Consider the following 110,553-nt stretch of genomic DNA (forward strand, 5'->3'; position numbering starts at 1 on the left):
GCCGCTCGAATTGTTCGATCGCCACGCGGCCGAGGCCGGCGCCGCGATCGAGCCGCCGCCGCTGCCCCGGGCCAAGGCGCCGCCGCGTCCGGTGCAGGAGCCGGCGGTGCAGGTCGAAACCCGCGTCCGGGCGCCCGCCCCGGCACCGCAGGTCGCCCAGCGCCCCAAGCGCAGCAAGTCCAACGGTCCGGCGAAGCTCTTCGTGCTCGACACCAACGTGCTGCTGCACGACCCGATGTGCCTGTTCCGCTTCGAGGAGCACGACATCTTCCTGCCGATGATCGTGCTGGAAGAGCTCGACGGCCACAAGAAGGGCACCACCGAAGTCGCGCGCAACGGGCGCCAGACCAGCCGCACGCTCGACGCCCTGGCCGGCGCGCAAGGTGCCGACATCGGCAAGGGGCTGAAACTCGACACCACCGGCCACCGCGAGGCCGGGGGCAAACTGTTCTTCCAGACCGCGCCGCTCGACTACACGCTGCCCACCAGCCTGCCGCAGGGCAAGGCCGACAACCAGATCCTGGGCGTGGTGCAGGCGCTGCGCGACCTCTACGCCGAGGACGCGCCCGGCCGGCCGAAGCAGGAAGTGGTGCTGGTGTCGAAGGACATCAACATGCGCGTCAAGGCACGCGCGCTCGGGTTGGCCGCCGACGACTACCAGAACGACAAGACGCTCGAGGACGGCGACCTGCTCTACGCCGGGACGCTGGCCCTGCCGGCCGACTTCTGGACCCGCCAGAGCAAGACGGTCGAAAGCTGGCAGAGCGGCAGCAGCACCTTCTACCGCATCAGCGGCCCGATCGTGCCGAACCTCTACATCAACCAATTCGTGTATTTCGAGGCGCCCGGCGAGCCCAGCATGTATGCGCGCGTGACCGAGATCCGCGACAAGACCGCGGTGCTGAAGACTTTGAAGGACTACGGCTCGGTCAAGAACGCTGTGTGGGGCGTGAACACCCGCAACCGCGAGCAGAACTTCGCGATGAACCTGCTGATGGACCCGGACGTCGACTTCGTCACGCTGACCGGCACCGCCGGCACCGGCAAGACCCTGATGGCGCTGGCCTCGGGCCTGACGCAGGTACTCGACGACCGCCGCTACACCGAGATCATCATGACCCGCGCGACCGTCAGCGTCGGCGAGGACATCGGCTTCCTGCCCGGCACCGAGGAAGAAAAGATGGGCCCCTGGATGGGTGCGCTCGACGACAACCTCGAGTTCCTGGCCAAGGGCGACGGCGGCGGCGCCGGCGAATGGGGCCGCGCGGCCACCAACGAGCTGATCCGCAGCCGCATCAAGATCAAGAGCATGAACTTCATGCGCGGGCGTACCTTCCTGAACAAGTACGTGATCATCGACGAGGCGCAGAACCTGACGCCCAAGCAGATGAAGACGCTGGTGACGCGGGCCGGCCCGGGCACCAAGATCATCTGCATGGGCAACCTGGCCCAGATCGATACGCCCTACCTCACCGAGGGCTCTTCCGGCCTGACCTTCGCGGTCGACAAGTTCAAGGGCTGGCCGCACAGCGGGCACATCACGCTGGCGCGCGGCGAACGCTCGCGGCTCGCCGACTTCGCCAGCGAAGTTCTCTAGTTCGGCCATTTTTCGCCGCTGCTGAAGCCTGCTGACACTACGTTGTCAGCAGGCGGCGCGCAGCATGGAGGCTTCATTCATCCCCTGAGGAAGCCACCATGACCACCACCATCAACTGGTTCGAAATCCCCGTCGCCGACCTGGACCGGGCCCAGGCCTTCTACGAGAAAGTGCTCGGCCGCGCGCTCAAGCGCGAGGACATGGGCGGCGCGGCGATGGCGATCTTCGCCTACGAGGAGCCGGCCACCGGCGGCTGCCTGGTGGCCGGCGGGCCGCGCGCCGCCGCCGCGGGCAGCGGCGTTCGGATCTATCTCGACTGCATGCCGAGCATCGACGCCGCGCTGTCGCGCGTGGCGCCGGCTGGCGGGCAGATCGTGACGCCGAAGACGGCGCTGCCGGGCGAGATGGGCTCTTTCGCGGTGCTGCGCGACACCGAGGGCAACGAAGTCGGGCTGCACGCCCTGGCCTGACGCCATGACCGCCCCCACCCGGCACAGGAACTGGATCGCCATCGCGAGCGCGGAGCATGCGCGCCGCGGCCGCGACGATCCCGCGGGCGGCTTCATGCAGGTCGGCCACGGCAAGCTGGCGCCGCTCAAGCGCATCCGGGCCGGCGACCATGTCGCCTACTACGCGCCGACCACCACCCTCGGCCGCGCCGACCGGCTGCAGAGCTTCGTATCGATCGGCGTCGTCCACGGGGACCACCCCTATGAGGCCGACATGGGCGATGGCTTCGTTCCCTGGCGGCGCGACGTCCGCTACGCCTCGGCGACCCGGGAAGCGCCGATCCTGCCGCTGATCGAGCAGTTCGATTTCGTCGACGACCCGAAGCACTGGGGCGGCAAGTTCCGCTTCGGCCTGTTCGAGGTCAACGACCACGATTTCGGACTGATCGCGGCCGCCATGCAGGCCGAGCTGCAAGGCCTCGGCCCTTGAAACCGATGATGGAGAAAACCATGCAATCCCAATCCCAATCTCAATCTCAATCTCAACCCCAGCGTCGACACCTCGAACCCTTCCGCGTCGCGGGGCTGACCGCGCGCACCACCAACCGCGACGAGAGCGATCCGCAGGCCGCCCGCATCGGCACGCTGTGGGACCGCTTCTTCGGCGAGCGGGTTTACGAGAAGACGCCGCACCGCGTCGACGACATGCGGCTCTTCGGCGTCTACTCGGACTACGAGGCCGATGCCCATGGGGCCTTCGACATCACGACCGGCGTCGCCGTGGCGGACGGCCCCGCGAGCGTGCGGATCGAGGGCGGCGACTACCTGGTCTTCCACGGCCACGGCGAGATGCCGCAGATGGTGCTCGCGGTGTGGCAGGCGATCTGGCACTATTTCGATGCGCACCCCGAGATCAAGCGTCGCTACAAGACCGACTTCGAGGCCTACAGCGGCCCCGACCAGGTCGCCATCCACATCGGAATCCTGACGGACTGACATGAGCGGCACCAACGGCAGTCGACACGCCAAGAAGAGCTGGCGAGAGAAGCTCGCAGGCTACCCGCGGCTGCCCGAAGTGAAGCCCATTCCGCCCGCCATGCAGCGCCGTCGTGGACCGGGGACCATCGTGACGCCCTCCCCGCGCGAGGTCGAGGAGGCGATGCGGCGGGTGCCCGAGGGCCGCCTCGTGACCGTCTTCGGTATCGGCGAGCAACTGGCGCGCGAGCACGGCGCCACCATCGGCTGCACCGTGACCACCGCGATCTTCGCCAGCATGGCGGCGCAGGCCGCGGCAGAAGAGCAGCAGGCCGGCCGTCGCGACACCACGCCCTACTGGCGCACGCTGAAGGTCGACGGCGAACTGAATCTCAAATACCCCGGAGGCCTCGATGAACTCATGCGCCGGCTCGAATCCGAAGGTCATACCGTGGTCCAGCGAGGCAGGCGCTATTTCGTCGAAGATTTCGAAACCAAGATCATCGGAAGCTGACCGCCCTCCATGCGCCGTGCCGACCGCCTGTTCCAGATCGTCCAGCTCATCCGCGGACGCCGGCTCACCACGGCCGCCTTCCTGGCGCACCGGCTCGAGGTCTCGGAGCGCACCGTCTACCGCGACGTCGCAGACCTCCAAAGCCAGGGTGTGCCGATCGAAGGCGAAGCCGGCGTCGGCTACCGGCTCGGCTCCGGCTTCGACCTGCCACCGCTGATGTTCACGCAGGACGAGGCCGCGGCACTGGTCGCCTCGGCCCGCCTGGCGCAGAGCTGGGTCGACGCCGCGATGGCGCGCGACATCGAATCGGCGCTCGGCAAGATCCTGTCGGTGCTGCCGCCGGCGGCACGGGTGTCGGCCGAGAGCCTGGCACTCTACGCGCCGGCCTACGTGCTCGACGCCGGCACGCGCGATCGACTGCAGACCTTGCGCGAGGCGGTGCAGTCGCGCCACAAGCTGCGCATGGACTACCGCGATGTCGCCGGCGCCCCGAGCCAGCGCACGGTGCGCCCGCTGGGCTGCTTCTATTGGGGCAAGGTCTGGACCTTCTCGGCCTGGTGCGAGCTGCGCGACGACTTCCGCGGCTTTCGCATCGACCGCATCGACACCATCGAAGTGCTGCCCGAGCGCTTCAGGGACGAGCCGGGGAAGACCCTTGCTGACATGCTGCGCCGGCTCAAAGCGGATGCCTAGTCAGTTGAGGACAGAGCAAAAACTGCTGCGCAGTTTCTTGGTCTGTCCCGCAAGGTCTCAAAATTCTCAGAAGTCGTTGCCGCCGCCCGCCAGGTTCTCGAACTTGGTCAGCGGCTTCAGGAAGGCCAGCTTGACGGTGCCGGTCGGGCCATTGCGGTGCTTGCTGATGATCACCTCGGCGACGCCCGGCTCCTTGCTGTTCTTGTCGTAGTAGTCGTCGCGGTAGATGAACATGATGATGTCGGCGTCCTGCTCGATCGCGCCGGACTCGCGCAGGTCGCTCATCATCGGGCGCTTGTCGGTGCGGCTCTCGACGCCGCGGCTCAGCTGCGACAGCGCGATCACCGGGCACTTGAGCTCCTTGGCCAGCATCTTCAAGCCGCGCGAGATTTCGCCCACGGCGGTGGCGCGGTTCTCGTCGTTCATGCTGCTCGAGACGCTCATGAGCTGCAGGTAGTCGACCACGATCAGGCCGAGCTTGCCGTACTGGCGCGCCAGCCGGCGCGCGTTGGCGCGCAGCTCGCTCGTGGTGAGGCCGGGCGTCTCGTCGATGTGCAGCGACACATTGCGCAGCTTCTCGATGGCTTCGGTCAGGCGCGGCCATTCCTCGTCGGTCAGCTTGCCGGTGCGCAGGTGGCCCTGGTCGATGCGGCCGATCGAGCCGACGATACGCACCGCCAGCTGCGAGGCGCCCATTTCCATCGAGAACACCGCCACCGGCAGGCCTTCGTTGAGCGCCACGTGCTCGGCGATGTTGATGGCCAGCGAGGTCTTGCCCATCGAGGGCCGCGCCGCCAGCACGATCATGTCGCCCGGCTGCAGGCCCGAGGTCATCTTGTCGAATTCGTAGAAGCCGGTGCGCACGCCCGTGATGTCGTTCGGGTTCTCGGCCATCTCGGTCACGCGGTCGAGCAGTTCGACCACCAGGGAATCCATGCCCTGGAAGCCCTGCTTCATGCGCGAGCCTTCCTCGCCGATGTTGAAGATCTTCTGCTCGGCTTCGTCGAGGATCTTGTCGACCGCCTTGCCTTGCGTGTTGAAGGCGTTGGTGGCGATCTCGTCGCTCGCGCTCACCAGCTTGCGCAGGATCGAGCGCTCGCGCACGATTTCAGCGTAGCGCCGGATGTTGCTCGCGCTCGGCACGTACTGCGCCAGCGAGTTGAGGTAGGCCAGGCCGCCGATCTCGTCGGCCTTGCCGAGGTTCTGCAACTGCTCGTAGACCGTGATCACGTCGGCCGGTTTGCTGGCGTTGATCAGCGTGCCGATGGCCGCGTAGATCAGCTTGTGCTCGTGGCGATAGAAGTCGCCGTCGACCACCACGTCGCCCATGCGATCCCAGGCGCCGTTGTCGAGCAGCAGGCCGCCCAGCACGCTCGATTCGGCCTCGATCGAATGCGGCGGGATGCGCAGCTGCGCAATCTGGCGGTCTGACGACGGGTCGTTATCGGCGTAGGAAAAGAGTGCGGACATGAAGTTCCTTGCAACCATGCATGCTAAGCCGGGCGAGGCGCGGCGTCACGTGGACAAGGCTGTGAATAAGCGGTGATCTTCCGGTGCAGCGTGCGGGACAACCCAGGCCGCCGGAAAAAGAAAAGCCGCCCGAAGGCGGCTCTTTCACGCGCACGAAGCGCGTGGGGCGTCTTAGGCGCTCTCGCCGTAGACCGTGACCGTGATGTCGACCACCACGTCGGTGTGCAGCGCGACGCTGACGGTGCTGTCGCCGACGACCTTGATCGGGCCGTTGGGCATGCGCACTTGCGACTTCGCGACCTTGTAGCCTTGCTTGCTGAGCTCTTCGGCGACGTCGGCGTTGGTGACCGAGCCGAACAGGCGGCCGTCGACGCCGGCCTTCTGGGTCAGCTTGATGGCGGTGCCACCGAGCTTTTCACCCTGGGCTTGCGATTCGGCCAGCTTGGCGGCCGCAGCCTTTTCGAGCTCGACGCGCTTGGCTTCGAATTCGGCCTTGTTGGCTTCGGTGGCGCGGCGGGCGCGGCCCGAGGGGATCAGGAAGTTGCGTGCGTAACCGTCCTTGACCTTGACGATCTCGCCGAGCACGCCGAGGTTGACGACCTTGTCCAGAAGAATGACTTGCATGGTGGTTCTCTCCTTAGACGCGGTGTTGGTCGCTGTACGGCACCATCGCGAGGAAGCGGGCACGCTTGATCGCGGTGTTGAGCTGGCGCTGGTAGATCGCGCGCGTGCCGGTCAGGCGTGCGGGGATGATCTTGCCGTTTTCGCTGATGAAGTCGCGCAGGGTGTCAATGTCCTTGTAGTCGATCTCTTCGACGCCGGCGACGGTGAAGCGGCAGAAGCGCTTGCGCTTGAACAGCAGCGACTGGGTGTTGCGCTTCGGACGCTTGTCCTTGTTGAATTTCTTGAACGTGGCCATGTTTGGACCTCTAGAAAATTAATCTTGCTGAAAGTTCTGGATGTGAAGCACTGGATGCTTGCCGTTGCCCGGTGTCGCGAGGAAGCCCTGGAATCGCCAGAGACTGCCCAGCTCCTGCCTTGCGAGCCTTTCGGCCACTGCGCCGAAGGCGACGGCCTTGATGGCCGCCTTGACCTGTCGGGGCTGGGACGCTTCGGTCACTGTCGACTCGTGTTCGAGTCGCAGGTCGACGGCGGGCAGTCCGGCAGGCGTGAAACGCAGGGCTCCGAGTTCGGCGACGCAGGCAGTCAGCAACAGCTGATTGACCGCGGCAACGCTCACGCCATCAGTTGTTGTTGGCGGCGTATTCGGCCTGCTGGGCCTTGCGGGCCTCTTCGCGCTCGACCGTCTTCATCATCGACGAAGGACCGGTGTCGGCCTTCTTCTTGACCACGGTGAGGTGGCGCAGGACAGCGTCGTTGAACTTGAACGCGTGCTCGAGCTCGGCCATGACGGTCTGCTCGGCTTCGATGTTCACGCACAGGTAGTGCGCCTTGTTCAGCTTGTTGATCTGGTAGGCCAGCTGACGGCGGCCCCAGTCTTCGACGCGGTGGATCTTGCCGCCGCCGGCCGTGATCAGGCCCTTGTAGCGCTCCAGCATGGCCGGAACCTGCTCGCTCTGATCCGGGTGGATCAGCAAAATGATTTCATAGTGACGCATTGGCACTCCTTGTGGTCCGTTTGGATTCCCCGATGTTGTTCGAGGAAAGGGGTTGAGCCACCCGCGGCGTCAGACGTGGTGTGGCAAGGCAAAGCCGTAAATTATAGCACTCAGGCGCCGCGCAGTGCCCGTTCGAGTCCGGCGGCCTTGTCAGGCCCCACCGCGGCCTGGATCTTCGGGAACAGCTCCAGCAGCTGCTCGTAGTTCGCGGTGCCCTCGACCGACAGGTTGAGCCTGAAGCCGCGCAAGCCCAGGCTGCCCGTCAGCTGGGTCGCGATGGGATAGGCGTCCTTGTAGCGCTGCTGGTCGGAGCGGCCCACGGCCGGCGCAGCGGCCACGGGCGCAGGCGCAGGCGCGGGCGACGCGGCGGGCCCGGCAGCGGCGGGAGCGCTGGCCTCGCCGACCAGCGCCAGCAGGCCCTGCGCGATCATCTGGTCGATTTCCTCGCGGCTCACGCCCATCCCGGCCTCGAGCACGTCGCCGACGCTCCGCTTGCCGTCGCAAAGGATGAACGCCGTGCGCTGGCGGGGTGTCAGCGCGACCGAACGATCCTTCAGGACGCGCTGACCGGCTTCAGTCTTGACAAGAATCATGGGTTCCTCGACGCCAGGGGCGCGGCTCGGCGCTCCCGGAAATGCCCGGAGTTTGACAGCAAAGATGCATTTGGTTGCAAATACACCAAGCTGACACGGGGATTACACCGAGTCCGTGAACAAAGTCGTTGCGCGACGGTGACACCGTCGCGCCTCACGATCGGTCAGCGCTTGGCGAGCTGCTGCCAGGTCTCGATGACGCTGTCGGGATTCAGCGAAATCGACTCGATCCCCTGCTCCGCCAGCCAGAGCGCGAAGTCCGGGTGGTCGCTGGGGCCCTGGCCGCAGATGCCGACGTACTTGCCCTGGGCCTTGCAGGCCTTGATGACCTTCTCCAGCAGGGCCTTGACCGCGGGGTCGCGCTCGTCGAAGTCGGCGGCCAGCAATTCGAGGCCGGAATCGCGGTCCAGGCCCAGCGTGAGCTGGGTCAGGTCGTTGGAGCCGATCGAGAAGCCGTCGAAGAACTTCAGGAACTCCTCGGGCAGGATCGCGTTGCTCGGCACTTCGCACATCATGATCAGCTTGAGCTCGTTCTCGCCGCGCTTCAGGCCGTGCTCGCCCAGCAGTTCGGTCACGCGCTGGGCCTGGCCCAGGGTGCGCACGAAGGGCACCATGATCTGCACGTTGGTCAGGCCCATCTCGTTGCGCACGCGCTTGAGCGCCTCGCATTCCATCGCGAAGGCCTCGCCGAACTCGCCGCTCAGGTAGCGCGCGGCGCCCCGGAAGCCGAGCATCGGGTTCTCTTCCTCGGGCTCGTAGCGGCTGCCGCCGATCAGCTTGCGGTACTCGTTCGACTTGAAGTCCGACAGCCGCACGATCACCGGCTTGGGCCAGAAGGCGGCGCCGATGGTGGCGATGCCCTCGGCCACCTTGTCGACGTAGAAGGCGCGCGGCGAGGCATGTCCGCGGGCCACCGATTCGACCGCCTTCTTGAGGTCGGCATCGACGTTCGGGTAGTCGAGGATCGCCTTCGGGTGGACGCCGATGTTGTTGTTGATGATGAACTCGAGCCGCGCCAGGCCGACGCCGTGGTTCGGCAGCTGGGCGAAGTCGAAGGCCAGCTGCGGGTTGCCGACGTTCATCATGACCTTGAGGTCGATGGGGGGCATTTCGCCGCGCTGGACTTCGGTCACCTCGGTTTCGATCAGGCCGTCGTAGATGAAGCCGGTGTCGCCTTCGGCGCAGCTCACGGTCACCAGGGTGCCGTCCTTGAGCAGGTCGGTGGCGTCGCCGCAGCCGACCACCGCCGGAATGCCCAGTTCGCGGGCGATGATCGCCGCGTGGCAGGTGCGCCCGCCGCGGTTGGTGACGATGGCGGCGGCGCGCTTCATCACCGGCTCCCAGTTGGGGTCGGTCATGTCAGTGACCAGCACGTCGCCGGCCTGGACCTTGTCCATCTCGCTGATGCTGTGGACCAGCCGCACCGGCCCGGTGCCGATCTTCTGGCCGATCGCGCGGCCCTCGGCCAGCACGGCGCCGCGGCCCAGCAGCTTGTAGCGCTGCTCGGCCTTGCCCTGCTGCTGGCTCTTCACGGTTTCAGGGCGCGCCTGCAGGATGTAGAGCTGGCCGTCGGTGCCGTCCTTGCCCCATTCGATGTCCATCGGGCGGCCATAGTGCTCCTCGATCACCAGCGCGTACTTCGCCAGCAGCTCGACGTCGGCGTCGGTCAGCGAGTAGCGGTTGCGCTGCTCGGTCGGCACGTCGGTGGTCTTGACCAGCTTGCCGCTGGCGGCCTTTTCGGCGGCGCTCGCGAACTCCATCTGGATCAGCTTGGAGCCCAGGTTGCGGCGGATCACGGCCCGCTTGCCGGCGCGCAGGGTCGGCTTGTGGACGTAGAACTCGTCGGGGTTCACGGCGCCCTGCACCACCGTCTCGCCGAGGCCGTAGCTCGAGGTGATGAACACCACGTCCTCGAAGCCGGATTCGGTGTCGATCGTGAACATCACGCCGGCGGCGCCGAGGTCGCTGCGGACCATGCGCTGGACGCCGGCCGACAGTGCCACCACGTCGTGGGCGAAGCCCTTGTGCACCCGGTAGCTGATCGCGCGGTCGTTGTAGAGGGAGGCGAACACTTCCTTCATCTTGTGCAGCACGTCTTCGATGCCGACCACGTTGAGGAAGGTCTCCTGCTGGCCGGCGAAGGAGGCGTCGGGCAGGTCTTCGGCGGTGGCCGAGGAGCGGACCGCGAAGCTGGCCTGAGGATTGCCGGCCGACAGGGTGGCGAAGGCATCCGCGATCGCCTTCTGCAGATCGGCCGGGAAAGGCTGGGCCTCGACCATGGCGCGGATTTCGCCACCCACGGTGGCCAGGGCGCGCACGTCCTCGGTGTCCAGCGCGGCCAGCTTGGCGCTGATCTTGTCGGCCAGGCCGTCATGGGCCAGGAACTGGCGGAAGGCGTGGGCCGTGGTGGCGAAGCCGGTGGGCACCCGCACGCCCTGCGGCAGCTGGGAAATCATCTCGCCGAGACTGGCGTTCTTGCCGCCGACCGACTCGACGTCGGTCATTCTCAGGTTTTCGAAAGGGACGACCAGGGCGGTCGCTTCGAAGAGGTCAGACATGGGAAAGCTCCAGAAGTTGAAACTGTGGCTGCATGCAGGCGGCACGACGCGATCGTTCTTCTTGCTCTGGGCATCGGCGGGGGGTGCATGCTGGAATTCGAAGGGGAAAAGTGCTCGGCTTTCCCGATAATGGGGCGAATTGTAGGCGCGGCGGGGTTCGGCGTGCCGCAGGACAAGGTCGCCAATCCATGCACACGCGCACAGTTTTCTTCGTTTCCGACGGCACCGGCATCACCGCCGAAACCTTTGGCAATGCCGTCCTGGCCCAGTTCGAGATGAAGCCGCGCCACGTGCGGCTGCCCTTCACCGACACGGTCGACAAGGCGCACCAGGCGGTGCGAAAAATCAACCACACGGCCGAAATCGAGGGTGTCCGGCCGATCGTCTTCACGACGCTGGCCAACATGGAAGTGCTCGAGGTCATCGAAACCGGCTGCAAGGGCATGCTGCTCGACATGTTCGGCACCTTCGTGCGCCCGCTCGAGATCGAGCTGGCCATGAAATCGAACCATCGCATCGGCCGCTTCAGCGACGTCAGCAAGAGCAAGGAATACGACGCCCGCATCCAGGCCATCGATTTCAGCCTGGCGCACGACGACGGCCAGAGCAACCGCGACCTCGACGGCGCCGACGTGATCCTGGTCGGCGTCAGCCGCAGCGGCAAGACCCCGACTTCGCTCTACCTGGCCATGCAGCACGGCCTGAAAGCGGCCAACTACCCGCTGATCCCCGAGGATTTCGAGCGCCGCCAGCTGCCGCCGGCGCTGATGCCGCACCGCAAGAAGATCTTCGGGCTCACCATCCAGCCCGAGCGGCTGAGCGAGATCCGCAACGAGCGACGGCCGAATTCCCGCTACGCGAGCCTCGAGAGCTGCCGCCAGGAGGTCAGCGAGGCCGAGGCGATGATGCGTCGGGCTGGCATCCGCTGGCTGTCGACCACCACCAAGTCGATCGAGGAGATCGCGACCACGATCCTGCAGGAACTGCGCCCCGAGCGCCTGACGTACTAGCCGAACAGATATTGAATGGTGCCGTCGGCGGCCACCACCGGCTGGCAGGGCATGCCCCAGACGCGCTCGATCAGCGCCGGCTGCAGCACCTGCGCCGCCGGCCCCTGGTGCACGCCGCCTCCGCCCACCAGCACCACCACCTCGTCGGCGTAGCGGCGCGCCAGGTTGAGGTCGTGCAGCACGGCAACGATGCCCACGCCCTGCCCCGCCCAATCGCGCAGCAGGCGCATCGCGGCATGCTGGTGCGACAGGTCGAGGGCGGCGGTCGGCTCGTCCAGCAGCAGCCAGCGGGCGCGGCCGTCGGGCCGCGGATCCCACAGCTGCGCCAGGGCACGCGCCATCTGCACCCGCGACTTCTCGCCGCCCGAGAGGGTGTTGAGCACGCGCTGCGCCAGCGCCGACACATCGGTCAGCGCCATCGCGCCGTCGATGATCGCGTCTTCGTCCCGGCTCGGCGTGCGGCGATGGGGGAAGCGTCCAAGCGCGACGATGTCCTGCGCGCTGAAGTCGAAGGCGACTGCGCTTTCCTGCGGCATGAGCGCACGCCGCAGGGCCAGCGCGGCCGGCCGGTGCACGGCCAGCGGCTGGCGCTCGAGCAGCACCTGGCCCCGGTCCGGCTGGCGCTGGCCGCCCAGGACCGACAGCAGCGTGGACTTGCCCGCGCCGTTGGGCCCCAGGATGGCGGTCACCCGGCCCGGCTGCAGCGTGATGTCGGCGCCGGCGAGCAAGGTCTTGCCGCCGAGCCGCAGGTCGGTGTCGGTACAGGCCAGCGTCACAGGCGCCCCCTGAAATGCCGCAGCATCAGCAGGAACATCGGCACCCCGATGAAGGCGGTCAGCACGCCCAGCGGCAGTTCGGTCGGCGCCATCACGGTGCGGGCCACCGTGTCGGCCGCCAGCACCAGCACCGCGCCGAGCAGCGCCGAGCCCGGCAGCACCACCCGATGGTCGGGCCCGGCCACCAGCCGCACCCAGTGCGGAGCGATCAGGCCGACGAAGCCGATGATGCCGGTGGTCGCCGTCACCGCGCCGACCGCGAAGGCGGTCACCAGGATGGCGCGCCGCTTGACGCGCTCGACGTCGACGCCGAGCAGCGTGGCCTGCGCCTCGCCGAGTGCGATCGCATTCAGCGGCGCCGCCAGCGCCAGTCCGGCGCCGAGGGCGACCAGCACGATCGCGCCGACCAGCCCCACGGCGCTCCAGCGCGCGCCGCCCAGGCTGCCCAGCAGCCAGAACTGCAGGCTGCGCAACTGCTCGTCGCTGGCCATCACGCTGAGAAAGCCGAGCCCCGCGCCCGCCAGCGCATTGATCGCAATGCCGGCCAGCAGCATGAGGGCCATGCGGGTGCTGCCTTCGCTGCGTGACAGGCCGTAGATCAGCAGCGTGACCAGGAAGCCGCCGCCGAAGGCCATGCTGACCAAGGTCCAGCTGCCCAGGCTGCGCGGCAGCACCGGCATCAGCCAGGCGCCGAGCACGATCGTCACGCCGGCCGCCAGCGCGGCGCCGCTGCTGATGCCGATCAGGCCCGGGTCGGCCAGCGGATTGCGGAACAGGCCCTGCATCAGCGCGCCGGCCATGCCCAGACCGGCACCGGCGGCGACGCCGAGCACCAGCCGCGGCAGCCGGATGTTGACGAACACCAGGTACTCGGGCGACGGGTCGGCCCCGCCCTGCCAGATCGAAGCGAACACGCCCATCAGCTGCGAGCCGCTGATCGCGTAGGCGCCTGACGCGGCGCCGACGACCAGGCTCGACAGCAGCAGCGCGAACCCACCCGCCAGCGTGGTGCGCATCGAGAGCCGCCCGCTCATGCCGCGCGCAGGCTCTTGTGCAGCTCGCTGACGGCGGCCGGCAGACGCGGGCCGAAGCCCAGCAGCAGCAAGGCGTCCTGGGCCACCAGGGCCCGGCGCTTGAAGGCCGGCGTCAGCGCCAGTTCGGGCCGCTGCCAGAACTTCTCGGCACCGCCATGGGCCTCGATGCTCTGCGTGGTGGTCAGGATGACGTCGGGCGCGGCGCTGGCCATGGCCTCGGCGGTCATCGGACGGTAACCCTGGAAGCCCGAGAGGCAATTGACGCCGCCGGCGAAGCCGATCACCGCGTTGGCGGCCGTCTTCTCGCCCGACACCTGCGGACTGGCGCTGTGCGACAGCACGAACAGCACGCGCGGCTTGCGCCCGGGGCTCGCCGCCACCCGCTGCTGCAGCCCGGCCCATTCGGCATCGAGGCGCGCCATCAGCTCGCGCGCCTGCCGTTCGCGCGCCGCCGCGCGGCCCACGGCCGCGACCTTGCGCTGCACCTCGGACCAGCTGTGGTCGGCCTCGACCAGTTCCAGCCGGACGCCGGCCGTGCGCAGCTGGTCGAGCACCACCGGCGGCCCCGACTCGGTGGTTGCGATCACCGCATCGGGCTTCAGCGACAAGAGGCCTTCGGCGGAGAGCTGGCGCATGTAGCCGACCTTGGGCGTCTGCCGGGCTGCCTCCGGGTAGAGGCTGGTGGTGTCGGTGCCGACCAGCTGCGATTCGGCGCCCAGCGCATAGACCACCTCGGTGATCGCGCCGCTGATGGTCACCAGGCGCGGCGCGCGCGGGCCCTGCGCCAGCGCCGTGCCGGCGCAGGCCGCCAGCGCGCCGGCACCGGCCAGGCGCAGCGCGTCGCGACGATTTGGCATCGGCTGCGTCATGGGCTCACCTCGAGCGTCGGCAGCTTGCGCACCAGCGCGCGCCAGTCCTCGCGCTCGGCAGCCCCGGGCTTGCGGGTGCCGAAGAACATCGCCATGAGGCCGCCTTCGCCGTCGAAGGCCTCGACCGAGGTCACGACCCCGTCGCTGGTGGGCTTCTCGACGATCCAGACGCTGTCGATCAGGTCTTCGCGCAGATGCAGGTTGAAGCCCGGGTCGAGCACGTTGAGCCACTGCATGCCGCGCATCTCCATCGGCTCGATGCGCACCACCGGTCCGCTGTGGATCTGGATGCAGCCCGGGCTGCCGACGAAGACCATGATCGGCGTGCCCGCGAAGGAGGCTTCGAGGAGCAGTTCGCGCACCGCGGTGCGCTGCGCCCGCTTCGTGAAGCCGCCTTCGCTCAGGCGGAAGCTCTGCTGGCGTTCGACCTCGAACTTGTTCAGCAGCCCGAAGAACTGGTGGGTGTCGGTCATGCCGCCCCAGGCTTCGGCCAGCCCCGCACGGTCGATCTCGCCGTCGGGCCGCGGCTGCGCCTTGGCTTCGGCGGGCGCGAAGGCGACCTGCCGAGCCGCATCCGCATGGGCCTGCGCGACCGACTCGAAGGCGCCGCGATCGGTCGCGTCGCGCGCGAAGATCTTGTGCACGGCGATGCCGCTGGCGTCGAAGAACTGCAGGCTGAGCGCGGCTGGCTGGCCCGCGTTGGCCGCCGCCTCGCTGACGAAGAAGCCCGCATGCCAGTGCTTGAAGAAGAGCCGCAGGTCGATCTCCTCGCCGAGCGCCAGTCCCATCTGGGCGCCGCCGGACAGGTTGCGGTAGACGCCGGTCTTTTCGTGCACCGTCGAGCTGTTGCGCGTCAGGGCCAGCACCGGCCCGCAGCGCTCGAGCGACTGCAGCAGCGCCAGCCACGGCCCGCGCAGCGGCGTCGCCCGCAGGCCGCGGGCATGGTCGCCCGCGTGAGCGGCGATGGCCTCGCCTTCGCTGATGCCGAGCGCTTCGGCGGCATCCTTGTGGCGCTTGCCTTCGGCGCGCAGGGTGGCGAATCGTTCGCGTACAAGTTCAGGTTTCATCATGCGTTCCTGCATTCGAGAGAGGGATCAGAAATCGGCCACGAGCGACACGTTGAAATGCCGTCCGGGCTGCGTGTAGGCGTCGACGACGGGTGAGGTGGCGGCGAGGCCGCGCACGTCGCTCCACATCCAGTACTTCTTGTCGGTGAGGTTGACCACCGCGACGTTCAGCCGCAGGTCGCGCCGGATGCGCCACTGCGCGTTGATGTCGAGCGTGGTGGCCGACGGCGTGAGGAACTGCACGCCGGTCGTGACCTCGGCCGGATCGACGTCGCTGCGCTTCTTGGCCGCATAGTGGACCGCGTCGAGGCGCACGCTCCACGTCGGCGCCTGGTACTTCAGACCCACGGCCAGCTTCTGCGGATCGACCGAATTGAGCGGCACGTTGCTGGTGCGATCTTCGCCGCGGGCCTGGCCGTAGGCGATCGGCAGCGTGAAGCCGGTACCGTTGGCGGTCCAGTCGAACTCGCCCTTGAGCTCGAAGCCATAGATCCGGGCGCGCCCGATGTTGACCGACTGGAATGTCGCCGGGTTGGTGCGCGAGCCGAACACGCCGCCGACCTGGCGATCGTTCTCGATCAGGTCGCGGTAGTTGCCCGTGAAGGCCGCGGCCTCGAAGTTCAGGATGCCGGCCCGGCCCCGGGTGCCGAGCTCGAAGTTGTCGCTGGTCTCGGGCTTGAGGTTCGGATTGGGAATCGTCCGGTAGCCGGAGATCACGTTCTCGAAGAAGTTGTTGACCTGGAAGGCGTTCGGCGCCTTGAAGCCCGAGGCGTAGTTGCCGTAGATCGTCCATTGCGGCGTCGCGCGGTACAGCACGCCGAGCTTGGGCGAGACCGCCGAATCGGACAGCGAGACCGCCGTGGGACCGAAGCCGGCCTGCTTGGCGTCGATGTCGAAATGGTCGATGCGCACGCCGGGCGTGATGCTCCACCGGTCGTGGATGAATTCGTCCTGGATGTAGAAGGCCGCGGTCTTCTCCGTCGTGTCGGGAAAGCGCTTGAGCGGATAGACCTCGCCGGCCGGCGGCACCAGCCCGGTCTGCAGGTTCTCGACCCCCGTGTTCGTGTAGTCGATGCCGTAGGTGATGCGCTGCGACCAGTCGCCGGACATGCGCAGCGTCTTGTCGGCCTGCAGGCCGGCCTGCCAGGTGTTCTCGCTGTAGGTGACGTCACGCATGCGGTCGGCGGCGGAGTAACGCTTCTCCCAGGCTTGTTCGCGCGAATCGGCCTTCTGGTAGCTCAGGTAGCCGAGCAGATTGTCGGCCAGCACCGAGTCCACGCGCAGCCGCCCGTCCCATGTCAGGCGGTCGCGTTGCAGGTCGGTCAAGGCGCCGAGGCCGGTCACCGAGGTCGAGGTGTAGGGCGGCTTCGAAATGCCCGACAACAGGTCGTAGCCGGTCGACCTGGCCACATGCTCGAAGGTGAGGTTGTGCACCAGATCGGCATTCGGCTTCACGATCAGCTTGGCAAGCAAGGACTGGCTGTTGCCTTGCTCGGGGTTGGGCGCCGTGCGGTCGGTGTTGCGGGCATCGTTGGTGCCCATGTTCTCCAGCTCGTGCGTGCGGCTGCCGTTGGCGGAAATCAGCCAGCTCACCGTGTCGCTGGCCTTGCCGGCCAGCGTCACGCCGCCCTGCCAGCCGTTGTCGTCGCCGCTGTAGCCGACGTTGGCGCTACCGCCGAAGGTCTTGCCGTCGGCCAGGAAGGACTCCGGCTGCCGGGTGATGAAGTTGACCAGGCCGGCCAGCCCGTCGGAGCCGTAGAGCGCGGAGGCCGGTCCCTTGATGATCTCGATGCGCTCGATCAGGCCGAGGTCGAAGTAGTCGCGTCCGAAGGCATTGGCGCTGAAGACGTAGCTGCGGGGCATCCGGATGCCGTCGGTCATCAGCAGCACGCGGTTGCCGTCCAGGCCCCGGATATTGAAGCCCGCATTGCCGTCGCGGCCGGTGTTGCCGGTCGCAAGGCCGAAGCGCGCAGGCGCCCGGCGCACCGACACGTTGGGAATGTCGCGCACCGCGTCGCGGATGTTGTGGATCTGCTCGAACTCGATCTGCTCCCGGTCGATCACCTCGACGGTGGCCGGGATGTCATCCTTGTTCTGCTCGGAGCGCGTGCCGCTCACCACGATCTCGCCGAGTGCCGCAACCCGGGCGGGGCCGGCCTCCTGGGCCGACGAGAGGGTGCCGAAGCCGGAAGCGATCAGCCAGGGGAGGATGCGAAGACGGTGCGAGAAGGCAGTGGAACGTGACACTTGGAGTCCAGGACAGCGATGAGAGAAGCTGCTCGCTGGACCGCGCGCCGCGAAAGGCGCGGCGCGATCTTGCTGGCGGGTGGATGGGCAATGTGCCCGGCCCGTACTATATGAGAATAATTCTCATTAGTAACTGAATGTCGTTCTTTTTTCAGGGTCGATCCGCGTGGATCTGCGCCTCGCCGTCCCTGCACGGGGGGCCGGCGAGGCGACAACCCGCTCAGGCTGCGACCGCCTCTTCCGCCGGCGCCGAGGTGCGGATCAGGTGGTCGAAAGCGCTCAACGCCGCCTTCGCGCCATCGCCGGCGGCGATGATGATCTGCTTGAACGGCACCGTCGTGGCGTCGCCCGCGGCGAACACGCCCGGCACCGAGGTCTGGCCCTTGGCGTCCACCACGATCTCGCCGTGCTTCGACAGCTCGACCGTGCCCTTGAGCCAATCGGTGTTGGGCACCAGGCCGATCTGCACGAACACGCCTTCGAGCGCCACCCGATGGCTCTCGCCGGTCGCGCGGTCCTTGTAGACCAGGCCGTCGACCTTCTGGCTGTCGCCGGTGATCTCGGTGGTCTGCGCGTTGAGGTGCACCGTGACGTTGGCGAGGCTGCGCAGCTTGCGCTGCAGCACCGCGTCGGCCCGCAGCTGCGTGTCGTACTCGATCAAGGTCACGTGGCCGACGATGCCGGCCAGGTCGATCGCCGCCTCGACGCCCGAGTTGCCGCCGCCGATCACCGCCACGCGCTTGCCCTTGAACAGCGGACCGTCGCAGTGCGGGCAGTAGGCCACGCCCTTGTTCTTGTACTCGTGCTCGCCGGGCACGTTGATGTTGCGCCAGCGCGCACCGGTCGAGATCACGACCGACCGGCTCTTCAGCGACGCCCCGCTCTCGAGCTTGATCTCGATGAAGTCGTCGCCCGCCACCAGGCCGGCGGCTCGCTGCAGGTTCATGATGTCGACGTCGTAGTCGCGCACATGCTCCTCGAGCGCCAGGGCGAACTTGGGTCCTTCGGTCTCCTTGATCGAGATGAAGTTCTCGATGCCCATGGTGTCGAGCACCTGGCCGCCGAAGCGCTCCGAGGCGACACCGGTGCGAATGCCCTTGCGCGCCGCGTACACCGCGGCCGCCGCACCGGCGGGGCCGCCGCCGACGATCAGCACGTCGAAGGGTTCCTTGGCGGCGATCTTCTTCGCTTCGCGCTCGACGCCGCTGGTGTCGATCTTGGCCAGGATCTCCTCGAGGCTCATGCGGCCCTGGCCGAATTCGGTGCCGTTCAGGAAGACGGTCGGCACGGCCATGATCTGGCGTTCCTTGACCTCGTCCTGGAACAGCGAGCCGTCGATCATCGTGGTCTTGATGCGCGGGTTCTGGATCGCCATCAGGTTCAGCGCCTGGACCACGTCCGGGCAGTTGTGGCAGGTCAGCGAGATGTAGATCTCGAACTCGAAGTCGCCGTCGAGTGCGCGGATCTGCTGCAGCACCGCGTCGTCGACCTTGGGCGGGTAGCCGCCGACCTGCAGCAGGGCCAGCACGAGCGAGGTGAATTCGTGGCCCATCGGCAGGCCCGCGAAACGCGGACCGTGGTTTTCGCTGGGCCGGTTGATGGAAAAGGACGGCTTGCGATGCTGGTCGTCCCGGCTCTCGCTGACCTTCACCAGCGCCGACGACTCGGCCACGTCCTTCAGCAGCGCCTGCAGGTCGCCCGACGCCTTGCTGTCATCGAGCGAAGCGACGATCTCGATCGGCTGCGTGATGCGGTCGAGGTAGCTTTTGAGTTGCGATTTGGTGCCGGCGTCGAGCATGGTGACTTTCTTTTTCAAATGCGGTGGAAACAAAAAAGCCCGGGTGCGAACGCGCCCGGGCTGTGGCGCGAACCAGGCGGCTTAGATCTTGCCGACCAGGTCGAACGAAGGCTTGAGCGTTTCGGCGCCTTCGGTCCACTTGGCGGGGCAGACTTCGCCCGGGTGAGCGGCGACGTACTGGGCTGCCTTCACGCGGCGCAGCAGTTCGGCGGCGTCGCGGCCGATGCCGTTGTCGTGCACTTCGATGGTCTTGATCTTGCCTTCGGGGTCGATCACGAAGGTGCCGCGGTAGGCCAGGCCGGCGTCTTCGCCTTCTTCGATCAGGACCTGGAAGGCGCGTGCCAGTTGCTGGCTCGGGTCGCCGATCAGCGGGTACTGCACCTTGCCGATGGTCTCGGACGTGTCGTGCCAGGCCTTGTGCGTGAAGTGGGTGTCGGTCGACACGCCATACACCTCGACGCCGAGCTTCTGGAATTCGGCATAGTGATCGGCCAGGTCACCCAGTTCGGTCGGGCACACGAAAGTGAAGTCGGCCGGGTAGAACACGACGACGGACCACTTGCCCTTGAAGTTGTCGTTGCTGACGGGCACGAACTTGCCGTTGTGATACGCAGTGGCTTTGAACGGGATGATTTCTGTGTTGATCAGGGACATTGAGTTTCCTTGGAGGCTGATGAAAAGTGCGAGTGATTAGTATAACTACCAATATCCGCTTTCAGATAGCCATGGGCTATTAATTGCATTGCCCACCCCTATGAATGCGAACACCTATCACCCTCACCCGCATGCAGACCGTCGGCGCATGGGTTTGCTTGCGTGGCCGCCCGGCGGACTCGCACAATCGTCTCTTTAAGAACAAGGAAAAACCATGAAGGGCGACCCACAAGTCATCGACCATCTGCAGGCGCAACTCAAGAACGAGTTGACCGCGATCAACCAGTATTTCCTGCACTACCGGATGCTCAAGCACTGGGGCCTCGACAAGCTGGCCAAGAAGGAATACGACGAGTCGATCGGCGAGATGAAGCACGCCGACCGGATCATGGACCGGATCTTCATGCTCGACGGCCTGCCCAACCTGCAGGACCTGGCCAAGCTCCAGGTCGGCGAAGACGTCCCCGAGATCCTCGAATGCGACCTGCGCTCCGAGACCGGCGCGCAGGCGACCATCAAGGCCGGCATCGCCCACTGCGAAAGCGTGCGCGACTACGTCTCGCGCGACCTCTTGCAAGAGATCCTGGACGACACCGAGGAACACATCGATTTCCTCGAGACCCAGATCGACCTGGTCGGCAAGGTCGGCCTGCAGAACTACCTGCAGTCGCAGATGGGCGAGAACGAGTAGGCCGGCACGGCTTCAGACGAGCGGGGCAATGCCCCGCTTTTTTTTGACTTTACGAAACTTCATTGCTATAAAAAAAGGAGCGACAAGGTCATATTTGACGGGGCTTTTCTGCGCATCTGGGTACCGCTCCGGGCGCAGCCAAGCAAGCTGCAAATAGAATTCATTCTCATCTGAGCGGCTAGAATCGCCCGCTCCGATGACCGCCGCCACCACCGACAACCGCCGCCGCGCCTACTGGCTCAAGACCCTGCACGAATGGCACTGGGTCAGCTCGGCGCTCTGCCTGATCGGGCTGCTGCTGTTCGGCATCACCGGCTTCACGCTCAACCATGCGGCCAGCATCGAGGCCAGGCCGAAGGTGACGAGCCGGACCGCCACCGTCGACGACGTCTTGCGCGCGGCCTTGCTGAAGGAACTCCCCGCCGCCAAGGCCCGCAAGGGCAAGGCCGAACTGCCCGCCGAACTGCAGGCCTGGATCCAGGCGCAGTGGGCGGTCGACACCGCCGGTCGCGACGCCGAATGGTCGGACGACGAGATCTACCTGTCGCTGCCGCGCCCGGGCGGCGATGCCTGGCTGCGGCTGAGTCTGATCGATGGCGAAGCCGAGTACGAGCGGACCGACCGCGGCTGGCTTTCCTACTTCAACGACCTGCACAAGGGCCGCAACAGCGGCGCGGCCTGGAGCTTGTTCATCGACATCTTCGCGGCCGCCACGCTGGTGTTCTCGATCACCGGACTCTTCATTCTCAAGATGCACGCCGGCAACCGGCCCTTCACCTGGCCGATGGTCGGCATGGGCCTGGTGATCCCGGTGCTGCTCGCGCTGCTGTTCATCCACTGATCCAGGAAAGAGGTTTTTCGTGCAAGTTCGCTATTCCCTCGCCGTCGCCGCACTGTTCGGCGCACCGGCCTTTGCCGCGGGGCTCACGGTCAACGTCGAAGTGCCGCGCCTCAACGTGGCGGAGTACCACCGCCCCTACGTGGCGGCCTGGATCGAGCGGCCCGACCAGTCGGTGGCCGGCACGCTGGCGGTCTGGTACGACGTCAAGAACAAGGGCAGCGCCGAGGGCGAAGGCACCAAGTGGCTGAAGGACCTGCGCCAGTGGTGGCGCCGCACCGGCCGCGAACTGCAGATGCCGACCGATGGCGTGAGCAGCGCGACGCGGCCGGCCGGCAAGCACCAGATCGCCGTGTCCGAGGGTTCGGTGGCGCTGCCCAAGCTGGCGCCCGGCGCCTACAAGCTGTATGTCGAGGCGGCGCGCGAGGTCGGCGGCCGCGAGATCGTGAGCATTCCCTTCCAGTGGCCGCCGGCCAAGGCCGAGCAGTCGCAGGTCGCCGGCAACAGCGAGCTGGGCGAGGTCTCGCTCGAGCTCAAGCCCTGATCCAACTTCGTCACCAACTTCCCGGGAACCCATCATGAAGCTCTCCTTGCGCACCCTCGCTCTCGGCATCGCCCTCTGCGCCGGCACCGCGGCCGTCCAGGCCCACAACGCCTGGCTGATGCCGTCGAGCACCGTGTTGTCGAAGGCCGACTGGATCACGGTCGACGCCGCGGTGTCGAACGACCTGTTCTTCTTCAACCACAACCCGCTGAACCTCGACAGTCTGGCGGTCACGGCGCCCGACGGCAGCACGGTCAAGCCCGAGAACATGTTCAAGGGCAAGCTTCGGGCCGGCTTCGACCTGAACCTCACGCAGCCCGGCACCTACCGCCTGGCCCTGGTCAACGAAGGCGTCTTCGCACGCTGGAAGGACAAGGCGACCGGCCAGACCAAGCGCGCCCGCGGCACGCCCGAGAACATCGCCAGCCAGATCCCGGCCGATGCGACCGAGGTCGAAGTCACGCAATCGGCGGGCCGCAACGAGACCTTCGTCACCGTCGGCAAGCCCAGCGCGCTGCGTGCCAGCGGCAAGGGCCTCGAACTGGTCACGGCCAATCCGACCGACTTGGTGAAGGGCGAGAAGACCAGCTTCACGCTGCAGTTGGACGGCCAGCCGGCCAAGGACCTCGAGGTCACGGTCACGCTGGGCAACACGCGCTATCGCGACAAGCTCGACGAGCTCAAGGTCAAGACCGATGCCAAGGGCCAGTTCAGCGTGACTTGGCCGGAAGCCGGCATGTACTGGCTCGACGCCAGCACGACCGACAAGAAGACCTCGGTGCCGCAGGCCAAGGAACGGCGCCTGAACTACGCCGCGACCCTGGAAGTGATGCCCTGAGTCCGGCCGCGAAAGTCCCGGCGCCCGCGCGAGCGTCTTTCGTGTCCTGGGCTGCGGGCGGCTACGCCAACACGCCCCGGCCGCGCCGTGCCGACCCTGCCAGCCTGCAGGCGCTGGCCGGCCGCAGCATGGGCACGACCTGGTCTTTGCGCTTCGACAACCCGCGCATGGTCGCGCTCGAGGACGTGCGCGCCGCGGCCCAGGCCGCGCTCGATCGCGTGGTCGCGCAGATGAGCACGTGGGAAGCAGACTCGGACATCCGCCGTTTCAACCATGCCGCCGCCGGCAGCCGGCACGTGCTCGAACCCGAATTTGCCAGGGTGCTGGCCTGCGCCCTTCGATGGGCCGCGGCCAGCGACGGGGCGATCGACCCGAGCATCGGCCCGCTGGTCGCGCTTTGGGGCTTCGGTGCCGACGCCTCGAACGACGGGCCGCCCTCCCCCGCTGCGATCGCGCAGGCCCGTGCACGCGTGCGCTGGCAGCGCCTGGCGCTGGACCCCGAGACCCGCACCGCCATCCAGCCGGGCGGCGCGGCACTCGACCTGTCGGGCGTCGCCAAGGGCTTCGCGGTCGACCAGGTCGCCGCTGCGCTGCAGGCACTCGGGCTCGGCGATTTCCTGGTCGAAGTCGGCGGCGAGCTGCGCGCGGCCGGCCGTCGCCCCGGCGGCGATCCGTGGCAGGTGCTGGTCGACGCGCTGCCCGGCCACACGCACCGGGTGCCGCTCGACGGCCTGGCGATCGCGACCTCGGGTGACCGCTGGCATGTCCGCGAACACCAGGGACGGCGCTGGTCGCACACGCTCGATCCGCGCACCGGCGAGCCGGTGCGCCATGCGCTGGCTTCGGTGACGGTGCTCCATCCCGAGTGCATGGAGGCCGACGCGCTGGCCACCGTGCTGACCGTGCTGGGTCCCGATGACGGCCTGGCCTTTGCCCGCCGCCACGACGTGGCGGCGCTGTTCGTGTGCCGCGCCGAACGGGGCCCGCGCGCCTTCGCCAGCCCCGCCTGGCCAATCCAGTGACGGAGCCGACCCTGCGGGCGCTCGCCGCCTGCTTCACCCTGTTCGCCTATGCCGCGCTGTGCGCCGCGATCTACTGGCGGCGGCGCCGGCAACGCGATGCCAGCGAGCGGAGGGCCTCCGCGCTGGCCGGCAGCGGGGCCGGCGCCGCCACCCTGGTGCTGTATGCCAGCCAGACCGGCCAGGCCGAGGCCCTTGCATGGCAGACCGGCGGCTGGCTGCATGCGGCCGGGACACCGGCGCGCGTGATGCCGCTCAACGAGGTCGATATCGACCTGCTGCGGCGGGCGCCGAAGGCCCTCTTCATCGCCAGCACATATGGCGAAGGCGATGCGCCCGACGGCGCCAGCCTGTTCGCCGAGCACGTGATGGGCGCGAAGGCCGAGCTGTCTTCGCTGCGCTATGCGGTGCTCGCGCTGGGCGACCGCCAGTACGCCAACTTCTGCCGCTTCGGCCGCCTGCTCGACGAGTGGCTGCACGCGGCCGGCGCGGCCCGCAGCTTCGAGCGCATCGAGGTCGACAATGCCGAGCCCGCCACCCTGGCCGCCTGGCAGGCGCAGTGCGGCGGCGGCGCGGCGGCCGACGACACCGCGGACCCATCGGAAGCCGCGGCGCCGGCCATGCCGTGGCGACTGGGGTCGCGCACGCTCCTCAACGAAGGCAGCGCCGGCGCGCCGGTGTACCGACTGGCCTTCACGCCGATGGCCGCACCGGCCGCCGGCTGGGAATCCGGTGACATCGCGCGGCTCGCCCTCGCCAGCGATCCCGGACGGCCGCGCGACTATTCGATCGCCTCGATCCCCGCCGACGGGAGCCTCGAGTTGCTGGTGCGCCAGGAGCAGCACCCCGACGGCAGGCTCGGCGCCGCTTCCGGCCTGCTGACCTCGACCCTTCGGCTGGGCGACACGGTCCAGCTGCAACTGCGCCCGCACCGCAATTTCCGGCTGGGCGAAAGCCTCGAGCGCCCGCTGCTGCTGATCGGCAACGGCACCGGGCTGGCCGGCCTGCGCGGCCACCTGCGCGCCCGCGCAGCGCAGGGCCGGCACGACAACTGGCTGGTCTTCGGCGAGCGCAACGCGCAGCACGATTTCCTTTGCCGTGCAGAGATCGAAGCCTGGCAGCAAGTCGGGGTGCTCCAGCGGCTCGACATGGTGTTCTCGCGCGACCAGGCCGAACGGCTCTATGTCCAGCACCGCCTGCTGCAACGTCACGACGAGGTGCGCGCCTGGATCGCACGCGGTGCCGCGATCTACGTCTGCGGCAGCCTGCAAGGCATGGCCTCCGGCGTCGACGCCGCGCTGCGCCAGATCGCGGGTGATGGGCCGATGCGCGAACTCGCGGCCGCCGGACGCTACCGCCGCGACGTCTACTGAAACTACTGCGTTGCTCTGAAGCAACGAAAAATCGCCGGCCTTTACAAAATTTCTCCCAATGTGAACGCTGCGTTAACAGGCGTATTGAGATTCATTATCATTACGACACTTCGCGCTTCCGCGAAACAACTCACCCAGCCAATCCCGCCGCCGCGACGCCGATGCCGCGCGGGACCCGCCAGTCGAGTTCCCGGTTTTCATTCCTCTCGGAGAATCTCATGGCCTACATCAAGAGCCGCAAGCACGCTGTCGCGCGCGCGCTCCCACCTTTCGGCAGCGCCGCTGCCGCCGCCACGCTGATCGCCCTGGCAGCGCCTGCCATCGCGCAGACTTCCACCAACACGCTGAAGGAAGTGCGCGTCGAGGACAGCACGGCGGACGACTTCCGGGTCGAGAACTCGGCCAACCCCAAGTTCACCGCGCCGCTGGTCGACATCCCGCAGGTGATCCAGGTCATCCCTGAAGCGCTGATGCGCGAGCAAGGCGCCACCACCTTGACCGAAGCGCTGCGCAACACCCCGGGCGCGGGCGCCTTCTTCCTGGGCGAGAACGGCAGCACCAACACCGGCGACTCGATCTTCATGCGCGGCTTCGATGCCTCGAGCAGCATCTTCGTCGACGGCGTGCGCGACGTCGGCGCGATCTCGCGCGACATGTTCAACATCGAGCAGGTCGAAGTGGTCAAGGGGCCGTCGGGCACCGACGTCGGCCGCACCTCGCCGACCGGCTACATCAATCTGATCACCAAGAAGCCCAAGCTCGAGAACAGCTTCTCCGGCTCCCTCACCTACGGCAGCGCGGACTATGGCCGCGGCACCCTGGACTGGAACCGCGTGATCAGCGGCGCCGACGGCTCGGCCACCGCGTTCCGCTTGAACGCGGTCGCCGAAGATGGCGGCGTGGCCGGCCGCGACGAGGTCAAGAACAAGCGCTGGGGCTTCGCGCCCTCGATCGCCTTCGGCCTCAACACGCCGACGCGCGTGTACCTCGACTATGTCCACATGAAGCAGGACAACGTGCCCGACGGCGGCGTGCCCACCATCGGCCTGCCCGGCTACAGCACGCCGGACGCGCTGCTGATCAACTCGCCGATCCTGCGCCGCACCTTCCTGAACTACGCGCAGCCCGTCGATTCGAAGAACTTCTACGGCACCACGTCCGACTTCAACGACGTCACGACCGACATGTTCACCGCCCGGGTCGAGCACGACATCACGCCCGACATGACGCTGCGCAACATCACGCGCTACGGCAAGACCGATCAGGAATACATGCTGACCTCGTTCATGCTCGGCGGCCTGACGGCGACCCGCGTCGGCACCACCAACACCTACCGCGGCACGGTGCCCGCGCTGACCGCGGGCTTCATCAACACGCCGGTCGCGAGCAATCCGCTCACCTGGACCGTCACGCGCAACGGGCCGACCAACCGGGACCAGGAAAACACGATCTTGCTGAACCAGACCAGCCTGTCGTCGAAGTTCAACACCGGCAGTTTCAGCCACACGGCGAACTTCGGCCTCGAACTGTCGCGCGAAGAGCAAACGGCAGGCAACTTCTTCGCCCCGGGCTTCGCATCGGTCAACACGACCTTCGCGCCGGCAGGCTCCTGGCCGGTCGCCAACCTCTACAACCCGAACCCGAACGTCACCGGCTACAACCGCCTGTCCAACGGCACGGGCTCGTTCGGCAAGACCGACACGGTCAGTCTGTACGGCTTCGACACGATGAAGATCAACGAACAGTGGCAGATCACCGGCGGCCTGCGCTATGACCACTACACCACCGACTACAGCGCGACCGCGCTGACGCTGCCGGCGCGCACCATCACGCCGACCGACCTGTCGACCTCGGGCGACCTGTGGAGCGGCAAGCTCGGCGTGGTCTACAAGCCGGCCGAGAACGGTAGCATCTACGCGGCCTGGGGCACCTCCGCCCAGCCCCCGGGCGGCGCCAACTTCGCCCTGGCCGCCGGCGGCACCGGCAACAGCGCCTCGCGCGTCGACTTCCAGCCGCAGGAAGCCACCACCTACGAGGTCGGTACCAAGTGGGACGTGCTGAACAAGCACCTGTCGCTGACCGCCGCGCTCTATCGCACCGAGGTCAAGAACGAGGTGGTGCAGGACCCCACCACGCTGCTGTACTACCAGACCGGCAAGAAGCGCGTGCAGGGCATCGAGCTGGGCGCGGCCGGCGCGATCACCGACAACTGGGGCGTCAGCGCCGGCTTCACGACCATGGACACCTCGGTCCAGAGCGGCCCGGCCGTGACCGCGGACGGCAGCAACGTGCTGGCCTACACGCCCAAGAACGCCTTCACGCTGTGGACCAGCTACCAGCTTCCGTTCGGCGTGACCCTGGGCGGCGGCGCACGCTACAACGGCAAGCTCAACCGCGGCACCGACGGCGCGATCGGCACCCCGGCCTACACGGACGCCTACTGGGTGTTCGACGCCATGGCCTCGTACCGCATCAACAAGAACGTCGAGCTGCAGTTGAACGTCTACAACATCTTCGACGAGCAGTACGTGGCGGCGATCAACAAGAGCGGCTACCGCTACACGCCGGGCATTCCGCGTTCGGCACGCCTGACCGCCAACTTCGCGTTCTGACGTCGATCAACCCGAGCGCATTTCGCGGTGCGACACTCGAGCCCCGGCCTGCCGGGGCTTTTTCTTTGAGGAATGCTGAAGATGATGCTGCATGTGCCCGATGTGCTGAGCGCCGAACAGGTGCACAAGATTCGAGCCACCCTGGACGCCACCGACTGGGTCGATGGCCGCGAGACCGTCGGCGACCAGGGGGCGCAGGTCAAGCGCAACCGGCAGCTGCCGGAGCAGTCAACGGTCGGCCGCGAGCTGGGCCGGGTCATCCTGGCGGCGCTGTCGCGCAACCCGCTGTTTTTCGCCGCCGCCCTGCCGCTACGCTTCGTGCCGCCGCTGTTCAATCGCTACGAAGGCGGCGAGCACTACGGCTTGCACGTCGACGGTTCGGTGCGCGCCGTCCCGGGCACCGGCGAGCAACTGCGCACCGACCTGTCATGCACCCTCTTCCTGTGCGACCCCGAGGACTATGAAGGCGGCGAACTGGAGGTGGTCGACACTTATGGAACGCACGAGGTCAAGCTGCCGGCCGGCGACCTGATCCTCTACCCGTCCAGCAGCCTGCACCGGGTCCACCCGGTGACCCGGGGCGCCCGCGTCTGTTCTTTCTTCTGGCTGCAGAGCATGGTGCGCGACGAGCGCCAGCGCGCCATGCTGTTCGAACTCGACCAGGTCATCCAGAAGCTGCGCGGGCGGCTCGGCGAGTGCGAGGAATCGGTGGCGCTCACCGGGCAGTATCACAACCTGCTTCGGATGTGGTCGGAAATCTAGGCAGGAGCGAGCAACTTCCCGACCCTGCGGGCTGGATAGTTATTGCAAATGCGAAGAATTCGTATTTATAATCGAGTCCTCTTCAATCAAGCCAGCCAAAAGCCGTCTTCACCGCCATGATCGTCTGCGTCTGCCGCCGAGTCTCCGACCGTGAAATCGCGCGCCATGCACGCGCCGGAATGACCTTCGACGAAGTGCAGTTCGAACTCGGCGTAGCCACCCAATGCGGCCAGTGCGAAGGCTGCGCGCGCGAAGTGGTCGCGCAGTGCAGCGCCTCGCATCCGGTCGCCGCGCTTCACCGCGACACCGGCGCCCAGGCGATCCAGCTTGCCAATTCCATCAAGGAAAGCAACGCATGGAACTCTTCGCGGCTGTCTGCGGCAGCCTGATCCTGGTCGCCAGCTCGGTCTGGTGGATTTTTCGCAAGTAGATTTTTCGGCGTAGCGGTTCTGCTGCCACGGGGCACTCTTTGCGCCTCTCGTATTCGAATGGTTGATCGTGTCTGACCGCTTTTCCCCGCCTCCCTCGGCCCTTGGCCTGTCGCGCAATGCCATCATCGCCGGCAGCGTGGTGCTGTTCCACGTCGCGGCGCTCTGGGCCCTGCAAAGCGGCTTGCTGCGCCGCGCCGCCGAGGTGGTGATCCCGGTCGAGATCCTGAGCGAGTTCATCGAGCCGCCGAAGCCGAAGGAACTCCCCCCGCCTCCGCCGCCACCGCCCGCCCCCAAGCCCCAGGTCGCCAAGACGCCGCCACCGCCGCGCCCGCAGGCGATCCGCGAGCCCAAGCCGACGCCGGCGCCGAACGCGCCCACCGGCAGCATCGAACCACCCCCGCCGCCTGCCCCGCCCGCGCCGCCAGCACCGCCGGCGCCGCCGCCGGCGCCGCCCGCACCGCCCTCGGTGCAGCTGCCGTCGACCGATGCCGACTACCTGCAGAACCCCAAGCCGGTCTATCCCGCCATGAGCAAGCGGCTCGGCGAACAGGGCAAGACGATCGTGCGGGTACTGATCGGGGTCGACGGGCTTCCCAAGCAGGCCAGCATCCGGCAGTCGAGCGGCTATGACCGCCTCGACGACGCGGCGCGGCAGGCCGTCATGAGCTGGCGCTACCTGCCGGGCAAGCGCGATGGGGTTGTCGAGCCGATGGAGTTCAACGTACCGATCAACTGGGTTCTCAAATAATTTTCTTGGAGTAGTTTCATATGGATTCCCAATTCGGCCTGATGAATGTCTGGCAGCAAGGCGACTTCGTCACCAAGGCTGTCGCGCTGCTGTTGATCGGCATGTCGCTCGCCTCCTGGATCGTGATCCTGATCAAGGCGATCGACGTCGTCCGGTACAAGCGCCTCGCGAAGCACTCGCAGGACTTCTGGCACAGCGAAGACTTCGCCACCGCGCTCGCCAAGCTCGGCAAGGACGACGCCAACCCCTTCCGGGCGCTGGCGCTCGAAGGCCGTGAAGCTGCCGCCCACCATCGCAACACCAAGGCCCACCTGCATGACGCGCTCGATGTCAGCGACTGGATCACCCGCGCGCTGCGCAACGGCATCGACGAGTTCACGGCTCGGCTGCAGACCGGCCTGGCGGTGCTCGCATCGGTGGGCTCCACGGCGCCCTTCATCGGCCTGTTTGGCACCGTCTGGGGCATCTATCACGCGCTGATGAGCATCGGCTCCGCCGGCCAGGCGACCATCGACAAGGTGGCCGGCCCGATCGGCGAGGCGCTGATCATGACGGCCCTCGGCCTGGCGGTCGCGATTCCCGCGGTGCTGGGCTACAACGCCCTGGTGCGCGGCAACAAGTTCGTGCTGACCAAGCTCAACAGCTTCGCGCACGACCTGCACGCCTACTTCGTGACCGGCGCCCGGGTCCAGAGCGGCGGCGGCGAAGCCACGGTCGTGCCCCTCAAGAAGGTCTGACCGCCATGGCTTTCGGAACCCAGGACGAACCCGACGAGGTCATGAACGAGATCAACATGACGCCGCTGGTCGACGTCATGCTGGTGCTCTTGATCATCTTCATCATCACGGTGCCCGTGATGAAGCACGCCGTGAACATCGATCTGCCGCGCGCCACCAGCGAGCCCGAGCAGACCAAGCCCCAGAACATCGTGTTCACGGTGGCGGCTGACGGCAGCTACTTCTGGAACGAACAGAAGATCGAAGACGCCGAACTGGTCGGCCGGCTGGCCGCTGAGGCGGCCAAGGAGCCGCAGCCCGAGCTCCACATCCGCGGCGACAAGGCGGTGCGCTACGAGCGCGTGGCGAAGGCGATGTCCGCGGCCCGGGAAGCCGGCGTGCGCAAGATCGGCTTCATCACCGAGCCCGATGCCAAGTGAACGCGGCAGGCGCGGCGAGCCAGTCAAAAAAACCGATCACCGCGATTGACTTTTAATTGAGAATGGTTATCATTAACCAATCGCTTCGACACAGGAGTCATCGAATGTCCGCAACACCCAACGCCTTCACCGTGCTGAACCATCCCTCGCTGGATCACGCAGGCGGCGGTCGTGCTGCTGCCGAAACGGCCCGCCCCGCGCCCCTGTTCGAGAGCGCCGAGCTCCTCAAGGGCGGCAAGGCCGTCGGGATCCTTCACAACGGCTCGCTGTATCGCCTGCAAGCCACCAAACTCGGCAAGCTGATCCTGACCAAATAGGATCGGCCACGCCCCTCGCGCAAGTTTCATCGTGGGGCGACTCGAGGAGATTCATCTCCGAAGGGTCGTTTTTTGCTAGCCAACGGTTCGCCGACTAGCCAAGCTTTTTTTCACGTTGAGCCATGAAAAACGCCGTCCAGAAGGACGGCGTTCTTGTTTGGCGCGACGCCGTATCAGAGGCCCAGCGCGGCGATGCCGGCCTTGGCGATCTGCGCATCCTCGTTCGACTTGACGCCGCTGACGCCGACGGCGCCGATGACCTGGCCGTCCTTGACGATCGGCACGCCGCCTTCGAGCATGCCCTGCACGCCGGGCGCGGTCAGGAACGAGGTCCGGCCGCCGTTGATCATGTCCTCGTAGGTCTTGCTCTCGCGCCGCCCCATGGCCGCCGTATGGGCCTTGGCCGGCGCGATGTGGGACGACAGGGCCGCTGCACCGTCGAGGCGCTGCAGCCACAGCAGATTGCCGCCGTCGTCGGCGATCGCGATGGTCACGGCCCAGTTGTTCTTGAGCGCCTCGGCCTCGGCAGCGGCGGCGATTGCCTTGAGGTCGGACAGTTCGAGAAAGGATTTGGTCTTCATGGTCTTGCAGGAAAGTTGAGCAACCCGCAAGCATAGCGTTCAGGATGGGGGCCGACCCCGGCGAAGACAGGAATGTTCGATGTCGGGGTTTTTCTGCCGGCCCGGCCTTGCAGCCCCCTAGAATGCGCCCACCTGCAGCGTTGCAGCCAACCCAGGAGCTTCAGCAATGAACGACCGCCTCAACACCCTCGACACCCCCGTCGGCTACGGCCAGACGCTGCCGCAGGCGGAGCGCCAGCGCGTCCTGCGCAACACCTACTGGCTGCTGGCCCTGAGCCTGCTGCCCACCGTGCTGGGCGCCTGGCTGGGCGTCGCCACCGGCATCACCCGCTCGCTGACCGGCGGCCTGGGCCTGATCGTCTTCATGGGCGGCGCCTTCGGCTTCATGTTCGCGATCGAGAAGACCAAGAATTCGGCCGCCGGCGTGCCGGTGCTGCTCGGCTTCACCTTCTTCATGGGCCTGATGCTGTCGCGCCTGATCGCGATGGTGCTGGGCTTCCGGAACGGCTCCGAGCTCATCATGACGGCCTTCGGCGGCACCGCCGGCGTGTTCTTCGTCATGGCCTCGCTCGCCACCGTCATCAAGCGCGACCTGTCGGGCATGGGCAAATGGCTCTTCGTCGGCGCCCTGGTGCTGATGTTCGGCGCCATCATCAACATCTTCGTCGGCTCGAGTGCCGGCATGCTGGCCATCTCGGTGGCGGCCATCGGCATCTTCTCGGCCTACATGCTGTACGACCTGAAGCAGATCATCGACGGCGGCGAGACCAACTACATCAGTGCCACGCTGGCGCTGTACCTCGACCTCTTCAACGTGTTCCAGAGCCTGCTGGCCCTGCTCGGCATCTTCGGCGGCGAAAGAGACTGAGCCACTTTCCGCCGTGATCGCAAAAGGGCCCCGAGGGGCCCTTTTTTCATGCCCGCTCGAAGACCGCGATGGACTCGACGTGCGCCGTGTGCGGGAACATGTTCACCACGCCCGCATGGGTGCAGCGGTAGCCCGCCTGGTGCACCAGCAGGCCGGCATCGCGCGCCAGCGTCGAGGGGTTGCAACTGACATAGACGATGCGCTTCGGCGGCGCCCAGCCGCCGTCGTGCGGCTCGACCTGCTGGTGCAAGTCGGCGAGCGCCTTGGCCAGCGCGAAGGCGCCTTCGCGCGGCGGATCGACCAGCCATTTGTCGGCGGCGCCGTCGGCCACCAGCATCGCCGGCGTCATTTCGAACAGGTTGCGGGCGACGAAGGTCGTCGGCGACAGCGCGCGGCGGCCGGGCACCGCGGCGCGGTTGCGCTCGTAATTGGCGCCGGCGCGCCCCACCAGCGTGTCGCTGCCCTCGATGCCGAGCACCTCGCGGGCCCGGCTGGCGAGCGGCAGCGTGAAGTTGCCGAGGCCGCAGAACCAGTCGATCACGCGTTCGTCGGGCCGGACGTCGAGCAGGCGCAGCGCGCGCCCGACCAGCACCCGGTTGATGTGCGGATTGACCTGGGTGAAATCGGTCGGCCTGAAAGGCATCGTGACGCCGAACTCGGGCAGCGTGTAGGCCAGCGCCGGTCCGCCTTCTTCGAGCAGCTTGACGGTCTCGGGCCCCTTCGACTGCAGCCACCACTGCACGCCCTCGTTGCCCGCGGCGAAGTCCTTGAGGCGCGCCACATCGGCCTCGGACAGCGGCTCCAGGTGCCGCAGCACCAGGGCGATCACGCCGAGGCCGGTCCCGCCCGGCGAATCGCCGCAGGCCAGCTCGATCTGCGGACAGGTCTCGCGCGCATCCATCGAGCCGATCAGCGCACGCAGCGGCATCAGCATGGCGCTGACCTGCGCCGGCAGCACGGGACACACCTGCATGTCGGCCAGGTAGCGGCTCTTGCGCTCGTGAAAGCCGATCAGCACCGTGCCCTTCTTGACCACGTGGCGCACCGACAGCCGGGCCCGGTAGCGGTAATGCCAGGCCGGCCCTTCGAGCGGCCGCAGCACGTTTTCGGGCCGCACCTTGCCGAGATGCCAGAGGTTGTCCTCGAGCGAACGCTGCTTCACGGCGACCTGCGCGGCCGCATCGAGGTGCTGCATCTTGCAGCCGCCGCAGGCGCCCGGGTGCAGGCCGAAATGCGGGCAGCCGGGGCGCACGCGCTGGGAGGACTCCTTGCGGATCGCGGTGACCGTGCCCTGGGCCCAATTGTTCTTCTTGCGGTGCACGTTGAGGCGCACCTCCTCGAACGGCAAGGCGCCCTCGATGAAGACCACCATGCCGTCGGCCTTGTGCGCCACGCCCTGGGCGTCGAGGTCGAGCGACTCGACCCGCAGCCATTCATCGTGCGCAGCAGGCGCTTCCTTTTTATCTGTTGCTTCCGTCATCCCCGGATTGTCTCAGGGCGGCGGCGGACCTCCGGCCCCGCCCCTACAGAAGGGCATCGCGCTGCACGCCGGCGCGCGCCAGCTGACGGCGCATCTTGGCCAGCGCCTCGTTCTGGATCTGCCGCACGCGTTCGCGCGTGAGGCCCAGCCGCAGGCTGAGCACCTCGAGCGTCTCGGGATCGCGGTCATGCAGTCCGAAGCGGCCTTCGAGCACTTCGCGCTCGCGCTCGCTCAACGCCAGGATCCAGCGATCCAGCAGCTGCTCGACCTCGTGCGTCTGCGTCACGCCCGTGGGGTCGCCGCCCTCGTCGTCCGACGCCACGGTATCGGCCAGCGTGAAGCTGTCGTCGCCGCGCTCGCTGCCGGCATCGAGCGAACGCGGCGCCTCCGCCAGCGCCAGCAGGTCGGCGACGTCCTGGACTTCGCGCCCCAGCAGTGCGGCCAGGTCTTCGACCCGCACGCCATCGGGCCGGCGGGACAGGAACTCGGCATCGCCCTCGAGCGTGCGGCGCGCCCGCATGACCTGGTGCAGTTCGCGCACCACGTGCACCGGCAGGCGGATGGCTCGGGCCTGCATCATGGCGGCACGCTCGATCGATTGCCGGATCCACCAGGTCGCGTAGGTGGAAAACCGGAAGCCTCGCTCGGGCTCGAACTTGTTGATCGCGTGCATCAGCCCGAGGTTGCCCTCCTCGATCAGGTCGGCCATCGGCACGCCGCGGCCCAGGTAGCCCTTGGCGATGTTGACCACCAGGCGCAGGTTGTGCTCGATCATCGACTGCCGCGCCGCGAAGTCGCCGCTGCGCGCGGCGCAGGCGGTGCGATATTCTTCGTCGGGCGTGAACAGCTCGGTGCGGCGGATCTCGCGCAGGTAGAGCGTCAGCGAGTCGCTGGCGCCCAGTTCGGCGGGCAGCGCCTCGCCGACCCTGTCGTCCGGGTCGGATCCGGCGATCCGCGCCAGGGGAAGAACGCCGCCTTTGCCCGCCGCTCGCCGCACGTCCGCGGTGCGATGAGGGCGAGTGGCGGCCATGGCATCAGCGCACCGGCAGATAGCGGGCCGGATCGACCGGCTTGCCCTGGCGGCGGATCTCGAAGTGCAGCTTCACGCGATCGGCATCGCTGTTGCCCATCTCGGCAATCTTCTGGCCCTTCTGCACCGACTGGTCTTCCTTCACGAGCAGGGTGCGGTTGTGCGCATACGCCGTGAGGTAGGTGTTGTTGTGCTTGAGGATGATCAGGTTGCCGTAGCCGCGCAAGCCCGCGCCGGCGTAGACGACGCGGCCGTCCGCCGCGGCCAGCACCGAGTCGCCCGCCTTGCCGCTGATGTCGAGGCCCTTGTTCTTGGCTTCGTCGAAGCCGGCGATCAGGGAGCCCTGCGCCGGCCAGATCCAGCCCACGTCCTCGTCGCCCGACGCCGCTGCCGGCGGCGTCGGCGATGCCGTGACGGGCGCTGGCGGCTTGGTGGCAGCGCCGGCGGCCGGGGCGGGTGTCGTGGCACCGGGCGGCGGCGTCGACGCCGCCACCGCGGCCGCGGCCGACGTGGCCGGGGCGACGATCGGCTGCGTCACCGGCCGCGTGGTGGCATCGGTGGCCGACGCCCCGGTCGGCGGGATCACGCGCAGCACCTGGCCGACTTCGATCAGGTCCGGATTGTCGAGGTTGTTCCAGCGCGCGATGTTCTGCCAGGTCTGACCGGTCTCGATGCCGATGCGGCGAATGGTGTCACCCGGGCGCACTGCGTAGTAGCCGGGCTTGCCGTAGTTCTCGATGCCCTGCAGCGGCTTGCCGGAGGCATCGGTGGTGATCGGGGGCCCGCCCGGCACGCCCGAGCCGGGGGCGGCGCCCGGCGCCTGCGACATGGTGCCGCGGTCTTCGACCGGCACCGGACCGCGCGGTGCGCCACACCCCGCAATCACGAGCGCACCCACCAGCGTCACGCCGGCGAGCCAGCTCCGATTGCCAATACCCTGCATTGTGTTATTTCCCTTCAAGCAATTCCCGATTTTAGGGGGACAAAGTGGACCGCCTCAAGAATGCGGCGCTCGAGGCCACGTGCGGTTTTATCGATGACGACCAGCGCCTGGCCGCCGCTCGCGGAGTGGGTCGGCGCGACGATCCGGCCGCCGACCGCCAGCTGCGCGACCCAGGCCTCGGGCACCGCCTCGCCGCCCGCTGCAGCGATGATGCCCGCATAGGGCGCGCCCTTCGCGTAGCCCACCATGCCATCGCCCAGCATCAAGTGGACCGTCGCCAGACGGAACGGACGCAGGTTGACCCGCGCCTTCTCGTGCAGGCCGCGCAGCCGCTCGATGCTGTAGACCTCGGCCGCGACGTGGCTCAGCACCGCCGCCTGGTAGCCGCAGCCGGTGCCGATCTCGAGCACGCGTCCGAGGCGCTCGCCGGGCTTGTGGGCCAGCGCCGGGGCGCCCAGCAGCAGCTCGATCATTCGCGCCACCACGTTCGGCTTCGAGATCGTCTGCCCCAGCCCGATCGGCAGGCTGGTGTCCTCGTAGGCCTGGTTGACCAGCGCACTGTCGACGAACTGGTGGCGCTCGACGGTACCCATCGCGCGCAGCACGCGGGCGTCGGCGATGCCCTGGGCCGCGAGCCGCTGGACCATCCGCGCGCGCACCGCATCGGACGCCATCGAAGGCGTGGTCGGAACGAGCGGCTTGACCGGCACCGACGGCATTCGTCCGCGCGTTGCCGCAGAGGCCGCAGGCGTCAGGCGTACCGGAAAACCTGGCCGTTGACTTGCCAAGGTCAGCCTCCCGCCGCGCTGCGCGCGACACGCGCCATGGTGTCGTTCCAGTCCCCGAGATTCGCGTGGTCGGTGAGGTCGATCTGCAGCGGCGTCAGGGCCACGTGGCCGGCCGCGGTGGCGTGGAAATCGGTGCCTTCGCCGCTGTCCTTGGCACCGCCGGCGCCCGCGATCCAGTACATGGTCTCGCCGCGCGGGCTGTCCTGCGTGATGACCTTCTCGGCCGCATGGCGGCGGCCCAGCCGGCAGACCTTGACCGGCTTCAATTCATCGAAGGGCAGGTTCGGCACGTTGACGTTGAGCAGGAACGGATTGCCGCCGATCAGCTTCTCGCGCTCGATCTGCCGCACCAGCCGGCGTGCCACCTGCGCCGCGGCATCGACGTGCGCCCAGCCCTTCTCGATCTGCGAGAAGGCGATCGCCGGAATGCCGAAGAGATAAGCCTCCATGGCGGCCCCGACGGTGCCCGAATAGATGGTGTCGTCGCCCATGTTGGCGCCGTTGTTGATGCCGGACACCACCAGATCGGGCCGGTAGTCGAGCAGCCCCTTGAGTGCGATGTGCACGCAATCGGCGGGCGTGCCGGTCACGTAGCGAAAGCCGTTGTGCGCCTTGTGCACGTACAGCGGCGCCGCCAATGTCAGTGCATTCGACTTGGCGCTGTTGTTGTGCTCGGGGGCCACGACCTCGACCTCGGCGATGTCCTTCAGCGCGTCGTGCAGGGCGACGAGGCCGGGCGCCTGGAAACCGTCGTCGTTCGAAATAAGTATCTTCATGGCGTCAGTCTGTGGCGGCGATTGTAGGCGGGGGGTGGGGTCACGGCTGGGACATGCGGCGACCGGGACAGCCGCCTATCATGGCCCGGATTTTCCATTGCCCCAAGACTCAATCACAGGAGAGACGAGCATGCACGCATGGCTCTGCGAGAACCCCGTCGGCGTCGAGGCGCTGACCTGGAAAGAACTGCCCACGCCCAACCCGGGCCCGGGACAGGTGCTGATCGAAATCAAGGCCGCGAGCCTCAATTTCCCGGACCTGCTCATCGTGCAGAACAAGTACCAGATGAAGCCGCCCCTGCCCTTCGTCCCCGGATCCGAATATGCCGGCGTGATCGCCGCGGTCGGCGAAGGCGTGACGCACCTGAAGGTCGGACAGAACGTCGCCTGCCTGTCCGGCACCGGCGGTTTCGCCACCCACACGCTGGCCCCCGCGGCGCTGTGCATGCCATTGCCGGAAGGCTTCGGTCATGTCGACGCCGCGGCGTTCATCATGATCTACGCGACTTCATGGCATGCATTGATGGATCGCGCCCAATTGAAGGCCGGCGAAACCGTATTGGTGCTGGGAGCCGCCGGCGGCGTCGGCACCGCAGCCATACAAATTGCAAAGGCCGCCGGCGCCCGCGTCATTGCAGCCGCATCGACCGACGAGAAATGCGAGCTTTGCAAGTCGATTGGCGCCGATGCCACGATCAACTACACCACGCATGCGCTGCCCAATGGCTTCCGCGATGCCGTCAAGGCAGCGACGGACGGCAAGGGCCCGGATGTGATTTACGACCCGGTCGGCGGTGAATTCGCCGAGCCCGCATTCCGCTCCATCGGCTGGCGCGGCCGCTATCTGGTCGTCGGTTTCGCGGCCGGCCCGATTCCTTCGCTGCCGCTGAATTTGACGCTGCTCAAGGGCGCCTCGCTGGTCGGCGTGTTCTGGGGTGATTTCGCCCGCCGCGAGCCCAAGGCCAATGCACAGATGATGGCCGAATTGGCCCAGTGGTACGGCCAGGGCAAGATCAAGCCGGTGATCGACCAGACCATGCCGATGTCCGAACTCAAGGCGGCCTATGCGCACATGGGTTCACGGGGCGTCAAGGGCAAGCTGGTCATGGTGAATTGAACTCGCCCCCAGGTTGCCCGGCACTTCGTGTCCGGGCGCCCACCCCCTGCCGGGGGCAACACCAGCGGCCCGGCGGAGCCGGTTCCGCGGTGTTTCACCAACGGGCCAGGCCAAGGCCGGCCTCTGGAAGCAAAAAAGCCCCGCGATGCGGGGCTTTCTGTTGAGGCTGGAGGTCTGGCGAGGAGCGCCGGGGTTATTTGATCTCGAAATCCGACAGCGACTTGCCGGCGGTCAGGGCTTCGGTGATCCAGCGCGGCTTGCGGCCACGGCCGCCGGACCAGGTCTCGCCGGTCGGGCTGCGGTATTTGGCGGCGCTCTTGGGCGCCGCCGTGGCGGCACTGCGCTTGCCGGCGCGCGCGCCGAGCTTGAGATCGCTGGCGGTCAGGCCGTATTCAGCGATCTTCTTGCGCAGCTCTTCGATAACGCCAGCCCGCTCCTGATTCCGCAGATCTTCGGCTTGCTTGCGCAATTGCGCGATCTGCTCGTCGTGCTTCTTGATCTGGGAATTGATGTCGGCAAGGGTTGAAGCCATCTGTGCTTATCCTCTAATTGGAAAGCCAAAATTTTAATTCAGATTCCAATTGCCGCAAGCCGGGCTGCAGAAAAAACACCCCCGTCCCGACTACGGGTTTGTGTCAATGGCAGGCACGTTTGGGGCTTGATTGGGGCGCCAATCTCCCGCGGCGGGTCGTCGGGCGGGCGCACAAAGCAAAACAGGCACCGAAGTGCCTGTTTGCTGACGAATGTCTTTGGGGTGGCTGATGGGACTCGAACCCACGACGACCAGAATCACAATCTGGGACTCTACCAGCTGAGCTACAGCCACCGCTAAGCTATCAATTGTAGCGTGAAAAAAGCTAGCGTCCGGCGGCCACGGTCGAATCTGCAGGCTTCGGCACCAGAATCTCGGCCTTGAAGCGGTTCTTGAGCAGGTTGTAGTAGGCGGCAGTCTCGGCCCCGCCCACCGCCTGGGCGTATTGTTCGGTCTCCTGTTTGGCCATCTCGGGCGCCGGCGGCGTGCGCGGCACGTTCTTGATCACCCGCACCACGGCATAGCCCTGGGCACCCAGATCGGCGCCGACCAGTGCCGGCAGCTTGCCGGTGTCGGCCCGCAGCGCGACCTCGATCACCGGAAGCGGCTGCGATTGGGGGTCGAGCCGCGACACCGTGACCGGAGCGCCGAAGCTGGCGCCGGCCGGATCGGTCTTCCAGGCCGCCAGTTTCGCCTCGCCCTCGGCCCGCGCCAGTGCCGCCGCACGCTCGGCGATCAACTGGGTGCGCACCTTGTCCTTGACTTCGTCGAGCGGCAATGCGCGCGCCGGTTCGTACTGCACCACGCGGCCCGAGGCCAGCTGATTGGCACCGATCTCGATCGCCTCCGTGTTGTGCTTGCGCTCCAGCGTGTCGGGCGCAAACAGCGCATTCAGGAAGTTGCGGCTAGCCAGCGCGCCGGTGGCGGCCGGCAGGGGCGTGCGGGCGACGTTGCTCGCGGTCTGGATCGTCAGCTTGAGCTTGTCGGCCGCCGGCTGCAGGCTGTCGGGCTGCTGGTAGACGATGTCGGTGAAGGCCTCGGCGGCCTTGGCGAACTCCGCCGTCGCCTGCTGGCTGCGCACTTCGTTCTCGATGGTCGCGCGCACCTTGTCGAACGGCGGCACCACGGCCGGCTTGATGTCGTTGACCAGGATGATGTGATAGCCGAATTCGGTCTCCACCACGTTGCTGATCTCGCCCTTCTTGAGCGCGAACAGCGCGTCCTCGAAGGGCTTGACCATCGCGCCGCGGGTCACGACGTCGAGGTCGCCGCCCTTCTCCGCCGAACCCGGGTCCTGCGAATTCTTGCGCGCCACTTCGGCGAAGGTGTTGGGCGCCTTGCGCAGATCGGCCAGCAGCTGTTCGGCCTTCTTGCGGGCCTGCTCGCGCTCGGCGGCTGGCGCGCCCTGCGGCACCGCGATCAGGATGTGGCTCGCGCGCCGCTCTTCCTTGGAGCCGAAGCGGGCGGCGTTCTGGTCGTAGTAGCTGCGCAGGTCGGCCTCGCTCACGGCGATGTTCTTCTTCGCGGCTTCGAGATCGAGCACCAGGTACTCGACCTTCGCGCGTTCGGGCTGCTGGAACTGCGCCGTGTGGGCCTTGTAGAAGGCCTCGAGATCGGCGTCGCTGACGCTGACCTTGGACGCGAAGTCGGCCGGCTTGAAGAGCGCGACCTGGATCTCGCGGCGGTCGTAGAAGGCGTTGAGTGTGACCGCGGCCTGGGCCGGCGTGGCAAAGGCCGTGCCCGAAACGCCCAGCGACACCTGCTGCGTCGCCAGGTCGGCGCGCACCGAGGCTTCGTACTGCTCGGGCGTGCGGCCGGTCGCCCGCATGAAGGTCTCGCGATCGAACTTGCCGTCGGCGGTGCGGAAGCTCGCCAGGCCCGGATCGGCCGCGAACAGCCGCGCCAGCCGCTCCTCGGACACCGACATGTTCGACTTCGACGCCGCCGCCGCGAGCACCCGCTCGCGCACCATGCGCTCCAACGTGGCGTAGCGCGACGCATCCGAGTCGAGCATCGCCGGGTCGATGGTGGGTGCCTGCTGGCGAATCCGGTCGACCTCGTTGCGATGCTGGGCATCCCACTCGGGCCGCGTGATGTCGGTGCCGGCCACGCGTGCGACCTTTTCGCCCTGGCCGCCGCCTTGGTAGCGATCGACGCCGAACAGCACGAACGAGGGAATGATCAGCAAGAACAAGAACACCATGATGATCTTGTTGTACTTGCGGAAGGAATCAAACATGCTTGAGCACTCTCTAGGACGAATATTGACGCAGCAAGAAAAAAGGCGAACGATCCGTTCGCCTTTGCATCGGGTGGTGGGTGCTGAGGGGCTCGAACCCCCGACCTACGCCGTGTAAGAGCGCCGCTCTACCAACTGAGCTAAGCACCCCACCTTCAATCGATGGTCTCAGTTCAGCGCGTCTTTGAGCGCCTTGCCGGGACGGAACTTGGGAATCTTGGCGGCCTTGATTTTAATCGCGTCGCCGGTGCGCGGATTCCGGCCGGTCCGGGCGGCGCGCTTGCCGACTGCAAAAGTGCCAAAACCGACGAGCGAGACGGAGCCGCCCTTCTTGAGCGTGGTACGAATGGCGCCGATCGTGGATTCGAGTGCCCGCGTGGCAGCGGCCTTGGAGATGTCGGCGTTCTTTGCGATGTGCTCAATCAGTTCGGTTTTGTTCACAAGGGCCCCTTGCAGAAAATTGTTGATCAGGGTCGTCAGAAGCGGCGCCAGCCCCGTGGCGACGCCACGGGGGTGGGTACAGCAGGTGGGTGGCAGCTCTGACGCGCCGGCAGCGCGCTGCCGACAAGGATTACAACCACTGGTCTCGGGGGTGTCAATACGACGCTGCCCCGTGAAACGCAGCGAGGACCGCAATTTTAGTGGCGTTTTGGCGAACCGATTTTCAAAGCGCCTCGGCGATGGCCTGACCCAGATCGGCGGTTCCCGCCGTTCCGCCGATGTCCGGTGTGCGCGGGGCGCCGCTGCCGGGCGCGAGCACCTTCTCGATCGCGGCCAGGATGGCATCGTGCGCCGCCTTGTGGCCCAGGAACTCCAGCATCATGGCGCCGCACCAGATCTGGCCGATCGGATTGGCGATGCCCCGCCCGGCGATGTCGGGCGCCGACCCGTGCACCGGCTCGAACAGCGATGGCGTGGTGCGTTCGGGGTTCAGGTTGGCGCTGGGCGCGATGCCGATGGTGCCGGTGCAGGCCGGGCCGAGGTCGGAGAGGATGTCGCCGAACAGGTTGCTCGCCACCACCACATCGAAGAAATCGGGCCGCTGCACGAAGTGCGCGGTCAGGATGTCGATGTGGAACTTGTCGAGCGCGACGCCCGGATAGTGCTTCGCCATCGCCGCCACGCGCTCGTCCCAGTAGGGCATGGTGATCGAGATGCCATTGGACTTGGTCGCGCTCGTGAGGTGCTTCTTCGGCCGCGACGCAGCCAGCTCGAAGGCGAACTTCAGCACCCGGTCGACGCCGACCCGCGACATCACGGTTTCCTGGATCACGATCTCGCGCGCCGTGCCTTCGAACATGCGCCCGCCGATGCTCGAGTATTCGCCCTCGGTGTTCTCGCGCACGATGTACATGTCGATCTCGCCGGGTTCGCGCGGCGTGCCGTCGCGCCGCACCACCGGCGCCACGATGCCGGGCATCAGGCGGGCCGGCCGCAGGTTGATGTACTGGTCGAACTCGCGCCGGAACAGCAGCAGGGAGCCCCAGAGCGACACATGGTCGGCAATCTTCTCGGGCCAGCCGACGGCACCGAAGTAGATCGCGTCATGGCCGCCGATCTGGTCCTTCCAGTCGTCGGGAAGCATCTTGCCGTGCTTCTCGAAGTAGTCCCAGCTCGAGAAATCGAAATGGTCGAACTTGAGGTCGATGCCGAACTTGCGGCTGGCGGCATCGAGCACGCGCAGGCCCTCGGGCATGGTCTCCTTGCCGATGCCGTCGCCGGCGATGACTGCGATGCGTTGGGTGCTCATGTCTCGATCCTTGGGTTCGCGTTGAAGAAAGCAAGCGCCTCGGCCAGCAACTCGGCCGGCGCTTCCTCGGGAATGTAGTGGCCGCAGGGCAGCGCGCCGCCGGCGACGTCGTCGGCCCGCTCGCGCCACAGCGACAGCACGTCGAACGAGCGCCCGACGGCACCGTGCGCGCCCCACAGCACGCGCAGCGGCTGGCCCAGCCGGCGGCCGGCGGCGATGTCGGCACGGTCGTGGTCGAGGTCGATGCCGGCCGACGCGCGGTAGTCCTCGCAGATCGCCTGCGCGCTGCCGGGGATCGCGGCGCAGCGTTCGTATTCGACCAGCGCCTCGGGCGTGAAAGGCGCCAGTCCCGCGTGGCGTCCACCCATCACGCTGCGGATGTAGCGAACCGGATCGCTGTCGATCAGCGCTTCCGGCAGCGGCGGCGGCTGGATCAGGAAGAACCAGTGCCAGTAGGCCCGGGCGAAGGCCTCCGAGGTGTTCTGGTACATCGCGAGCGTCGGCGCGATGTCGAGCAGCATCAGCCGCTCGACCGCTTGCGGGTGATCGGCCGCCAGCCGGTGGGCGACACGCGCGCCGCGGTCGTGCGCCAGCACGCCGAAGCGTTCGAAGCCATGCGCGCGCATGGCGTGCAGCGCATCGAGCGCCATCTCGCGCTTGCTGTAGTGCCAATGGGCTTCGTCGGCGGGCGGCCGGCCCGAGTCGCCGTAGCCGCGCAGGTCGACCAGGACGACCGTGAACTGCTCGGCCAGGCGAGGTGCCACCCGATGCCAGTTGGCGTGCGTCTGCGGATGGCCGTGGAGCAGCAGCAGGGGCGCGCCGCGGCCACCGATGCGGCCATGCACCTTCACGCCATTGCGCGTCAGGTCGAAGGAGGTGAAGGCATCGAACATGGGTCGATTGTGCGTTGCGCGATGCGTGGCATCAAGCAACAATGGGCCAATTGATAATTTCCGAAACGGCATGAATGGAACGCAGTGACCTGGAGCTCGTGCTGGCGATCCGCAGCCGCGGCAGCCTGGCCGGCGCCGCGCTCGCGCTCGACGTGGTCCCGTCGGTGGTGACCAAGCGGCTGGGCGCGCTGGAGGCCCGGCTTGGCCAGCGGCTGTTCGAGCGCACCACGCGCCGGCTCAGTGCCACCGCCGAGGGCGAAACCGTGTGCCAGCATGCCAAGGGCCTGCTCGAAGGCTTCGCAGCGCTCGAGAACGAGCTCGGCGAACGCCAGAGCGAACTGAGCGGTTCGGTGCGGCTGGCCGGCACCTTCGGCTTCGGCCGCCGCTGGCTGGGCCCGGCGCTGGCGAGCTTCAACCAGCGCCACCCCGGGCTCGAGATCCAGTTGCAGCTGGTCGAGGCCCTGCCCGATCTAGGCGCCGAGGGCTTCGACGGCGCGGTCTGGCTCTGGGCGCCGCAGCATCGCCGGGCCGGCGACTGGATCAGCCGGCGCATCGCGCGCAACCAGCGGGTGCTGGCCGCGAGCCCGGACTACCTCGCGCGCCGCGGCACGCCGGCCGACGTGGCGGCGCTGGCGGCGCACGACTGCCTGGTGGCGCGCGAGAACAGCGTCGGCGGCGAGCGCGAGTTCGCCCTGTGGACGCTGCGCCAGGCCAGGGACGGCAGCACCGCGCGCGTGCGGGTGCGCGGCCCGCTGTCCAGCAACTCGGGCGAGATGGTGCGCGACTGGTGCCTGTCGGGCCACGGCATCATGCTGCGCAGCCTGTGGGACATCGCGCCGCAGCTCGCGTCCGGCGAACTGGTGCGCGTGCTGCCGCAGCATGCGATGCCGGATGCGGACATCCAATGGATCGCACCCTGGCGTCCCAAGACGCCGCGCCGGGTGCGGCTGCTGATCGATTTCCTGGTCGAGAGTTTTCGGGCCGAGCCGTGGAAGGCCGGCGGGCCTACTTGACGACCAGGCTGACGCCCACCGCGGTGATCGCGATGCCGGCCAGGGTCAACGCGGTGATTGGTTCCGCGAACAGCAGCCAGGCCATCACGGCCGTGCACGGCGGCACCAGGTAGAGCAGGCTGGTCACCGCGGTGGCGGTGCCGCGCTGGATCAGCATGTAGAGCAGCGAACTGCCGCCCAGCGACAGCGCGAGCACCGACCACGCCATGGCGCCGCCCGAGGCCAGGTTCCAGTGAATGCTGTCGGGCTCGAGCGCCGCGAACGGCAAGGTGACGATCAAGGCTGCGGCCATCTGTATCGCGCTGGCGCTGCGGACGTCGCAAGGCGCGAGAAAACGCTTCTGGTACAGCGTGCCGGCAGTGATCGACAACAGCGCCAGCAAGGCCAGCCCCATGGTCAGTGCGCTGACCTCCCCGCCCTGCCCGAGCTTGCGCGACACCACCAGCACCAGGCCGCCGAAACCGAGCAGGAGCCCGGTCCATTGGCGGCGCGTGATCCGGCCGCCGAACATGCTGAGCCAGACGGCGGTCAGCACCGGCTGGATACCGACCAGCAGCGCGACCAGCCCGGAACCCATGCCAGCCCGCACCGCGGCCCAGACGCCGCCGAGGTAGCCGGCCTGCATCAGCACGCCGACGACCGCGAGATGGCCCCATTGCGTGCGATCGCGCGGCCAGGCGACGCGGGCCCAGCGCACCCAGACCAGGAAGCAGACCATCGAAAGCGCATAGCGCACGGCGAGGAATTTGAGCGGCGGCGCATGGGGCATGCCGAAGCGCGCCACGATGAAGCCGGTGCTCCAGATCAGCACGAACACCGCCGGCATGGCCCGCAGCCAGCCCGTCGACCGGGCCGCAGCGGTCATTTCGCGCGGGCCCGGATTTCGGGGATCGCCTTTTGCAGGTAGTAGACCATCGACCAGACCGTGAGCACGGCCGACAGCCAGATCAGCCATTGGCCCCAGGTGCCGGTGTCGATCCAGCCGAACAGGACGCCGTCGAACAGCAGGAACGGGATCGCGACCATCTGCACCACGGTCTTCACCTTGCCGACCATGTGGACCGCCACGCTCTTGCTGGCGCCGATCTGCGCCATCCATTCGCGCAAGGCGGAGATCGCGATCTCGCGGCCGATGATGATCAGCGCCACGAAGACGTCGGCGCGGTTCAGGTGGACCAGCACCAGGAGCGAGGCGCAGACCAGGAACTTGTCGGCCACCGGATCGAGGAAGGCGCCGAAGGCCGAGGTCTGCTTGAGCCGGCGCGCCAGGAAACCGTCGAGCCAGTCGGTGGCCGCGAAGACGATGAACATCACCGTGGCGATCCAGTTGCGCGTCGGCTCGGCCAGCGGCAGGTAGAACACGCCCACGATCAGGGGGATCGCGACGATGCGCGTCCAGGTCATGATCGTTGGCAAGGTCCAGAACATTGCGCTGGAGTATAGGGGCCGGGGGGAATCGCCCCCACGCTCCCCCACTGCGTGTGGGTCGCTGCCCCCCAAAGGGGGCCGCAGGCCGCCTTGGGGCGGCCCGGCGCCGGCCTGGATCGCCCCCACGCTCCCCCACTGCGTGTGGGTCGCTGCCCCCCGAGGGGGCCGCAGGCCGCCTTGGGGCGGCCCGGCGCCGGCCTGGATCGCCCCCACGCTCCCCCACTGCGTGTGGGTCGCTGCCCCCCAAAGGGGGCCGCAGGCCGCCTTGGGGCGGCCCGGCGCCGGCCTAGTGGCGCCGGCCTGGTGGCCTAGTGCAATGCGCGGTAGATTTCCTCGGCCAGGTCGAAGGCGATGCCATCCACCGACGCGATGTCCTCCACGCTCGCCGCCGCCACGCCGCGGATGCCGCCGAAGCGCTGCAGCAGGCGCGCGCGCCGCTTCGGGCCGATGCCCGGGATGTCCTCGAGCTGGCTGCCGCCGACCCGCACCTTGGCGCGCTTGGCGCGCATGCCGGTGATGGCGAAGCGATGCGCCTCGTCGCGGATCTGCGCCACCAGCATCAGCGCCGCGGAGTCGCGGCCCAGATAGACCTTCTCGCGGCCATCGGCGAACACCAGTTCCTCAAGGCCGACCTTGCGGCCCTCGCCCTTCTCGACGCCGACTATCAGCGACAGCGGCAGGCCCAGTTCACTGAACACCTCGCGCGCCATCGACACCTGGCCCTTGCCGCCATCGACCAGCACCAGTTCCGGCATCCGCGCGGTCCGCGTGCCCGGCTTGGCGTCGGTGCCGACGCCCGCGGCATCGCCGGCCGGCGGTGCCTCGGTCTCGGCCGCCATCGCCTCGGCCAGCTTGCCGTAGCGCCGGTGCAGCACCTGGCGCATCGCCGCGTAGTCGTCGCCCGGCGTGATGCCTTCGATGTTGTAGCGCCGGTACTCCCGGTTCTGCATGGCGTGGTGCTCGAACACCACGCACGAGGCCTGGGTCGCCTCGCCCGCGGTGTGCGAGATGTCGAAGCACTCGACGCGGAAATTGTCGAGGTCGTCTGGCGCCAGTTCGAGCGCATCGACCAGCGCCCGCGTGCGGGCCTGCTGCGAGCCTTCTTCGGCCAGCAGGCGGGCCAGTTGCAGCCCGGCGTTCTTGGTCGCCATCTCGAGCCAATGGCGGCGCTGCTCGCGCGGCTGGAAGACCGCCGTGACGCGGGTGCCCGACTGCTGCGACACGGCCTCGATCAGCTCGCGGCTCACGAGCTCGCTGAGCACCAGCGTGGCCGGCACCGGGACGTCGATGTAGTGCTGGGCGATGAAGGCCTCGAGCACCTGCACCTCGACCGCGTCGGCCGGTGGCGGCGGGCCGTCGTCGCCCTCGCCCTCGGCGTGCTGCATCTGCGCGGCATCCTCGACATGCACCGGGAAGTAGGCCCGGTCGCCCAGATGCCGCCCGCCCCGCACCATGGCGAGGTTCACGCAGGCCTTGCCGCCCTGCACCTTGACCGCCAGGATGTCGACGTCCTTGTCGGAAGCGATCTCGATCGACTGCTGGTGCAGCACGCGCGACAGGGCCGACATCTGGTTGCGCAGCTCGGCCGCCTGCTCGAACTCGAGCTTCTCGGCATGCGCCATCATGCGCGCCTCGAGCTGGGTCAGCACGGCCTGCGTGTCGCCCATCAGGAAGGCCTCGGCATTGGCCACGTCCTGGGCATAGGCCTCGGGCGTGATGTGGCCGACGCAGGGCGCGGTGCAGCGCTTGATCTGGTAGAGCAGGCACGGCCGGGCGCGGTTGGCGTAGACCGTGTCTTCGCAGGTGCGCAGCTTGAAAACCTTCTGCAGCAGCTGGATCGATTCTTTCACCGCCCAGGCGCTGGGGTACGGGCCGAAATAGCGGTGCTTGCGATCGACCGAGCCTCGGTAGTAGGCCAGCCTGGGGAACTGGTGCGACGCGATCTTGAGATAAGGGTAGCTCTTGTCGTCGCGAAAAAGAATGTTGTAGCGCGGCTTGAGCGACTTGATGAGGTTGTTCTCGAGCAGCAGCGCCTCGGCCTCGGAGCGCACCACGGTGGTCTCCATGCGGGCGATCTTCGAGATCATGTGGCCGATGCGCGTGCCGCCGTGGCTCTTCTGGAAATAGTTCGCGACCCGCTTCTTGAGGTTGCGCGCCTTGCCGACGTAGAGCACGCCGCCCTGGGCGTCGAAGTAGCGATAGACGCCCGGCAGCTGCGGCAGGGCCGCCACTTCGCTGAGCAGTTGATCGGAATGGACGGAAGGGGTCTCAGGCATCGTTCTCAGGGTTGCGAGGCGGCCGCGATCACCGGCTCGCAGCGCACGTCCGTCTTGACCGAGTTGGCGATGAAGCACTGGTCATGCGCCGAGTGATGCATCGCCTCGTGCTGTTCCGTCGACGGCTGACTCTGGCCCGAGAACTGCACCTCGGGACGCAAGGTGACAACGGTCATCGCGATCTTGCCTTCGGCATTGCGGCCCATCTTGCCGCTGGCGTGATCGGCGTAGCGCTCGACGCAGAAGCCGCGCGAGGCCGCGATCGACAGGAACCACAGCATGTGGCAGCTCGACAGCGAGGCGACGAAGGCCTCTTCGGGATCGACCGCGGCGGCGTCCGACAGCGGCAGCGGCACCACGTGCGGCGAGGACGAGCCCAGCCATTCGGCCCCGCCGTCGAATCGGAGGGTGTGGCGGCGGCTGTATCGGTTGCCGAGAAAATCCTGGTCGCCGCGCTGCCAGAGGATGTCGGCCGAGTGTTGTGACATGGGGGCTGTCTCCGGTGTCTTCATGTGGAGGGCTGTAGAGTATCCCGCGATGCGCTGGGACATTTTCTGCAAGGTGATCGACAACCATGGCGACGTAGGCGTCTGCTGGCGGCTGGCCACATCGCTGGCCGGTCCGGACGACACCGTCCGCCTGTGGATCGACGACCCGTCGGCGCTGGCCTGGATGGCACCCGGCGGCTGCGAAGGCGTCACGGTCGTCCCCTGGACCCCGGCCCACGCGGCGCGGGCCGCTTCGGAGCCGGCGCCCGACGTGCTGATCGAGGCCTTCGGCTGCGATCCCGCCCCCGAGGTCATTGCCCGTTTTGCCGAGCACGCGGGCCACGAGGGCGCCCGCCGCCACTGGATCAACCTCGAATACCTGTCCGCAGAGCCCTACGTCGAACGCCTGCACGGCCTGCCCTCCCCCGTGTTCCGGGCCCCCGGCGCGGGCCTGACCAAGTATTTTTTCTACCCGGGGTTCACCGAGCGCACGGGCGGGCTGCTGCGCGGACCCGAGCTCATGGCGCGGCGCGCCCGCTTCGACCGCGCCGCCTGGTTCCGGCGCCAGGGCATCGACTGGCAGGGCGAGCGGGTGGTCTCGCTGTTCTGCTACGAACCGCCGGCCCTCGAGGCGCTGCTGGCGCAATTCGAGCGCGCGGCCGAGCCGACCCGCCTGCTGGTCACCGCCGGGCGCGCCGCGGCCGCCCTGCCGCCCGGCCCGCCCCGGCGCGGCGCCCTCGCCATCAGCTGGCTGCCCACCCTGCCACAGCCGGAGTTCGACCACTTGCTGTGGGCCTGCGACCTGAACTTCGTGCGCGGCGAGGATTCGCTGGTGCGTGCGCTCTGGGCCGGCGCCCCCTTCGTCTGGCAGATCTATCCGCAGGACGACGATGCCCACCACGAGAAACTGGACGCCTTCCTGGACTGGCTGCAGGCGCCGCCGACGCTGCGCGCCTTCCATCACCTGTGGAGCGGCATGAAGGACGGCGAATTGCCGCCCCTGGACCCCGCGACGCTGGCCTCCTGGGCCGAGGCCGCGGGGGCGGCACGCGACCGATTGCTGGCGCAGGACGACCTTTTGACCCGACTTCGGCGATTCGTTGCCCAAAAAAGCTAAAATTGCGGGCTTTGCGGAATTCCGACGGCGCTCCCGACCCAGGTGTCCCCTGGACCGAACGCCGATCGAAGCTTCCGCTGAACCCGCCGCGGTGAATGCGCCAGAGGGCCGAGCCCTACAGTGCACGAGCGGCCAACATCCAGAGACCCTGATTATGAAAATCGCTCAAGAAATCCGCGCTGGCAACGTGATCATGCATGGCAAGGACCCGATGGTCGTGCTGAAGACCGAATACAGCCGTGGCGGCCGCAATTCCGCCACCGTGCGCATGAAGCTCAAGAGCCTGATCGCCAACTTCAACACCGAAGTGGTGTTCAAGGCCGACGACAAGATCGACCAGATCGTGCTCGACAAGAAGGATTGCACCTACTCCTACTTCGCCGACCCGATGTACGTCTGCATGGACACCGAGTACAACCAGTACGAAGTCGAAGCCGAGAACATGGGCGACTCGCTCAACTACCTCGAAGACGGCATGCCGGTCGAAGTGGTGTTCTACGACGGCAAGGCCATCTCGGTCGAACTGCCGACCAGCGTCGAGCGCGAAATCACCTGGACCGAGCCGGCCGTCAAGGGCGACACCTCGGGCAAGGTCATGAAGCCGGCCAAGATCTCGACCGGTTTCGAGATCGGCGTGCCGCTGTTCGTCGCGCAGGGCGACAAGATCGAAATCGACACCCGCACCGGCGAATACCGCAAGCGCGTCTGACCGACCGCCACCCCACAAAAAGGCTCCCGCGGGAGCCTTTTTTGCGTCCTTTTCCCTGATGCGCGGCCGCAACGGGCCCGAAACCTGCAACGCGCACAATCCAGAACCCGCCTTCCCCCGCACGACCATGGACAACCACAGCACTCACGACCTTCACGACAAGCGGCTCGCCGACGCCTGGGCCACCCTGCAAGCCCATTCGGACAAGGGACTGCCGCTGCACACCGATCCTTCGCGGCTGGCCTTCGCCGACCCGGAATTCCTGCTGCGGCGTGAAACCCGCGGCCTGCGCATGCAGCTCGAGCTCATGAAACCCGACCTCGAGATGCGCGCCCACGGCATCGAGAACACGGTGGTGGTGTTCGGCAGCGCGCGCTTCCGCAGCGAGGAGGAATCGGGCGCGCTGATCGCCCAGGCCGAGGCCGCCGGCGACAGCGTGGCCGCCGACCGCTGGCGCAAGCTGGCGCGCAGCTCGCACTACTACGAGAAGGCGCGCGCCTTCGGCAAGCTGGTGGCGCAGTACAGCAACGACCGCGAACCGCAGGACAAGCTCTTCGTCTGCACCGGCGGCGGGCCCGGCATCATGCAGGCCGCCAACCGCGGCGCCTACGAGGGCGGCGGCCTGTCGGTCGGCCTGGCGATCGCGCTGCCGATGGAAGAAGAAGCCAACCCCTACGTGACGCCGGCGCTGAGCTTCAAGTTCCACTACTTCGCGATCCGCAAGATGCATTTCATGATGCGGGCGAAGGCGCTGGTGGCCTTCCCGGGCGGCTTCGGCACGCTCGACGAGCTGTTCGAGGTCATCACGCTGGTGCAGACCAAGAAGGCCAAGCCGGTGCCGATCGTGCTGTTCGGCTCGGACTACTGGAAGCAGCTCATCAACTTCGATTTCCTGGCCGAGGAAGGCGTGATCTCGCCCAACGACGTGAAGCTGATCGAGTACGTCGACGCGCCCCAGGACGCCTGGGCTTACATCAAGACCTTCTACAAGCTGTAGCTACTCGCCGCGCGGCGGCACCTGCAGGCCCCACACCGAGCGGGTGCCCGCGGCCACCACGCCGCCGACGATCCAGAACACGCCGGCGACGCCGATCAGCGCGCCGGCGGCGCCGAACAGCATCGGCATCGCCACGCTCGAGGCGTTGAGCGTCATCACGCGCAGGCCGAGCGCCTCGCCGTGGCGCGCATGCGGCGTGATCTGGTGCAGCATGCTCATCACCATCGGCTGCACGGCGCCGAGGGCGATGCCGAGCACCACCGAGCAGGCGCCCATGCCGAGCGCGCTGGTCATCAGCGGATAGACCGCGAAGACCAGCGCCGTGACCACGTTCGATGCCGCGATCACGCTGCGCTCGCTGAAACGCGAAGCGACCAGCGGCAGCACCACGCGGATGGCGGCCGCCGCGACCGCGAAGGCGCCGAGGATCGAGCCGATCACCGACGCGCTCAGGCCGCGCTCGTGGCCCAGCAGCGGCAGCACGAAGGTATGGACATCCCAGGCGGCCGATTGCAGCCAGTTGACGAACAGCAGCCGCCTGAACATCGGCTGGGCCAGCAGGTCCCAGGCGCGCGGCCGGGGTGCGCCGGCCGGCAGGCTGATATGCGGCAGCTCGACGGTGCCGCGCGCCAGCAGCCAGCAGGCGACGGGCAGCAGCGCCAGCAGCGCGAAGGCCACGCGAAAACCGATCATGTCGCCGGGCACCGGGCCGGCGTGGTCGATCAGCAGCCCGGTGGCGAAGGGGCCGACGAAGTTGGCCGCGGCCGGCGCGATCGCCAGCCAGCTGAACACCTGCTTGAGCTGGGTCGGGTTGGTGGCCGCGCGGCCGACATGGCGCTGCAGCGCGATCACGGCGATGCCGGTCGCGCCGCCCGTCAGCAGCGCGGCCAGGCAGAGCACCGGGAACACCGGAAAAGCCCCGGACAGCGCCGCACCCGTGGTCGCCGCCACGACGGCGATCGTGAGCGGCAGCCGCAGCCCATGCCGGTCGGCGAAGCGGCCGGCGGGCAGCGCCAGGAACACCTGGGTCAGCGCGAACAGCGCCAGCAGCATGCCGACGGCCGCCGGACTGTAGCCGTCGCGCAAGGCCAGCAGCGGGGCCGCCAGCCGGGTGCCCGTCATCGCGGCATGCAGGCAGACCTGCGCCAGGATCAGGCGAAGCAATCCAGGGTTCACGGGGCGGCGGCGTCCTCGTCGTCGGCCTGCGGCAGCAAGGCCTGGGTCTGCGCCTCGGGCAGCGCCTCGACCTTGCGCAGCGCCAGCCGCATCTGCCGGGCCCGGGTGTCGGCCTTGTCGAGCGTGTCGGAGGCCTTGGCCACCTGCTCCTTGATGCGCGCCACCCATTCGCCGTAGCGCTCGAATTCGGTCTTGACCGCGCCCAGCACCTTCCAGACCTCGGACGCCTGGTGCTCCAGCGCCAGCGTGCGAAAGCCCATGTGCAGGCTGTTGAGCATGGCCAGCAGCGTGGTCGGGCCAGCCAGCGTCACGCGATGCTGGCGCTGGATGGCATCCATCAGGCCGGGCCGGCGCAGCACCTCGGCGTAGAGGCTCTCGACCGGCAGGAACAGGATCGCGAAATCGGTGGTGTGCGGTGCCGCCAGGTAGTTGTCGGCAATCGATTTGGCCTCGCTGCGGATGCGCGCCTCGAGCGCCTTGGCGGCCAGCTCGGCGGCCGCTGCGTCGGCCCGCTCGTGGGCGTCGATCAGGCGCTCGTAGTCGTCGCGCGGAAACTTGGCGTCGATCGGCAGCCAGACCGGCGCGCCGTCGCCGCCGCGGCCCGGGAAGCGGACCGCGAAATCGACCCGCTGGCCGCTGCGCGGCTTGGTCTCGACCTGGCGGGCGAACTGCTCGGCCGTCAGCACCTGTTCGAGCAGCGCCTCGAGCTGGACTTCGCCGAACACGCCGCGGGTCTTGACGTTGGTCAGCACCCGCTGGAGGCTCCCGACGCCCACCGCCAGCGACTGCATCTCTCCCAGCCCCTTGTGCACCTGCTCGAGCCGCTCGGCCACCTGCTTGAAGCTCTCGCCGAGCCGCGCCTCGAGCGTGCTCTGCAGCTTCTCGTCGACGGTCTGGCGCATTTCGTCGAGCTTGGCGGTGTTGCTCTGCTGCAGCTGCGCGAGCTGGGTTTCCATCGTCGCGCGCACTTCGGCGAGCCGGCGGGCGTTGGACTCGGAAAGCCCCTGGAGCTGGGTGTTGAGGGTGTCGGCCAGCGTCTTCTGCAACAGCGCGAGCTGCTGCGCGAAGGCGTCGATCTGGGCGTTCTGGGTGCGCGTGGACTCCGCTCCCTGGTGCAGCAAGGCGCGCTGGAAGGTGGCGAAGGCCTGCGCGCTTTCCTGGCGCGCGCCGCGCGACGATTCGCCGATCTCATGGCGCAGTTCGCGCTCGATGCGCTCGTTGCTGGCCAGAAGCGCCGAATGGTCGGACGGCGGTGCGGGCCGCAGCAGCAGCCACAGCAGGAGGACGATATTCAAGGCCGCGAGGGCCAGCAGGATCCAGGTCTCGGTCACGGCCTCAGCGTGCCCCCAGCACCGCGGGGTTCAGCGGCGTCACCGGCTTGCCGTCGACCAGGAAGCCGATCAGGTTGTCGACCGCGAGATCGGCCATGGCCCGGCGCGTCGGCACGGTGGCGCTCGCGATGTGGGGCGTCAGCACCACGTTGGGAACGGTCAGCAGGTCGGGGTGCACCTTGGGTTCGCCCTCGAAGACGTCGAGGCCGGCGGCGGCGATGCGGCGCTCGCGCAGCGCGGCGGCCAGTGCGGCGTCGTCGACGATGCCGCCGCGCGCGATGTTGACCAAGGTCGCGGTCGGCTTCATCAGCGCCAGTTCGGCGGCGCCGATGGTGTGGTGGGACGCCGGCGTGTAGGGCACCACCAGGACGACGTGGTCGGCGGTCTTGAGGAGCTCTTCCTTGCCGACGTAGCTGGCCTTGCATTCGGCCTCGAGGGCCGGATCGAGCCGCGAGCGATTGTGGTAGATCACGTTCATGCCGAATCCGAGCGCGCCCCGCCGGGCGATGCCCTGCCCGATGCGTCCCATGCCGATGATGCCGAGCGTCGAACCATGGATGTCGGAGCCCGAGAACATGTCGTAGCGCCACTTCTTCCACTGGCCCGCGCGCAGGAAATGCTCGCTTTCGGCAATCCGCCGCGCCGTGGCCATCAGCAGCGCGAAGCCGAAGTCGGCCGTGGTCTCGGTCAGCACGTCGGGCGCATTGGTGCCCAGCACGCCGCGCGCGGTCATGGCGTCGAGGTCGAAGTTGTTGTAGCCCACGGCCATGTTGGCGCAGATCTTCAGGTCGGGACAGGCGGCCAGCAGCGCGGCGTCGATGCGCTCGCTGCCGGTGGTGAAGACGCCCTGCTTGCCCTGCAGCTTCTCGATCAGCTGGGCCGCGCTCCAGTCGTCGTCGGCCTGGTTGGCCTCGACGTCGAAGTGGGCCTGGAGCCGGGCGATGGTCTCGGGGAAGATCGAACGGGCGACGAGGACTTTGGCTTGGGTCATGGTCAGCGGAAGAAGATGAAGGTGGTGAGGATGAACAGCGGGATCAGGATCGCGCCCGACCACAGCATGAAGCCGAAGAAGCTCGGCATGCGCACGCCGCGGCTCTCCGCGATGGCCTTGACCATCAGGTTGGGCGCGTTGCCGATGTAGGTGTTGGCGCCCATGAACACGGCACCGGCCGAGATCGCCGCCAGTGTCGTCGCGTAGGTGGTCATCAGCGCCTGCGGGTCGCCGCCCGCGGTGTTGAAGAACACCAGGTAGGTCGGCGCATTGTCCAGGAAAGAGCTCAGGATGCCGGTGGCCCAGAAGTACATCGCCGGATCGGGCTGGCCGTCGGGCCGGGTGACGGCCGAGACGATGGCGCCGAAGGGGCCATCGAGGCCGGCCTTGAGCATCGCGATCACCGGCACGATGGTCAGGAAGATGCCCGCAAACAGCTTGGCCACCTCGACCATCGGTCCCCAGCCGAACTGGTTGTCGGCATGGACCTTGGCCGCGGTGATCTTGAGCGACAGCAGCGTGAGCGCCACCAGCCCGACATCGCGCACCAGGCCCGGCAGGCCGACCCGCGTGCCGTGGATCTCGAAGCCGAGCGGCGACTTCCAGAGGCCGCTCAGCAGCACCAGCAAGAGCACGCCGCCCAGCAGCCAGAAGTTGACGGCGCCGTCGAAGCCGATGCCGCCGGTGTCGGGGGTCGGGTCGAAGGGCGTGACGCCTTCATGGCGGAAGTACCAGCGGTCGAGCGCATAGAACAGGGCCAGCAGCGCGCCGACCACGAACAGGGTGTCGGGAAAGATGTGCCTCGCGGTCCAGAAGAAATCAACGCCCTTGAGGAAGCCGAGAAACAGCGGCGGATCGCCCAGCGGCGTCAGCGAGCCGCCGACGTTCGAGACGATGAAGATGAAGAACACGACCACGTGCACCTTGTGCTTGCGGTCGTCGTTGGCGCGGATCAGCGGGCGGATCAGCAGCATCGAGGCGCCGGTGGTGCCCATCAGGCTCGCGAGCACCGCGCCGATTGCGAGGATCGCGGTGTTCAGGCCCGCCGAGCCGCGCAGGTTGCCGCGGATGTGGATGCCGCCGGCGATCGCGAACAGGGCCGCGAGCAGGATGACGAACGGGATGTACTCGGCCACCAGCGCATGGACCAGTTGGGCCCCGGCCTGCGGAGCGCCGTAGGTCAGGCCGAAGGGCAGCAGGAAGGCCAGCGACCAAGCCGCCGACACCTTGCCGTAGTGGTGATGCCAGAACGACGGCGCCAGCAGCGGCAGCAGCGCGATCGACAGCAGGATGCCGGCGAAGGGCAGGCCCCACAGCGGCGACAGGCTGCCGCCGTCGAACTCGGCGGCGGCGGCCAGTGCCGGAAAGGCCAGGGTCGACGCGCCGGCCACCCCGAAGCGCAGCCAGCGGCCGCAGCGAACCGGCACCCTCATGCGACGGGCTGCTCGATCTCGAAGACCTGCCGCAGATAGGCCAGGTAGCGTTCGTCCTCGCACATGTTCTTGGAGGGGGTGTCGGAGAGCTTGGCCACCGGCTGGTCGTTGCAGCGGATCATCTTGATGACGATCTGCAGCGGCTCGTAGCCGAGGTCGTTGGTCAGGTTGGTGCCGATGCCGAAGGCCAGCTGGCAGCGGCCGCGGAACTGCTGGTAGAGCTCGATGGTCTTGGGCACCGTGAGGCCATCACTGAAGATCAGGGTCTTGGTCAGGGGGTCGACCCGGCTGGCGAGGTAGTGGGCCAGCATGCGCTCGCCCCACTGGAAGGGATCGCCGCTGTCGTGGCGCGCACCGTCGAAGAGCTTGCAGAAATAGAGGTCGAAGTCGCGCAGGAAGGCGCTCATGCCGTAGACGTCCGACAGCGCGATGCCGAGGTCGCCGCGGTATTCCCGGGCCCACGATTCGAAGCCGAAGACCTGGCTGTCGCGCAGCCGGGGGCCGAGCGCCTGGCAGGCCTGCAGGTATTCGTGCGCCATGGTGCCGAGCGGAATCAGGCCGAGCTTCATGGCGTACAGCACGTTGCTGGTGCCGGCGAGCTGCGGCAGCTTCGACATCGCGTGCAGCGGCGCCGGCGCCGTGACCGCCCCGAGCCGGCTGACCAGCGTGCGCAGCACCTCCTCGTGCCAGTCCTTCGAGAAGCGCCGGCGGGTGCCGTAGTCGGCGATCTTGAGATCGGCCAGCCGGTCGTCCTGGAGCTGGCCGATCTTGGTCTCGAGGCGGCGCCGGCCCTCGGCCAGGTCGGGCTGGGGCTGGGTATTGCGGAAGTACACCTCGTTGACGATCGCCAGCACCGGAATCTCGAACAGGATGGTGTGCAGCCACGGCCCCTTGATGCTGATCTCGAGCTCGCCCGAGGGCTGGGGAACGATGTCGATGTACTTCTCGTTGAGCCTGAACAGCCCGAGGAAGTCGACGAAATCGCTCTTGATGAAGCGCATCGAGCGCAGGTAGCTCAGTTCGGGTTCGCGGAACTGCAGCGAACAGAGATGCCGCACCTCTTCGCGGATCTGGACGGCGAAGCGCGCCAGGTCGATGCCGGGGTTGCGGCACTTGAAACGGTACTCGACCCGCGCGCCCGGGAAGTGGTGCAGGACCACCTGCATCATCGTGAACTTGTAGAGGTCGGTATCGAGCAGGCTGTGAATGATCATGGTGCGGCGCGCTGGTCTCCGGATTTCGGTGTGCGTTCGATTATCACGGCCGGCGTCGGCAAGTGCCTACGGCCCCTTCCCCGGGCGTCCTACCAGGGCGACGGCGGCCCCACGCGACAGTGTCTCCACGCCGGCCAGCAAGCGATGCGACCGGCGAGCAACCATCTGAAGCTGAAGGAGATAGGTCATGAACAAAGACACCGTCGAAGGCAACTGGAAGCAGTTCAAGGGCAAGATCAAGGAGCAATGGGGCAAGCTGACCGACGACGATTTCGACGTCATCGCCGGCAAGCGCGACCAGTTGCTCGGTCGCATCCAGGAGCGCCACGGCATCAGCCGCGACGAGGCTGAAAAGCAGGTCGCCGACTGGGAACGCCGCGATGGCCGCACCCCCGCCGCGATCTGGATGGAACGCGTCTGACGTCCCACCCCACCCCATCACAACTCTGGAGAATCGAAATGAAGAAACATCTGCTCATGCTCGCGATCGCGTCCACCTGTTTCGTCGCCGGCCAAGCCAGCGCGATGACGCAGGATGAATACAAGGTCGCCAAGGAAAAGATCGAGGCCGACTACAAGGTCGCCAAGGCCCAGTGCGACACCTTGAAGGACAACGCCAAGGACGTCTGCGACAAGGAAGCCAAGGGCCATGAAAACGTCGCCAAGGCCGAACTCGAACAGCAATACAAGCCGAGCCCGGCGCACGCTCGCAACGTGGCCGAAGAAAAGGTCAAGGCCAACTACGAAGTCGCCAAGGAAAAGTGCGACGACCTGAAGAGCGATGCCAAGAGCGCTTGCGAAAAGCAGGCCAAGGCCGACGAAGCCAAGGGCAAGGCCGACATCAAGGCCATGAAGATGTAGTTCGCGCCCAGGCCGGCTGATTCTTCGTAGCCATCCACCCCCTGCCGGAAGCCCTGGCAGGGGGTTTTCTTATTTGAGTTCGTCCACCACCGCGCGCAGGGCGGGCGGCAGCTTGACCGGCCGCTGAGATTCGCGGTCGACGTACACATGGACGAAATGCCCTTGCGCCGCCGCCGTCTCGGCGCCTTCGGCGAACAGCGCGATCTCGTAGCGCACGCTGGAACTGCCGGCATGCGCCACCCGGATCCCCGCCTCGACGGTCTGCGGGAAGGCCAGCGGGGCGAAATAGTGGCACTGGGTCTCGACCACGAAGCCGATCGTCGTGCCCTGGTGGATGTCGAGTGCGCCGCGCTCGATCAGCAGCGTATTCACCGCTGTGTCGAACCAGGCGTAGTAGACGACGTTGTTGACGTGGCCGTACATGTCGTTGTCGGCCCAGCGCGTCTGGATGCGCCGAAAGCAGCGGTAGCCGCTGCGGGATTGAGGGGTCGGTCGAACAGCGCTCATGGCGCGGCATTCTGCCAGCGCCGTCTCGGCGATCCTGGCGGAAACTAAATGCAACGCCCTCGGAACATTCCCATGGACAAGTTTTAGAAAACACGTTCTAAATTGCTGCAGCGCAATAAAAACCCCTTGTCCTGAACGCGTGGCTGCCTATACTTGGGGCCATGCTGCACCGCAACATAAGTGAAGGGGCAGCTCAAGCGTGAATCAACATTTTCAATTCAACTGGAGCACCACCATGGCCCTCACCGCCGACCAAATCATCTCTTCGCAAAAAGCCAACCTCGAAACCCTGTTCGGCCTGACCACCAAGGCCTTCGAAGGCGTCGAAAAGCTGGTCGAACTCAATGTGACCGCTTCCAAGGCCGCCCTGACCGAAGCCGCCGGCACCAGCCAGGCCCTGCTGAGCGTCAAGGATGCGCAAGAGCTGCTGACGCTGCAAGCCAGCCTGTTCCAGCCCCTGGCCGAAAAGACCGCTGCCTACAGCCGTCACCTGTACGACATCGCCCAAGGCACCAGCGCCGAGTTCACCAAGGCTTTCGAAGTCAAGGCCGCTGAAGCCCAGCAAGCCTTCGTCGGCCTGGTCGACAGCGCCGCCAAGAACGCACCGGCCGGCTCGGAAACCGCCGTCGCCGTCATGAAGAGCGCCGTGGCTGCCGCCAACAACGCCTTCGAATCGGTGCAAAAGGCTGTCAAGCAAGCCTCGGACGTCGCCGAAGCCAACTTCCAGGCCGTGCAGACCACCGCCGTGAACGCTGCCAAGAGCACCGCCCAGACCGCCACGCGCAAGCGCTAAGCATTTCCTGGCCCGCTGCGAGCGGGCCACGATTGTCTCCTTGGGTCCTTCGGGATCCAATTCAGGGCCCCGTCTCCGGACGGGGCCTTTTTTTGTGGCCGATCGGGTCTTCGATAATGGCCGCCACACCATTTGGAGATCGGCATGCAAATCAACGGCAAGGTTTTTATCGTGACGGGCGGCGCATCGGGCCTGGGCGAAGGCACGGCGCGGATGCTGGCGGCGAACGGCGGCAAGGTGGTCGTGGCCGACATGCAGGCGGACAAGGGCGAAGCTGTCGCCAAGGACATCGGCGGCGTCTTCGTCAAGTGCGATGTCAGCCAGGAAGCCGACGGCCAGGCCGCGGTGGCGGCCGCGCTGCAGCTCGGCAAGCTGGCCGGCCTGGTCAACTGCGCCGGCATCGCGCCGGCCGAGAAGACCGTCGGCAAGAACGGCCCGCACGCGCTGGCGGTGTTCAGCAAGACGGTCACGGTCAACCTGATCGGCAGCTTCAACATGATCCGCCTGGCGGCCGACGCGATGGCCAGGAACGAGCCCGAGGCCACCGGCGAGCGCGGCGTGCTGATCTCGACCGCCTCGGTGGCGGCCTACGACGGCCAGATCGGCCAGGCCGCCTACAGCGCCTCGAAGGGCGGCGTGGTCGGCATGACCCTGCCGATCGCCCGCGACCTGGCGCGCAGCGGCATCCGCAACATGACGATCGCCCCCGGCATCTTCGGCACGCCGATGCTGTTCGGCATGCCGCAGGAGGTGCAGGACGCGCTGGCCGCCAGCGTGCCCTTCCCGTCGCGCCTGGGCACGCCCGAGGACTACGCCAAGCTGGCGAAGCACATCATCGAGAACGACATGCTCAACGGCGAGGTGATCCGCCTCGACGGCGCGATCCGCCTGGCCCCTCGTTGACCGGCTCGACGCCGCCGAGCGCCCCGTCGGCGGCCTCGTCGGGCTTGAGGCTGCCGGTGCGCTCCAGGCGCTCGAACTGGGCGATCACCTGGGCGCCGAAGAGCACCAGCGTGGCGGCGATCTCCAGGCTCAGCAGCACCACGATCGCGGTGGTGAGCGAGCCGTAGACGACGTTGACCTGCGACAGGGTGGCGAAATAGAACACCAGCACCCGGCGCGTGACCTCCCACAGCAAGGCGGCGGTCACGCCGCCGATCAAGGCATGCCGCAGGCGCAGCCGGCCCACCGGCATCACCAGGTAGAGCGAGGTCAGCATGAAGATCTCGCCGCCCAGCCCGAGCAGGTAGAGGAGCACGCCCGAGACGCCCGACAGCGACCAGCTGTAGCCGAACAGCTCGACGCTTTCCTCGCCGATCACCTGCAGCGCGCCCGTCACCAAGGTCACCAGCATCAGGCCGACGCACAGGCACAGGATGTAGATGTAGGGCATCACCACCGAGATCAGGAAGTGCCGCGAATGCTCGGCCTTGCGGTGGTGGAAGATCACCGCCATCGCGCCCTCGAGCACCGTGAAGGCCAGCGAACTGAAGAAGATCATCGTCACCAGCAGCACCGGGCCGAGCACCTCCGCATGGGTCAGGAAATTCGACAGTTCAGCGACGATCGCCTGCGACTGGCCGGGCAGCAGCCAGGCCAGGTAGCGCCCGACCGCACTCAGCAGCGCCGCCTGGTCGACGAAATGCGACAGCGCGATGACGCTCACGATCAGGAGCGGCACGATCGACAGCAGCGCGTAGTAGGCCACCGCGCCCGCGAGCAGCAGGCCCTGGTTGGCCTTGAAGCTCTTGAGCGCCTGCCAGATGAAACGCAGGGGGTGGCGCAGCACGGGGCCGATCGGGTGGGTGACGGAATGGCGGATCATTCGGTGGTTCCGGGCCATCGGCGGTTCGGGGGCCCGGCGCGGGCCTGACGGCTTGCGTATCATTTGGAGTTCCGAGCCTACATGACCATCCCCGCTTCTTTCATCCAGGAACTGATCGCACGCGCGGACGTGGTGGAAATCGTCGGACGCTATGTCCAGCTCAAGAAGGCCGGCGCCAATTTCATGGGCCTGTGCCCCTTCCACGGCGAAAAATCCCCGTCCTTCTCGGTCAGCCCGACCAAGCAGTTCTATCACTGCTTCGGCTGCGGCGTGCACGGCAACGCGATCGGCTTCCTGATGGAACACGCCGGCATGGGCTTCGTCGAGGCGGTGCACGACCTGGCCGGCCAGTACGGCCTGCAGGTGCCCGAGGACGACGCCTCGCCCGAGGAACGGGCCCGCGCCGCCGGCCAGCGGCAGAAGCAGGCCACTTTGTCCGAGGTGCTCGAGAAGGCCGGCGAGGCCTACCGCAAGCAGCTGCGGCAGTCGCCCGGCGCGATCGACTACCTCAAGGGCCGCGGCGTCTCGGGCGAGGTCGCGAAGCAGTTCGGCATCGGCTATGCGCCGGCCGGCTGGCGCTCGCTGGCCAGCGTCTTCCCCGACTACGACGACCCGCTGCTGGCCGAGAGCGGCCTGGTGATCGTCGGCGAGGCCGAGGAAGGCGGCGAAGCCAAGCGCTACGACCGCTTCCGCGACCGCGTGATGTTCCCGATCCGCAACGTCAAGGGCGAATGCATCGGCTTCGGCGGCCGGGTGCTGGGCGACGAGAAGCCCAAGTACCTGAACTCGCCCGAGACCCCGGTGTTCAGCAAGGGCCGCGAGCTCTACGGACTCTACGAGGCCCGGGCGGCCTTCCGCGACCGCGGCTACGCGCTGGTCACAGAGGGCTACATGGACGTCGTGGCGCTGGCGCAGCTGGGCTTCCCGAACGCGGTCGCGACCCTCGGCACCGCCTGCACGCCCGAGCACGTGCAGAAACTGTTCCGCTTCACCGAATCGGTGGTCTTCAGCTTCGACGGCGACGCCGCCGGCCGGCGGGCGGCCCGCAAGGCGCTCGACGGCGCCCTGAGCTACGCCACCGACGTGCGCAGCATCAAGTTCCTGTTCCTGCCGGCCGAGCACGACCCCGACAGCTTCATCCGCGAGTTCGGCGCCGACGCCTTCGCCCGCTTCGTCGCCGAAGCCACGCCGCTGAGCCGTTTCCTGATCGAGGCGGCCCGCGAAGGCTGCGAACTGTCGACCGCCGAAGGCCGCGCCCACATGGCGAGCAATGCCCGCCCGCTCTGGAGCGCCCTGCCCGAAGGCGCGCTCAAGCGCCAGCTGCTGGCCGAGATCGCCGCCCTGGCGCAGCTCGGCACGCAGGAGCTGGGCGAGCTCTGGGCGCCGGCGGCGCCGCGCCCGCCCGCCCCGGCGCCGTCCCGGGCCAGCGCGCCGGTCGCCTCCGAAATGACCGAGGAGGACTGGGCCAGCCGCGACCAGTGGTTCGACGAACAGTCGCGCAGCGGTTCCGAGAGAAAGCGCTTCAAGTCCTTCCGCCAGCCGCCGCCGCCCCGCCCGCCCCCGGGCGGCCGCCGGCTGCCGACCAGCCGGGCCGACGTGGCGGCGCGGCTGGTGCTGTCGAATCCAGCCGAATGGGAGGCCCTGTCGCACGAGCTGCACGCCCTGCTCTGCGACCTGCCCGGCGACCACGGCCAGCTGTTCGCCTGGCTCGACAGCCAGGGGCACGAGCACGGGATCCAGCCCTGGGCGGCGCTGCGCGAAGGCCTGCGCGGCCTGGCCTTCGAAGCACTGGCGGTGCGGGTCATGACCGGCCCGGACGGCGGTCCGATCGGCGATGCCGAGGGCGAACAGGCGGCCGATGCGGCCCGCGAGCTGCGCAACGTGCTCGACTACATGCTGGACGACCTGCTCAAGGCGCAGCAGAGCGAGGCGATCGCGGCGGTCGGCAGCGATCCGCGAGCGCTGGAACGCTACAAGGCGCTCGAAGCGCGCCGGCTGGAGTTGCGAAATCGCCTCAGGCCGAGCACAAACAGTGCTTGAAAAACTGGCAGCGCGCTATAATGTAAGGCTTAGCTAGACGCCCGCCAGCGTTTGGTTGAAGCAAAAACTGGCAAGAGCGACAGCAGCACCTCCGGGCCGACCCCAAGCGCAATGCACTTCCCGACGGGAAAAGGGTCAATACACCGCAAGGACTGCACACCAAATGTTCGCCCGACATCTTGCCTTTTGACGGCTGCCGGGGGCTCGCGTTCCCCAGCCTCAGTGTTTGTGCTCCTGCCTGCGCCGGGTTTCGAGGCGCGTGTGATTCCGCTTGGTCCATCTTGTTGTACGAGGTCGTATGCCCAGTTCAAAGAAGCCTGCCGTGTCCGCTGCCAAGAAGCCCGCTGCAGAAAAACCGTCGAAGACCGCCGCGCTGCAGGCAACCAAGACGGGTGCCGTCGCCTCCAAGGCGTCAGCAGCAACGAAAGTGAAAACCGTGCCCACCAAAACGACTCTCTCCGCCGATCCCACCATCGAAAAGCCCGCCGCCAAGAAGGTGGGCCGTCCGCCCAAGGCCGCCGGCACCACCACCGGCGCCAAGCGCGGCCGCAAGCCGAAGGCCGGCAATGAATCGGCAGGCAGCGACATCGACCTGTCCGACATCGAGGACGACCTGGCCGGCGAGGAGCCGGCGGCGACCACGACCGAAGAAAAGGTCAAGCCGCTGCGCATGAAGATCAGCAAGGCCAAGGAACGGGCCTTGATGAAGGAATTCGGCCTCGACGAGACCGTCCTGTCCGAAGAAGACCTGGCCAAGCGCCGTTCGCGCCTGAAGACCCTGATCACGCTGGGCAAGACCCGCGGCTACCTGACGCACGGCGAAATCTCCGACCACCTGCCCGACAAGCTGGTCGACGCCGAGACCATGGAAGTCGTGGTCACGATGCTCAACGACATGGGCGTGGCCGTCTACGAGCAGACCCCCGACGCCGAGACCCTGCTGCTGAACAACACCGCCCCGACCGCCACCACGGTCGAGGAAGCCGAAGAAGAAGCCGAAGCCGCCCTGTCGACCGTCGACAGCGAATTCGGCCGCACCACCGACCCGGTGCGCATGTACATGCGCGAGATGGGCACGGTCGAGCTGCTCACGCGCGAAGGCGAAATCGAGATCGCCAAGCGCATCGAAGGCGGCCTGATGGCGATGATGGAGGCCATCTCGGCCTCCCCCGCCACGATCGCCGAGATCCTGCGCCTGGGCCAGGAAATCCGTGACGGCAAGGTCGTCATCTCGACCATCGTCGACGGCTTCTCGAACCCCAACGAGGCCGACGACTACGTGGCCGAAGAAGACTTCGACGAATTCGACGAGGAAGACGACGACGACGGCAAGGGCGGCTCCAAGGCGCTGACCAAGAAGCTCGAAGAACTCAAGCGCGACGCGCTCGAGCGCTTCGACCGCATCGCCGTGCTGTTCGAGAAGGTCCACAAGATCTACGACAAGGAAGGCTACGGCACGCCGGCCTACGAGAAGGCGCAGCACGCCCTGTCCGAAGAGCTGATGACGATCCGCTTCACGGCCCGCACGATCGAGAAGCTGTGCGACCTGGTGCGCACCCAGGTCGACGACGTCCGCAAGAAGGAGCGCGAACTGCGCCGCATCATCGTCGACAAGTGCGGCTTCCCGCAGGAAGACTTCATCCGCGACTTCAGCGGCTACGACAAGAACGGCAACCGCGTCGCCTCCAACCTGCTCAACCTCAAGTGGGTCGAGAAGCAGGCCGCCGCCGGCAAGCCCTGGAGCGCCGTGCTGGCCCGCAACATCCCGCCGGTGCAGGAACTGCAGCAGCGCCTGACCGACATCCAGTCGCGCGTGGTGGTGCCGCTGACGCAGCTGAAGGACATCAACAAGCGCATGAACGAAGGCGAATCGTCTTCGCGCGATGCCAAGAAGGAAATGATCGAGGCCAACCTGCGCCTCGTGATCTCGATCGCCAAGAAGTACACCAACCGCGGCCTGCAGTTCCTGGACCTGATCCAGGAAGGCAACATCGGCCTCATGAAGGCGGTCGACAAGTTCGAATACCGCCGCGGCTACAAGTTCTCGACCTATGCGACCTGGTGGATCCGCCAGGCGATCACCCGCTCGATCGCCGACCAGGCGCGCACCATCCGCATCCCGGTCCACATGATCGAGACCATCAACAAGATGAACCGCATCAGCCGGCAGCATCTGCAGGAGTTCGGCTTCGAGCCCGACGCCAGCATCCTGGCCGCCAAGATGGAGATCCCGGAAGACAAGATCCGCAAGATCATGAAGATCGCGAAAGAGCCGATCTCGATGGAAACCCCCATCGGCGACGACGACGATTCGCACCTGGGCGACTTCATCGAGGACAGCAGCAACACGGCGCCGATCGAGGCCGCGATGCAGGCCGGCCTGCGCGACGTGGTCAAGGACATCCTCGACAGCCTGACGCCGCGCGAAGCCAAGGTGCTGCGCATGCGCTTCGGCATCGAGATGTCGACCGACCACACGCTGGAAGAAGTCGGCAAGCAGTTCGACGTGACGCGCGAGCGCATCCGCCAGATCGAGGCCAAGGCGCTGCGCAAGCTCAAGCACCCGAGCCGTTCGGACAAGCTGCGCAGTTTTATTGATACCCTGTAGGCTCGCTGCAAACCGGACAAGGAAGGCGCCCTCGGGCGCCCTTCTTTTTTCGAGAACACCAAGAACCGACCGAGACGCCACCCATGAACCCCGAAGCCGACAAACTCTGGCGGGCGCCGCGCTGGGCGCTGGCCGTGCTGCTGGCGGTGCTGGGCATGCTGGGTCCGTTCTCGATCGACACCTACATCCCGGCTTTCTCGGGCATCGCGCGATCGATCGGCGCCACCCCCGCCGAGATGCAGCAGACGCTCTCGGCCTACCTGTTCGGCTTCGCCTTCATGAACCTGTTCCACGGCGCGCTGTCGGACAGCTTCGGGCGCCGGCCGGTGGTGCTGTGGGGGCTGGCGGTGTTCACGGTCGCATCGCTGGGCTGCGCGCTGTCGCAGACCATCGGGCAGCTGGTTCTGTTCCGTGCCCTGCAGGGCCTCTCGACGGGCGCCGGCATCGTGGTCTCGCGCGCCGTCATCCGCGACATGTTCCCGCCGGCCGAAGCGCAGAAGGTGATGGCGCAGGTGACGATCTACTTCGGCATCGCGCCGGCGATCGCGCCGATCGTCGGGGGCTTCCTGTTCGTCCACCTGGGCTGGCACAGCATCTTCTGGTTCCTGGTCGGCGTCGGCGTGGTGCTGTGGGTCGCCAACTTCAAGCTGCTGCCCGAGACGCTGCACAAGGACCATCGCCAGCCCTTCGAGGTGCGCCACCTCATGCGCGGCTACTGGGACCTCTGCTCCGACCCGCGCTTCCTGCTGCTGGCGCTGGCCAGCGGCGTGCCGTTCAACGGCATGTTCCTGTACGTGCTGGCCGCGCCCGCCTTCCTCGGCGAGCACCTGGCGCTGGCGCCGACCCAGTTCTTCTGGTTCTTCATCCTGACCATCGGCGGCATCATGAGCGGCGCCTGGGCCAGCGGCCGGATGGCCGGCAAGGTGGCACCGAAGCGGCAGATCCGCGACGGCTTCGTGATCATGCTGGCGACCTCGATCCTGAACGTGGCCGCCAACGCCCTCTTCACGCCGCATGCGGCCTGGGCGCTGTGGCCACTGGCGGTGTTCGCCTTCGGCTGGGCGCTGATGGTGCCGGTCGTGACCCTGCTGGTGCTTGACCTGCACCCGGACCGCCGCGGCATGGCCTCGTCGCTGCAGGCGGTCATCGGCTCGACCGCCAACGGCATCGTCGCCGGCGTGGTCGCGCCACTGGTGATGCATTCCACGCTGGCGCTGGCCGCTACCTCGCTGCTGATGCTGAGCGTCGGCCTGGTGGCCTGGGTCTGGCTGCACGGGCGCTGGCCCGAGATCGGTCGCCGGGTCGCCGGCGAGGCGGCCTGAAGCGATGCGGTCGTTCGATCTGCGAAGCTTCGCCCGCGCCTGGCTGCCCGGGCCCACCGTCGTCGACGGGCGCGAACGGCTGCGCGCGGTCGTGGGGGCTGCGATCGGCCTGCTGTTCACCGGTCTGGTGTGCGAATGGCTGGCCGGCGGCAGCGGCTGGCTGATCGCGCCGCTCGGCGCCAGCGCGGTGCTGGTGTTCGCCTTGCCGGCCAGCCCGCTCGCGCAGCCCTGGCCGGTGATCGGCGGCAACACGCTCGCCGCCCTGGTCGGCGTCGCCTGCGCCCATTGGCTGCCAGACGGTGTCTGGGCCGGCGCGCTGGCGACCGCCCTGGCCATCGGCCTGATGTTCGCCATGCGCTGCCTGCATCCGCCGGGCGGCGCGGTGGCGCTGCTGGCCGTGCTGACCCACACCGGCGAGCTGCCTTTCGCCTTCCTGCCGGTGTTCGCCGATTCGCTGCTGCTGGTGCTGGCCGGGGTGGTCTACAACAGCCTGACGGGGCGCCGCTATCCGCACCTGCAGCTGGCGCCGCCGCGCCCGCCCGGGGCCGACGCCGGCGCCATGTCGGCCGACATCGACGCCGTGCTGGCGCGCTACAACCAGGTGCTGGACATCAGCCGCGACGACCTCGAATCGCTGATCCGGCAGACCGAGATGGAATCCTGGCACCGGCGGCTCGGCACGGTACGCTGCGCCGACATCATGTCGCGCGACCCGGTGGTGGCCGAGTTCGGCATGCCCCTGCAGGACGCCTGGACCCTGATGCACGAGCGCCGCATCAAGGCGCTGCCGGTGACCGACCGGACGCGCCGGGTGGTCGGCATCGTCACCCAGGCCGATTTCTTCCGCCAGATCGACCTGGAGCACCACGAAGGCATCGGCGGCCGGCTGCGCCACTTCATCCGCGCGACCCGCAGCGTGATGTCGAACAAGCCCGAGGTGGTGGGCCAGATCATGACGCGCCAGGTGCGCGTGGCCAGCGAAGACCGGCCGCTGGCCGAACTGGTGCCGCTGTTCTCCGAAGGCGGCCACCACCACATCCCGATCATCGACGCCGAGCGCCGCCTGGCCGGGATGATCACGCAATCGGATTTCGTGCGCGCGCTCTACCGCGCGGTCGGGCCGGAGAACTGAGAACCTGTTTGCGCTCTCCCTGGGGTCGCGCAGGCGACTTTTCGGGAGGGGATGCAAGGCGCAGTGCGCCGCCCATAGCATGGCTATGGGCAAGCGCTGCAACGCCGCAGACCGCCCGAAAAGACGCCTGCCCTTCGGGTTGGGGCGAAATCGGGCGATTTCTGCGTGCCGCTGCTTGCATGGGCACAAGCCCATGCGGCGCAACGGCACTTCGAACTCATCCCGATTGCGCCCCAACGCGACCCCAGGGAGAGCGCAAACAGGTTCTAGGCACCGGGCGGCCAGTGGGCCGGCTCGGCGAAACGCGCCACCAGGAAATCGAGCAGCGCCCGCAGCGACGCCGGCATCTGGCGCCGCGACGCGTAGACGCCGTAGACCCCCAGGCCCTGCGGCACGAAATCGGGCAGCAGCGCCACCAGCCGGCCCTGGGCGATCGGCCCGCGGGCCGAGTAGGCCGGCTGCATCGCGATGCCGGCGCCCTCGATGGCTGCTGCCAGCAGCACTTGCGACTCGTTGGCGCTGAGGTTGCCGCTGACCGGCACCGCGATGCGATCGGCGCCCTGCTCGAACTGCCACAGGCTCTTGCCGAAGTAGGAATAGGTCAGGCAGTTGTGCAATGCCAGGTCCTGCACGCTGGCCGGCTCGCCGTGGGCCGCCAGGTAGGCCGGCGAGGCGCAGACCACCGAGTCGCACCGGCCCAGCGGCCGGGCGATCAGGTTCGGATCGAGGTCGTTGGTGATCCGGATCGCGAGGTCGATGCGTTCCTCGACCAGGTTCACCGGCCGGGCGTCGATGTGCAGGTCGATCGCCGCCCGGGGATGGCGGCGCAGGTAGTCGGCCACCGCCGAGGCGAGCACGTCCTGGGCCAGCGACTGGGCGCAGGCGACCCGCAGCAGGCCGCGCGGTTCTTCCGCGCAGGCGCTGGCGGCGGTCGCCATTTCGGCCGCGACCTCGAGCATGCGGCGGCAGCGCGCCAGGGTTTCCTCGCCGGCCTCGGTGAGGCTGAGCCGCCGGGTCGTGCGATGCAGCAGCCGGGCGCCGGCCCACCGCTCCATCTGCGCGAGATAGCGCGTCACCATGGCGCGCGACATGTCGAGCGCCTCGGCGGCCGCGGTCATGCTGCCGCGCTCGGCGATGCGGACGAAGACTTCGGCGGCGACGATGCGGTCCATATTCGATCGAATAAAGCAACAAACCATTGCATGCTACGCGGTTTTTCGATCGGATCGAGAAACATACGATACGGGGCATGACGGCAACGAACCCCCTCCCCCGGCGCGCGACGCTGCACTACGTCTTCGACCCGCTGTGCGGCTGGTGCTACGCCGCGGCGCCCTTGATCGAGGCCGCGCGCAGCCTGCCGGCGCTGGCGATCGAATGCCATGGCGGCGGCATGCTGACCGGCAGCAACCGGCGCCCCATCACGCCGGCCTGGCGCGAGCACGTGATGCCGCACGACCGCCGCATCGCCGAACTCAGCGGCCAGCCCTTCGGCGCCGCCTATTTCGACGGCCTGCTGAACGACAGCGGCGCGATGCTGGACTCCGCACCGCCGCTGACGGCGATCCTGGTCGCCGAGGCCGAGGCGGGCCGGGGGCTGGACATGCTTCACAGCCTCCAGCGCGCCCACTATGTCGAGGGGCGGCGCATCGCCGACCCGCAGGTGCTGCGTGCGCTGGCGGCGGAGCTCGGTCTCGACGCGGCCGCCTTCTCCGACGACTTCGACTTCATGGCGGGTGAACCCACCCAGCGCCATATCGACGAAAGCCGCCGCTGGTTGGCCCGGATCGGCGGCCAGGGCTTTCCGACCCTGGCGCTGGCGACCACCGATGGCCGGCTGACGCCGCTGGATGCCGGCCGCTTCCTCCGTCGCCCCGACGCCTGGACCGCGCAGCTCGAAACCCTTCTCTCCCAACCCCTCTCACCCAAGGAACACCCATGAGCAAGATCGCCCTTCTCGGAATCACCGGCCGCGCCGGCTCCCGCATCGCCGACGAACTGCTGGCGCGCGGCCACAGCGTGACCGGCATCGCCCGCCATGTCGACGGCGTCGAAGCCCGCCCCGGGCTGAGCCTCCAGGCCGCCGACGCGAAAGCGCTCGACGCACTGGTGCCGCTGCTGCGCGGCCATGACGTGATCGTCAGTGCGACCCGATTCGCCGGCGGCACCGACGCCGCGACCCTGATCGCCGCCGCCCGGCAGGCCGGCGTGCCGCGCCTGCTGGTGGTCGGCGGCGCCGGCAGCCTCGAGGTCGCGCCCGGTGCGGCGCTGATCGACGCGCCCGGCTTCCCGGACGCCTACAAGGCCGAGGCCGCCGCCGGCGGCACGCTGCTGGCCGCGCTGCGGGCGGAGAAGGACCTGGACTGGACCTTCTTGTCGCCCTCGGCGATCTTCGAGCCCGGCCAGCGCACGGGCAAGTTCCGCGTCGGCGGCGACAGCCTGCTGAGCGACGCCGGCGGCAAGAGCTGGATCTCGATGGAGGACTACGCGATCGCGATGGTCGACGAGATCGAGTCCCCGAAGCATCCGCGGCAGCGTTTCACCGTCGGGTACTGATCCGGGCCGCTCAAGCCTCGAGCGTCTTCTTCATCGCCTGCATCCCGGCCGCGATCATGGCGGCGATCGGCTCCGCCATCTCGTGCGGCAGCAGGTCGGCGATCCAGACCAGGCGGCTGTGCCCCGCGTCCTCGGCGAACACCTGCAGCGAGGCGTTGTGGTGGGTGAGGCGGCCGCCGCTGGCCGACCAGACGGCGCGGCGCGCAGCGTCGTCGAGGTCGACGATGACCTCGCGCGCCACCATGCCGTTGCCGAAGGTGACGATGCGAGCGTCGCCGTCGAGCTTGCAGTCGGTGACGAAACCCGGCACCAGGCGACGATGGATCTGGCCGACGTCGCGGACCGCGTCCCAGATCTTCTCGGCCGGGGCCGCGACCTGGATTTCCTGTCGAATCGATGCCATGGTCCGGCCCTTTCAGCGGAAACGAGGGCCGTGAGTTTAGGCCGCTGCGCGCTAGCGGCCAACCCCGAGCAGCCGTTCCAGCACCTCGGGCTGCGCCTGCAAGCTGGCCGCGTGGTCGGCATGCACCACGGTGCCGTGGTCGAGCACCACCGCCTCGTCGGAGATCGCGAGGATCGCCTGCGGATGCTGCTCGACGATGATCGCCGCCAGGCCCTCGTCGCGCGTGATGCGGCGGATCGCACGCAGCAGCTCTTCGACGATGATCGGCGCCAGCCCTTCGAGCGGCTCGTCGAGCAGCAGCAGGGTCGGGTTCAGCACCAGCGCGCGGCCGACGGCCAGCATCTGCTGCTCGCCGCCCGACAGCTGCGTGCCCAGGTTGCCCTTGCGCTCCGCCAGCCGCGGGAACATCTCGTAGACCCGCTGCGGATTCCAGCGGCCCGGCCGCTCTACCGCCGTCAGGTTCTCGTGCACCGTCAGCGACTTGAAGATGTTGCGTTCCTGCGGCACCCAGCCGATGCCGGCCGCAGCCCGCAGGTGCGGCGACAGCTTGTGCAGCGCCGTGCCGCCGAGCGTGATGCTGCCGCCGTGCTGGCGCGTCGCGCCCGCCAGCGTGTTGATCAGCGTGGTCTTGCCGGTGCCGTTGCGGCCCAGCAGCGCCAGCGTCTGGCCCTCGCCGAGCGCGAGCCCGACGTCATGCAGCACCACGGCCTCGCCGTAGCCTGCGCTCAGGTTCTCGATGCGCAGCAACTCACTCATGCGCGGCTCCGTGTCCGAGGTAGACCTCTTTCACCTTCGGGTCGTTGGCGATCGTGTCCGGATCGCCTTCGGTCAGCAGCGTGCCGTTGACCAGCACGGTCATCCGGTCGGCGAAGCTGAAGACCAGGTCCATGTCGTGCTCGATCAGCAGCACCGAGACGTCGGCCGGCAATGCCGCCACGGTCTCGAGCAGTTCTTCGCGTTCACCGGCCGGCACCCCCGCGACCGGCTCGTCGAGCAGCAGCACGCGCGGTTCGCAAGCCAGCGCGATCGCGATCTCGAGCAGCCGCCGCTTGCCGTAGGCCAGATGGCGGGTCTGTTGCTGGGCGACGTCGGCCAGGCGGAACTGCTCGAGCAACTGCCCGGCCCGTTCGGCCACCGCCGTCGAGGAGCCCAACGGGCGCCACCACTGCGCGCCCACGCCGCTGTGCTGCGAGACCACCAGCGCCAGCGTCTCCAGCGGCGTCATCGAGTCGAACAGCTGGTTGATCTGGAAGGTGCGCACCATGCCGCGCGCCACCCGACGGTGCGGCGCCAGCCGCGTGATGTCCTCGCCCTCGAGCACGATGCGGCCTTCGGTCGGCGTGAGCACGCCGGTCAGCAGATTGATCAGCGTCGTCTTGCCGGCACCGTTGGGGCCGATCAGGGCATGGCGGGCACCGCGCCGCAGGTTCAGCGTGACGTTGTTGGTGGCCGTGATGCCGCCGAAGCGCATCACGAGGCCGGTGGCCGTGAGCACGATGTCGCTCATGGCTTCACCGCCTTGCGCGCGCCGAACCAGGTCCAGGGCTTGAGCAGCCGGTCGCGCCCGACCAGCACCAGCAGCACCAGGATCAGACCGATCCAGAACATCCAGTATTGCGGCGTGACGGTCGACAGCGTGTCCTGCAGCAGCTTGAAGACGATTGCGCCTGCAATGCCGCCGTAGAGCCAGCCGACCCCGCCGATGACCAGCATCAGCACCACGTCGGCCGAACGGTCGAAGGCCAGCACGTCGAGCGAGGCGAAGCCGGTGGTCTGGGCCAGCAGCGCGCCCGCGCCGCCCGCCACGGCTGCCGCCACGGTGTAGATCACGGCCAGCCGCGACACCACGGGGATGCCGATCGCCATCGCCCGCAGCCGGTTGTCGCGGATCGCCTTGAGCGTGGCGCCGAAGGGCGAATGCACCAGCCGACGCATCAGCAGGAACAAGAGCAGCAGCACCGACAGCGAATACCAGGCAGCGGTGCGGCCGAACAGGTCGAAGTCGAAGACCCCAAGCACCGGCCCCATCACCACGCCCTGCAGCCCGTCGGCGCCGCCGGTGAGCCAGTCGAGCTTGTTGGCGAGTTCGAGCAGCAGCAGCGCGGTGCCCAGGGTGACCATCAGCCTCGTCAGGTCGCTGCCGCGCAGGATGGTGACGCTGGCCACGGCGCCCAGCGCCGCCGACAGCGCGATGGCCACCACCAGGCCGATCGTCGGATCGGGCATCACGTGCTTGGCGAACAGCGCCGCCGTATAGGCGCCGAAGCCGAAGAAGGCCGCGTGGCCCAGCGACACGATGCCGGTGTAGCCGAGGATCAGGTCGAGCGACATCGCGAACAGCGCGACGATGGCGATCTCGTTGATCATCAGCGCATGCGACGGCACCAGCAGCGGCAGCGCGAAGGCCACCACCCACAGTGCGTATTCCCAGGGGCGCCAGCGCGCCTTCTGCAGTAAGGGCTGACTGAATTCCATCACTTGCCCCCCTTGCGCGTGAACAGCCCCTGCGGCCGCCACATCAGGATCAGGATCATCAGCAGGTAGACCGTGAAGGCGCCCATCTTCGGGATGAAGTACTTGCCCGCCACGTCGGCGACGCCGAGCAGCAGCGCGGCCAGCAGCGGCCCGGTGATCGACGAGGTGCCGCCGACCGAGACCACGATGAGGAAATAGACCATGTACTTGAGCGGGAAGGTCGGATCGAGGCCGAGGATCTCGGCGCCCAGTGCACCGCCGAGCCCCGCCAGACCCGAGCCCACCGCGAAGGTCAGCAGGAACACCACGTTGACGTTGATGCCCAGCCCGGCCGCCACGCGGGGATCGTCGACCGCCGCGCGCAGCCGGCTGCCGAAGCGGGTCTTGGAGAGGATCAGCTGCAGCACCACGGTGAGCAAGGTGCAGACCGCGATGATGAAGATGCGGTAGTGGCCCATGCCCAGCAGCAAGGCGCCGTCGCCAATCTCGGTGCGCCCGCGCAGCCACTCGGGCAGGTGGATGTTCTGCTGCGAGGAGCCGACGAAGTAATCGACCGCCGCCACCGCCATGAAGGCCAGCCCGATCGAGAACAACACCTGGTCGAGGTGCGACTTGCCATACATCGGCCGGTAGAGCGTGCGCTCGAGCAGCGCCCCCGCCGCGCCGACCACCAGGAAGGCCAGCGGCAGGCACAGCAGGAAGGGCACGCCCAGCTTCTGCATCGCGAACACCGTGAGATAGCCGCCGGCCATCGCGAAGGCGCCGTGCGCGAGGTTGATGAAGTTCATCAGCCCCAGCGTCACGGCCAGGCCGACCGCGAGCACGAACAGCAGCATGCCGTAGGCAATGCCGTCGAAAAGAATGGTCAACAAAGCTCGCCCCCAGGTTGCCCGCACTTCGTGTCGGGCGCCCACCCCCTACCGGGGGCAACACCAGCGGCCCGGCAAAGCCGGTTCCGCGGTGTTTCCCGAAAAGATGCCTGCGTGCCGAGCATCACTGCTTGTTTTTCCCTGGGTCCTTGACCGCCTTGATGACGTCGAACTCGATGTTCCAGAGCTGGCCGTCCTTCTTCTCGACCTTGCGCAGGTAGATGTCCTGCGTGATGTCGCGGGTCTGGGCGTCGATCAGCACCGGGCCGCGCGGGCTCTCGAAGACCTGGCCCTTCATCGCGGCCAGCAGCGCATCGCCGCCCCCCTGGCCCTTGGTGGTCTTGAGCGCCTCGTAGATGATGCGCATGCCGTCGTAGCCGCCGACGGCCATGAAGTTCGGCCGCATGTTCTTGTTGGCGGCTTCGAAGTCGGCCACGAACTTCTTGTTCATCGCCGAGGGGTGGGCGGTCGAGTAGTGGTGCGAGGTGACCACGCCGAGCGCGCCTTCGCCCATGTCGTTGAGCTGGTCGTCGTCGGTCACGTCGCCGGTGCCGATCAGCTTGATGCCGGCCTTGTCCATGCCGCGCTCCAGGAACTGCTTCATCACGGCCGCGCCGGCGCCCGAGGGCACGAAGACGAACAGCGCATCTGGCTTGGCGTCGCGCACCTTCTGCAGGAAGGGGGCGAAGTCGGGGTTGCGCAGCGGCACCCGCAGCTTCTCGATCACCTTGCCGCCGTTGAGCTCGAAGCGCTCGGCGAAGAACTTCTCGGCGTCGTTGCCCGGACCGTAGTCGGCCACCAGCGTGACCACCGACTTGATGCCGTTCTTGGGCGCCCAGTCGCCCATCGCGACCGCGGCCTGTGGCAGCGTGAAGCTGGAGCGCAGCATGTAGGGCGAGGCCTGGGTGATGGCCGAGGTGGCGGCCGCCATCGTGATGGCAGGGGTCTTCGACTGGGTCGCGATCGGCGCCACGGCCAGCGCGATCGGCGTCAGGCCGAAGCCGGCCAGCACGTTGACCTTGTCGTTCACCACCAGTTCCTGCGCCAGGCGCTTGGCGACGTCGGGCAGGCCGGTGTCGTCCTTGACGATCAGCTGGACTTTCTTGCCGGCAACCGTGTCGCCATGCTGCGCCATGTAGAGCTTGGCGGCGGCCTCGACCTGGCGGCCGGTGGAGGCTTGCTGGCCGGTCATCGGCAGGATCAGGCCAATCTTGAAGGTGTTGTCCTGTGCCTGGGCGGCCAGCGGCAAGGCCAGCGCGATGGCGGTCAGGCTGGCGGCCTGGACGAGATGGCGACGAAGCATGGGAACTCTCCTTTTTCAGTGGAAGCGTGACGGGGGATATTGTGACCAGATGCAAGCAGGCCCGGACGCCGGCAACTACCTAGGCTTCAAGCCCGGGCTGCGAATTCTGCGCGATCAGTAAAACGGCTGCGCGATGATCGCGCAACGCGTGCGGGATCTCAGGGATTGTCCGGTCGCCAGGCGGAGTCGAGCGTGATCGTGCCGACCGCGCGCGAGACGCAGGCGCAGATGCGGCGCCCGGATGCCTTTTCGTGTTCGCTCAGGAACACGTCGCGGTGGTCGATCTCGCCGTCGACCGCCAGCACGTCCATCGCGCACAGGCCGCACTCGCCGCGGCGGCAGTCCCAGAGCGTCTGGACGCCGGCGCCCTCGAGCGCTTCGAGCAGCGTGCTGCCGGCCTGCACCGTGATGGCGAGGCCGTGGCGCGGAATCCGCACCTCGAAGGCCTGGGTCGGCAGCCGGCCGCTGCTGCCGAAGGTCTCGAAGCGCAGGTCGGCCTGCGGCCGGCCGGCGGCGGCCCAGGCCCGCTTGACCGCCTCGAGCATCGGCACGGGGCCGCAGGTATAGAGCTGGCCGCCGGAGGGCAACGCGGCGATCTCGGCGGCGAAGTCGATCGGCGCCGCGCCGGTGTGGGCCTGCACGCTGGCGCTCGGGTGCGGCGCCAGCGCCGCACGCAGCTCGGGCAGGTAGGCCAGCTCGGACGCGTTGCGAGCGCCATAGAGCATGCGCACCGGGACGCCGCCGCGCTCGGCCAGCGCCGCCAGCCGCTGCGCCATGTAGACCAGCGGCGTGATGCCGATCCCGCCAGCCACCAGCAGGTAGCCGGGCGCCGTCAGGTCGAGGCCGAAGTGGCTCTGCGGTTCGCTGACCAGCAGCCGGTCGCCGATGGCCAGCCGCCACATCGCGAGCGAGCCGCCGCGGCCGTCATCGAGGCGCTTGACCGCGATCCGCCAGCTGCGGCCGTCGGGCGCGCCGACCACCGAGTAGGAACGGTTCTGCATGCGCCCGGCGCCGGGCGCGCCGACCAGTACCTGGACCTGCAGGTGGGCGCCCGGCTCATGCCCTGCGACCTCGCCCGATTCGGGCGTGATCTCGAATTCGCGCACGGTGGGGCTGAGGTCCTTGATGGCGCTGATGCGCGCTGGCATCCAGTGGATATCGCTTTTCATCTTCTGGGCTTCTTCATGCTCTGCGGCGTATCAACTGCACACCCGGCAGCGGATGGTTCTGGGCGCCGTGCAGCGCTTCCCGCAAGTTGCGCTGGGCGATCCGGCTGTGCTCGCGCATCAGCGCCTCGGCGCGCGAGCCTTCGCGGTTCTCGATCGCGTCGAGCACCTGGCCGTGCTGGTCCTGCGCGATCAGCAGCATGTCGCGGGCGGCGGGCGAATTGGCCTGCACCACCACGAAGCCCGAGGGCGAGGCGAACGGCAGGTTGATGACGCGCTCCATCTGCTTGGCGATCAGCGCGCTGCCCGACATCTCCGAAAGCAGCCGGTGGAACTCCTCGTTGAAGGCGACGTAGCGCGAGAAGGCGGCATCGTCGAGCGCCGGCTGGCGCAGCAGCTCGTCGATGCGCCGCAGGCAGGCCCTGGCCTCGCGCAGCACCACCGGCGGCGCGCCGCGCTCGGCCGCCAGCCGCGCCGACAGGCCTTCGAGCGTGCCGCGCAGCTCGATTGCGTCGGCCACGTCGCGCTCCGAGAAGGTCCGCACGGCATAGCCGCCGTTGGGGAGGCTTTCGAGCAGCCCTTCCTGTTCGAGCCGCATCAGCGCGCTGCGCACCGGGGTGCGCGAGACGCCCAGCAGTTCCGACACCGCCACCTCGGCGATGCGGGCGCCGCCGGCCAGCTCGCCGGCCAGGATCATCTCGCGCAGGCGCAGCTGGGCCTTGACCGCGTGGGAACCGCCGGCCTCGACCGGCTCGGGGGTCAATCCGACAGCGCTCATGAGGAAATCCCCACCGGCTGGATCGGAATCGTCGGCGCGCGCGGCTTCTCGCGCGCCACCATCTGGTCGATCAGGCGCCGCGCCCACATCGCGCCGGCGTCGATGTTGAGGTTGTAGAAGCTGTAGTCGGGCCGATCGTCGATCGCCCGCTGCTGGGCCTCGAGCACCAGCTCGTCCTCGCGGAAGATGCCGGCCACGCCCTCGCGCAACTGGTGCGTGAGGCGCTGCTCGCCGATGCAGTAGTTGCGTGCGAAGGCCCAGAAGTAGAGGCAGCTCTTGTCGGTCTCGGGCGTGATGGTGTTGAGCACGTAGCCGTTGACGCCCTTGCTGCGGTCGCCGGGCCGGCCGTCGCTCGGCACCGCTCCGCTGCCCGCCTCGGCCACGCCGACGTCGATGTTGACCGTGCACGGGCCCTCGAAGCGGATGATCTGCCAGCGGTCGACCGGGCCCCGGTAGCCGCGCGCATGGTGGATCTGTCCGGCCCAGAACGGCGGCGCCTCGATGCCCTCCATCCAGCGCGTGACCGTCGCCGAGCGGTCGCCATGGGTGGCGACGAAGGGCGCCTCGGCGACCGCGCGGTTGCCGATCGACGAGCCGTGGACGAAGGTCTCGTGGGTCAGGTCCATGAGGTTGTCGACCACCAGACGGTAGTCGCACGCCACCCGGATCATCTTGCCGTCGCCGGCCCATTCGGGGTCGTCGTTCCAGTGCATGTCGGGCACCAGCGCCGGATCGGCCTTGGCCGGGTCGCCCGGCCAGACCCAGACGAAGCGGTGCTTCTCGACCACCGGATAGGCCCGCACGCAGGCCGAGGGATTGAGCGTCTCCTGGCTCGGCATGAAGGTGCAGCGCCCCTGGCTGTTGTAGACCAGGCCGTGGTAGCCGCAGACCACCTCGTCGCCCTCGAGCCGCCCGAGCGACAGCGGCATCAGCCGATGCCAGCAGGCGTCTTCGAGCACCGCGACCTGCCCGTCGGTGCGGCGGTAGAGCACCAGCTTCTGGTTGCAGATCGTGCGCGGGAGCAGCGCGTGCGCGACCTCGACGTCGTAGGCGGCGGCATACCAGGCATCGAGCGGAAAGGGGCGGGTTTCGGCTTTCATGGGATACGCAATGTATACAGCAATGCGCTAAAGTCCATTGTTTTCAGCCAAATCAAGGGTAAATACCGATCTTTCGGTATCCATTGCAGGGATTCCCTGTGCGGATACGATCGACCGTTCTTTTCCAGATACGACGGAGCCATCCCATGTCCCAGCACGCGTCCCTGCCTGCCCGCTACGACCACGTCGGCAGCTTCCTTCGCCCGAAATACCTGCTCGAAGCCCGCGAGCAGAAAGCCAAGGGCGAGATCACGCCCGAGCAGCTGCGCAAGGTCGAAGACAAGGCGATCACCGAGATCGTCAAGTTCCAGGAAGACATCGGCCTGAAGAGCATCACCGACGGCGAATTCCGCCGCACCTACTTCCACATCGACTTCCTCGAGCAGCTCGGCGGCGTCAAGACCGACATCCCGGTCACCATCCGCAAGCCGGACGGCACCGAGGAACTTGCGCCCCCCGTGATGCGCGTGATCGACAAGGTGCGCCACGCCAAGAACATCCAGCTGGCCGACTTCGAATACCTCAAGAGCCAGGTGTCGGCGGGCAACACGCCCAAGGTGACCATCCCCTCGCCCACCATGCTGCACTTCCGCGGCGGGCGCGCCGGCATCAGCCGGGAGGCATACCCCGAACTCGACCCGGTGTTCTACGACGACGTCGCCAAGGCCTATGGCGACGAGCTGCGCTCGCTCGCGGCCGCTGGCTGCACCTACGTGCAGATGGACGACACCAACCTCGCCTACCTCTGCGACGAGAGGATGCGCGAAGCGGCGCGCCAGCGCGGCGACGACCCGAACGAGCTGCCGCACCGCTACGCCGCCTTCATCAACAAGGTGGTGGCGCAGAAGCCCGAGGGCATGATCCTGGCGATGCACCTGTGCCGCGGCAACTTCAAGAGCACGCACGCCGCGGCCGGCAACTACGAGCCGGTGGCCGAGGCGCTGCTGAAGGAGATGGACCTCGACGCCTACTTCCTCGAATACGACGACGCCCGCTCGGGCGACTTCCGGCCGCTGCGCTTCCTGCCCAAGGGCAAGACCGTGGTGCTGGGCCTGGTGACCACCAAGTTCGGCGAGATGGAAGACAAGGACGAACTCAAGGCCCGCATCGAGGCGGCCGCCAAGTACGTGTCGCTCGACCAGCTCGCGCTGTCGCCGCAGTGCGGCTTCTCCAGCACGGTGCACGGCAACAACATCGCGGTCGAGGCGCAGCGCGCCAAGCTGCGGCTGGTGGTCGAGACCGCCCGGGAAGTCTGGGGCGCGTAGCCCCGCCCCAACGCCGCCCGGTTGGACTCCGGGCCGGTGTGAAGTAGGCTCGGGGGCCATGAAGCTCTATTCCGGCCCCCTCAGCATGTTCGGCGCCAAGGTGCAGATCGCGGCGCTCGAAAAGGGCCTCGCCTTCGAGTGCATCATGGTGCCCTTCGACCGCGACGACCGCTACGAGCCCAGGCACCCGGAGGTGCTGCGGGTCAATCCGAAACGGCAGGTGCCGGTGCTGATTGACGGCGAGGTCGAACTGTTCGACTCGACCCAGATCTTCGAGTACCTCGAAGACCGCTTCCCCGAGCCCGCCCTGTGGCCCGGCGACGTGGCGGCCCGGGCCCACGCGCGCCGGCTCGAGCTCGAATCCGACGAGGTGTTCTTCCCGCACGTCATCAAGCTGTTCGGGCTGCAGGACGACATGCAGAGCCCGGCCGCGGTCGCGGCCTGCGCCGGCTGTGCCGCCTTCTACGCCAGGCTCGAGGCGCTGCTCGCCCAGCGCGACTACCTCGCGGGCGGTTATTCCTTCGTCGACATCGCCTTCTACATGGCGCAGGTGTTCGCCGAGCGCAAGGGCGCGCTGATGACGCAGGCCACGCCGCGCCTGCTGGCCTGGCGCGAACGGGTGGGGGCGCGGCCGCCGGTGCGCGAGGTGGTCGGCGCGATGATGCGGTTCCTGGCTTCCGAGGGCCGACCGGTGCCACCGCACCTGCAGGCGCTGGCCCGCCCGTGAACCAGATCGACGACCTGCTCGACTGGCTGCCCTCGCCGTCGCAGCATCTGCTGGTCGTCACCTTCGCCCTGCTGGTCTACGTGCTCACGACCCGCGCACGGCGCGAGCAGCGCGCGCCCACCACCGCCATCGCCTGGGTCATGGGCCTGGCGCTGCTGCCCTACGTGATCCTGCCGATGTACCTGATGTTCGGCCAGCGCAAGCTCCGGCCGGTGGGCATCCCGCGGCCGCCGCGCTCGGCGCCGGCGGGACACTGGGCAGCCGAGCTGGTCGAGAGCTTCGGCCTCGCGGCGCCGAGCCGCTGCGACACCCGGCTGCATTCCGACGGCGCGGGCGCGCGCGACGCGCTGTTCGAGGTGATCGAAAGCGCCCGCCATTCGCTCGACGTCTCGACCTTCATCATCGGCGACGACGCGCTCGGGCACGAGGTGATCAACCGCCTGTCGCGCCGGGCCCGCGGCGGCATCAAGGTGCGGGTGCTGCTCGACGGCTTCGGCGCCCTGTCGCTGCCGCGCACGCACTTCGACTCGCTGCGCGATGCCGGCGCCGAGGTCGCGGTGTTCCGGCCGATCTTCAGCCTGCGGCGCAGCGGCCCGCGCAACCTGCGCAACCACCGCAAGCTCACGATCGCCGACGACCACTGGCTCTGGTCCGGCGGCCGCAACCTGGCGGGCGAATACTTCACCGGCAACGACGCCCATCCGGTGCCCTGGCGCGACCTGTCCTTCGACCTGCGCGGCGACGCGGCGGCCGCGGCGGCGCGCCAGTTCGATCACGACTGGACCTCGGTGCGCGGACGCCAGTCGCGCGCCATCGCGGCCAATGCGGGCCCGCAGGACCACGGCGGCCTGGCGCAGTTCCTGCCCAGCGGCCCCGACCAGACCGAGGACACGGCGCAGGCGCTGCTGATCGACGCCTGTTTCCGCGCCGAGCACCGGCTGCTCGCGGTGACGCCCTACTTCGTCCCCGGCGACGGGCTGCGCGATGCGCTGCGGCTCGCCGCCCGGCGCGGCGTACAGGTCACGATCGCGATCCCGGCCCGGTCGAACCACCGCCTCGCCGACTTCGTGCGCGCCCGCACCATGCGAGACCTGGCGCGCGCCGGCGTGATGTTCAAGATGCTGCCCTTCATGGCCCATGCCAAGGCCGTGGTCATGGACGAGGACCTGGCGCTTTGCGGTTCGATCAACCTCGACCTGCGCAGCCTGCTGCTCAACCACGAGGCGGCGGTGGTGTTCTACGGCCGTGCCGAGGTCGACTGGCTGGCGCAATGGATCGAGACCACGGCCTCGGCCGGCGAGACCTACCGGGCGCGCCGGCCGGGCCTGGTGCGCGACGTTGCCGAAGGGCTCTTGCTCACGATCGCTTTCCAGCTTTAGCCTTCTTGTCTTTCTTGCCGGGCCCGGTCTTGTTGGTGTAGCTGGCATTGCCCAGTCCCGTGCCGATGGTCAGCACCGCCCAGTGCTTCACGTCCTGCATGAACGGCAATTCGCTCAGCCCCTGCACCACGGCGTCGTTGTGCATCAGCGCCACGGTCGGCTGGCCGGCGATCTCCGGCAGCCGCTTGATCAGTTCGCTCGGCAGGTGGAAGTTGTCGCTCTCCCAATCGCCCGGCAGGTTCTGGGCGCCGCGCGAGATCGAGCCGTCCTTGCGGATCAACCCCGGGCAGGCGATACCGATGAAAGGCGCCAGCCGGATGCCCTGCTTCCTGCTGTAGCGGATCTGCGCCTCGACCATCTCGGCCAGCCGGTCGATCAGCACCTTGCGGCTCGGGCGATCGTCCGCATGCCGCCATTTCTCGCGCCGCACCACCTTGGCCTTCGACAGGTCGGGCGCCCGCTTCTTGCGCAGCTTGACGATGCCGCAGCGAACGTTGGTGCCGCCGATGTCGAGCGCGATGATGGCGTCGTGCCCCTTCCGCATCGGCGGCGGCACCAGGTGAACCCAGCCCAGCAGGCCGCCGTCGTCCGGCTCGTGGCAGATCCGCGCCAGTTCGACCGAAACCTTCATGTGCTGCAGGATCGCCGCCGCCTGCAGCACCGCGCGCTCGCCGACGTCGCTGCCCGGAAAGCCGCCGCCGATCACGATCCGCTGCACGCCTTTCCACGAAGGCTGGCGCATGAAGCGATCGATCACCCAGGCCAGTTCTTCCGCGAATTCCTCGATCGCGCCGTGCAGCATGTCGGCGGCCTCGGAGGTCTTCGTCTCTCCCAGTGCCTCGTCGAGTTCACGCTTGCTGAGATCCTTCGAATGCACGCCGCCCAGCGGATCATTGCCCTTGCGGCGGCGGCGCTGGCGCCAGCGCTCCAGCAGCTGCCTGAACGCGGTCTGGCTGGCCTGGTCGCCGATGAAGCCATCCTTGCCGCGCAGCTGCAGGCTGTAGCCGTCGACCGTGACCGAAGGGAGTTCGCGGGCGCCGTGCGGGTGGTGTTTCTTCATTGCGGCAGGTGCATTTCAATCAGCGGTGGTGTCGAGGATCAGGCGGGCGGTTTCTTCGGGCTGGTCCCAGTGCGGATAGTGGCCGCAGCGCTCGAACCAGTGCAGCCGGGCGTCGGGGAACTGCGCTTGCGCGCGCGCCGCCTGGCGCGGGAGGCACACCTTGTCGAGCCGGCCCCAGCCGATCACGACGGGCTTGGCAAGCGTGCCGAGGGCCGCGCCTTCGAGCGGCGGCGATCCGCGAACGAAATCGTCCAGCATGAGCTGGAAGGATTTCGCCACGGCGTAGCTGTGCATCTCCTCCTGCACCAGCGCCGGCGACAGCCGGTGGCGCTGCGCCGAGAACCGCGCCAGCAGCAGCGTGCGCGCCCATGAATGGGTCACCAGGGCGGGCATGGCGGATTCGAAGCCGCGCGCCAGCCGCATCGACAGGCAGACCGAGATTTGATAGGCCAAATGCTCACGGCCGGCCCAGAAGCCGCCCGGCCCCAGCGACACGACGGTGCCCAGCACCTGGCCGCGGCGCGCCAGCTCCAGCACCAGGCGCGCGCCCATCGAACTGCCGACCGCGTCGGCACCGCACAGATCGTGTTCGTCCAGGAAGCGGGCCACCGCACCGGCCAGGGTGCGCAAGGTGACCTCGCCTTCCAGCGGCGGGCTCTTGCCGAAACCGGGCAGGTCGATCGCCACCACCGCGCGCTCGGCGGCCAGAGGGTCGAGGATGGTCTGCCAGGTCCGCCAGTTGCTGCCCAGCCCGTGCACGAGCAACAAAGGCTTTCCCTGGCCGCGACGGACATAGTTGATGAGCACCCTTCACTATGCTGGCCGGATGCGCGTGATCGAATCAGCGGCGCGCACCATCGGCTGTAGGAGAAGGCCCCCAACCGTTGACACCAGGACGGGCGCACGGGTGCCAGCGCCGATACACTGGCCGCGATGCAACTGCTGCGCCGCACCGGGCTTGCCGCCCTGGCTTTCATCTTCCTGCTCGGCACCGCCCTGGCCGCGGCCGCGCAGGAACAGCCGCTACGCGCAGGCTCCAAGCGCTTCACCGAGTCCTACATCCTGGCCGAGGTGCTGGCGCAGACCGCGGCGCCGCATACCGCCGTCGCCCCGGTGGTGCGGCAAGGGCTGGGCAACACGGCGATCGTCTACGAGGCGCTGAGATCCGGCGGCATCGATGTCTACGCCGAATACACCGGCACCATCGCGCTCGAGATCCTCAAGGGCCAGGCCTCGATGACGCGCGAGGAAATGAACGCCGCGCTGCGCCCGCTCGGGCTCGGCGTGGCGGTGCCGCTCGGATTCAACGACGGCTATGCGCTCGCGATACGGGCCGCCGACGCCGAGCGGCTCGGCATCCGCACCCTGAGCGACCTGGCCGGCCGGCGCGAACTGCGCTTCGGCCTTTCGAACGAATTCATCGGCCGCGCCGACGGCTGGCAGGGCCTGGCAGCACGCTACGGCTTCATTCAGGCGCCGACCGGACTCGACCACGGCCTCGCCTATGAAGCGATCGCCGCCAAGCAGATCGACGTCATGGACATCTACACCACCGACGCCAAGATCGACCACCTCGGCCTGCGCGTGCTCGAGGACGACCGGCACTACTTTCCCCGCTACGACGCCGTGCTGCTGTACCGGCTCGACCTGCCGGCCCGGCTGCCGGCGGCCTGGGCCGCGCTGCAACAGCTGGAGGGCCGGATCGACGAGCACGCCATGATCGCGATGAATGCGCGCGCAGAGTTGCAGGGCGTGGCCTTCGACGTCATCGCACGCGATTTCCTGGCCGCGGCGCAACCGGGCGCGCGCGCCGCGGCGCAACGCGGCGAAGGCGCCCGCGGCTTCATGGCCAAGCTGTTCGGACCCGACCTCGGCCGGCTCGCGCGCCAGCACCTGCTGCTGGTCGCGATCTCGGTCGCTGTCGCGATCCTGATCGCGGTGCCGGTCGGGGTCGCGGTGTTCGGACACCTGCGGCTGCGCGCGCTGGTCCTGGGGGCGACCGGGCTGCTGCAGACCATTCCCTCGCTGGCGCTGCTGGCCGTGCTGATCTCGCTGCTCGGCGTGATCGGCACCTTGCCGGCGCTGATCGCGCTGACGCTCTATTCGCTGCTGCCGATCATGCGCAACACCGTGACCGGCCTGGCCGAAGTGCCCACCGGCCTGCGCGACGCCGGCATCGCGCTCGGCATGACCGGCGGCCAGAACCTGCGCGCGGTGCTGCTGCCGCTGGCCATGCCGACCTTGCTGGCCGGCGTGCGCACCGCGACCACCATCGCGATCGGCACCGCCACCATCGCCGCCTTCATCGGCGCCGGCGGCTTCGGCGAACGCATCGTGACCGGTCTGGCGCTCAACGACCGCGAACTGCTGATCGCCGGCGCCGTGCCGGCCGCGGCGCTGGCGCTGCTGAGCGAAGCGCTTTTCGAGTCGCTCGAGTACCTGTTGCGGCGCCCCTATCGCGGCCCTGGCACAGACCCGGGTCCGTGAAAGTCCCGACGGGGCCGCGCGCGCGCTTCAGGCATAGTCGCGCGGGCATCCTTCCAACACCGGAGACAACATGAAACTCGGCACCCTCGCCGCCTGCCTCTCGCTCGCCCTCGGCGCCAGCGCCTTCGCCCAGACCACCACGCTGAAGATCGGCTACGCGACCACCAAGGAGTCGCACTACGGCGTCGGCTCGACGGTGTTCTGCGACGAAGTCGAGAAGGGTACGCAAGGCCGCTACAAGTGCCAGCAGTTCCCGAACTCGGCGCTCGGCGGCGAGCGCGAACAGATCGAGGCGGTCCAGTTGGGGACCCAGGACCTGGTCAACACCTCGACCGGTCCGGTCGGCAACTTCGTGCCCGAGGTCAAGATCGTCGACATCCCCTTCCTGTTCCGCGACTACGACCACGCGCGCAAGGTGATGGACGGCCCGATCGGCCAGGACATCCTCGCCAAGTTCCCGAGCAAGGGCATCATCGCGCTGGGCTGGACCGAGAACGGCTTTCGCCACATGACGAACAGCAAGCGCGACATCGTCAAGCCGGCCGATGCCGCCGGCCTGAAGATGCGCACCATGGAAAACAAGGTGCACATGGACGGCTACCGCACCTTCGGCATCCTGCCGACGCCGATGGCCTTCCCCGAGCTGTTCGGTGCCCTGCAACAAGGCACGGTCGATGGCCAGGAGAACCCGATCCCCGTGATCCTGTCGGCCAAGTTCGCGCAGGTGCAGAACCACCTCTCGCTGACCGGGCATGTCTACAGCCCGGCCCTGCTGCTGCTTTCGCCCAGGGTCTGGAACAAGCTCTCCGACGCCGACAAGAAGGTCTTCCTCGACGCCGCCCGGAAGGCCGGCGCTGCCCAGCGCAAGAAGGTCAACGAAGACGAGGACAACGGCATCGCGCAACTCGAGAAGGACGGCATGAAGGTGGTGCGCAAGGTCGACGGCGCCGCCTTCCGCGAGGCGCTCAAGCCGGCCTACGTCGGCTATGCCAAGGAATTCGGCGCCGACAACATCAAGAAGATCACCGACGTCCAGTAGGCGCGCGCCGCGCGCCCAGGCAGCGCCGCCCGGTGAGCCAGCGATGGCACCGGGCGGTTTCCTTGCCCGCTCCCACAACAACAAGAAGCCGCAGTGAAAACCTTCGAACACTACTTCCTGGCCGCCAACCGCTGGGCGCTGATCCTGCTCCTCGCATCGATGTCGGTGATCATCTTCATCAACGTCGCGATGCGCTACCTCACCAGCAACTCGCTCGAATGGGCCGAGGAAGTCTCGCGCCACATGATGATCTGGCTCACCTTCCTGGGCGCCGGCCCGGTGCTGCGCTACGGCGGCCACATCGCGGTCGAGAACCTGCAGGATGCGCTGCCGGCCAAGGCCGCGATCGCGATGCGTGCCCTGGTCGCGGCGCTGCTGTTCGCCTTCTTCGGCTTCATGGTCTGGTACGGCTGGCTCTACATGGAACGCACCATGTTCCAGCTCACGGCCGTGACGCAGATCCCCTTTGCCTACATCTACAGCGCGATGTTCTTCGGTGGCCTGCTGCTGATCGTCCACTGGCTGCTGATCGTGCGCGGCTACGTGCTGCGCCGTGAATTCGCCTCCGATGCGCATTTCGATGCGGCCGCGAGCGCCTCGCTATGAACGCCAGCCTGGTCCTGATCCTCTCGGTCTGCGTCTTCCTCGCGATCGGCGTGCCGGTCGCCTTTGCGCTCGGCCTGGCCACCGCCGCCACGCTGATCCTGGCCGAATCCTTTCCGCTGATGGTGCTGCTGAAGGAGACCTTCACCGGCATCGACAGCTTTCCGCTGATGGCGGTGCCGTTCTTCATCCTGGCCGCCGAACTCATGAGCGGCGGCTCGCTGACCGAGGTGCTGCTGCGCTTCGCGGGCCAGTTCGTCGGCCATCGGCGCGGCGGCCTGGGCTACACCAACGTGGTGTCGCTGACCTTCTTCTCGGGCATCTCGGGCTCGGCACTGGCCGATGCCGCGGGGCCGGGCTCGATGCTGATCAAGATGATGGACAAGGCCGGCTACGACCGCTCGTATGCCGCGGCGCTGACCGCGTCGACGGCGATCGTCGGCCCGATCATCCCGCCCTCGATCATCATGATCATCTACGCGCTGCAGGACGACAACGTCTCGGTCGGCAGCCTGTTCGTGGCAGGACTGATCCCGGGCATCCTGATCGCGGTGGCGATGTGCGTGGTGAACTTCCACGTCTCGAAGAAGCGCAACTACAAGGGCGACGGCGGCATGCCGCCCTGGCGCGAGGTGCTGCTGACGACCTGGAAGGCGATCCCCGCAATCTTGCTGCCGGTGGTGATCCTCGGCGGCATGCGCGCCGGCTGGTTCACGCCCACCGAGGCCTCGGTGGTGGCGGTCTTCTATGCGCTGGTGTGCGGCAAGTTCGTCTATCGCACGCTCGAATGGAAGGCCCTGCCCGACATCCTCTCGCGTTCCGCGCTGCTCTCGGCGTCGGTGCTGATCATCATCGGCCTGTCGGCTTCCTTCGCCTGGATCCTGACGATCGAGAACGTGCCGCAACAGCTCGCCGAATGGCTGGCCGCGATGAACCTGTCGCCCTGGATGTTCCTGATCATCGTGAACATCTTCCTGCTCCTGTTCGGCATCTTCATCGAGCCGCTGCCGGGCGTGATGGTGCTGGCGCCGATCCTGGCACCGGTGGCGGTCAAGCTCGGCATCGATCCGATCCACTTCGCGATGATCGTGATCTACAACCTGACGCTCGGCATGATCACGCCGCCGGTGGGCGGGCTGCTGTTCGTCACCTGCAACGTCTCGCGGGTGCCGATGTCGCAGCTGGTGCGCGAGCTGGTGCCCTTTCTCTGGGCGCACGGCGCGGTGCTGCTGGTGCTGACCTTCGTGCCCGCGCTCAGCACCTGGCTGCCGCATCTGTGGGGCTTCAAGTAGCCGGGGAAGATTTCACGAAGATGTCACGCTGATACCCGATGCTGCAGCGCTCGCCTCAAGACGCTGCAGCATCCCATGTTCCTCACCAAGACCGACAAGGCGCGCCACGAACTCCAGCCCGGCCGCCGCACGCTGGGCCAGCGCGAGCGCGCCCTGCTGCTGATGGCCGACGGCCAGCGCTCGCTGACTGATTTCGGCACCCTGTTCGGCGGCCGCGAGGAAGCCGGCCGGGTGGCACACCACCTGGTGCAGGAGGGCTACCTGCAGGGCCGCCCGGCCGAAACGGTCCAAGTGATCGAAGCGGCACCGGTCGCGGCCGACATCTTCGACGGCAAGCCCTCGCTGGCCACCACCCGCATGTTCCTGTTCGACCTCTGCGAGCGCATGTTCGTGCGCCGCGACCCGGTGCTGGCCGAGCGCTTCCGCGAAGCGCTGCGCGAGGCGCGCGACCGCGATTCGATGCTGGTCACCGCCCGCGCGATGCTCGGCGAGATCGAGCAGGCGGCGGGCGCCGCGCGCGCCGAGGCGATCCGCGAGCGCATCGAGAAATTGCTTCCGGCATCGCCGGTGCACTGAAGTCGCCGGCCGGCTCCCGATTCCCTTACACTTCTGCGGTCAGGAGAGCGTCCCGCCGCGGTGGGGCCGCCGAAGGCGCAGGTCCCCCGAAACAAGGGCCCGAACGCTCAGGCAAAAGGACTGACAAGACGCCCGGTTACGGGCGTTTCCTTGCTGGAGAGAGGTGGTTCGGCGCGCCAGGCGTGCCGTGCCGCCCACCGAAGGAGCAAACCCCGATCGTGGGGCGAATCTCTCAGGTAAAGCGGACAGCAGGGGTGGCCCATGGCTTCTCGTCATGGAACAAGCACTGCCCCTTTGGAGAACCGCCCTTGGCCGCCGCATCCGACGTACTGCTGAAGACTCCGCTCCACGCCCTGCACCTGGAGCTCGGCGCCCGCATGGTGCCCTTCGCGGGCTACACCATGCCGGTGCAATACCCCGCCGGCGTGATGGCCGAGCACAAGCACACCCGCGCGGCCGCCGGCCTGTTCGATATTTCCCACATGGGCCAGCTGCGCCTGGTGGGGCCTGATGCGGCGGCCGCCTTCGAGAGCCTGATGCCGGTCGACGTGATCGGCCTGGCGCCAGGCAAGCAGCGCTACGGCCTGCTGCTGAACGACCAGGGCGGCATCCTCGACGACCTGATGTTCTTCAACGAAGGCAACGACTCGCTGTTCGTGATCGTCAACGGCGCCTGCAAGGCGGCCGACATCGCCCATATCCAGGCCCGGATCGGGCAGCGCTGCCAGGTGCAGCCGATGCCCGACCACGCGCTGCTCGCGCTCCAGGGTCCGCAGGCCGCGGCCGTGCTGGCGCGGCTGTCGCCGGGCATCGAGCGCTTCGTCTTCATGACCGGCGGCCCGGTCCGCATCGGCGGCATCGAGGCCTTCGCCACGCGCAGCGGCTACACCGGCGAAGATGGTTTCGAGATTTCGGTCGCGGCCAAGGACGCCGAGGCACTGGCCCGGCTGCTGCTGGCCCAGCCCGAGGTCCAGCCGATCGGCCTGGGGGCCCGCAATTCGCTGCGGCTCGAGGCCGGCCTCTGCCTCTACGGCAACGACATCGACGAAAGCACGACGCCGGTCGAAGCGGCGCTGAGCTGGGCGATCCAGAAGGTCCGGCGCAGCGGCGGCGCACGCGAAGGCGGTTTTCCGGGCGCGGCCAGGGTGCTGGCCCAACTCACGGCCGCGAGCGGCACCGCCGGCCACCTCGACCACGAGACGCTGAAGCGCCAGCGCGTCGGCCTGGTCGCGCTGGAGCGCGTGCCGGTGCGCGAGGGCTGCGTGCTCGAATCCTTCGAGGGCCTGCCCATCGGCCAGGTCACCAGCGGCCTGCTCGGCCCCAGCGTCGACCGGCCGGTCGCCATGGGCTACGTCGCGCTGGCCTATGCCGAACCGGGCACCCGACTGCAGGCCATGGTGCGGGGCAAGCCGGTGCCGATGGAAGTCAGCACGCTGCCCTTCGTGCCGGCCCGGTACTACCGCGGCTGACACCCTCTTCTCCAATTTCTCCAAGCCAGCCTTTTTTCCAAGGAGTTTTCCCCATGACCATCAAGTACACCAAGGACCACGAGTGGGTGCGGCAGGAAGCCGACGCGGCACTGGTCACCGTCGGCATCACGGTGCATGCACAGGACGCGCTCGGCGACGTGGTCTTCGTCGACCTGCCCGAAGTCGGCAAGAAATTTGCCCAGGGCGAGGTCGCGGGTGTCGTCGAATCGGTCAAGGCCGCGGCCGATGTCTTCATGCCGGTCTCCGGCGAAATCATCGAAGTCAACGAAGACCTGCGCGCCGATCCCTCGCTGGCCAACAGTGCGCCGATGGACGGAGGCTGGTTCTTCAAGGTGCGGGTGAGCGAACCGGCCCAACTCGAGCCCCTGCTCGACGAAACCGCCTACGAGAAGTTCTCCGCCGACAACTGATTCACACGCCCCACCACCCGAGCCCTCCATGCCGACGCCCGTGCCTTTCCATCCCTCGCTGCGCGAACTGCAGAACGCCGAAGAATTCATCGCCCGCCACATCGGCATCGAGGCCGAAGACGAACCGGCGATGCTCGCGGCCATCGGCTCGACCACGCGCGCCGAACTGATCGACGGCATCGTGCCCCCGGCGATCCGCCGCAGCCGGCCGATGCGGCTGCCGGCGCCGATCACCGAGGCCGACGCGCTGGCCGAACTCAAGGCTATCGCGGCGAAGAACAAGGTGGCGAAGAGCTTCATCGGCCAGGGCTACTACGGCACCCACACGCCGGGCGTGATCCTGCGCAACGTGCTCGAGAACCCGGCCTGGTACACCGCCTACACGCCCTACCAGGCCGAGATCTCCCAGGGCCGCATGGAGGCGCTGGTTAATTTCCAGACCATGGTCTGCGACCTGACGGGCATGGCGATCGCCAACGCCTCGATGCTCGACGAGGCCACCGCCGCGGCCGAGGCGATGACGCTGGCCCGGCGCAGCGTCAAGAGCAAGAGCAACGTGTTCCTGGTCTCGGGCGACTGCCATCCTCAGACCATCGAGGTGCTCCGCACCCGGGCGGCGCCGCTCGGCATCGTGGTCAAGGTCAGCACCGCCACCGAGCCGCTGCCGCTGCTGATGGCCAGCGGCGGCTTCTTCGGCGCCCTGGCGCAATACCCCTCCACCACCGGCCACGTGCACGACCTGCGTCCGCTGGCCGGCCACGCCCACCAGTGCCAGGCGGCCTTCTGCGTTGCCGCCGACCTGCTGGCCCTGACCCTGCTGGCGCCGCCCGGCGATTGGGACGCCGACATCGTCTGCGGCACCACCCAGCGCTTCGGCATGCCGATGTGCAACGGCGGCCCGCATGCGGCCTACCTGGCCTGCCGCGACGAGTTCAAGCGCTCGCTGCCCGGCCGGCTGGTCGGCGTCAGCGTCGACGCCCACGGCCAGCCGGCCTATCGGCTCGCGCTGCAGACGCGCGAGCAGCACATCCGGCGCGAGAAGGCGACCTCGAACATCTGCACCGCGCAGGTGCTGCCGGCGGTGGTCGCCAGCATGTACGCGGTCTACCATGGGCCCGAAGGCCTGCGCCGCATCGCGCAGCGCGTGGGCCTGCTGACGGCGGTGCTGGCGCAGGGCCTGGAGCAGATGGGCCGCGAACTGGTCAACGACACCGCCTTCGATTCGCTCACCATCCACACCGGCGAGGACACCCAGGCCATCCACGAACGCGCCGAGGCGGCGGGCGTCAACCTGCGCCATCGCCTGCAGCAGCATCTGGGCCTGTCACTCGACGAGACCACCACGCGCGCCGACGTCGAGATGCTGTGGGGTCTGTTCGCGACCGAAGGCACGCGCGGACCCGACTTCGACGCCATCGCCGCCACGGTGCGCATCCGCATCCCCGAGGACCTGCGCCGCACCAGCGACTTCCTGGCGCATCCGGTGTTCAACACCCACAAGAGCGAGACCGCGATGCTGCGCTACATCCGCAGCCTGAGCGACAAGGACCTGGCGCTCGACCGCAGCATGATCCCGCTCGGCAGCTGCACCATGAAGCTCAACGCGACCAGCGAGATGATCCCGATCACCTGGCGCGAGTTCGCGAACATCCATCCGTTCGCGCCGGCCGACCAGTTGCTGGGCTATGCCCAGCTCGATGCCCAGCTGCGCGCCTGGCTCTGCGAGGCGACCGGCTATGCGGGCATCAGCCTGCAGCCCAACGCCGGATCGCAGGGCGAGTACGCGGGCCTGCTCGCGATCAAGGCCTTCCACGAGGCCCGGGGCGAAGCGCACCGCAATGTCTGCCTGATCCCGTCTTCCGCCCACGGCACCAATCCGGCCAGCGCCCACATGGTGGGCATGAAGGTGGTGGTGACCGGCTGCGACGCCGAAGGCAATGTCGACATCGACGACCTGGCGCGCGCCTGCGAGCAGCATCGCGACACGCTGGCCGCCGTGATGATCACCTACCCCAGCACCCACGGCGTCTTCGAGACCCGCGTCAAGGAGCTCTGCGAGATCGTGCACGCGCACGGCGGCCGGGTCTATGTCGACGGCGCCAACATGAATGCGCTGGTCGGCGTGGCGGCGCCGGGCGAGTTCGGCGGCGACGTGAGCCACCTGAACCTGCACAAGACCTTCTGCATCCCGCACGGCGGCGGCGGGCCGGGTGTCGGCCCGGTCTGCGTGGTCGAGGACCTGGTGCCCTACCTGCCGGGCCATGCGACCGGCGGACTGGCGTCCAACGGCGCGGTCGGCGCGGTGTCGGCGGCGCCGCTGGGCAATGCCGCGGTGCTGCCGATCAGCTGGATGTATTGCCGCATGATGGGCGCCAAGGGCCTGCAGGCCGCGACCGAGACCGCGATCCTTAGCGCCAACTACATCAGCGCCCGGCTCAAGGACCACTTCCCGACCCTCTACGCGAGCCCCAATGGCCACGTGGCGCACGAGTGCATCCTCGACCTGCGTCCGCTCAAGGACGCCAGCGGCGTCAGCGCCGAGGATGTCGCCAAGCGGCTGATCGACTACGGCTTCCATGCGCCGACCTTGAGCTTCCCTGTGCCCGGCACGCTGATGGTCGAGCCGACCGAAAGCGAACCGCTGGCCGAGCTCGACCGCTTCATCGACGCCATGATCGCGATCCGGGGCGAGATCCGCCGCATCGAGGAAGGCATCTGGCCGAAGGAGGACAACCCGCTGCGCAACGCCCCGCACACCGCGGCCAGCCTGCTCGGCAGCGAATGGACGCGTCCCTACTCACGGGAGCTCGGCGCCTTCCCGCTGGCCAGCCTCCGGCAGACCAAGTACTGGCCGCCGATCGGGCGGGTCGACAACGTCTACGGCGATCGCAACCTGTTCTGCAGCTGCGTGCCGGTGGACGCCTACGCCAACGGCTGAGGCGAGATACATATTTTTTCAATCGACGGCCCGCGGGGCTGTCGATTTCGCCTCCGCTGCTTCGACGTCCTGGAGAGCCCGGCAGCGCGCGGTCGATTCCCGACCGCCGCCGGCCTCGCAACCGAAGGAGCAAGGACATGCGATTCATGGTGATCGTCAAGGCCAGCAAGGAATCCGAAGCCGGCGTGATGCCGAGCCAGCAGTTGCTGACCGACATGGGCAACTACAACGAGGCGCTGGTCAAGGCCGGCGTGCTGCTCGCCGGCGAAGGCCTGCACCCGAGCTCGAAGGGGGCGCGCATGCGCTTCTCCGGCAAGGAGCGCACCGTCATCGACGGCCCCTTCAGCGAGACCAAGGAGCTGATCGCCGGCTTCTGGCTCTGGCAGGTGCGCTCGAAAGAGGAAGCGCTCGAATGGCTGCGCCGAGCCCCCTTCGACGACGGCGCCGAACTCGAGCTGCGCCAGGTGTTCGAGATGGACGATTTCGGCGCCGAGTTGACGCCCGAGCTGCGCGAGCAGGAAAAGCGGGTGTTCGACGCGGCCCGCTCGAAGCGGCCTTGAACGGACCGAAGGAGGCACGACCATGAAGTTCATGATCATCCGCAAGGCCGACGCCGAGACCGAGGCCGGCGCCATGCCCACCGCACAGCTGGTCAGCGACATGATGGCCTACAACAAGGCGATGATCGATGCCGGCGTGATGCTCGACGGCATGGGCCTCAAGCCCAGTGCCAGCGGCGGCGCCCGCATCCAGTTCGCAGGCGGCAAGCCGACAGTGGTCGACGGGCCTTTCGCGGAGACCAAGGAACTGGTCGCGGGCTTCACCCTGATCCAGGTCGGATCGCGCGAGGAAGCGCTCGAATGGGTCAAGCGCTGGCCGCCGATCGACGGCCACGGCAAGGTCGCGCTGGAGCTGCGCCAGGTCTACGAGGCGGAAGACTTCGGTGCCGAGTTCGCGCCCGAGATCCGCGAGCAGGAAGCGCATCTGCGCGAACGCGCCGCGGCCCGCGATTGAGACGACGACGCATGGATGCGACCGAGACGCACCGAACGATCAACGCCGTCTGGCGCATCGAGTCGGCCCGCATCATCGGCGCGCTGGCGCGCCGGGTGCGCGACCTCGGCCTGGCCGAGGAACTGGCGCAGGACGCGCTGCTCGCGGCCCTCGAGCAATGGCCGCGCGAAGGCATCCCCGAGAATCCCGCCGCCTGGCTGACGGCGGCCGCCAAGCACCGCGCGATCGACCTCCTGCGCAAGCGCACGCTGCACGCCCACAAGGAAGGCGAGATCGCCCGCGAGATCGATGCCCGGCACGCCATCGCCGCCTCTGACTTCGCCGACGCGGTCGACGCCGCCCTCGACGACCAGGTCGGCGACGACCTGCTGCGGCTGGTCTTCACGGCCTGCCATCCGGTGCTGTCGCCGGAAGCCCGGGTCGCCCTGACCCTGCGGCTGCTGGGCGGGCTCACCACCGACGAGATCGCGCGCTCCTTCCTGGTGCCCGAGGCCACGATCGCACAGCGCATCGTGCGCGCCAAGCGGACGCTGGCCGCCGCGCGCGTGCCCTTCGAGGCGCCGCGCGGGCACGAGCTCGGCGCCCGCCTGTCCTCGGTGCTCGAAGTCATCTACCTGGTGTTCAACGAAGGCTACGCCGCCACCGCCGGCGAGGACTGGATGCGGCCCGCGCTGTGCGACGAAGCCTTGCGCCTGGGGCGCATCCTGGCCGAACTGATGCCCGACGCGCCGGAGGTGCATGGCCTGGTCGCGCTGATGGAGATCCAGGCCTCGCGGGCCGCCGCGCGGGTCGATGCCGATGGCGAACCGGTGCTGCTGCTGGCGCAGAACCGCGCCCGCTGGGATCGGCTGCTGATCGGTCGTGGCCTGGCGGCGCTGGCACGGGCGGAGCAGCTCGGCGGCGCGCTCGGCCCCTACGCCCTGCAGGCCGCCATCGCCGCCTGCCACGCCCGTGCGCAGGAGGCAGCGCAGACCGACTGGCCCCGCATCGCGGCGCTCTACGAGGCATTGGCGCAGCTCGCGCCGTCGCCGATCGTCGAACTGAACCGGGCGGTCGCGCTGTCGATGGCCTTCGGTCCGGCGGTCGGGCTCGAGCACGTCGACGCGCTGCGATCGGCGCCGCAGCTGCAGGGCTACCACCTGCTGCCGAGCGTGCGCGGCGACCTGCTGGCCAGGCTGGGCCGGCATGCCGAGGCCTGCGAGGAGTTCAAGCGGGCCGCCGAACTCACGCGCAACGCGCGCGAGCGCAAGCTGCTGCTGGCGCGCGCGCAGAGCGCCGCAGGCGGCTGAAGCGCTACTTCTTCGCCACCGCCCCGGTCGCGACCTGGGCCCGCAGTTCCTTCAGCTTGGCCTTCATGCGGCGCTCGTTGACCGGACCCATGCGCACCAGCATCTTCTGGCCGGCCGAGAGCGACTCGAGCTTCGGATCGACGAATTCGTAGCTGACCCAGGGCTGCCCGCCCGCCATCTCGCCCTTCACTTCGGTCAGCTTCACCTGCACCGGGCCCTGGGGTTCCGGGGCCTGCAGCAGGTGGTCGATCACGGCGACGAGGCGGTCGTTGAAGTAGCGGTTCGGGTAACCCAGCTCTTCGTAGGCCTGCTGGAACAGCGGATAGAGCCGGGCATAGAGCGCCGCCGCCCGGGCGCTGTCGACCGATTCGGCGAACAGCACGAACGGCGTGTAGCGGCTGGCGTTGTCGATCCCGATGGTCTTGACCTCGCCGTTGCCCTGGACCTCGAAGGCCTTGGGCGCGCGCTGGGTCGGCCACATGCGCGACGAGGCCTGTGCGCGCGGCAGGTTGTCGACGGTGGCGACGAAGTGGCGCACAAAGCCGCTGGTGTCGAGGAAGGAGGCCACCGCCTTCTTGCCCAGCAGCTCGTTGAGCGCCGCAGCGACGCGGCCGTCGGCGTCGTTCAGGGCCGGCAGTGCCGCATCGGGCTGGGCCAGGGCATCGACCAGGTTCTGCGGGCCGGTCGCGACCGGGGCCGGGGCCGGCGCATCGGCGGGCCGGTCGGGCGGGGGCGGCGCGCTGGCGGCAGGCGGTGCCGGCGGCGGCTCCTTCTGCAGGGACCATCGCCACCAACCGAAGGCAGCGGCGAGAATCACCACCACGACGACGACCAAGGTCCAGACCGAGGACTCGCGCGCTGGCCTGAAATCTGCTGGGTCCCTTTCGGGCATGTTCGAATCCTCCTTTGAATCACGGGCGTTGCATGCGGTCCATTGGAAACCACGCCGGCGCCTCGTGCCGTAACGCCCTGTGACCGTCAAGGAATCCGAATGGACATCGACTTTTCCGCTCTCACCGAATACCAGCGCTACAAGCTCATGGCGAGCCTGATCGTGCCACGCCCGATCGCCCTGGTCACCACCCTCGGCCCCGACGGCGTCGTCAACGCCGCGCCCTTCAGCATGTTCAACATGCTCGGCGAGGAGCCGCCGATCGTGATGATCAGCGTCAACCGGCTGCAGGACAACGCGCTCAAGGACACGGCCGCCAACATCGTGCGCACCGGCGAGTTCGTGGTCCACCTGGCCGACGAGGACATCGCCGAGCAGATGCACCGCTGCGGCGACCGCCATCCGCCGCACGTGAGCGAGCTCGATGTGGTCGGCTTCACGCCGCTGCCGAGCCGGGCCGTGAAGCCACCGCGCATCGCCGAGGCGCCGGTCGCGTTCGAGTGCACGCTCTGGGAGACGCTGGAGACCGAGAGCCGGCAGATCTTCATCGGCCAGGTGCGCTGGATGCACGCGCGCGACGAGCTGATCGACACCGACGCCTGGCGCGTGCGGCTGCAGCACTACTTTCCGGTCGGCCGCTTCGGGGCCAGCTTCTACGTGAAGACGCGCGAGCGCTACTCGCTGGCGGCGCAGGAACAGACGCGCAGCACGCAGATCGACGAGATGTAGGCGAGCCGTGCCTCAGCGCAGCCGCACCACGTGCGCAGTGCGCGGGTCGACGCGGCCCCCGTGCAGGTCGGCGATCACCTGCTGCGCGGCCTCGAAGCCCTGGCCCTGGGCCAGCGTCATCCAGCGATTGCCCGGCCGGCTCAGCTCGGCGATGAAGCGGCCCTGCGCCTCGTTGAAGCGCCGGTTCACTTCCTGGGGGCCCCAGTCGGCGTTGCGCTTGCGGATCTGCACCGGCGCGAAGTAGAGCAAGGGTTTCGGGCCCGGCAATGGCGACTCGGCCAGGAAGGCGGTCTTCTGCGCCGAGCCCGCATAGCAGTCGTAGACCAGGGCCGCACCGAAATGGTGGTGGACCGTGGCGCGCAGGTCGTCGTCGCCGGCGAAGTCGACATACAGCGTCGGCACCTCGGCGGGCAGCCGCACCACGCTGTCATAGGACATGACCTGGTCGTAGCAGCCGAGGTTCTCGACGAAGCCGCGGTTGCGCGGCGAGGTCAGCGCGACCAGGCTGCGCCCTTCGCGCCGGGCCAGACAGAAGGCCGTGCCGTAGGCGGTCTTGCTCGAGGCGCTGGACACGACCACCTGCCGGGCGCCGAAGAAGGCGTTGTCCTCGAGAAAATCCGCCAGCATGAACGAGGTGATGAACAGCGGACGCACCAGCATCTGGTAGTCCTCGAGCGCCGGGTCGTAGCCGGCATCGTGGCTGCAGCGCATGTACTGGTTGTAGGCGGAGACCAGGTCGCTGCGGTGCGGCGCGCCGTCGTAGAAACCGCGCTCGGTCACCCGCACCGGCGACATGCGCAGGTGGCTGGCGATCGGGAAGTAGCCGTAGAAGCGTTCGCCGACCGCGACGCCTTCGACCGTCGAGGCCACCACGTCGGCGAAGCCCCAGGCCGGCATGTGGCCCCAGGCCTCGTCGCCGGTCGGAAAGAACGACCAGTACTTCATCATGGCGTCGCCGAAGGCCGCATAGGTGATGTTGTTGGTGGTGAGCGCGAAGCGGTCGATGCGCAGCAGCACCTCGCCGGGCGCCAGCGTGCCGGCGTCCGGCGCGCTGCGCAGGCGGGTGGTGCCGAGCGCGTCCTTGCGGGTTTCGAGACGGGTTAAAGTGAAAGCGTCGTTCATGTGTGGCCTCAGGTGATTCGGGGCCGATCCCCTTGCCGAAAAATGTATCGCCCTCCATCCAGCCGCGGGTTCGGAAAACAGGCGCCGGCCGCCGCACCTCGCTCCAAGCCGCTGAAACGCCCGACCCAGGCCCGCGGCAAGTTCACCGTGCAGGCCATCTACGACGCCTTTGTTCGGATTTGGGAGGCCGAGGGCTGGGATGGCGTGACGACCCGCGCCGTCGCCCTCGAAACCGGCATCGCGGTCGGCACGCTGTACGACTACTTCCCGGACAAGGAGGCGCTGCTGTCGGGCTACGTGCGCCACTGTGTCGAAGCCCTGCTGCGGCGGCTCGACGTCGATGTCGTCGCGCCGCCCGCGGCCGCACTGGCTGCGCGCGAGCGCATCGCGCGGCTGGTGCGCATCACTTGCGACAGCCGGCTCGACGGCCTGCCGGCCTTCGATCACGGCATGCTGCTGCTCGAACACCGCGTGGCCGAGCCCAAGCACCACCGGCGCGTGTACGACGAACTGGCGACCCGCTGGCTGCAGGCCTTCGCCGCCTGCGGGTTGCCCGATCCGCCCACGGACGCGACCGTCCACGCCCTCCTGACCGCCGCCTGGGGCGGGCGGCGCTATCGCCTTCTGCGGGGCTTGGGCAGCGGCACGCCGGACGATGCGGCGTGGGTCGCCGAGATGGATGAGATCGCGTGGCGCAGCGTGGCCGCGCAGCGGGGCTGACGTTCGCCAGACGAAAAAAAGCCACCCGTCGGGTGGCTTCCTGCATCGAACAAACCGGTTGAACCGGCTGTGATGCTTCGCATTTCCAAAATTCTCAAAATTCTCAAAAATCTGGAGCGGGAGAAGAGTCTCGAACTCTCGACCTCAACCTTGGCAAGGTTGCGCTCTACCAACTGAGCTACTCCCGCGAAGCCTTCGATTATAGAGCATTTTTTTCCTGTTCTTCACCAGCCGGCAAATGAATTTGTCCGGTACGCAGATCGAACTCGAACACTTCGCCGTAGCGGCCCCATTCGATCGCGGTCCGCAGCACCCGTTCGGCGGTCGCGCGGTCCAGGCTTTCTTCCAGCAGATCGAGGAAAGGCTCCTGCGGCAATTCGCCCGCGGGCGCCTGCTCCAGGCTGTGGCGGATGTGCGCTGCGAGCGGCACGTGCGCCAGCAGCTGCTGGCCCAGCAGCTGCTGGCGCAGCGTGTGCGCACCCGCGACGTAGTGGCGCCCCAGCTCGGTCAAGTGCAGGTCGGCATCCGCCAGTTGCGCGAAACCCAGCAGCGCCAGCGCCTGCGCCAGCGGCAGCAGGTCGTGGTCGGTGAGCTCGGCCTCTTCGGCCAGCTGCGGCAGGTCGGCCCGGCCTTCGCGGCCGTCTTCCACCAGCATCTCGAGCAGGGCTTCCATGCGGCCGATGTCGGCATCGGGCAGCCGGTCGCCCAGGTGCATGCGCACCGGCTCCTCGGTCGCGCGGCCAGCCACCGGCGCACTGGCCGTCATCAGCGCGTAGGCCTCGTCGATCAGCGCCCTCACTTCGAGGCTGTCGACGTCGCGCGGCCGTGCCAGCCGGATCGGCAGCTCGGCCCGCACGCGGCCCGGGTCGGCGGCGAAGATCAGCACCCGATCGGCCATCAGCACCGCTTCCTCGATGTTGTGGGAGACGATCAGCATCGCCTTGGTCGGCATCGCGCCGCCGCCCCACAAGCGCAGGATGTCGTCGCGCAGGCGCTCGCCCGTGAGCACGTCGAGGGCCGAGAAGGCCTCGTCCATGAGCAGCACCTCGGGCTCGATCACCAGCGCCCGCGCGATGCCCACCCGCTGGCGCATGCCGCCCGACAACTCGCGCGGCAAGGCGCCCTCGAAACCTGCGAGGCCGATGAGCTCGATCGCCGCATTGGCGCGCCGGGCGCGCTCGGCCGGTTCGACGCCGCGCGCCTCGAGCCCGAGTTCGACGTTCTGCTGCACCGTGAGCCAGGGAAAGAGCGCGAACGACTGGAACACCATCGCGATGCCGCGCGCCGGCCCGTAGAGCGGCTGGCCACGGTAGCGCACGCTGCCGGCATCGGCGCCGATCAGGCCCGCGAGGATCCGCAGCAGGGTCGACTTGCCCGAGCCCGACTGGCCCAGCAGCGCCACGATCTCGCCTTCGGCCAGGCGGAAGTCGACGCCTTCGAGCACCGAGCGCGCGGCGCCGTCGGCCGAGCGAAAGGACTTGCCCACGCCCTTGAGTTCAACGATGGCTTCGGCCATGGGCCCTCCTCGCGCGTTGGTCATCAGAAATGCATCCGGTTCTCGGCCAATTCATAGAGCCGGCGCCAGACGAAGTGGTTCATGCCCATGACGAACACGCACATCACGCCGATGCCCAGCGCGATGCGCGGGAAGTCGCCGATGGCCGTCATGTGGGCGATGTAGCTGCCCAGGCCCGCCGCCTGCAGCGTGGTGTCGCCCCAGGTGACGTACTCGGCCACGATGCTGGCGTTCCAGGAGCCGCCGCTGGCCGTGATGGCGCCGGTGACGAAGCTCGGGAACACCGCCGGCAGCAGGTAGCGCCGCCATTTGAGCCAACCCGTGAGCCCGAGGTTGCTGGCCGCATAGCGCAGCTCGGTCGGCACGGTGGAGGCGCCCGCGATCACGTTGAACAGCAGGTACCACTGCGTGCCCAGCACCATCAGCGGCGCCAGCCAGATGTTGGGGTTCAGCTGCCAGCGCACGATGAACAGCACCGCCACCGGGAACATCAGGTTGGCCGGGAAGGCGGCCATGAACTGCGCCACGCCCTGCAGCCGTCCGGCCCAGCGCGGATTCATGCCGATCCAGATGCCGATCGGCACCCACACCAGCGCCGCCAGCGCGATCAGCACCACCACCCGGATCATGGTGTAGAGCCCGAGCACGAAGACGTGGGCCACCTCGGACCATCCGACCTCGGCGTGGATGAAGCGCACCAGCCAGACCACGGCGAGCAGCACCGCAGCGGCCAGCACCGCGTCCCAGGCACGGCCGACGGCCGGGTTCGGTGTGCTCGGCCGGGCCTTGATCGAGGTGCCGTCGTGGTCGCGCCGGAACAGCAGCAGCGAGCGCTCGAGCAGCCGCGCCGCGGCGGCCATGCCTTGGCGGATGCGTTCGGTGCGCCGCAGCCAGGTCAGCAGCCAGGAGCGCGGCGCGTCTTCGCTGCTGCCCTCCTCGAAACGGAACTTGTCGGCCCAGGCGATCAGTGGCCGGAAGAAGAGCTGGTCGTAGAGCGTGATCCCGATCAGCATGCCGCCGATGGCCCAGCCGATGGCGCCGAGGTCGCGGGCCTGGATCGCCATCGCGATGTAGGAGCCCACGCCCGGCAGCATGATGCTCTGGTTGGACACCGAGATCGCCTCCGAGGCGACCACGAAGAACCAGCCGCCCGACATCGACATCATCATGTTCCACAGCAAGCCGGGCATCGCGAACGGGAGCTCGAGCCGCCAGAAGCGGTGCCAGGCCGAGAGCTGGAACACCGAGGCGGCCTCGCGCAGCTCGGACGGCACGGTGCGCAGCGACTGGTAGAGGCTGAAGGCCATGTTCCAGGCCTGCGAGGTGAAGATGGCGAAGATCGCCGCGCACTCGACCCCCAGCAGGTTGCCCGGGAACAGCGCGATGAAGCCGGTCACCGTGATCGACAGGAAGCCGAGGATCGGGATCGACTGCAGGATGTCGAGCATCGGCACCAGCACCTTCTCGGCCGCGCGGTAGCGGGTCGCGAGCACCGCGAAGGCGCAGCTGAACACCAGCGAGGCCCCGAGCGCCAGGAACATGCGCAGCGTGGTGCGCAGCAGGTAGTACGGCAGCTGCCACGGGTCGAGGCTGATCGGCAGCGGCTGGCCGAGCTCGTAGGGCCGTGCCATCTGGGCGCCGCCGTAGGCCAGGGCGAACAGCGTGGCCAGCACCAGTGGCAGCAGCGCCCAGTCCCAGCGGTTGCCGCCGGACGCGACGGCCTGGCGCGGAAAAAAGCGTTTGTCGAGCATGAGCGGAAGCGGAATGGGTTCGGTTCACGGACCCGGTCCGCGCGCGGCGCCATTGTGCCTTCGCCAACGGACGCCAGCCTGACCGCTCGCGCCCCGCCTCGCGGTGCAGCGGAAAAACTACAGCGGGAAGGCCTGCAGCCCCGGCTGGCCCTCGGCGCCCTGCACCGGCGTGTGGGCCGCGTTCATGATCCAGCAGACCATCGCGAAGTACCCGACCAGGGCCGACAGCTCGACCACTGCCGCCTTGCCGAAGCGGGCCTCGGCCGCTGCGTAGGTCGGCTCGCTGACGCCATGGTGCCGCAGCAGCTCCAGGGCGAAGTCGAGGGCCACCTGCTCGTCCTCGGCCAGCGGTGCCGCACGGCGACCCAGGCGAAGCGCCTCGACCGCGCCCGCATCGACCCCGGCCTTGACCGCCGCGCCCGCATGCAGCACCCATTCGAACTGGTTGCCGACATGGCGCGCGACCGCGCAGATCACCAGCTCGCGCACGCGCGCATCGAGCGCGCTGTCGAAGCGCAGGTACTCGCCCAGGCTGCCGATGCGCTCCATCAGCACCGGGCTTTGCAGCAAGGGAACGAAGGGGCCGAAAACGGCCTTGCGCGGCCCGTCGATCAGCGCTTGCGCGGCCGCGCGCTGGGCCTCGGTCATGGCTTCGGCGGCAGGCAGTGGCAGGCGCTCGGCCCAGGGTTCGGTGTGGCCTTGAGGGATGAGCATGCGGGGTCCTTTCAGTTCGGTAAGGGTCGGGCGCTGCGCGACGCGCGCAACAGCCATGCGGCGCTGGCCAGCAATGCGACGGCGCCCGTCGCCAGCGCGATGAAGAGGCCACCGAAGCCCGCTGCGCCGCCGCTCAGGGCGGAGGACAGCACCGGCCCGGCCATCTGGCCGATCGCGAAGGACGCCGTCATGCGGCCGAGCGCGCGCGCGGGATCGCCCGTGGCGCCGGCCCGCGCCGCCTGGATGCCGGCCATGGTGGCGACCATGAAGGTCCCGCCCACCAGCAGCGCGGCCGCGAGCACCGTGCCCGCGGACAGGTGCAGCACCGGCAGCAGGCAGCCCAGCGCCATCAGCAGGTGGCTGCCCGCCAGCACATGGCGGCGCGACAGGCCGGACAGCAGAGCGCCCGCCAGCAGCGTCGACAACGCGGCCGCGGCGCCGAAGACCGGCCAGGCGGCACCGAACACCGCGGGGTTGTCGACCACCGCCCGCGCCAGCACCGGCAGGAAAGTGGCCGGCAGGATGTAGCCGAAGCCGAGCATGCCGTAGCAGATGACCAGGTCCCATTGCGAATCGCCCGGCGCTGCGCTCGCGGGTCCGGTGCCCGGCGCAGCGGCCGCCACGGCCACGGGGCCGGCCTCGCGCGGCATCAGCGCCGCCACGATGATCGATCCGACCAGTGCCAGCAGGCCGAGATGCAGCCAGAGGCGATCGGGTGCAATGTCGGCCGCGCCGGCACGCCAGCAGTACAGCCCCGCCAGCGCGATGCCGGCCCCGACACCCGCATAGACCATGCCGGCGCCGTTCGGCCGGCCCAGGCGCGCCAGCCACGACAGGCACCAGACGCTGGTGCTCACCAGTGCCCAGGCGCTGGCGACGCCGGCGATGCCGCGAAGCAGCAGCCAGGCCGCGAGCGAATCGACCAGCCCCATCGCCGCCGTCGACCCGACGATCACGACCAGCGACAGCAGGCCCGTGCGTTGCGGCGACAGCGGCAGCCGCGCCGCCGTGAGCGCACCCAGCAGGTAGCCCGCATAGTTGGCCGCCGCCAGCCAGCCACCGGCGCCGACGTCGGCGCTGCCGGCGCGGATCATCAGCGGCAGCATCGGGGTGAAGGCGAAGCGGCCGATGCCCATCGCGATCGCCAGCGCCAGCAGGCCGGCGCCGCAGACTGCGAACAAGGAGGGCCGGCCGAGGGCGATGGAAGGGTTCGACATGGCTCCAGATTGGACGCAAAATCGCCTCATCCGACAAATGAATTATTCTGAACATTCATTCTTGTTATGAGAACCATCGACCTCGACTCCCTGGAGATCTTCCGCACCGTCGTGGCCGAGGGCGGCGTGATCCGCGCCGCCGACAAGCTCAACCGCGTGCAGTCCAACGTCACGACCCGCATCCAGCAGCTGGAGGAGCGCCTGGGGCAGAAACTGTTCCATCGACAGGGCCGCTCGCTCGCGCTGGCACCGGCCGGCCACAAGCTGCTGCCCTATGCCGAGCGCCTGCTGCGCCTGGCCGACGAGGCCGAAAGCGAATTGCGCAGCGATCTCCCCTTCGGCACCTTCAGGCTCGGCTCGCTCGAAAGCACGGCGGGCAGCCGGCTGGCGCCGGTGCTGTCACGCTTCCACAGGCTCTATCCGGGGGTGGTGGTCGAGCTGGCGACCGGCACCACGGGCGCATTGCTCAAGCGGGTCAGGGCCTTCGAGCTGGAGGCCGCGTTCGTGTCGGAGCCCTTTGCCGCGCCGGAGCTCGAATCGATGCCCGTGTTCGACGAGGAGCTGGTGCTCATCACGGCGCGCAGCGTGGCCGCCGTGAACCGTGCCGGCGACCTGGCCGATGCGACCTTGATCGCCTTCGCGCCGGGCTGCTCGTACCGCCGCCTGCTCGAGCAATGGCTGGTCAAGGGCGGCGTCTCGGCCTCGCGTTCGCTGGAGTTTTCTTCCTACCAGGCGATGATCGCCTGCGTCGCCGCAGGCACCGGCTTCGCGATCGTGCCGGTGTCGGTGCTGAAGGCGCTGCGCGCCACCGCCGACGTCCGTCAGCACCCGCTGCCGGAGCGCATCCGCGGCAACCGCACGCACCTGGTCTGGCAGGGCACGCCATCGGTGGCGCTGGCCCGGCTCATCGAGATGCTGCAGAAGCCCTGACGCCGGGGCCTCAGGCTTCGGCCGTGCGGGCCGGCTCGGCGCCCGCGATCTGCCGCAGCGCGCGCTCGAACACTTCGACCGGCTGGCCGCCGGAGATCAGGTGCTTGTTGTCGATGATGATCGCCGGCACCGAATGGATGCCCGCATCGGTGTAGAGGCGCTCGCGCTCGCGGGTCTCGGCGGCGTATTCGTCGCTCGCCAGGATGGCCCGTGCACGCGCCGGATCGAGGCCCGATTCGGTGGCCAGGCGCACCAGCACCTCGGGGTCCGACGGATTCTCGCCATCGGTATGGCAGGCCTTGAGCAGCGCCTTCTTGAGCGCCGCCTGCTTGGCCAGGTCTTCGAGCTCGGCCCAATGCAGCAGCCGATGGGCATCGAAGGTGTTGTAGATGCGCGGGCGCCCGCCCTCGCTGAAGGCAAAGCCGACGTCGGCGCCGCGGGCCCGGATCGCGGCGCGGGCCTGGGCCTGCTGCTCGCGGTTCGAGCCGTACTTCTGGTTCAGGTGCTCGAAGGTGTCCTGGCCCTCGGGTGGCATCTGCGGGTTCAGCTCGAAAGGCTGGAAGCGCAGTTCGGCGGTCACTTCGGGGGCGACGTTGCGCAGCGCGGCTTCGAGCGCGCCAAGCCCGACGGCGCACCAGGGGCACGAAACGTCGGACACGAAATCGATGTGGAGTCGGGTGGTAGGCATGCTTGCGATGATGGGGCCGGCAGCGCTTTTTTCAAGCGCCGGGCGACCGATTCCCCTGCCCGCGTTGCGGCATCGCCGGTGCGACCAGCTCGCGCCCGAACTGCGCCACCAGGCCGCGCAGCCAGCGATGGGCCGCCGAATGGTGGACCCGGTCGTGCCACAGCTGGTAGAAGCGCATGCGCGGGAAGCCCGCCGGCGCTTCGAGCAGCGCCAGCGGCAACAGCCGCGCGTGGTATTCGGCGAAGTGCCGCGCGGTGGTGAACAACAGCCGCGTGCTGGCCGCGATCGACGGCGCCAGTCCGAAGTAAGGCACCTGCACGCGGGCGTCGCGCCCGAGGCGGCGCTCGCCGAGGTAGGTCTCGACCACGCCGCGCTGCGCCATCGCATAGGGCACCGGCACCACATGCCCTGCCGCCAGGTAGTCGGCCTCGCTGACCTGCGTGGCGCCCTGTGCCAGCGGATGGTCGCGGGCCATCAGGCAGACCAGTTCGTCCTCCAGCAGCAGCGAGATGTGCAGGTGCTCGGGCGGCGACGGCCAGTTGCCGATCACGAGGTCGAGTTCGTCGTCGCCCAGCGCGCGCTCGAAGTCGAAGGTGGGCCCAAGCGCGCGCAATTCGATGCGGCAGCGCGGCGCCTCGGCGCCCACGTGCTGCGCCAGCCGCGCGATCCATGAGGGCGCGATGTAGTCCGGCGAGGCGATCCGGAAACGCTGCTCGGCGTCGGACGGCACGAAGGCTTCGGGCTCGACCAGCAAGGCCTCCAGTTCGCCAAGCGCGCGCCGCGCCTGCACGGCGAGGCCGGCGGCGCGGGCGGTCGGCACCATCGCGGTGCCGTCGCGCACCAGCAGGGCGTCGCCGAAGATCTCGCGCAGGCGCTTGAGCGAGCCGCTCACGGCGGGCTGCGTCTGGCGCAGTCGGGCGGCGGCACGCGACACGCTGCGCTCCTCCACCACCGTGGCGAGCACGCGCAGCAGATGGCCGTCGAGCAGATCGACGCCGCGTTGCATGGTGTTTTCCCTTAGTCCCGGTCTATCGATATGTCCGATGCAGTCTATAGCGATTCGCATGCCGGCACGGTATCGACAGTCCGGGGGTGCGCTGGCCCAATCCATGGACGCATTCGACGCCCCACCCGCATCCCGTCAAGGAGTTGTTCATGGCCACCCTGGAAGTTCCGCAACATGCCGTGCCCACCGCGCCGGCCAACGCGCTCGACGCGGCCTACAGCCGCATCACCTGGCGCATCATTCCGTTCATCTTCGCGCTCTGGGTCCTGGCCTGGGTCGACCGCGTCAACGTCGGCTTCGTCAAGCTCACCATGCTCGACGAACTGGGCTGGAGCGAAGCGGTCTACGGGCTGGGCGCCGGCATCTTCTTCCTTGGCTACTTCTTCTTCGAAGTGCCGTCGAACCTGCTGCTGCAAAGGATCGGCGCCAAGAAGACCATCATGCGCATCACCATCGGATGGGGCATCGTCTGCGTCGCCACGATGTTCGTGAAGACGCCGGCGATGTTCTATTTCCTGCGCTTCCTCATGGGCGTGTTCGAGGCCGGCTTCTATCCCGGCATCATCCTGTACCTCACCTACTGGTATCCGAGCGAGCGGCGCGCCAAGGCCTTCGGCATCTTCATGTCGGCCTCGGCCATTGCCGGCGTCATCGGCGGGCCGCTGGCCGGCAGCATCATGAACAACCTGCACGGCCTCAACGGCTGGTCGGGCTGGCAATGGGTGTTCCTGATCGAAGGCATCCCGTCTGTCCTCGCCGGCTTCGTGACCTGGTTCTACCTGACCGACCGGCCCGAGCAGGCCCACTGGCTCACGGCCGAGCAGCGCCGCCTCGTGCACGAAGACATGGCACGCGACAACAAGGCGCTCGGCCATCGCGAAGAGAGCCTGATCGCCTCGCTGAAGGACCGCCGCATGTGGCTGCTGATCCTGATCTTCTTCTGCATCATCGCGGCCAATTCGTCGCTGACCTTCTTCGGCCCCTCCGTGGTCAAGGAAGTGGGCTTCACCAACCCGGCGACGGTGGGCTGGATCATGGCCGCCTCGTACCTCTGCGGCGCCGTCGGCATGATCTGCAACGGCCTGCATTCCGATCGGCAGCAGGAAAGCCGGCTGCACTGCGCCTTCGCGGCGGCACTCGGCGCTGTCGGCCTCGCGCTCACGGCGCTCTTCATGAAGCAGAGCCCGATGATCGCGCTGGCCGCGCAGACGCTGGCGATCGTCGGCACCATGAGCGCGATCCCGGTGTTCTGGCAACTGCCGGGCCGCTTCCTCGCCGGTGCGGCCGCGGCGGGCGGCGTGGCACTGATCAATTCGATCGCCAACCTCGCCGGCTTCGGCGCCCCTTCGATGCTGGGCGCCATCAAGACGTCGACCGGGCTGCTCTCGCCGGGGCTCTACATCGTGGCGGCGGTCGAGGTCTGTGCCGCGATCCTGATCATCGCCTTCGTGCCGCGCTTTGCGAAGAAGGCGGTGGCCCGATGAGCGCGGTCATGCATACCGCCGAAGCGCTCCCGCTGACGCTGTCGGACATCAACCA

At 68.1% G+C, this 110,553-nt stretch carries 111 protein-coding genes, 3 tRNA genes and 2 riboswitches (2 of these 116 cut by a window edge); of the genes, 55 read left to right on the top strand and 59 right to left on the bottom strand.

Annotated elements, in window-relative coordinates:
- The 6 genes from QTI68_RS21885 to QTI68_RS21910 form a co-directional block, all read left to right on the top strand.
- Positions 1-1,597, top strand: the 3' portion of a protein-coding gene (locus tag QTI68_RS21885) for a PhoH family protein (protein ID WP_286524429.1). The gene continues 143 nt to the left of window position 1, outside the view; the window shows 1,597 of its 1,740 coding nt (coding positions 144-1,740); its start codon lies beyond the left edge, outside the window; the stop codon is at positions 1,595-1,597.
- Between the two features lie 98 nt (positions 1,598-1,695).
- Positions 1,696-2,067, top strand: a complete 372-nt coding sequence (locus tag QTI68_RS21890; protein ID WP_286524430.1) for a VOC family protein — start codon at positions 1,696-1,698, stop codon at positions 2,065-2,067.
- Between the two features lie 4 nt (positions 2,068-2,071).
- On the top strand, positions 2,072-2,536 hold the full coding sequence (locus tag QTI68_RS21895; protein WP_286524432.1) for an EVE domain-containing protein: 465 nt from the start codon (positions 2,072-2,074) through the stop codon (positions 2,534-2,536).
- A gap of 20 nt (positions 2,537-2,556) precedes the next feature.
- Positions 2,557-3,042, top strand: a complete 486-nt coding sequence (locus QTI68_RS21900; protein WP_286524437.1) for a GyrI-like domain-containing protein — start codon at positions 2,557-2,559, stop codon at positions 3,040-3,042.
- A gap of 1 nt (position 3,043) precedes the next feature.
- The gene (locus QTI68_RS21905) at positions 3,044-3,535 is read left to right on the top strand and encodes an MGMT family protein (protein ID WP_286524439.1); all 492 of its coding nucleotides are present in this window, start codon (positions 3,044-3,046) and stop codon (positions 3,533-3,535) included.
- Between the two features lie 9 nt (positions 3,536-3,544).
- Positions 3,545-4,228, top strand: coding sequence for a helix-turn-helix transcriptional regulator (locus QTI68_RS21910; RefSeq protein WP_286524441.1), 684 nt, complete (start codon positions 3,545-3,547; stop codon positions 4,226-4,228).
- Between the two features lie 66 nt (positions 4,229-4,294).
- Here QTI68_RS21910 and dnaB read toward each other — a convergent pair whose 3' ends face one another.
- The 7 genes from dnaB to ppsA form a co-directional block, all read right to left on the bottom strand.
- Positions 4,295-5,698: a replicative DNA helicase gene (gene dnaB / locus QTI68_RS21915; RefSeq protein WP_286507457.1), complete on the bottom strand. Its 1,404-nt coding sequence runs from the start codon at positions 5,696-5,698 to the stop codon at positions 4,295-4,297.
- A 171-nt stretch (positions 5,699-5,869) separates the two neighbouring features.
- Positions 5,870-6,322 carry a 50S ribosomal protein L9 gene (rplI, locus tag QTI68_RS21920; RefSeq protein WP_286367286.1) on the bottom strand — a complete coding sequence of 151 codons (453 nt, stop codon included), beginning with the start codon at positions 6,320-6,322 and terminating at the stop codon, positions 5,870-5,872.
- A gap of 13 nt (positions 6,323-6,335) precedes the next feature.
- Positions 6,336-6,617 (bottom strand): 30S ribosomal protein S18, encoded by a 282-nt coding sequence (gene rpsR, locus QTI68_RS21925; RefSeq protein WP_007830781.1) that lies wholly within the window; start codon positions 6,615-6,617, stop codon positions 6,336-6,338.
- Between the two features lie 18 nt (positions 6,618-6,635).
- Positions 6,636-6,938 carry a primosomal replication protein N gene (gene priB / locus QTI68_RS21930; protein ID WP_286524444.1) on the bottom strand — a complete coding sequence of 101 codons (303 nt, stop codon included), beginning with the start codon at positions 6,936-6,938 and terminating at the stop codon, positions 6,636-6,638.
- Between the two features lie 4 nt (positions 6,939-6,942).
- A complete protein-coding gene (gene rpsF / locus QTI68_RS21935; RefSeq protein ID WP_286507454.1) occupies positions 6,943-7,317 on the bottom strand; it encodes a 30S ribosomal protein S6 in 375 nt (124 codons plus the stop codon).
- Between the two features lie 110 nt (positions 7,318-7,427).
- Positions 7,428-7,910: a hypothetical protein gene (locus QTI68_RS21940; RefSeq protein WP_286524446.1), complete on the bottom strand. Its 483-nt coding sequence runs from the start codon at positions 7,908-7,910 to the stop codon at positions 7,428-7,430.
- A 164-nt stretch (positions 7,911-8,074) separates the two neighbouring features.
- Positions 8,075-10,468 (bottom strand): phosphoenolpyruvate synthase, encoded by a 2,394-nt coding sequence (ppsA, locus tag QTI68_RS21945; RefSeq protein WP_286524448.1) that lies wholly within the window; start codon positions 10,466-10,468, stop codon positions 8,075-8,077.
- 188 nt (positions 10,469-10,656) lie between these two features.
- Here ppsA and ppsR point away from each other — a divergent pair, with 188 nt between their 5' ends.
- Positions 10,657-11,478, top strand: a complete 822-nt coding sequence (ppsR, locus tag QTI68_RS21950) for a posphoenolpyruvate synthetase regulatory kinase/phosphorylase PpsR (protein WP_286524451.1) — start codon at positions 10,657-10,659, stop codon at positions 11,476-11,478.
- On the opposite strand, the gene QTI68_RS21955 is transcribed toward ppsR, so the two are convergent.
- The 7 genes from QTI68_RS21955 to ahpC form a co-directional block, all read right to left on the bottom strand.
- Positions 11,475-12,254 carry a heme ABC transporter ATP-binding protein gene (locus tag QTI68_RS21955; protein ID WP_286524454.1) on the bottom strand — a complete coding sequence of 260 codons (780 nt, stop codon included), beginning with the start codon at positions 12,252-12,254 and terminating at the stop codon, positions 11,475-11,477. The genes ppsR and QTI68_RS21955 overlap by 4 nt on opposite strands.
- Complete coding sequence (locus tag QTI68_RS21960; protein ID WP_286524457.1) at positions 12,251-13,288, bottom strand: FecCD family ABC transporter permease; 1,038 nt, start codon at positions 13,286-13,288, stop codon at positions 12,251-12,253. Before QTI68_RS21960 ends, QTI68_RS21955 begins: the two co-directional genes overlap by 4 nt.
- A complete protein-coding gene (locus QTI68_RS21965) occupies positions 13,285-14,157 on the bottom strand; it encodes a heme/hemin ABC transporter substrate-binding protein (RefSeq protein ID WP_503011723.1) in 873 nt (290 codons plus the stop codon). The genes QTI68_RS21960 and QTI68_RS21965 overlap by 4 nt, the downstream gene beginning before the upstream one ends.
- Positions 14,154-15,224, bottom strand: a complete 1,071-nt coding sequence (locus QTI68_RS21970; RefSeq protein WP_286524463.1) for a hemin-degrading factor — start codon at positions 15,222-15,224, stop codon at positions 14,154-14,156. The genes QTI68_RS21965 and QTI68_RS21970 overlap by 4 nt, the downstream gene beginning before the upstream one ends.
- A gap of 27 nt (positions 15,225-15,251) precedes the next feature.
- Complete coding sequence (locus QTI68_RS21975) at positions 15,252-17,471, bottom strand: TonB-dependent hemoglobin/transferrin/lactoferrin family receptor (protein WP_286524465.1); 2,220 nt, start codon at positions 17,469-17,471, stop codon at positions 15,252-15,254.
- A gap of 220 nt (positions 17,472-17,691) precedes the next feature.
- Positions 17,692-19,269, bottom strand: a complete 1,578-nt coding sequence (gene ahpF / locus QTI68_RS21980) for an alkyl hydroperoxide reductase subunit F (protein ID WP_286524466.1) — start codon at positions 19,267-19,269, stop codon at positions 17,692-17,694.
- Between the two features lie 81 nt (positions 19,270-19,350).
- Complete coding sequence (ahpC, locus tag QTI68_RS21985) at positions 19,351-19,923, bottom strand: alkyl hydroperoxide reductase subunit C (protein ID WP_286507442.1); 573 nt, start codon at positions 19,921-19,923, stop codon at positions 19,351-19,353.
- A gap of 214 nt (positions 19,924-20,137) precedes the next feature.
- Between ahpC and bfr the strand changes: the two genes are divergently transcribed.
- The 13 genes from bfr (at position 20,138) to hemP (ending at position 31,252) form a co-directional block, all read left to right on the top strand.
- The gene (gene bfr, locus QTI68_RS21990; protein ID WP_286524467.1) at positions 20,138-20,614 is read left to right on the top strand and encodes a bacterioferritin; all 477 of its coding nucleotides are present in this window, start codon (positions 20,138-20,140) and stop codon (positions 20,612-20,614) included.
- A gap of 196 nt (positions 20,615-20,810) precedes the next feature.
- Positions 20,811-21,455, top strand: coding sequence for a PepSY-associated TM helix domain-containing protein (locus tag QTI68_RS21995; RefSeq protein WP_286524470.1), 645 nt, complete (start codon positions 20,811-20,813; stop codon positions 21,453-21,455).
- Positions 21,456-21,474: 19 nt separating this feature from the next.
- Positions 21,475-21,996, top strand: a complete 522-nt coding sequence (locus tag QTI68_RS22000; protein ID WP_286524472.1) for a DUF2271 domain-containing protein — start codon at positions 21,475-21,477, stop codon at positions 21,994-21,996.
- A 34-nt stretch (positions 21,997-22,030) separates the two neighbouring features.
- Complete coding sequence (locus tag QTI68_RS22005) at positions 22,031-22,834, top strand: DUF4198 domain-containing protein (protein ID WP_286524474.1); 804 nt, start codon at positions 22,031-22,033, stop codon at positions 22,832-22,834.
- Positions 22,835-22,875: 41 nt separating this feature from the next.
- Positions 22,876-23,856: an FAD:protein FMN transferase gene (locus QTI68_RS22010; protein WP_286524477.1), complete on the top strand. Its 981-nt coding sequence runs from the start codon at positions 22,876-22,878 to the stop codon at positions 23,854-23,856.
- Entirely contained in the window at positions 23,853-25,226 is a 1,374-nt protein-coding gene (locus tag QTI68_RS22015) for a sulfite reductase subunit alpha (protein WP_286524479.1), read from the top strand. The genes QTI68_RS22010 and QTI68_RS22015 overlap by 4 nt, the downstream gene beginning before the upstream one ends.
- Positions 25,227-25,444: 218 nt before the next feature.
- Positions 25,445-27,838 carry a catecholate siderophore receptor Fiu gene (locus tag QTI68_RS22020; protein WP_286524481.1) on the top strand — a complete coding sequence of 798 codons (2,394 nt, stop codon included), beginning with the start codon at positions 25,445-25,447 and terminating at the stop codon, positions 27,836-27,838.
- An 81-nt stretch (positions 27,839-27,919) separates the two neighbouring features.
- Entirely contained in the window at positions 27,920-28,600 is a 681-nt protein-coding gene (locus tag QTI68_RS22025) for a Fe2+-dependent dioxygenase (RefSeq protein ID WP_286524482.1), read from the top strand.
- A 116-nt stretch (positions 28,601-28,716) separates the two neighbouring features.
- The gene (locus tag QTI68_RS22030; RefSeq protein WP_286524484.1) at positions 28,717-28,989 is read left to right on the top strand and encodes a (2Fe-2S)-binding protein; all 273 of its coding nucleotides are present in this window, start codon (positions 28,717-28,719) and stop codon (positions 28,987-28,989) included.
- Between the two features lie 106 nt (positions 28,990-29,095).
- Complete coding sequence (locus QTI68_RS22035; protein ID WP_503011728.1) at positions 29,096-29,779, top strand: energy transducer TonB; 684 nt, start codon at positions 29,096-29,098, stop codon at positions 29,777-29,779.
- Positions 29,780-29,799: 20 nt separating this feature from the next.
- Positions 29,800-30,516, top strand: a complete 717-nt coding sequence (locus QTI68_RS22040; protein ID WP_286524490.1) for a MotA/TolQ/ExbB proton channel family protein — start codon at positions 29,800-29,802, stop codon at positions 30,514-30,516.
- Positions 30,517-30,521: 5 nt separating this feature from the next.
- Entirely contained in the window at positions 30,522-30,935 is a 414-nt protein-coding gene (locus QTI68_RS22045; protein WP_286524491.1) for an ExbD/TolR family protein, read from the top strand.
- Between the two features lie 104 nt (positions 30,936-31,039).
- Positions 31,040-31,252 (top strand): hemin uptake protein HemP, encoded by a 213-nt coding sequence (gene hemP, locus QTI68_RS22050; RefSeq protein ID WP_286524492.1) that lies wholly within the window; start codon positions 31,040-31,042, stop codon positions 31,250-31,252.
- Between the two features lie 173 nt (positions 31,253-31,425).
- Here the strand turns inward: hemP and QTI68_RS22055 are convergent, their stop codons facing one another.
- Positions 31,426-31,833, bottom strand: coding sequence for a GlcG/HbpS family heme-binding protein (locus QTI68_RS22055; protein ID WP_286524495.1), 408 nt, complete (start codon positions 31,831-31,833; stop codon positions 31,426-31,428).
- Between the two features lie 166 nt (positions 31,834-31,999).
- On the opposite strand from QTI68_RS22055, the gene QTI68_RS22060 reads away from it, so the two are divergent.
- Positions 32,000-32,701 (top strand): Bax inhibitor-1/YccA family protein, encoded by a 702-nt coding sequence (locus QTI68_RS22060; protein WP_286524496.1) that lies wholly within the window; start codon positions 32,000-32,002, stop codon positions 32,699-32,701.
- 46 nt (positions 32,702-32,747) lie between these two features.
- Here QTI68_RS22060 and rlmD read toward each other — a convergent pair whose 3' ends face one another.
- The 5 genes from rlmD to surE are packed head-to-tail and all read right to left on the bottom strand — an operon-like array spanning position 32,748 to position 37,718.
- The gene (gene rlmD / locus QTI68_RS22065; protein WP_286524497.1) at positions 32,748-34,181 is read right to left on the bottom strand and encodes a 23S rRNA (uracil(1939)-C(5))-methyltransferase RlmD; all 1,434 of its coding nucleotides are present in this window, start codon (positions 34,179-34,181) and stop codon (positions 32,748-32,750) included.
- A gap of 43 nt (positions 34,182-34,224) precedes the next feature.
- A complete protein-coding gene (locus tag QTI68_RS22070) occupies positions 34,225-35,211 on the bottom strand; it encodes a sigma-70 family RNA polymerase sigma factor (protein WP_286524499.1) in 987 nt (328 codons plus the stop codon).
- A 4-nt stretch (positions 35,212-35,215) separates the two neighbouring features.
- Complete coding sequence (locus QTI68_RS22075; protein ID WP_286524501.1) at positions 35,216-36,154, bottom strand: peptidoglycan DD-metalloendopeptidase family protein; 939 nt, start codon at positions 36,152-36,154, stop codon at positions 35,216-35,218.
- Positions 36,155-36,168: 14 nt separating this feature from the next.
- A complete protein-coding gene (locus QTI68_RS22080) occupies positions 36,169-36,942 on the bottom strand; it encodes a protein-L-isoaspartate(D-aspartate) O-methyltransferase (protein WP_503011724.1) in 774 nt (257 codons plus the stop codon).
- Positions 36,943-36,944: 2 nt separating this feature from the next.
- The gene (gene surE, locus QTI68_RS22085; protein ID WP_286524506.1) at positions 36,945-37,718 is read right to left on the bottom strand and encodes a 5'/3'-nucleotidase SurE; all 774 of its coding nucleotides are present in this window, start codon (positions 37,716-37,718) and stop codon (positions 36,945-36,947) included.
- Positions 37,719-37,848: 130 nt separating this feature from the next.
- Between surE and QTI68_RS22090 the strand changes: the two genes are divergently transcribed.
- A complete protein-coding gene (locus QTI68_RS22090) occupies positions 37,849-38,835 on the top strand; it encodes an NADPH:quinone oxidoreductase family protein (RefSeq protein ID WP_286524508.1) in 987 nt (328 codons plus the stop codon).
- A 193-nt stretch (positions 38,836-39,028) separates the two neighbouring features.
- Here QTI68_RS22090 and QTI68_RS22095 read toward each other — a convergent pair whose 3' ends face one another.
- The 7 genes from QTI68_RS22095 to QTI68_RS22125 all read right to left on the bottom strand — a co-directional run bounded on the left by QTI68_RS22095 (position 39,029) and on the right by QTI68_RS22125 (position 44,249).
- The gene (locus QTI68_RS22095) at positions 39,029-39,367 is read right to left on the bottom strand and encodes an H-NS histone family protein (protein ID WP_286507414.1); all 339 of its coding nucleotides are present in this window, start codon (positions 39,365-39,367) and stop codon (positions 39,029-39,031) included.
- Positions 39,368-39,585: 218 nt separating this feature from the next.
- Positions 39,586-39,661 (bottom strand) — tRNA-His (locus QTI68_RS22100).
- A 31-nt stretch (positions 39,662-39,692) separates the two neighbouring features.
- A complete protein-coding gene (locus tag QTI68_RS22105) occupies positions 39,693-41,606 on the bottom strand; it encodes a SurA N-terminal domain-containing protein (RefSeq protein ID WP_286524511.1) in 1,914 nt (637 codons plus the stop codon).
- A gap of 74 nt (positions 41,607-41,680) precedes the next feature.
- Positions 41,681-41,756 (bottom strand) — tRNA-Val (locus QTI68_RS22110).
- A gap of 18 nt (positions 41,757-41,774) precedes the next feature.
- Positions 41,775-42,047, bottom strand: a complete 273-nt coding sequence (locus tag QTI68_RS22115; RefSeq protein ID WP_007830705.1) for an HU family DNA-binding protein — start codon at positions 42,045-42,047, stop codon at positions 41,775-41,777.
- A 223-nt stretch (positions 42,048-42,270) separates the two neighbouring features.
- Positions 42,271-43,356: a tartrate dehydrogenase gene (locus QTI68_RS22120; RefSeq protein WP_286524514.1), complete on the bottom strand. Its 1,086-nt coding sequence runs from the start codon at positions 43,354-43,356 to the stop codon at positions 42,271-42,273.
- Entirely contained in the window at positions 43,353-44,249 is an 897-nt protein-coding gene (locus QTI68_RS22125) for an alpha/beta fold hydrolase (protein WP_286524517.1), read from the bottom strand. Before QTI68_RS22125 ends, QTI68_RS22120 begins: the two co-directional genes overlap by 4 nt.
- 74 nt (positions 44,250-44,323) lie before the next feature.
- Here QTI68_RS22125 and QTI68_RS22130 point away from each other — a divergent pair, with 74 nt between their 5' ends.
- On the top strand, positions 44,324-45,262 hold the full coding sequence (locus QTI68_RS22130) for a LysR family transcriptional regulator (RefSeq protein WP_286524519.1): 939 nt from the start codon (positions 44,324-44,326) through the stop codon (positions 45,260-45,262).
- On the opposite strand, the gene QTI68_RS22135 is transcribed toward QTI68_RS22130, so the two are convergent.
- The 4 genes from QTI68_RS22135 to QTI68_RS22150 all read right to left on the bottom strand — a co-directional run bounded on the left by QTI68_RS22135 (position 45,255) and on the right by QTI68_RS22150 (position 49,454).
- Positions 45,255-46,127 carry a DMT family transporter gene (locus QTI68_RS22135; protein WP_286524521.1) on the bottom strand — a complete coding sequence of 291 codons (873 nt, stop codon included), beginning with the start codon at positions 46,125-46,127 and terminating at the stop codon, positions 45,255-45,257. The genes QTI68_RS22130 and QTI68_RS22135 overlap by 8 nt on opposite strands.
- A complete protein-coding gene (gene pgsA, locus QTI68_RS22140) occupies positions 46,124-46,690 on the bottom strand; it encodes a CDP-diacylglycerol--glycerol-3-phosphate 3-phosphatidyltransferase (RefSeq protein WP_286524526.1) in 567 nt (188 codons plus the stop codon). Before pgsA ends, QTI68_RS22135 begins: the two co-directional genes overlap by 4 nt.
- A 308-nt stretch (positions 46,691-46,998) precedes the next feature.
- Positions 46,999-48,966, bottom strand: a complete 1,968-nt coding sequence (gene uvrC / locus QTI68_RS22145; protein ID WP_286524527.1) for an excinuclease ABC subunit UvrC — start codon at positions 48,964-48,966, stop codon at positions 46,999-47,001.
- A 5-nt stretch (positions 48,967-48,971) separates the two neighbouring features.
- On the bottom strand, positions 48,972-49,454 hold the full coding sequence (locus QTI68_RS22150; protein WP_286524528.1) for an OsmC family protein: 483 nt from the start codon (positions 49,452-49,454) through the stop codon (positions 48,972-48,974).
- A gap of 49 nt (positions 49,455-49,503) precedes the next feature.
- On the opposite strand from QTI68_RS22150, the gene earP reads away from it, so the two are divergent.
- The 3 genes from earP (at position 49,504) to QTI68_RS22165 (ending at position 52,277) form a co-directional block, all read left to right on the top strand.
- Positions 49,504-50,571, top strand: a complete 1,068-nt coding sequence (gene earP / locus QTI68_RS22155) for an elongation factor P maturation arginine rhamnosyltransferase EarP (protein WP_286524529.1) — start codon at positions 49,504-49,506, stop codon at positions 50,569-50,571.
- Positions 50,572-50,725: 154 nt separating this feature from the next.
- A complete protein-coding gene (efp, locus tag QTI68_RS22160) occupies positions 50,726-51,280 on the top strand; it encodes an elongation factor P (RefSeq protein ID WP_286524530.1) in 555 nt (184 codons plus the stop codon).
- Between the two features lie 127 nt (positions 51,281-51,407).
- Positions 51,408-52,277, top strand: coding sequence for an LOG family protein (locus QTI68_RS22165; protein WP_286524531.1), 870 nt, complete (start codon positions 51,408-51,410; stop codon positions 52,275-52,277).
- Here the strand turns inward: QTI68_RS22165 and QTI68_RS22170 are convergent, their stop codons facing one another.
- From QTI68_RS22170 to pncB, 5 genes are read right to left on the bottom strand one after another with little or no spacing between them, the layout of a single operon-like run.
- Positions 52,278-53,453: an MFS transporter gene (locus tag QTI68_RS22170; protein WP_286524532.1), complete on the bottom strand. Its 1,176-nt coding sequence runs from the start codon at positions 53,451-53,453 to the stop codon at positions 52,278-52,280. It lies immediately after the preceding gene.
- Positions 53,450-54,784, bottom strand: a complete 1,335-nt coding sequence (locus QTI68_RS22175) for a DNA recombination protein RmuC (protein ID WP_286524533.1) — start codon at positions 54,782-54,784, stop codon at positions 53,450-53,452. Before QTI68_RS22175 ends, QTI68_RS22170 begins: the two co-directional genes overlap by 4 nt.
- 4 nt (positions 54,785-54,788) lie before the next feature.
- Entirely contained in the window at positions 54,789-55,775 is a 987-nt protein-coding gene (locus QTI68_RS22180) for a 2-hydroxyacid dehydrogenase (RefSeq protein WP_286524534.1), read from the bottom strand.
- A 2-nt stretch (positions 55,776-55,777) separates the two neighbouring features.
- Complete coding sequence (locus QTI68_RS22185) at positions 55,778-57,208, bottom strand: sodium:proton antiporter (protein ID WP_286524535.1); 1,431 nt, start codon at positions 57,206-57,208, stop codon at positions 55,778-55,780.
- Positions 57,205-58,422, bottom strand: a complete 1,218-nt coding sequence (pncB, locus tag QTI68_RS22190; RefSeq protein WP_286524536.1) for a nicotinate phosphoribosyltransferase — start codon at positions 58,420-58,422, stop codon at positions 57,205-57,207. Before pncB ends, QTI68_RS22185 begins: the two co-directional genes overlap by 4 nt.
- Positions 58,423-58,609: 187 nt before the next feature.
- On the opposite strand from pncB, the gene QTI68_RS22195 reads away from it, so the two are divergent.
- Both QTI68_RS22195 and QTI68_RS22200 read left to right on the top strand, forming a co-directional pair.
- Positions 58,610-58,843 carry a CsbD family protein gene (locus QTI68_RS22195; protein WP_286524538.1) on the top strand — a complete coding sequence of 78 codons (234 nt, stop codon included), beginning with the start codon at positions 58,610-58,612 and terminating at the stop codon, positions 58,841-58,843.
- Positions 58,844-58,881: 38 nt separating this feature from the next.
- The gene (locus QTI68_RS22200; protein ID WP_286524540.1) at positions 58,882-59,283 is read left to right on the top strand and encodes a hypothetical protein; all 402 of its coding nucleotides are present in this window, start codon (positions 58,882-58,884) and stop codon (positions 59,281-59,283) included.
- A 69-nt stretch (positions 59,284-59,352) separates the two neighbouring features.
- Here the strand turns inward: QTI68_RS22200 and QTI68_RS22205 are convergent, their stop codons facing one another.
- Positions 59,353-59,790, bottom strand: a complete 438-nt coding sequence (locus QTI68_RS22205; protein ID WP_286524542.1) for an acyl-CoA thioesterase — start codon at positions 59,788-59,790, stop codon at positions 59,353-59,355.
- Between the two features lie 235 nt (positions 59,791-60,025).
- Here QTI68_RS22205 and QTI68_RS22210 point away from each other — a divergent pair, with 235 nt between their 5' ends.
- Complete coding sequence (locus QTI68_RS22210; protein ID WP_286524543.1) at positions 60,026-60,583, top strand: phasin family protein; 558 nt, start codon at positions 60,026-60,028, stop codon at positions 60,581-60,583.
- A gap of 144 nt (positions 60,584-60,727) precedes the next feature.
- The gene (locus QTI68_RS22215; protein WP_286524544.1) at positions 60,728-61,486 is read left to right on the top strand and encodes a 3-hydroxyacyl-CoA dehydrogenase; all 759 of its coding nucleotides are present in this window, start codon (positions 60,728-60,730) and stop codon (positions 61,484-61,486) included.
- Here the strand turns inward: QTI68_RS22215 and QTI68_RS22220 are convergent.
- Positions 61,434-62,408, bottom strand: a complete 975-nt coding sequence (locus tag QTI68_RS22220; protein WP_286524545.1) for a YihY/virulence factor BrkB family protein — start codon at positions 62,406-62,408, stop codon at positions 61,434-61,436. The genes QTI68_RS22215 and QTI68_RS22220 overlap by 53 nt on opposite strands.
- An 81-nt stretch (positions 62,409-62,489) precedes the next feature.
- Between QTI68_RS22220 and dnaG the strand changes: the two genes are divergently transcribed.
- The 4 genes from dnaG (at position 62,490) to QTI68_RS22240 (ending at position 69,510) form a co-directional block, all read left to right on the top strand.
- Positions 62,490-64,448: a DNA primase gene (gene dnaG / locus QTI68_RS22225; protein ID WP_286524547.1), complete on the top strand. Its 1,959-nt coding sequence runs from the start codon at positions 62,490-62,492 to the stop codon at positions 64,446-64,448.
- 298 nt (positions 64,449-64,746) lie between these two features.
- Positions 64,747-67,056 (top strand): RNA polymerase sigma factor RpoD, encoded by a 2,310-nt coding sequence (gene rpoD, locus QTI68_RS22230; RefSeq protein ID WP_286524548.1) that lies wholly within the window; start codon positions 64,747-64,749, stop codon positions 67,054-67,056.
- Positions 67,057-67,139: 83 nt separating this feature from the next.
- Positions 67,140-68,378 (top strand): multidrug effflux MFS transporter, encoded by a 1,239-nt coding sequence (locus QTI68_RS22235; protein WP_286524549.1) that lies wholly within the window; start codon positions 67,140-67,142, stop codon positions 68,376-68,378.
- 4 nt (positions 68,379-68,382) lie between these two features.
- On the top strand, positions 68,383-69,510 hold the full coding sequence (locus tag QTI68_RS22240; RefSeq protein ID WP_286524550.1) for an HPP family protein: 1,128 nt from the start codon (positions 68,383-68,385) through the stop codon (positions 69,508-69,510).
- 266 nt (positions 69,511-69,776) lie between these two features.
- On the opposite strand, the gene QTI68_RS22245 is transcribed toward QTI68_RS22240, so the two are convergent.
- The gene (locus tag QTI68_RS22245) at positions 69,777-70,682 is read right to left on the bottom strand and encodes a LysR family transcriptional regulator (RefSeq protein WP_286524551.1); all 906 of its coding nucleotides are present in this window, start codon (positions 70,680-70,682) and stop codon (positions 69,777-69,779) included.
- Between the two features lie 77 nt (positions 70,683-70,759).
- Between QTI68_RS22245 and QTI68_RS22250 the strand changes: the two genes are divergently transcribed.
- Together QTI68_RS22250 and QTI68_RS22255 are read left to right on the top strand one after the other, a co-directional pair.
- Complete coding sequence (locus QTI68_RS22250) at positions 70,760-71,452, top strand: DsbA family protein (RefSeq protein WP_286524553.1); 693 nt, start codon at positions 70,760-70,762, stop codon at positions 71,450-71,452.
- Complete coding sequence (locus QTI68_RS22255) at positions 71,449-72,066, top strand: NAD(P)-dependent oxidoreductase (protein WP_286524556.1); 618 nt, start codon at positions 71,449-71,451, stop codon at positions 72,064-72,066. The genes QTI68_RS22250 and QTI68_RS22255 overlap by 4 nt, the downstream gene beginning before the upstream one ends.
- Before the next feature lie 10 nt (positions 72,067-72,076).
- On the opposite strand, the gene QTI68_RS22260 is transcribed toward QTI68_RS22255, so the two are convergent.
- The 9 genes from QTI68_RS22260 to QTI68_RS22300 form a co-directional block, all read right to left on the bottom strand.
- On the bottom strand, positions 72,077-72,469 hold the full coding sequence (locus QTI68_RS22260; protein ID WP_286524559.1) for an SRPBCC family protein: 393 nt from the start codon (positions 72,467-72,469) through the stop codon (positions 72,077-72,079).
- A 51-nt stretch (positions 72,470-72,520) separates the two neighbouring features.
- Complete coding sequence (locus tag QTI68_RS22265; RefSeq protein ID WP_286524561.1) at positions 72,521-73,225, bottom strand: ABC transporter ATP-binding protein; 705 nt, start codon at positions 73,223-73,225, stop codon at positions 72,521-72,523.
- Positions 73,218-73,976, bottom strand: a complete 759-nt coding sequence (locus tag QTI68_RS22270; protein ID WP_286524562.1) for an ABC transporter ATP-binding protein — start codon at positions 73,974-73,976, stop codon at positions 73,218-73,220. The genes QTI68_RS22265 and QTI68_RS22270 overlap by 8 nt, the downstream gene beginning before the upstream one ends.
- Positions 73,973-74,944 carry a branched-chain amino acid ABC transporter permease gene (locus tag QTI68_RS22275; protein ID WP_286524564.1) on the bottom strand — a complete coding sequence of 324 codons (972 nt, stop codon included), beginning with the start codon at positions 74,942-74,944 and terminating at the stop codon, positions 73,973-73,975. The genes QTI68_RS22270 and QTI68_RS22275 overlap by 4 nt, the downstream gene beginning before the upstream one ends.
- Positions 74,944-75,816, bottom strand: a complete 873-nt coding sequence (locus QTI68_RS22280; protein ID WP_286524567.1) for a branched-chain amino acid ABC transporter permease — start codon at positions 75,814-75,816, stop codon at positions 74,944-74,946. Before QTI68_RS22280 ends, QTI68_RS22275 begins: the two co-directional genes overlap by 1 nt.
- 121 nt (positions 75,817-75,937) lie before the next feature.
- The gene (locus tag QTI68_RS22285; protein ID WP_286524569.1) at positions 75,938-77,116 is read right to left on the bottom strand and encodes an ABC transporter substrate-binding protein; all 1,179 of its coding nucleotides are present in this window, start codon (positions 77,114-77,116) and stop codon (positions 75,938-75,940) included.
- Positions 77,117-77,274: 158 nt separating this feature from the next.
- Positions 77,275-78,285, bottom strand: coding sequence for a PDR/VanB family oxidoreductase (locus tag QTI68_RS22290; protein WP_286524570.1), 1,011 nt, complete (start codon positions 78,283-78,285; stop codon positions 77,275-77,277).
- A gap of 13 nt (positions 78,286-78,298) precedes the next feature.
- Positions 78,299-79,060: a GntR family transcriptional regulator gene (locus QTI68_RS22295; protein WP_286524571.1), complete on the bottom strand. Its 762-nt coding sequence runs from the start codon at positions 79,058-79,060 to the stop codon at positions 78,299-78,301.
- A complete protein-coding gene (locus QTI68_RS22300; RefSeq protein WP_286524573.1) occupies positions 79,057-80,160 on the bottom strand; it encodes an aromatic ring-hydroxylating dioxygenase subunit alpha in 1,104 nt (367 codons plus the stop codon). The genes QTI68_RS22295 and QTI68_RS22300 overlap by 4 nt, the downstream gene beginning before the upstream one ends.
- Before the next feature lie 146 nt (positions 80,161-80,306).
- Here QTI68_RS22300 and QTI68_RS22305 point away from each other — a divergent pair, with 146 nt between their 5' ends.
- Genes QTI68_RS22305 through QTI68_RS22315 form a run of 3 tightly spaced genes read left to right on the top strand, consistent with a single transcriptional unit; the run spans position 80,307 to position 83,531 of the window.
- The gene (locus tag QTI68_RS22305; protein WP_286524575.1) at positions 80,307-81,425 is read left to right on the top strand and encodes a 5-methyltetrahydropteroyltriglutamate--homocysteine S-methyltransferase; all 1,119 of its coding nucleotides are present in this window, start codon (positions 80,307-80,309) and stop codon (positions 81,423-81,425) included.
- A 58-nt stretch (positions 81,426-81,483) separates the two neighbouring features.
- Complete coding sequence (locus tag QTI68_RS22310) at positions 81,484-82,152, top strand: glutathione S-transferase family protein (RefSeq protein ID WP_286524576.1); 669 nt, start codon at positions 81,484-81,486, stop codon at positions 82,150-82,152.
- Complete coding sequence (locus QTI68_RS22315) at positions 82,149-83,531, top strand: phospholipase D-like domain-containing protein (RefSeq protein WP_286524578.1); 1,383 nt, start codon at positions 82,149-82,151, stop codon at positions 83,529-83,531. The genes QTI68_RS22310 and QTI68_RS22315 overlap by 4 nt, the downstream gene beginning before the upstream one ends.
- Here the strand turns inward: QTI68_RS22315 and QTI68_RS22320 are convergent.
- Together QTI68_RS22320 and QTI68_RS22325 are read right to left on the bottom strand one after the other, a co-directional pair.
- Positions 83,509-84,591 carry an ROK family protein gene (locus QTI68_RS22320; RefSeq protein ID WP_286524580.1) on the bottom strand — a complete coding sequence of 361 codons (1,083 nt, stop codon included), beginning with the start codon at positions 84,589-84,591 and terminating at the stop codon, positions 83,509-83,511. The two genes, QTI68_RS22315 and QTI68_RS22320, sit on opposite strands and share 23 nt — an antisense overlap.
- 15 nt (positions 84,592-84,606) lie before the next feature.
- Entirely contained in the window at positions 84,607-85,398 is a 792-nt protein-coding gene (locus tag QTI68_RS22325) for an alpha/beta fold hydrolase (protein ID WP_286524581.1), read from the bottom strand.
- 126 nt (positions 85,399-85,524) lie between these two features.
- On the opposite strand from QTI68_RS22325, the gene QTI68_RS22330 reads away from it, so the two are divergent.
- From QTI68_RS22330 to QTI68_RS22380, 11 genes are all read left to right on the top strand, one after another.
- Entirely contained in the window at positions 85,525-87,078 is a 1,554-nt protein-coding gene (locus tag QTI68_RS22330; RefSeq protein ID WP_286524584.1) for a glycine betaine ABC transporter substrate-binding protein, read from the top strand.
- Between the two features lie 70 nt (positions 87,079-87,148).
- The gene (locus tag QTI68_RS22335) at positions 87,149-88,117 is read left to right on the top strand and encodes a TRAP transporter substrate-binding protein (RefSeq protein ID WP_286507361.1); all 969 of its coding nucleotides are present in this window, start codon (positions 87,149-87,151) and stop codon (positions 88,115-88,117) included.
- 93 nt (positions 88,118-88,210) lie between these two features.
- Positions 88,211-88,723 (top strand): TRAP transporter small permease, encoded by a 513-nt coding sequence (locus QTI68_RS22340; RefSeq protein WP_286524587.1) that lies wholly within the window; start codon positions 88,211-88,213, stop codon positions 88,721-88,723.
- A complete protein-coding gene (locus QTI68_RS22345; RefSeq protein WP_286524589.1) occupies positions 88,720-90,012 on the top strand; it encodes a TRAP transporter large permease in 1,293 nt (430 codons plus the stop codon). Before QTI68_RS22340 ends, QTI68_RS22345 begins: the two co-directional genes overlap by 4 nt.
- 75 nt (positions 90,013-90,087) lie before the next feature.
- A complete protein-coding gene (locus QTI68_RS22350) occupies positions 90,088-90,588 on the top strand; it encodes a hypothetical protein (protein WP_286524591.1) in 501 nt (166 codons plus the stop codon).
- 30 nt (positions 90,589-90,618) lie between these two features.
- Positions 90,619-90,721: riboswitch (glycine riboswitch) on the top strand.
- 10 nt (positions 90,722-90,731) lie between these two features.
- Positions 90,732-90,847: riboswitch (glycine riboswitch) on the top strand.
- 49 nt (positions 90,848-90,896) lie between these two features.
- Positions 90,897-92,057: a glycine cleavage system aminomethyltransferase GcvT gene (gene gcvT, locus QTI68_RS22355; protein WP_286524593.1), complete on the top strand. Its 1,161-nt coding sequence runs from the start codon at positions 90,897-90,899 to the stop codon at positions 92,055-92,057.
- A 53-nt stretch (positions 92,058-92,110) separates the two neighbouring features.
- Complete coding sequence (gcvH, locus tag QTI68_RS22360) at positions 92,111-92,488, top strand: glycine cleavage system protein GcvH (protein ID WP_286524594.1); 378 nt, start codon at positions 92,111-92,113, stop codon at positions 92,486-92,488.
- Positions 92,489-92,516: 28 nt separating this feature from the next.
- Entirely contained in the window at positions 92,517-95,426 is a 2,910-nt protein-coding gene (gene gcvP / locus QTI68_RS22365; protein ID WP_286524595.1) for an aminomethyl-transferring glycine dehydrogenase, read from the top strand.
- Between the two features lie 137 nt (positions 95,427-95,563).
- Complete coding sequence (locus QTI68_RS22370; RefSeq protein WP_286524596.1) at positions 95,564-95,986, top strand: YciI family protein; 423 nt, start codon at positions 95,564-95,566, stop codon at positions 95,984-95,986.
- Between the two features lie 22 nt (positions 95,987-96,008).
- Positions 96,009-96,440 carry a YciI family protein gene (locus QTI68_RS22375; protein WP_286524597.1) on the top strand — a complete coding sequence of 144 codons (432 nt, stop codon included), beginning with the start codon at positions 96,009-96,011 and terminating at the stop codon, positions 96,438-96,440.
- An 11-nt stretch (positions 96,441-96,451) separates the two neighbouring features.
- A complete protein-coding gene (locus tag QTI68_RS22380; protein ID WP_286524599.1) occupies positions 96,452-97,729 on the top strand; it encodes an RNA polymerase sigma factor in 1,278 nt (425 codons plus the stop codon).
- Between the two features lie 4 nt (positions 97,730-97,733).
- Here QTI68_RS22380 and QTI68_RS22385 read toward each other — a convergent pair whose 3' ends face one another.
- Positions 97,734-98,621, bottom strand: a complete 888-nt coding sequence (locus tag QTI68_RS22385) for a DUF3014 domain-containing protein (protein WP_286524603.1) — start codon at positions 98,619-98,621, stop codon at positions 97,734-97,736.
- A gap of 99 nt (positions 98,622-98,720) precedes the next feature.
- Between QTI68_RS22385 and QTI68_RS22390 the strand changes: the two genes are divergently transcribed.
- The gene (locus QTI68_RS22390) at positions 98,721-99,350 is read left to right on the top strand and encodes a flavin reductase family protein (RefSeq protein WP_286524605.1); all 630 of its coding nucleotides are present in this window, start codon (positions 98,721-98,723) and stop codon (positions 99,348-99,350) included.
- Positions 99,351-99,362: 12 nt separating this feature from the next.
- Here QTI68_RS22390 and QTI68_RS22395 read toward each other — a convergent pair whose 3' ends face one another.
- The gene (locus QTI68_RS22395) at positions 99,363-100,472 is read right to left on the bottom strand and encodes a DUF2855 family protein (protein WP_286524607.1); all 1,110 of its coding nucleotides are present in this window, start codon (positions 100,470-100,472) and stop codon (positions 99,363-99,365) included.
- Between the two features lie 42 nt (positions 100,473-100,514).
- Between QTI68_RS22395 and QTI68_RS22400 the strand changes: the two genes are divergently transcribed.
- Positions 100,515-101,192 carry a TetR/AcrR family transcriptional regulator gene (locus tag QTI68_RS22400; RefSeq protein WP_286524610.1) on the top strand — a complete coding sequence of 226 codons (678 nt, stop codon included), beginning with the start codon at positions 100,515-100,517 and terminating at the stop codon, positions 101,190-101,192.
- Positions 101,193-101,304: 112 nt separating this feature from the next.
- Here QTI68_RS22400 and QTI68_RS22405 read toward each other — a convergent pair.
- The 5 genes from QTI68_RS22405 to QTI68_RS22425 all read right to left on the bottom strand — a co-directional run bounded on the left by QTI68_RS22405 (position 101,305) and on the right by QTI68_RS22425 (position 106,390).
- A tRNA-Gly gene (locus QTI68_RS22405) sits at positions 101,305-101,380 on the bottom strand.
- Positions 101,381-101,391: 11 nt separating this feature from the next.
- Positions 101,392-102,708: an ABC transporter ATP-binding protein gene (locus tag QTI68_RS22410; protein WP_286524613.1), complete on the bottom strand. Its 1,317-nt coding sequence runs from the start codon at positions 102,706-102,708 to the stop codon at positions 101,392-101,394.
- A gap of 23 nt (positions 102,709-102,731) precedes the next feature.
- Positions 102,732-104,459, bottom strand: coding sequence for an ABC transporter permease (locus tag QTI68_RS22415; protein WP_286524615.1), 1,728 nt, complete (start codon positions 104,457-104,459; stop codon positions 102,732-102,734).
- 117 nt (positions 104,460-104,576) lie between these two features.
- Positions 104,577-105,173 (bottom strand): carboxymuconolactone decarboxylase family protein, encoded by a 597-nt coding sequence (locus tag QTI68_RS22420; protein WP_286524618.1) that lies wholly within the window; start codon positions 105,171-105,173, stop codon positions 104,577-104,579.
- A gap of 11 nt (positions 105,174-105,184) precedes the next feature.
- A complete protein-coding gene (locus QTI68_RS22425) occupies positions 105,185-106,390 on the bottom strand; it encodes a YbfB/YjiJ family MFS transporter (protein ID WP_286524621.1) in 1,206 nt (401 codons plus the stop codon).
- A gap of 66 nt (positions 106,391-106,456) precedes the next feature.
- On the opposite strand from QTI68_RS22425, the gene QTI68_RS22430 reads away from it, so the two are divergent.
- Entirely contained in the window at positions 106,457-107,320 is an 864-nt protein-coding gene (locus QTI68_RS22430; RefSeq protein WP_286524623.1) for a LysR family transcriptional regulator, read from the top strand.
- 10 nt (positions 107,321-107,330) lie between these two features.
- On the opposite strand, the gene QTI68_RS22435 is transcribed toward QTI68_RS22430, so the two are convergent.
- Both QTI68_RS22435 and QTI68_RS22440 read right to left on the bottom strand, forming a co-directional pair.
- The gene (locus QTI68_RS22435) at positions 107,331-108,008 is read right to left on the bottom strand and encodes a DsbA family oxidoreductase (protein ID WP_286524625.1); all 678 of its coding nucleotides are present in this window, start codon (positions 108,006-108,008) and stop codon (positions 107,331-107,333) included.
- A gap of 31 nt (positions 108,009-108,039) precedes the next feature.
- Positions 108,040-109,014: a LysR family transcriptional regulator gene (locus tag QTI68_RS22440; RefSeq protein ID WP_286524627.1), complete on the bottom strand. Its 975-nt coding sequence runs from the start codon at positions 109,012-109,014 to the stop codon at positions 108,040-108,042.
- A 149-nt stretch (positions 109,015-109,163) separates the two neighbouring features.
- Between QTI68_RS22440 and QTI68_RS22445 the strand changes: the two genes are divergently transcribed.
- Both QTI68_RS22445 and uraD read left to right on the top strand, forming a co-directional pair.
- Positions 109,164-110,498: an MFS transporter gene (locus tag QTI68_RS22445; protein WP_286524629.1), complete on the top strand. Its 1,335-nt coding sequence runs from the start codon at positions 109,164-109,166 to the stop codon at positions 110,496-110,498.
- An 8-nt stretch (positions 110,499-110,506) separates the two neighbouring features.
- Positions 110,507-110,553: the 5' end (the start) of a 2-oxo-4-hydroxy-4-carboxy-5-ureidoimidazoline decarboxylase gene (gene uraD / locus QTI68_RS22450; RefSeq protein WP_286524631.1), read on the top strand. It continues 478 nt past the right edge of the window; the window shows 47 of its 525 coding nt (coding positions 1-47); the start codon lies at positions 110,507-110,509; its stop codon lies beyond the right edge, outside the window.

Origin of the sequence: Variovorax sp. J31P207 (assembly GCF_030316965.1) — a bacterium.
In the GTDB taxonomy this organism is placed as follows: domain Bacteria; phylum Pseudomonadota; class Gammaproteobacteria; order Burkholderiales; family Burkholderiaceae_C; genus Variovorax; species Variovorax ginsengisoli_B.

Coding starts and splice junctions, on each gene's coding strand:
- QTI68_RS21890 (WP_286524430.1), top strand. CDS start 1,696: ATGACCACCACCATCAACTGGTTCGAAATCCCCGTCGCCGACCTGGAC.
- QTI68_RS21895 (WP_286524432.1), top strand. CDS start 2,072: ATGACCGCCCCCACCCGGCACAGGAACTGGATCGCCATCGCGAGCGCG.
- QTI68_RS21900 (WP_286524437.1), top strand. CDS start 2,557: ATGCAATCCCAATCCCAATCTCAATCTCAATCTCAACCCCAGCGTCGA.
- QTI68_RS21905 (WP_286524439.1), top strand. CDS start 3,044: ATGAGCGGCACCAACGGCAGTCGACACGCCAAGAAGAGCTGGCGAGAG.
- QTI68_RS21910 (WP_286524441.1), top strand. CDS start 3,545: ATGCGCCGTGCCGACCGCCTGTTCCAGATCGTCCAGCTCATCCGCGGA.
- dnaB (WP_286507457.1), bottom strand. CDS start 5,698: ATGTCCGCACTCTTTTCCTACGCCGATAACGACCCGTCGTCAGACCGC.
- rplI (WP_286367286.1), bottom strand. CDS start 6,322: ATGCAAGTCATTCTTCTGGACAAGGTCGTCAACCTCGGCGTGCTCGGC.
- rpsR (WP_007830781.1), bottom strand. CDS start 6,617: ATGGCCACGTTCAAGAAATTCAACAAGGACAAGCGTCCGAAGCGCAAC.
- rpsF (WP_286507454.1), bottom strand. CDS start 7,317: ATGCGTCACTATGAAATCATTTTGCTGATCCACCCGGATCAGAGCGAG.
- QTI68_RS21940 (WP_286524446.1), bottom strand. CDS start 7,910: ATGATTCTTGTCAAGACTGAAGCCGGTCAGCGCGTCCTGAAGGATCGT.
- ppsA (WP_286524448.1), bottom strand. CDS start 10,468: ATGTCTGACCTCTTCGAAGCGACCGCCCTGGTCGTCCCTTTCGAAAAC.
- ppsR (WP_286524451.1), top strand. CDS start 10,657: ATGCACACGCGCACAGTTTTCTTCGTTTCCGACGGCACCGGCATCACC.
- QTI68_RS21960 (WP_286524457.1), bottom strand. CDS start 13,288: ATGAGCGGGCGGCTCTCGATGCGCACCACGCTGGCGGGTGGGTTCGCG.
- QTI68_RS21965 (WP_503011723.1), bottom strand. CDS start 14,157: ATGACGCAGCCGATGCCAAATCGTCGCGACGCGCTGCGCCTGGCCGGT.
- QTI68_RS21970 (WP_286524463.1), bottom strand. CDS start 15,224: ATGAAACCTGAACTTGTACGCGAACGATTCGCCACCCTGCGCGCCGAA.
- ahpF (WP_286524466.1), bottom strand. CDS start 19,269: ATGCTCGACGCCGGCACCAAATCGCAACTCAAAAGCTACCTCGACCGC.
- ahpC (WP_286507442.1), bottom strand. CDS start 19,923: ATGTCCCTGATCAACACAGAAATCATCCCGTTCAAAGCCACTGCGTAT.
- bfr (WP_286524467.1), top strand. CDS start 20,138: ATGAAGGGCGACCCACAAGTCATCGACCATCTGCAGGCGCAACTCAAG.
- QTI68_RS21995 (WP_286524470.1), top strand. CDS start 20,811: ATGACCGCCGCCACCACCGACAACCGCCGCCGCGCCTACTGGCTCAAG.
- QTI68_RS22005 (WP_286524474.1), top strand. CDS start 22,031: ATGAAGCTCTCCTTGCGCACCCTCGCTCTCGGCATCGCCCTCTGCGCC.
- QTI68_RS22020 (WP_286524481.1), top strand. CDS start 25,445: ATGGCCTACATCAAGAGCCGCAAGCACGCTGTCGCGCGCGCGCTCCCA.
- QTI68_RS22025 (WP_286524482.1), top strand. CDS start 27,920: ATGATGCTGCATGTGCCCGATGTGCTGAGCGCCGAACAGGTGCACAAG.
- QTI68_RS22030 (WP_286524484.1), top strand. CDS start 28,717: ATGATCGTCTGCGTCTGCCGCCGAGTCTCCGACCGTGAAATCGCGCGC.
- QTI68_RS22040 (WP_286524490.1), top strand. CDS start 29,800: ATGGATTCCCAATTCGGCCTGATGAATGTCTGGCAGCAAGGCGACTTC.
- QTI68_RS22045 (WP_286524491.1), top strand. CDS start 30,522: ATGGCTTTCGGAACCCAGGACGAACCCGACGAGGTCATGAACGAGATC.
- hemP (WP_286524492.1), top strand. CDS start 31,040: ATGTCCGCAACACCCAACGCCTTCACCGTGCTGAACCATCCCTCGCTG.
- QTI68_RS22055 (WP_286524495.1), bottom strand. CDS start 31,833: ATGAAGACCAAATCCTTTCTCGAACTGTCCGACCTCAAGGCAATCGCC.
- QTI68_RS22060 (WP_286524496.1), top strand. CDS start 32,000: ATGAACGACCGCCTCAACACCCTCGACACCCCCGTCGGCTACGGCCAG.
- rlmD (WP_286524497.1), bottom strand. CDS start 34,181: ATGACGGAAGCAACAGATAAAAAGGAAGCGCCTGCTGCGCACGATGAA.
- QTI68_RS22070 (WP_286524499.1), bottom strand. CDS start 35,211: ATGGCCGCCACTCGCCCTCATCGCACCGCGGACGTGCGGCGAGCGGCG.
- QTI68_RS22075 (WP_286524501.1), bottom strand. CDS start 36,154: ATGCAGGGTATTGGCAATCGGAGCTGGCTCGCCGGCGTGACGCTGGTG.
- surE (WP_286524506.1), bottom strand. CDS start 37,718: ATGAAGATACTTATTTCGAACGACGACGGTTTCCAGGCGCCCGGCCTC.
- QTI68_RS22090 (WP_286524508.1), top strand. CDS start 37,849: ATGCACGCATGGCTCTGCGAGAACCCCGTCGGCGTCGAGGCGCTGACC.
- QTI68_RS22095 (WP_286507414.1), bottom strand. CDS start 39,367: ATGGCTTCAACCCTTGCCGACATCAATTCCCAGATCAAGAAGCACGAC.
- QTI68_RS22105 (WP_286524511.1), bottom strand. CDS start 41,606: ATGTTTGATTCCTTCCGCAAGTACAACAAGATCATCATGGTGTTCTTG.
- QTI68_RS22120 (WP_286524514.1), bottom strand. CDS start 43,356: ATGAGCACCCAACGCATCGCAGTCATCGCCGGCGACGGCATCGGCAAG.
- QTI68_RS22125 (WP_286524517.1), bottom strand. CDS start 44,249: ATGTTCGATGCCTTCACCTCCTTCGACCTGACGCGCAATGGCGTGAAG.
- QTI68_RS22130 (WP_286524519.1), top strand. CDS start 44,324: ATGGAACGCAGTGACCTGGAGCTCGTGCTGGCGATCCGCAGCCGCGGC.
- QTI68_RS22135 (WP_286524521.1), bottom strand. CDS start 46,127: ATGACCGCTGCGGCCCGGTCGACGGGCTGGCTGCGGGCCATGCCGGCG.
- pgsA (WP_286524526.1), bottom strand. CDS start 46,690: ATGTTCTGGACCTTGCCAACGATCATGACCTGGACGCGCATCGTCGCG.
- uvrC (WP_286524527.1), bottom strand. CDS start 48,966: ATGCCTGAGACCCCTTCCGTCCATTCCGATCAACTGCTCAGCGAAGTG.
- QTI68_RS22150 (WP_286524528.1), bottom strand. CDS start 49,454: ATGTCACAACACTCGGCCGACATCCTCTGGCAGCGCGGCGACCAGGAT.
- earP (WP_286524529.1), top strand. CDS start 49,504: ATGCGCTGGGACATTTTCTGCAAGGTGATCGACAACCATGGCGACGTA.
- efp (WP_286524530.1), top strand. CDS start 50,726: ATGAAAATCGCTCAAGAAATCCGCGCTGGCAACGTGATCATGCATGGC.
- QTI68_RS22165 (WP_286524531.1), top strand. CDS start 51,408: ATGGACAACCACAGCACTCACGACCTTCACGACAAGCGGCTCGCCGAC.
- QTI68_RS22180 (WP_286524534.1), bottom strand. CDS start 55,775: ATGACCCAAGCCAAAGTCCTCGTCGCCCGTTCGATCTTCCCCGAGACC.
- QTI68_RS22185 (WP_286524535.1), bottom strand. CDS start 57,208: ATGAGGGTGCCGGTTCGCTGCGGCCGCTGGCTGCGCTTCGGGGTGGCC.
- pncB (WP_286524536.1), bottom strand. CDS start 58,422: ATGATCATTCACAGCCTGCTCGATACCGACCTCTACAAGTTCACGATG.
- QTI68_RS22195 (WP_286524538.1), top strand. CDS start 58,610: ATGAACAAAGACACCGTCGAAGGCAACTGGAAGCAGTTCAAGGGCAAG.
- QTI68_RS22200 (WP_286524540.1), top strand. CDS start 58,882: ATGAAGAAACATCTGCTCATGCTCGCGATCGCGTCCACCTGTTTCGTC.
- QTI68_RS22205 (WP_286524542.1), bottom strand. CDS start 59,790: ATGAGCGCTGTTCGACCGACCCCTCAATCCCGCAGCGGCTACCGCTGC.
- QTI68_RS22210 (WP_286524543.1), top strand. CDS start 60,026: ATGGCCCTCACCGCCGACCAAATCATCTCTTCGCAAAAAGCCAACCTC.
- QTI68_RS22215 (WP_286524544.1), top strand. CDS start 60,728: ATGCAAATCAACGGCAAGGTTTTTATCGTGACGGGCGGCGCATCGGGC.
- QTI68_RS22220 (WP_286524545.1), bottom strand. CDS start 62,408: ATGATCCGCCATTCCGTCACCCACCCGATCGGCCCCGTGCTGCGCCAC.
- dnaG (WP_286524547.1), top strand. CDS start 62,490: ATGACCATCCCCGCTTCTTTCATCCAGGAACTGATCGCACGCGCGGAC.
- rpoD (WP_286524548.1), top strand. CDS start 64,747: ATGCCCAGTTCAAAGAAGCCTGCCGTGTCCGCTGCCAAGAAGCCCGCT.
- QTI68_RS22235 (WP_286524549.1), top strand. CDS start 67,140: ATGAACCCCGAAGCCGACAAACTCTGGCGGGCGCCGCGCTGGGCGCTG.
- QTI68_RS22240 (WP_286524550.1), top strand. CDS start 68,383: ATGCGGTCGTTCGATCTGCGAAGCTTCGCCCGCGCCTGGCTGCCCGGG.
- QTI68_RS22245 (WP_286524551.1), bottom strand. CDS start 70,682: ATGGACCGCATCGTCGCCGCCGAAGTCTTCGTCCGCATCGCCGAGCGC.
- QTI68_RS22250 (WP_286524553.1), top strand. CDS start 70,760: ATGACGGCAACGAACCCCCTCCCCCGGCGCGCGACGCTGCACTACGTC.
- QTI68_RS22255 (WP_286524556.1), top strand. CDS start 71,449: ATGAGCAAGATCGCCCTTCTCGGAATCACCGGCCGCGCCGGCTCCCGC.
- QTI68_RS22260 (WP_286524559.1), bottom strand. CDS start 72,469: ATGGCATCGATTCGACAGGAAATCCAGGTCGCGGCCCCGGCCGAGAAG.
- QTI68_RS22265 (WP_286524561.1), bottom strand. CDS start 73,225: ATGAGTGAGTTGCTGCGCATCGAGAACCTGAGCGCAGGCTACGGCGAG.
- QTI68_RS22270 (WP_286524562.1), bottom strand. CDS start 73,976: ATGAGCGACATCGTGCTCACGGCCACCGGCCTCGTGATGCGCTTCGGC.
- QTI68_RS22275 (WP_286524564.1), bottom strand. CDS start 74,944: ATGGAATTCAGTCAGCCCTTACTGCAGAAGGCGCGCTGGCGCCCCTGG.
- QTI68_RS22285 (WP_286524569.1), bottom strand. CDS start 77,116: ATGCTTCGTCGCCATCTCGTCCAGGCCGCCAGCCTGACCGCCATCGCG.
- QTI68_RS22290 (WP_286524570.1), bottom strand. CDS start 78,285: ATGAAAAGCGATATCCACTGGATGCCAGCGCGCATCAGCGCCATCAAG.
- QTI68_RS22295 (WP_286524571.1), bottom strand. CDS start 79,060: ATGAGCGCTGTCGGATTGACCCCCGAGCCGGTCGAGGCCGGCGGTTCC.
- QTI68_RS22300 (WP_286524573.1), bottom strand. CDS start 80,160: ATGAAAGCCGAAACCCGCCCCTTTCCGCTCGATGCCTGGTATGCCGCC.
- QTI68_RS22305 (WP_286524575.1), top strand. CDS start 80,307: ATGTCCCAGCACGCGTCCCTGCCTGCCCGCTACGACCACGTCGGCAGC.
- QTI68_RS22310 (WP_286524576.1), top strand. CDS start 81,484: ATGAAGCTCTATTCCGGCCCCCTCAGCATGTTCGGCGCCAAGGTGCAG.
- QTI68_RS22320 (WP_286524580.1), bottom strand. CDS start 84,591: ATGAAGAAACACCACCCGCACGGCGCCCGCGAACTCCCTTCGGTCACG.
- QTI68_RS22330 (WP_286524584.1), top strand. CDS start 85,525: ATGCAACTGCTGCGCCGCACCGGGCTTGCCGCCCTGGCTTTCATCTTC.
- QTI68_RS22335 (WP_286507361.1), top strand. CDS start 87,149: ATGAAACTCGGCACCCTCGCCGCCTGCCTCTCGCTCGCCCTCGGCGCC.
- QTI68_RS22345 (WP_286524589.1), top strand. CDS start 88,720: ATGAACGCCAGCCTGGTCCTGATCCTCTCGGTCTGCGTCTTCCTCGCG.
- QTI68_RS22350 (WP_286524591.1), top strand. CDS start 90,088: ATGTTCCTCACCAAGACCGACAAGGCGCGCCACGAACTCCAGCCCGGC.
- gcvH (WP_286524594.1), top strand. CDS start 92,111: ATGACCATCAAGTACACCAAGGACCACGAGTGGGTGCGGCAGGAAGCC.
- gcvP (WP_286524595.1), top strand. CDS start 92,517: ATGCCGACGCCCGTGCCTTTCCATCCCTCGCTGCGCGAACTGCAGAAC.
- QTI68_RS22370 (WP_286524596.1), top strand. CDS start 95,564: ATGCGATTCATGGTGATCGTCAAGGCCAGCAAGGAATCCGAAGCCGGC.
- QTI68_RS22375 (WP_286524597.1), top strand. CDS start 96,009: ATGAAGTTCATGATCATCCGCAAGGCCGACGCCGAGACCGAGGCCGGC.
- QTI68_RS22380 (WP_286524599.1), top strand. CDS start 96,452: ATGGATGCGACCGAGACGCACCGAACGATCAACGCCGTCTGGCGCATC.
- QTI68_RS22385 (WP_286524603.1), bottom strand. CDS start 98,621: ATGCCCGAAAGGGACCCAGCAGATTTCAGGCCAGCGCGCGAGTCCTCG.
- QTI68_RS22390 (WP_286524605.1), top strand. CDS start 98,721: ATGGACATCGACTTTTCCGCTCTCACCGAATACCAGCGCTACAAGCTC.
- QTI68_RS22395 (WP_286524607.1), bottom strand. CDS start 100,472: ATGAACGACGCTTTCACTTTAACCCGTCTCGAAACCCGCAAGGACGCG.
- QTI68_RS22400 (WP_286524610.1), top strand. CDS start 100,515: ATGTATCGCCCTCCATCCAGCCGCGGGTTCGGAAAACAGGCGCCGGCC.
- QTI68_RS22410 (WP_286524613.1), bottom strand. CDS start 102,708: ATGGCCGAAGCCATCGTTGAACTCAAGGGCGTGGGCAAGTCCTTTCGC.
- QTI68_RS22415 (WP_286524615.1), bottom strand. CDS start 104,459: ATGCTCGACAAACGCTTTTTTCCGCGCCAGGCCGTCGCGTCCGGCGGC.
- QTI68_RS22420 (WP_286524618.1), bottom strand. CDS start 105,173: ATGCTCATCCCTCAAGGCCACACCGAACCCTGGGCCGAGCGCCTGCCA.
- QTI68_RS22425 (WP_286524621.1), bottom strand. CDS start 106,390: ATGTCGAACCCTTCCATCGCCCTCGGCCGGCCCTCCTTGTTCGCAGTC.
- QTI68_RS22430 (WP_286524623.1), top strand. CDS start 106,457: ATGAGAACCATCGACCTCGACTCCCTGGAGATCTTCCGCACCGTCGTG.
- QTI68_RS22435 (WP_286524625.1), bottom strand. CDS start 108,008: ATGCCTACCACCCGACTCCACATCGATTTCGTGTCCGACGTTTCGTGC.
- QTI68_RS22440 (WP_286524627.1), bottom strand. CDS start 109,014: ATGCAACGCGGCGTCGATCTGCTCGACGGCCATCTGCTGCGCGTGCTC.
- QTI68_RS22445 (WP_286524629.1), top strand. CDS start 109,164: ATGGCCACCCTGGAAGTTCCGCAACATGCCGTGCCCACCGCGCCGGCC.